The sequence below is a fragment of the Exiguobacterium sp. UBA3968 genome, assembly GCF_002385115.1.
Classification (GTDB): Bacteria; Bacillota; Bacilli; order Exiguobacteriales; family Exiguobacteriaceae; genus Exiguobacterium_A.
The window spans coordinates 139,143-254,485 of the sequence record NZ_DGCW01000004.1; the positions used below are offsets into that span (position 1 = coordinate 139,143).

General features: G+C 47.3%; 115 protein-coding genes and 2 riboswitches (2 of these 117 cut by a window edge). Of the genes, 47 read left to right on the forward strand and 68 right to left on the reverse strand.

Going from position 1 to position 115,343, the window contains the following annotated elements; translation table 11 throughout:
• Positions 1 to 303 carry the 5' end (the start) of a copper amine oxidase gene (locus tag B3S86_RS00880; protein WP_290748202.1) on the reverse strand. 1,068 nt of this gene lie to the left of the window's left edge, so only the first 303 of its 1,371 coding nucleotides appear in the window; the start codon lies at positions 301 to 303; its stop codon lies off the left edge, out of view.
• Between the two features lie 242 nt (positions 304 to 545).
• Here B3S86_RS00880 and B3S86_RS00885 point away from each other — a divergent pair, with 242 nt between their 5' ends.
• Positions 546 to 1,157 (forward strand): hypothetical protein, encoded by a 612-nt coding sequence (locus B3S86_RS00885; protein WP_290748205.1) that lies wholly within the window; start codon positions 546 to 548, stop codon positions 1,155 to 1,157.
• On the forward strand, positions 1,150 to 1,512 hold the full coding sequence (locus B3S86_RS00890) for a hypothetical protein (RefSeq protein ID WP_290748208.1): 363 nt from the start codon (positions 1,150 to 1,152) through the stop codon (positions 1,510 to 1,512). The genes B3S86_RS00885 and B3S86_RS00890 overlap by 8 nt, the downstream gene beginning before the upstream one ends.
• A 57-nt stretch (positions 1,513 to 1,569) precedes the next feature.
• Here the strand turns inward: B3S86_RS00890 and B3S86_RS00895 are convergent, their stop codons facing one another.
• The 3 genes from B3S86_RS00895 to B3S86_RS00905 all read right to left on the reverse strand — a co-directional run bounded on the left by B3S86_RS00895 (position 1,570) and on the right by B3S86_RS00905 (position 4,271).
• The gene (locus B3S86_RS00895; RefSeq protein ID WP_035411256.1) at positions 1,570 to 2,055 is read right to left on the reverse strand and encodes a FixH family protein; all 486 of its coding nucleotides are present in this window, start codon (positions 2,053 to 2,055) and stop codon (positions 1,570 to 1,572) included.
• Entirely contained in the window at positions 2,048 to 3,415 is a 1,368-nt protein-coding gene (locus B3S86_RS00900) for a PepSY-associated TM helix domain-containing protein (protein ID WP_290748213.1), read from the reverse strand. Before B3S86_RS00900 ends, B3S86_RS00895 begins: the two co-directional genes overlap by 8 nt.
• A 274-nt stretch (positions 3,416 to 3,689) precedes the next feature.
• A complete protein-coding gene (locus tag B3S86_RS00905; protein ID WP_290748215.1) occupies positions 3,690 to 4,271 on the reverse strand; it encodes a DedA family protein in 582 nt (193 codons plus the stop codon).
• A 272-nt stretch (positions 4,272 to 4,543) separates the two neighbouring features.
• Here B3S86_RS00905 and B3S86_RS00910 point away from each other — a divergent pair, with 272 nt between their 5' ends.
• Positions 4,544 to 5,329: an NUDIX domain-containing protein gene (locus B3S86_RS00910; protein ID WP_290748216.1), complete on the forward strand. Its 786-nt coding sequence runs from the start codon at positions 4,544 to 4,546 to the stop codon at positions 5,327 to 5,329.
• 48 nt (positions 5,330 to 5,377) lie between these two features.
• Here the strand turns inward: B3S86_RS00910 and B3S86_RS00915 are convergent, their stop codons facing one another.
• The gene (locus tag B3S86_RS00915) at positions 5,378 to 6,226 is read right to left on the reverse strand and encodes a VOC family protein (protein WP_035411267.1); all 849 of its coding nucleotides are present in this window, start codon (positions 6,224 to 6,226) and stop codon (positions 5,378 to 5,380) included.
• 121 nt (positions 6,227 to 6,347) lie between these two features.
• On the opposite strand from B3S86_RS00915, the gene B3S86_RS00920 reads away from it, so the two are divergent.
• Together B3S86_RS00920 and B3S86_RS00925 are read left to right on the forward strand one after the other, a co-directional pair.
• Positions 6,348 to 6,698: a winged helix-turn-helix transcriptional regulator gene (locus B3S86_RS00920; protein ID WP_035411270.1), complete on the forward strand. Its 351-nt coding sequence runs from the start codon at positions 6,348 to 6,350 to the stop codon at positions 6,696 to 6,698.
• A gap of 104 nt (positions 6,699 to 6,802) precedes the next feature.
• Complete coding sequence (locus tag B3S86_RS00925; protein ID WP_035411273.1) at positions 6,803 to 7,585, forward strand: nucleotidyltransferase domain-containing protein; 783 nt, start codon at positions 6,803 to 6,805, stop codon at positions 7,583 to 7,585.
• Between the two features lie 51 nt (positions 7,586 to 7,636).
• Here B3S86_RS00925 and B3S86_RS00930 read toward each other — a convergent pair whose 3' ends face one another.
• From B3S86_RS00930 to B3S86_RS00940, 3 genes are all read right to left on the reverse strand, one after another.
• Positions 7,637 to 8,221, reverse strand: coding sequence for a DUF4352 domain-containing protein (locus B3S86_RS00930; protein WP_290748221.1), 585 nt, complete (start codon positions 8,219 to 8,221; stop codon positions 7,637 to 7,639).
• Between the two features lie 169 nt (positions 8,222 to 8,390).
• A complete protein-coding gene (locus tag B3S86_RS00935; RefSeq protein ID WP_290748224.1) occupies positions 8,391 to 9,326 on the reverse strand; it encodes an NADP-dependent oxidoreductase in 936 nt (311 codons plus the stop codon).
• A 112-nt stretch (positions 9,327 to 9,438) separates the two neighbouring features.
• A complete protein-coding gene (locus B3S86_RS00940) occupies positions 9,439 to 10,908 on the reverse strand; it encodes a methyl-accepting chemotaxis protein (RefSeq protein ID WP_290748227.1) in 1,470 nt (489 codons plus the stop codon).
• A gap of 154 nt (positions 10,909 to 11,062) precedes the next feature.
• Here B3S86_RS00940 and crcB (B3S86_RS00945) point away from each other — a divergent pair, with 154 nt between their 5' ends.
• Positions 11,063 to 11,461 carry a fluoride efflux transporter CrcB gene (gene crcB / locus B3S86_RS00945; RefSeq protein ID WP_290748229.1) on the forward strand — a complete coding sequence of 133 codons (399 nt, stop codon included), beginning with the start codon at positions 11,063 to 11,065 and terminating at the stop codon, positions 11,459 to 11,461.
• Entirely contained in the window at positions 11,462 to 11,812 is a 351-nt protein-coding gene (gene crcB, locus B3S86_RS00950) for a fluoride efflux transporter CrcB (RefSeq protein ID WP_290748232.1), read from the forward strand.
• Positions 11,813 to 11,866: 54 nt separating this feature from the next.
• Here the strand turns inward: crcB (B3S86_RS00950) and B3S86_RS00955 are convergent, their stop codons facing one another.
• From B3S86_RS00955 to B3S86_RS01000, 10 genes are all read right to left on the reverse strand, one after another.
• The gene (locus B3S86_RS00955) at positions 11,867 to 12,721 is read right to left on the reverse strand and encodes a DegV family protein (protein ID WP_035411284.1); all 855 of its coding nucleotides are present in this window, start codon (positions 12,719 to 12,721) and stop codon (positions 11,867 to 11,869) included.
• Between the two features lie 70 nt (positions 12,722 to 12,791).
• Positions 12,792 to 13,823 carry an aldose epimerase family protein gene (locus tag B3S86_RS00960; RefSeq protein ID WP_290748235.1) on the reverse strand — a complete coding sequence of 344 codons (1,032 nt, stop codon included), beginning with the start codon at positions 13,821 to 13,823 and terminating at the stop codon, positions 12,792 to 12,794.
• A gap of 89 nt (positions 13,824 to 13,912) precedes the next feature.
• Positions 13,913 to 15,589 carry a LytS/YhcK type 5TM receptor domain-containing protein gene (locus B3S86_RS00965; protein WP_290748237.1) on the reverse strand — a complete coding sequence of 559 codons (1,677 nt, stop codon included), beginning with the start codon at positions 15,587 to 15,589 and terminating at the stop codon, positions 13,913 to 13,915.
• A 178-nt stretch (positions 15,590 to 15,767) separates the two neighbouring features.
• Positions 15,768 to 17,090, reverse strand: coding sequence for a hemolysin family protein (locus B3S86_RS00970; RefSeq protein ID WP_056064026.1), 1,323 nt, complete (start codon positions 17,088 to 17,090; stop codon positions 15,768 to 15,770).
• Between the two features lie 36 nt (positions 17,091 to 17,126).
• Entirely contained in the window at positions 17,127 to 17,495 is a 369-nt protein-coding gene (locus B3S86_RS00975; RefSeq protein ID WP_035411297.1) for a MerR family transcriptional regulator, read from the reverse strand.
• 154 nt (positions 17,496 to 17,649) lie between these two features.
• A complete protein-coding gene (locus B3S86_RS00980) occupies positions 17,650 to 19,785 on the reverse strand; it encodes a (Fe-S)-binding protein (protein WP_290748243.1) in 2,136 nt (711 codons plus the stop codon).
• 268 nt (positions 19,786 to 20,053) lie between these two features.
• Positions 20,054 to 20,491, reverse strand: coding sequence for an NUDIX hydrolase (locus B3S86_RS00985; RefSeq protein ID WP_056064029.1), 438 nt, complete (start codon positions 20,489 to 20,491; stop codon positions 20,054 to 20,056).
• Positions 20,492 to 20,546: 55 nt separating this feature from the next.
• The gene (locus B3S86_RS00990) at positions 20,547 to 20,966 is read right to left on the reverse strand and encodes a hypothetical protein (protein ID WP_050677289.1); all 420 of its coding nucleotides are present in this window, start codon (positions 20,964 to 20,966) and stop codon (positions 20,547 to 20,549) included.
• Positions 20,956 to 21,378 (reverse strand): DUF1934 domain-containing protein, encoded by a 423-nt coding sequence (locus B3S86_RS00995; protein ID WP_231496909.1) that lies wholly within the window; start codon positions 21,376 to 21,378, stop codon positions 20,956 to 20,958. Before B3S86_RS00995 ends, B3S86_RS00990 begins: the two co-directional genes overlap by 11 nt.
• Before the next feature lie 108 nt (positions 21,379 to 21,486).
• On the reverse strand, positions 21,487 to 23,187 hold the full coding sequence (locus B3S86_RS01000) for a glycoside hydrolase family 13 protein (protein WP_056064035.1): 1,701 nt from the start codon (positions 23,185 to 23,187) through the stop codon (positions 21,487 to 21,489).
• 349 nt (positions 23,188 to 23,536) lie between these two features.
• On the opposite strand from B3S86_RS01000, the gene B3S86_RS01005 reads away from it, so the two are divergent.
• The 9 genes from B3S86_RS01005 (at position 23,537) to B3S86_RS01045 (ending at position 33,271) form a co-directional block, all read left to right on the forward strand.
• Positions 23,537 to 24,973 (forward strand): NAD-dependent succinate-semialdehyde dehydrogenase, encoded by a 1,437-nt coding sequence (locus tag B3S86_RS01005; protein WP_035411314.1) that lies wholly within the window; start codon positions 23,537 to 23,539, stop codon positions 24,971 to 24,973.
• A complete protein-coding gene (locus tag B3S86_RS01010; protein ID WP_290748253.1) occupies positions 24,970 to 26,598 on the forward strand; it encodes an acetolactate synthase large subunit in 1,629 nt (542 codons plus the stop codon). The genes B3S86_RS01005 and B3S86_RS01010 overlap by 4 nt, the downstream gene beginning before the upstream one ends.
• Positions 26,599 to 26,604: 6 nt before the next feature.
• Entirely contained in the window at positions 26,605 to 26,931 is a 327-nt protein-coding gene (gene ytxJ / locus B3S86_RS01015; protein ID WP_035411320.1) for a bacillithiol system redox-active protein YtxJ, read from the forward strand.
• 259 nt (positions 26,932 to 27,190) lie between these two features.
• Positions 27,191 to 28,726 (forward strand): DHA2 family efflux MFS transporter permease subunit, encoded by a 1,536-nt coding sequence (locus B3S86_RS01020; RefSeq protein ID WP_290748258.1) that lies wholly within the window; start codon positions 27,191 to 27,193, stop codon positions 28,724 to 28,726.
• A 119-nt stretch (positions 28,727 to 28,845) separates the two neighbouring features.
• Complete coding sequence (locus B3S86_RS01025; RefSeq protein WP_035411326.1) at positions 28,846 to 29,142, forward strand: metal-sensitive transcriptional regulator; 297 nt, start codon at positions 28,846 to 28,848, stop codon at positions 29,140 to 29,142.
• 13 nt (positions 29,143 to 29,155) lie between these two features.
• On the forward strand, positions 29,156 to 31,285 hold the full coding sequence (locus B3S86_RS01030; RefSeq protein ID WP_290748261.1) for a heavy metal translocating P-type ATPase: 2,130 nt from the start codon (positions 29,156 to 29,158) through the stop codon (positions 31,283 to 31,285).
• Positions 31,282 to 31,488, forward strand: coding sequence for a heavy-metal-associated domain-containing protein (locus B3S86_RS01035; protein ID WP_023466808.1), 207 nt, complete (start codon positions 31,282 to 31,284; stop codon positions 31,486 to 31,488). The genes B3S86_RS01030 and B3S86_RS01035 overlap by 4 nt, the downstream gene beginning before the upstream one ends.
• A gap of 86 nt (positions 31,489 to 31,574) precedes the next feature.
• Positions 31,575 to 31,799, forward strand: coding sequence for a hypothetical protein (locus B3S86_RS01040; protein ID WP_035411332.1), 225 nt, complete (start codon positions 31,575 to 31,577; stop codon positions 31,797 to 31,799).
• A 170-nt stretch (positions 31,800 to 31,969) separates the two neighbouring features.
• A complete protein-coding gene (locus B3S86_RS01045; protein WP_290748264.1) occupies positions 31,970 to 33,271 on the forward strand; it encodes a globin-coupled sensor protein in 1,302 nt (433 codons plus the stop codon).
• A 53-nt stretch (positions 33,272 to 33,324) separates the two neighbouring features.
• Here B3S86_RS01045 and B3S86_RS01050 read toward each other — a convergent pair whose 3' ends face one another.
• The 5 genes from B3S86_RS01050 to B3S86_RS01070 all read right to left on the reverse strand — a co-directional run bounded on the left by B3S86_RS01050 (position 33,325) and on the right by B3S86_RS01070 (position 37,861).
• Positions 33,325 to 33,930, reverse strand: coding sequence for a class F sortase (locus tag B3S86_RS01050; RefSeq protein ID WP_290748268.1), 606 nt, complete (start codon positions 33,928 to 33,930; stop codon positions 33,325 to 33,327).
• Positions 33,902 to 34,690: a DUF4397 domain-containing protein gene (locus B3S86_RS01055; protein WP_290748271.1), complete on the reverse strand. Its 789-nt coding sequence runs from the start codon at positions 34,688 to 34,690 to the stop codon at positions 33,902 to 33,904. The genes B3S86_RS01050 and B3S86_RS01055 overlap by 29 nt, the downstream gene beginning before the upstream one ends.
• Positions 34,691 to 35,215: 525 nt before the next feature.
• Positions 35,216 to 36,088, reverse strand: coding sequence for an agmatinase (gene speB / locus B3S86_RS01060; RefSeq protein ID WP_023466800.1), 873 nt, complete (start codon positions 36,086 to 36,088; stop codon positions 35,216 to 35,218).
• A 114-nt stretch (positions 36,089 to 36,202) separates the two neighbouring features.
• Positions 36,203 to 37,045: a polyamine aminopropyltransferase gene (gene speE, locus B3S86_RS01065; protein WP_035411343.1), complete on the reverse strand. Its 843-nt coding sequence runs from the start codon at positions 37,043 to 37,045 to the stop codon at positions 36,203 to 36,205.
• Positions 37,046 to 37,189: 144 nt separating this feature from the next.
• Entirely contained in the window at positions 37,190 to 37,861 is a 672-nt protein-coding gene (locus tag B3S86_RS01070; protein ID WP_290748274.1) for an NAD(P)H-dependent oxidoreductase, read from the reverse strand.
• A gap of 378 nt (positions 37,862 to 38,239) precedes the next feature.
• Between B3S86_RS01070 and B3S86_RS01075 the strand changes: the two genes are divergently transcribed.
• Positions 38,240 to 39,796 (forward strand): BCCT family transporter, encoded by a 1,557-nt coding sequence (locus tag B3S86_RS01075; protein WP_290748276.1) that lies wholly within the window; start codon positions 38,240 to 38,242, stop codon positions 39,794 to 39,796.
• A gap of 90 nt (positions 39,797 to 39,886) precedes the next feature.
• On the forward strand, positions 39,887 to 40,732 hold the full coding sequence (locus tag B3S86_RS01080) for a metallophosphoesterase (RefSeq protein ID WP_290748279.1): 846 nt from the start codon (positions 39,887 to 39,889) through the stop codon (positions 40,730 to 40,732).
• Positions 40,733 to 40,767: 35 nt separating this feature from the next.
• Here the strand turns inward: B3S86_RS01080 and B3S86_RS01085 are convergent, their stop codons facing one another.
• Together B3S86_RS01085 and B3S86_RS01090 are read right to left on the reverse strand one after the other, a co-directional pair.
• Entirely contained in the window at positions 40,768 to 41,262 is a 495-nt protein-coding gene (locus B3S86_RS01085; RefSeq protein ID WP_023466794.1) for a YwhD family protein, read from the reverse strand.
• A 65-nt stretch (positions 41,263 to 41,327) separates the two neighbouring features.
• On the reverse strand, positions 41,328 to 41,852 hold the full coding sequence (locus B3S86_RS01090) for a hypothetical protein (protein WP_035411354.1): 525 nt from the start codon (positions 41,850 to 41,852) through the stop codon (positions 41,328 to 41,330).
• 169 nt (positions 41,853 to 42,021) lie between these two features.
• On the opposite strand from B3S86_RS01090, the gene B3S86_RS01095 reads away from it, so the two are divergent.
• Positions 42,022 to 42,207 (forward strand): 2-hydroxymuconate tautomerase, encoded by a 186-nt coding sequence (locus B3S86_RS01095; protein WP_290748283.1) that lies wholly within the window; start codon positions 42,022 to 42,024, stop codon positions 42,205 to 42,207.
• 72 nt (positions 42,208 to 42,279) lie between these two features.
• Positions 42,280 to 42,924 (forward strand): NAD(P)-dependent oxidoreductase, encoded by a 645-nt coding sequence (locus B3S86_RS01100; protein ID WP_290748286.1) that lies wholly within the window; start codon positions 42,280 to 42,282, stop codon positions 42,922 to 42,924.
• 55 nt (positions 42,925 to 42,979) lie between these two features.
• On the opposite strand, the gene B3S86_RS01105 is transcribed toward B3S86_RS01100, so the two are convergent.
• The 3 genes from B3S86_RS01105 to B3S86_RS01115 all read right to left on the reverse strand — a co-directional run bounded on the left by B3S86_RS01105 (position 42,980) and on the right by B3S86_RS01115 (position 46,442).
• Positions 42,980 to 44,158: a NupC/NupG family nucleoside CNT transporter gene (locus B3S86_RS01105; protein WP_290748289.1), complete on the reverse strand. Its 1,179-nt coding sequence runs from the start codon at positions 44,156 to 44,158 to the stop codon at positions 42,980 to 42,982.
• 122 nt (positions 44,159 to 44,280) lie between these two features.
• Complete coding sequence (locus B3S86_RS01110; protein WP_290748292.1) at positions 44,281 to 45,138, reverse strand: phosphotransferase family protein; 858 nt, start codon at positions 45,136 to 45,138, stop codon at positions 44,281 to 44,283.
• Positions 45,135 to 46,442 (reverse strand): HD domain-containing protein, encoded by a 1,308-nt coding sequence (locus B3S86_RS01115; RefSeq protein WP_035411364.1) that lies wholly within the window; start codon positions 46,440 to 46,442, stop codon positions 45,135 to 45,137. Before B3S86_RS01115 ends, B3S86_RS01110 begins: the two co-directional genes overlap by 4 nt.
• A gap of 145 nt (positions 46,443 to 46,587) precedes the next feature.
• Between B3S86_RS01115 and B3S86_RS01120 the strand changes: the two genes are divergently transcribed.
• Together B3S86_RS01120 and B3S86_RS01125 are read left to right on the forward strand one after the other, a co-directional pair.
• On the forward strand, positions 46,588 to 47,409 hold the full coding sequence (locus B3S86_RS01120; RefSeq protein WP_290748296.1) for a lipoate--protein ligase family protein: 822 nt from the start codon (positions 46,588 to 46,590) through the stop codon (positions 47,407 to 47,409).
• Positions 47,410 to 47,425: 16 nt separating this feature from the next.
• Positions 47,426 to 48,274, forward strand: coding sequence for a DegV family protein (locus tag B3S86_RS01125; RefSeq protein ID WP_035411370.1), 849 nt, complete (start codon positions 47,426 to 47,428; stop codon positions 48,272 to 48,274).
• A gap of 62 nt (positions 48,275 to 48,336) precedes the next feature.
• On the opposite strand, the gene B3S86_RS01130 is transcribed toward B3S86_RS01125, so the two are convergent.
• The 8 genes from B3S86_RS01130 to B3S86_RS01165 form a co-directional block, all read right to left on the reverse strand.
• Complete coding sequence (locus B3S86_RS01130; protein ID WP_035411372.1) at positions 48,337 to 48,552, reverse strand: hypothetical protein; 216 nt, start codon at positions 48,550 to 48,552, stop codon at positions 48,337 to 48,339.
• A gap of 49 nt (positions 48,553 to 48,601) precedes the next feature.
• Entirely contained in the window at positions 48,602 to 50,122 is a 1,521-nt protein-coding gene (locus B3S86_RS01135) for a flotillin family protein (protein ID WP_029343201.1), read from the reverse strand.
• Positions 50,119 to 50,640: a hypothetical protein gene (locus B3S86_RS01140; RefSeq protein WP_035411376.1), complete on the reverse strand. Its 522-nt coding sequence runs from the start codon at positions 50,638 to 50,640 to the stop codon at positions 50,119 to 50,121. The genes B3S86_RS01135 and B3S86_RS01140 overlap by 4 nt, the downstream gene beginning before the upstream one ends.
• Positions 50,630 to 50,857: a hypothetical protein gene (locus tag B3S86_RS01145; protein WP_035411379.1), complete on the reverse strand. Its 228-nt coding sequence runs from the start codon at positions 50,855 to 50,857 to the stop codon at positions 50,630 to 50,632. The genes B3S86_RS01140 and B3S86_RS01145 overlap by 11 nt, the downstream gene beginning before the upstream one ends.
• 151 nt (positions 50,858 to 51,008) lie before the next feature.
• Positions 51,009 to 52,211, reverse strand: a complete 1,203-nt coding sequence (locus B3S86_RS01150) for a multidrug effflux MFS transporter (RefSeq protein WP_035411382.1) — start codon at positions 52,209 to 52,211, stop codon at positions 51,009 to 51,011.
• On the reverse strand, positions 52,208 to 53,341 hold the full coding sequence (locus B3S86_RS01155; RefSeq protein WP_290748306.1) for a YfbR-like 5'-deoxynucleotidase: 1,134 nt from the start codon (positions 53,339 to 53,341) through the stop codon (positions 52,208 to 52,210). The genes B3S86_RS01150 and B3S86_RS01155 overlap by 4 nt, the downstream gene beginning before the upstream one ends.
• 51 nt (positions 53,342 to 53,392) lie before the next feature.
• On the reverse strand, positions 53,393 to 54,157 hold the full coding sequence (locus tag B3S86_RS01160) for a TerC family protein (RefSeq protein WP_035411388.1): 765 nt from the start codon (positions 54,155 to 54,157) through the stop codon (positions 53,393 to 53,395).
• A gap of 164 nt (positions 54,158 to 54,321) precedes the next feature.
• Complete coding sequence (locus tag B3S86_RS01165; RefSeq protein WP_035411391.1) at positions 54,322 to 55,179, reverse strand: TerC family protein; 858 nt, start codon at positions 55,177 to 55,179, stop codon at positions 54,322 to 54,324.
• A 325-nt stretch (positions 55,180 to 55,504) separates the two neighbouring features.
• Here B3S86_RS01165 and folE2 point away from each other — a divergent pair, with 325 nt between their 5' ends.
• From folE2 to B3S86_RS01185, 4 genes are all read left to right on the forward strand, one after another.
• Positions 55,505 to 56,410, forward strand: a complete 906-nt coding sequence (gene folE2 / locus B3S86_RS01170) for a GTP cyclohydrolase FolE2 (RefSeq protein ID WP_035411393.1) — start codon at positions 55,505 to 55,507, stop codon at positions 56,408 to 56,410.
• 109 nt (positions 56,411 to 56,519) lie between these two features.
• On the forward strand, positions 56,520 to 58,286 hold the full coding sequence (locus B3S86_RS01175; protein ID WP_290748314.1) for a LytS/YhcK type 5TM receptor domain-containing protein: 1,767 nt from the start codon (positions 56,520 to 56,522) through the stop codon (positions 58,284 to 58,286).
• The gene (locus tag B3S86_RS01180) at positions 58,267 to 58,962 is read left to right on the forward strand and encodes a LytR/AlgR family response regulator transcription factor (protein ID WP_035411399.1); all 696 of its coding nucleotides are present in this window, start codon (positions 58,267 to 58,269) and stop codon (positions 58,960 to 58,962) included. Before B3S86_RS01175 ends, B3S86_RS01180 begins: the two co-directional genes overlap by 20 nt.
• Positions 58,963 to 59,101: 139 nt before the next feature.
• Positions 59,102 to 60,895, forward strand: coding sequence for a carbon starvation CstA family protein (locus B3S86_RS01185; protein ID WP_035411402.1), 1,794 nt, complete (start codon positions 59,102 to 59,104; stop codon positions 60,893 to 60,895).
• 61 nt (positions 60,896 to 60,956) lie between these two features.
• Here the strand turns inward: B3S86_RS01185 and B3S86_RS01190 are convergent, their stop codons facing one another.
• The 12 genes from B3S86_RS01190 to pta all read right to left on the reverse strand — a co-directional run bounded on the left by B3S86_RS01190 (position 60,957) and on the right by pta (position 74,389).
• Positions 60,957 to 61,781, reverse strand: a complete 825-nt coding sequence (locus tag B3S86_RS01190; RefSeq protein WP_056064403.1) for an energy-coupling factor transporter transmembrane component T family protein — start codon at positions 61,779 to 61,781, stop codon at positions 60,957 to 60,959.
• Entirely contained in the window at positions 61,772 to 63,475 is a 1,704-nt protein-coding gene (locus B3S86_RS01195) for a DUF3744 domain-containing protein (RefSeq protein WP_035411408.1), read from the reverse strand. Before B3S86_RS01195 ends, B3S86_RS01190 begins: the two co-directional genes overlap by 10 nt.
• Positions 63,476 to 63,545: 70 nt before the next feature.
• Positions 63,546 to 64,097: an ECF-type riboflavin transporter substrate-binding protein gene (locus B3S86_RS01200; RefSeq protein ID WP_056064409.1), complete on the reverse strand. Its 552-nt coding sequence runs from the start codon at positions 64,095 to 64,097 to the stop codon at positions 63,546 to 63,548.
• Complete coding sequence (locus B3S86_RS01205) at positions 64,094 to 64,951, reverse strand: SAM hydrolase/SAM-dependent halogenase family protein (RefSeq protein WP_035411414.1); 858 nt, start codon at positions 64,949 to 64,951, stop codon at positions 64,094 to 64,096. The genes B3S86_RS01200 and B3S86_RS01205 overlap by 4 nt, the downstream gene beginning before the upstream one ends.
• Positions 64,952 to 65,324: 373 nt before the next feature.
• Entirely contained in the window at positions 65,325 to 65,768 is a 444-nt protein-coding gene (locus B3S86_RS01210) for a GDYXXLXY domain-containing protein (RefSeq protein WP_035411417.1), read from the reverse strand.
• Complete coding sequence (locus B3S86_RS01215) at positions 65,765 to 66,952, reverse strand: DUF2157 domain-containing protein (RefSeq protein ID WP_290748365.1); 1,188 nt, start codon at positions 66,950 to 66,952, stop codon at positions 65,765 to 65,767. Before B3S86_RS01215 ends, B3S86_RS01210 begins: the two co-directional genes overlap by 4 nt.
• Before the next feature lie 170 nt (positions 66,953 to 67,122).
• Positions 67,123 to 69,102: a methyl-accepting chemotaxis protein gene (locus B3S86_RS01220; protein WP_290748368.1), complete on the reverse strand. Its 1,980-nt coding sequence runs from the start codon at positions 69,100 to 69,102 to the stop codon at positions 67,123 to 67,125.
• A 154-nt stretch (positions 69,103 to 69,256) separates the two neighbouring features.
• Complete coding sequence (locus B3S86_RS01225) at positions 69,257 to 69,556, reverse strand: rhodanese-like domain-containing protein (protein ID WP_035411426.1); 300 nt, start codon at positions 69,554 to 69,556, stop codon at positions 69,257 to 69,259.
• Positions 69,557 to 69,676: 120 nt separating this feature from the next.
• Positions 69,677 to 71,053 (reverse strand): amino acid permease, encoded by a 1,377-nt coding sequence (locus B3S86_RS01230; protein WP_056064422.1) that lies wholly within the window; start codon positions 71,051 to 71,053, stop codon positions 69,677 to 69,679.
• A gap of 220 nt (positions 71,054 to 71,273) precedes the next feature.
• Complete coding sequence (locus B3S86_RS01235) at positions 71,274 to 72,575, reverse strand: nucleobase:cation symporter-2 family protein (RefSeq protein ID WP_056064425.1); 1,302 nt, start codon at positions 72,573 to 72,575, stop codon at positions 71,274 to 71,276.
• A complete protein-coding gene (locus B3S86_RS01240; RefSeq protein ID WP_035411444.1) occupies positions 72,572 to 73,156 on the reverse strand; it encodes a xanthine phosphoribosyltransferase in 585 nt (194 codons plus the stop codon). The genes B3S86_RS01235 and B3S86_RS01240 overlap by 4 nt, the downstream gene beginning before the upstream one ends.
• Before the next feature lie 76 nt (positions 73,157 to 73,232).
• Positions 73,233 to 73,332: riboswitch (purine riboswitch) on the reverse strand.
• Positions 73,333 to 73,402: 70 nt separating this feature from the next.
• On the reverse strand, positions 73,403 to 74,389 hold the full coding sequence (gene pta, locus B3S86_RS01245; protein WP_290748373.1) for a phosphate acetyltransferase: 987 nt from the start codon (positions 74,387 to 74,389) through the stop codon (positions 73,403 to 73,405).
• Positions 74,390 to 74,734: 345 nt separating this feature from the next.
• On the opposite strand from pta, the gene hemQ reads away from it, so the two are divergent.
• Both hemQ and B3S86_RS01255 read left to right on the forward strand, forming a co-directional pair.
• On the forward strand, positions 74,735 to 75,511 hold the full coding sequence (gene hemQ / locus B3S86_RS01250) for a hydrogen peroxide-dependent heme synthase (RefSeq protein ID WP_290748375.1): 777 nt from the start codon (positions 74,735 to 74,737) through the stop codon (positions 75,509 to 75,511).
• A 92-nt stretch (positions 75,512 to 75,603) separates the two neighbouring features.
• Positions 75,604 to 75,753 (forward strand): hypothetical protein, encoded by a 150-nt coding sequence (locus B3S86_RS01255; protein WP_023466754.1) that lies wholly within the window; start codon positions 75,604 to 75,606, stop codon positions 75,751 to 75,753.
• Positions 75,754 to 75,849: 96 nt separating this feature from the next.
• Here the strand turns inward: B3S86_RS01255 and B3S86_RS01260 are convergent, their stop codons facing one another.
• Positions 75,850 to 76,218, reverse strand: coding sequence for a DUF423 domain-containing protein (locus B3S86_RS01260; protein WP_023466753.1), 369 nt, complete (start codon positions 76,216 to 76,218; stop codon positions 75,850 to 75,852).
• Between the two features lie 2 nt (positions 76,219 to 76,220).
• Complete coding sequence (locus B3S86_RS01265) at positions 76,221 to 76,826, reverse strand: trimeric intracellular cation channel family protein (protein WP_023466752.1); 606 nt, start codon at positions 76,824 to 76,826, stop codon at positions 76,221 to 76,223.
• Positions 76,827 to 76,991: 165 nt separating this feature from the next.
• Between B3S86_RS01265 and B3S86_RS01270 the strand changes: the two genes are divergently transcribed.
• The 4 genes from B3S86_RS01270 to B3S86_RS01285 all read left to right on the forward strand — a co-directional run bounded on the left by B3S86_RS01270 (position 76,992) and on the right by B3S86_RS01285 (position 81,424).
• Entirely contained in the window at positions 76,992 to 78,620 is a 1,629-nt protein-coding gene (locus B3S86_RS01270; RefSeq protein WP_290748379.1) for an ABC1 kinase family protein, read from the forward strand.
• A gap of 141 nt (positions 78,621 to 78,761) precedes the next feature.
• Positions 78,762 to 79,613, forward strand: coding sequence for a GRP family sugar transporter (locus tag B3S86_RS01275; protein ID WP_197026242.1), 852 nt, complete (start codon positions 78,762 to 78,764; stop codon positions 79,611 to 79,613).
• Between the two features lie 18 nt (positions 79,614 to 79,631).
• Positions 79,632 to 80,417 (forward strand): SDR family oxidoreductase, encoded by a 786-nt coding sequence (locus tag B3S86_RS01280; RefSeq protein WP_035411459.1) that lies wholly within the window; start codon positions 79,632 to 79,634, stop codon positions 80,415 to 80,417.
• Between the two features lie 32 nt (positions 80,418 to 80,449).
• Entirely contained in the window at positions 80,450 to 81,424 is a 975-nt protein-coding gene (locus tag B3S86_RS01285) for a cation diffusion facilitator family transporter (RefSeq protein WP_214856255.1), read from the forward strand.
• A 41-nt stretch (positions 81,425 to 81,465) separates the two neighbouring features.
• Here the strand turns inward: B3S86_RS01285 and B3S86_RS01290 are convergent, their stop codons facing one another.
• The 3 genes from B3S86_RS01290 to B3S86_RS01300 all read right to left on the reverse strand — a co-directional run bounded on the left by B3S86_RS01290 (position 81,466) and on the right by B3S86_RS01300 (position 83,229).
• The gene (locus B3S86_RS01290) at positions 81,466 to 82,176 is read right to left on the reverse strand and encodes a thermonuclease family protein (protein ID WP_290748384.1); all 711 of its coding nucleotides are present in this window, start codon (positions 82,174 to 82,176) and stop codon (positions 81,466 to 81,468) included.
• A 75-nt stretch (positions 82,177 to 82,251) separates the two neighbouring features.
• Complete coding sequence (locus B3S86_RS01295) at positions 82,252 to 82,902, reverse strand: SDR family NAD(P)-dependent oxidoreductase (protein ID WP_035411468.1); 651 nt, start codon at positions 82,900 to 82,902, stop codon at positions 82,252 to 82,254.
• A 60-nt stretch (positions 82,903 to 82,962) separates the two neighbouring features.
• Positions 82,963 to 83,229 (reverse strand): DUF5327 family protein, encoded by a 267-nt coding sequence (locus B3S86_RS01300; RefSeq protein WP_035411472.1) that lies wholly within the window; start codon positions 83,227 to 83,229, stop codon positions 82,963 to 82,965.
• A gap of 57 nt (positions 83,230 to 83,286) precedes the next feature.
• Between B3S86_RS01300 and B3S86_RS01305 the strand changes: the two genes are divergently transcribed.
• Positions 83,287 to 84,255 carry a Gfo/Idh/MocA family oxidoreductase gene (locus B3S86_RS01305; RefSeq protein WP_290748388.1) on the forward strand — a complete coding sequence of 323 codons (969 nt, stop codon included), beginning with the start codon at positions 83,287 to 83,289 and terminating at the stop codon, positions 84,253 to 84,255.
• 33 nt (positions 84,256 to 84,288) lie between these two features.
• Positions 84,289 to 85,950 carry a glycerol-3-phosphate dehydrogenase/oxidase gene (locus B3S86_RS01310; protein WP_290748391.1) on the forward strand — a complete coding sequence of 554 codons (1,662 nt, stop codon included), beginning with the start codon at positions 84,289 to 84,291 and terminating at the stop codon, positions 85,948 to 85,950.
• Between the two features lie 47 nt (positions 85,951 to 85,997).
• On the opposite strand, the gene B3S86_RS01315 is transcribed toward B3S86_RS01310, so the two are convergent.
• From B3S86_RS01315 to B3S86_RS01335, 5 genes are all read right to left on the reverse strand, one after another.
• Positions 85,998 to 87,434, reverse strand: a complete 1,437-nt coding sequence (locus B3S86_RS01315) for an amino acid permease (RefSeq protein WP_290748394.1) — start codon at positions 87,432 to 87,434, stop codon at positions 85,998 to 86,000.
• A 225-nt stretch (positions 87,435 to 87,659) separates the two neighbouring features.
• On the reverse strand, positions 87,660 to 88,955 hold the full coding sequence (locus B3S86_RS01320) for a DUF2252 domain-containing protein (protein WP_290748398.1): 1,296 nt from the start codon (positions 88,953 to 88,955) through the stop codon (positions 87,660 to 87,662).
• 68 nt (positions 88,956 to 89,023) lie between these two features.
• Positions 89,024 to 89,971 (reverse strand): peptide-methionine (S)-S-oxide reductase MsrA, encoded by a 948-nt coding sequence (gene msrA, locus B3S86_RS01325; RefSeq protein ID WP_035411485.1) that lies wholly within the window; start codon positions 89,969 to 89,971, stop codon positions 89,024 to 89,026.
• A gap of 69 nt (positions 89,972 to 90,040) precedes the next feature.
• Positions 90,041 to 90,223 carry a hypothetical protein gene (locus B3S86_RS01330; protein WP_035411695.1) on the reverse strand — a complete coding sequence of 61 codons (183 nt, stop codon included), beginning with the start codon at positions 90,221 to 90,223 and terminating at the stop codon, positions 90,041 to 90,043.
• Positions 90,224 to 90,303: 80 nt separating this feature from the next.
• Entirely contained in the window at positions 90,304 to 91,785 is a 1,482-nt protein-coding gene (locus B3S86_RS01335) for an amino acid permease (protein ID WP_035411488.1), read from the reverse strand.
• Positions 91,786 to 91,916: 131 nt separating this feature from the next.
• Positions 91,917 to 92,105, reverse strand: a riboswitch (Lysine riboswitch).
• 165 nt (positions 92,106 to 92,270) lie between these two features.
• Between B3S86_RS01335 and B3S86_RS01340 the strand changes: the two genes are divergently transcribed.
• Complete coding sequence (locus B3S86_RS01340; protein ID WP_290748404.1) at positions 92,271 to 92,726, forward strand: MarR family winged helix-turn-helix transcriptional regulator; 456 nt, start codon at positions 92,271 to 92,273, stop codon at positions 92,724 to 92,726.
• A 137-nt stretch (positions 92,727 to 92,863) separates the two neighbouring features.
• Positions 92,864 to 93,955 (forward strand): diguanylate cyclase, encoded by a 1,092-nt coding sequence (locus B3S86_RS01345; RefSeq protein ID WP_290748406.1) that lies wholly within the window; start codon positions 92,864 to 92,866, stop codon positions 93,953 to 93,955.
• A 41-nt stretch (positions 93,956 to 93,996) separates the two neighbouring features.
• Here the strand turns inward: B3S86_RS01345 and B3S86_RS01350 are convergent, their stop codons facing one another.
• Complete coding sequence (locus B3S86_RS01350; protein WP_290748409.1) at positions 93,997 to 94,602, reverse strand: TetR/AcrR family transcriptional regulator; 606 nt, start codon at positions 94,600 to 94,602, stop codon at positions 93,997 to 93,999.
• A gap of 192 nt (positions 94,603 to 94,794) precedes the next feature.
• On the opposite strand from B3S86_RS01350, the gene B3S86_RS01355 reads away from it, so the two are divergent.
• The 4 genes from B3S86_RS01355 to B3S86_RS01370 all read left to right on the forward strand — a co-directional run bounded on the left by B3S86_RS01355 (position 94,795) and on the right by B3S86_RS01370 (position 98,518).
• On the forward strand, positions 94,795 to 95,451 hold the full coding sequence (locus tag B3S86_RS01355) for an HlyD family secretion protein (protein WP_056064483.1): 657 nt from the start codon (positions 94,795 to 94,797) through the stop codon (positions 95,449 to 95,451).
• A 12-nt stretch (positions 95,452 to 95,463) separates the two neighbouring features.
• Positions 95,464 to 97,155, forward strand: a complete 1,692-nt coding sequence (locus tag B3S86_RS01360) for a DHA2 family efflux MFS transporter permease subunit (protein WP_290748413.1) — start codon at positions 95,464 to 95,466, stop codon at positions 97,153 to 97,155.
• Positions 97,156 to 97,285: 130 nt separating this feature from the next.
• On the forward strand, positions 97,286 to 97,837 hold the full coding sequence (locus B3S86_RS01365) for a hypothetical protein (protein WP_035411503.1): 552 nt from the start codon (positions 97,286 to 97,288) through the stop codon (positions 97,835 to 97,837).
• A 123-nt stretch (positions 97,838 to 97,960) separates the two neighbouring features.
• Positions 97,961 to 98,518, forward strand: coding sequence for a nitroreductase family protein (locus B3S86_RS01370; protein WP_035411506.1), 558 nt, complete (start codon positions 97,961 to 97,963; stop codon positions 98,516 to 98,518).
• 119 nt (positions 98,519 to 98,637) lie between these two features.
• On the opposite strand, the gene B3S86_RS01375 is transcribed toward B3S86_RS01370, so the two are convergent.
• The 3 genes from B3S86_RS01375 to B3S86_RS01385 are packed head-to-tail and all read right to left on the reverse strand — an operon-like array spanning position 98,638 to position 101,607.
• Entirely contained in the window at positions 98,638 to 99,840 is a 1,203-nt protein-coding gene (locus B3S86_RS01375) for a CDP-glycerol--glycerophosphate glycerophosphotransferase (protein ID WP_035411510.1), read from the reverse strand.
• A gap of 31 nt (positions 99,841 to 99,871) precedes the next feature.
• Positions 99,872 to 100,897: a ribitol-5-phosphate dehydrogenase gene (locus B3S86_RS01380; RefSeq protein ID WP_290748420.1), complete on the reverse strand. Its 1,026-nt coding sequence runs from the start codon at positions 100,895 to 100,897 to the stop codon at positions 99,872 to 99,874.
• Entirely contained in the window at positions 100,894 to 101,607 is a 714-nt protein-coding gene (locus tag B3S86_RS01385) for an IspD/TarI family cytidylyltransferase (RefSeq protein ID WP_050677332.1), read from the reverse strand. The genes B3S86_RS01380 and B3S86_RS01385 overlap by 4 nt, the downstream gene beginning before the upstream one ends.
• Before the next feature lie 316 nt (positions 101,608 to 101,923).
• Between B3S86_RS01385 and B3S86_RS01390 the strand changes: the two genes are divergently transcribed.
• The 3 genes from B3S86_RS01390 to B3S86_RS01400 all read left to right on the forward strand — a co-directional run bounded on the left by B3S86_RS01390 (position 101,924) and on the right by B3S86_RS01400 (position 106,073).
• Positions 101,924 to 103,669, forward strand: coding sequence for a CDP-glycerol glycerophosphotransferase family protein (locus B3S86_RS01390; RefSeq protein WP_290748424.1), 1,746 nt, complete (start codon positions 101,924 to 101,926; stop codon positions 103,667 to 103,669).
• Positions 103,666 to 104,727 carry an acyltransferase family protein gene (locus tag B3S86_RS01395; protein WP_290748427.1) on the forward strand — a complete coding sequence of 354 codons (1,062 nt, stop codon included), beginning with the start codon at positions 103,666 to 103,668 and terminating at the stop codon, positions 104,725 to 104,727. Before B3S86_RS01390 ends, B3S86_RS01395 begins: the two co-directional genes overlap by 4 nt.
• A gap of 149 nt (positions 104,728 to 104,876) precedes the next feature.
• Complete coding sequence (locus B3S86_RS01400; protein WP_290748430.1) at positions 104,877 to 106,073, forward strand: MFS transporter; 1,197 nt, start codon at positions 104,877 to 104,879, stop codon at positions 106,071 to 106,073.
• Between the two features lie 79 nt (positions 106,074 to 106,152).
• On the opposite strand, the gene B3S86_RS01405 is transcribed toward B3S86_RS01400, so the two are convergent.
• From B3S86_RS01405 to B3S86_RS01415, 3 genes are all read right to left on the reverse strand, one after another.
• On the reverse strand, positions 106,153 to 106,452 hold the full coding sequence (locus tag B3S86_RS01405) for a hypothetical protein (protein ID WP_035411525.1): 300 nt from the start codon (positions 106,450 to 106,452) through the stop codon (positions 106,153 to 106,155).
• A 67-nt stretch (positions 106,453 to 106,519) separates the two neighbouring features.
• Complete coding sequence (locus B3S86_RS01410) at positions 106,520 to 106,972, reverse strand: DUF4385 domain-containing protein (protein WP_290748434.1); 453 nt, start codon at positions 106,970 to 106,972, stop codon at positions 106,520 to 106,522.
• Between the two features lie 49 nt (positions 106,973 to 107,021).
• The gene (locus B3S86_RS01415; RefSeq protein ID WP_290748437.1) at positions 107,022 to 107,651 is read right to left on the reverse strand and encodes a TetR/AcrR family transcriptional regulator; all 630 of its coding nucleotides are present in this window, start codon (positions 107,649 to 107,651) and stop codon (positions 107,022 to 107,024) included.
• A 108-nt stretch (positions 107,652 to 107,759) separates the two neighbouring features.
• On the opposite strand from B3S86_RS01415, the gene kynU reads away from it, so the two are divergent.
• The 4 genes from kynU to kynB are packed head-to-tail and all read left to right on the forward strand — an operon-like array spanning position 107,760 to position 111,927.
• Positions 107,760 to 109,037: a kynureninase gene (gene kynU / locus B3S86_RS01420; RefSeq protein ID WP_290748439.1), complete on the forward strand. Its 1,278-nt coding sequence runs from the start codon at positions 107,760 to 107,762 to the stop codon at positions 109,035 to 109,037.
• Between the two features lie 10 nt (positions 109,038 to 109,047).
• On the forward strand, positions 109,048 to 110,427 hold the full coding sequence (locus B3S86_RS01425; RefSeq protein WP_035411537.1) for an amino acid permease: 1,380 nt from the start codon (positions 109,048 to 109,050) through the stop codon (positions 110,425 to 110,427).
• Positions 110,428 to 110,450: 23 nt separating this feature from the next.
• The gene (kynA, locus tag B3S86_RS01430) at positions 110,451 to 111,290 is read left to right on the forward strand and encodes a tryptophan 2,3-dioxygenase (protein ID WP_290748443.1); all 840 of its coding nucleotides are present in this window, start codon (positions 110,451 to 110,453) and stop codon (positions 111,288 to 111,290) included.
• A 13-nt stretch (positions 111,291 to 111,303) separates the two neighbouring features.
• The gene (gene kynB, locus B3S86_RS01435) at positions 111,304 to 111,927 is read left to right on the forward strand and encodes an arylformamidase (protein ID WP_056064513.1); all 624 of its coding nucleotides are present in this window, start codon (positions 111,304 to 111,306) and stop codon (positions 111,925 to 111,927) included.
• Positions 111,928 to 111,964: 37 nt separating this feature from the next.
• On the opposite strand, the gene B3S86_RS01440 is transcribed toward kynB, so the two are convergent.
• The 3 genes from B3S86_RS01440 to cydD form a co-directional block, all read right to left on the reverse strand.
• On the reverse strand, positions 111,965 to 112,603 hold the full coding sequence (locus B3S86_RS01440; RefSeq protein ID WP_290748447.1) for a cyclase: 639 nt from the start codon (positions 112,601 to 112,603) through the stop codon (positions 111,965 to 111,967).
• A 124-nt stretch (positions 112,604 to 112,727) separates the two neighbouring features.
• On the reverse strand, positions 112,728 to 114,437 hold the full coding sequence (cydC, locus tag B3S86_RS01445; protein ID WP_290748450.1) for a thiol reductant ABC exporter subunit CydC: 1,710 nt from the start codon (positions 114,435 to 114,437) through the stop codon (positions 112,728 to 112,730).
• Positions 114,434 to 115,343 carry the 3' portion of a thiol reductant ABC exporter subunit CydD gene (cydD, locus tag B3S86_RS01450; protein ID WP_290748453.1) on the reverse strand. 821 nt of this gene lie beyond the right edge of the window, so only the last 910 of its 1,731 coding nucleotides appear in the window; the start codon falls outside the window, past its right edge — the gene reads right to left on this strand; it ends in the stop codon at positions 114,434 to 114,436. The genes cydC and cydD overlap by 4 nt, the downstream gene beginning before the upstream one ends.

The following is a 115,343-nucleotide window of genomic DNA, read 5'->3' on the forward strand; positions in this document are numbered from 1 at the left end:
AGAACCGACAGCTGCCGCTAAATCATCCGTATTTTGATTCAATGCGCCTGCTGCTTGTTCAAAATCTTTTTTACCATCAATTCCTTTTTGCATCGCGACGACTGCGAGATATGCGTGTTCAGATAGAATTTGATCGAGTGTCGCTCGCAGATCCGATGCTGGAGAGGAGACATCTAGTGAGACTTTTCCTGAACTGTGAGACATCTTACTATGGTCCTCATGACCATGTGCACTGACACCTGCTGCTGGAATCAACAATGCGGCACTTAGCGGAACAGCGAGATACGACTTTTTCATCTTCATCTTATGAACACCCCTTTGATTTTTTGGACTTCACACAGATAACGTAAGGAGTTCATAAATGGTTTTATCTTTTTACATTTTTTATTTAAAATATTTTTTAATCAGAAATAAACTTATGTAGTACTTTCATTATTTTTAGTTTTTATTTACTCATTTCACGAAACAGCTGACTTATTTTCTAATCAATTCATTAGAATCTTCTTATAACCGCATCTTTTATTTTTTAGAACAGGAGTGGAATCATGAAACGAACCGTCATTGGTGCATTGCTCGCTTCCCTCGTCGTCTCGCAAGCAGTCGGACCGGTCGAAGCAAAAAGTAAATCGAAGAAAAAATCTGTCGTGCAAGTCGATCGAGACAAAAATGGCATCCCGGATGCTTGGCAAAAACAATATCATTTGGGATATGGAAAACAAGTCGCAACAAAAGATCACGATCGCGATGGTCTAACGAATGCACAAGAGTATCAACTTCGCCTCAACCCAACAAAATCAGATTCGGATCGTGACGGAATCAAGGATGGGAAAGAGGATGCGGACTACGACTCTCTTACAAACCAACAAGAATACACAGCGCATCTGAACCCATTGAAAAAGGATTCTGATCAAGATGGCATTTCTGATGATAAAGAAGACCAAGATCAGGATCGATTGACGACACGGGAAGAGTTCATCGTCGGTACGCAACCATTGAAAAAGGATTCCGATCGTGATGGCATCAAAGACAATGAAGAAGAGCGGGATCGAGATACGCTTATCAACGAAGATGAGTTTGAACTCGGTTCTGATCCAACAAAAGCCGATAGCGATCAGGATGGAACACGAGATGATCAGGAAGATACGGATCATGATTAAAGTAACGGATACGAACAAGAAAAAGTTCGAGTGGCGCTACAGTAATGAACACCAACGGAAAGAACTCCGTTTTAAAGATGAGATTGGCATCACTGATGTCGCGACGTTAAAAGACCGCCTTCTCGTCACGCCATCGATGACGGAAGAGGAATTATTAACGTTAGTAGCTCAGGCACTTCAATTGCCAAACATTAAAACATTACAAGTCCAAGTCAAGTTCTACAATGGACAAGAGCTTGAATCGGAAGATGAACACGCGGATGACGATGGTGCATCGGATGATTCTGGGGATGAAGGCGATGACGATTCCGATGATCATGGCGATGATCATGGTGGTCACGGTGATGATGATTGATCCTCAATACACAAAGAGAGAACGGAAAATTCCGCTCTCTCTTTTTTCATACTCCTATTAATGATGGTGACCGCTACTTCCACCAGCGGGTTTTGCTCCACCTTGTAAGATTTTTAAATCCTGGGCCGACAGTTTTCCGACGATGAATTGCCGTGTCGGCATGATCATCGCACCTTCACTGCTCGCATGCGCTTTGACATAATACAAGCCGGATTTCGGTAATGTCTTCGCAATCGTGTAGACACCCGGCTTCGTCTCTTCTGCCGGTTCCATACTATAGCGGACTGTTCCGTCTGCTTTCCAGATTTCGAAGTGGACATAGTCGACTTTTTGAGCCGGTTTCGCTTCACGCCAAACCGTCGCTTCGAACGTTTGCTTTTTCTTTGCGTCCGGTTGTACGTCTTTTGGGATATTCATTTTAATCGATAACGGATGAACGACGGCGTACTGCTCCGCCGCATCAGAATCAACGGCGCAGCCGGCAAGACTCGTCGTCGTGACGAGCAGTCCACCAAGCACGAATGTTTGCATCGATTTACGCATTGAAGAACCTCCTTACACTCGGAATACGACGGATGACGAGGAAATCGACCAGCCAGACGACGAGCAACGATAGACCGACGAGCGGGAAGACGATTCCCAGCACGACAAGCACAGCGAGGAATCCTTTCAACATGAATGCTTTCGGTCCTTTCGGCGCCCCCATCCCTTTACTTGGTTTTCGCTTCAGCCAGAGATAGAAACCACTGACTGCCACGAGAATGATTCCGAGACAAATCAACAGACTAATTAACTGATTGAACCAGCCGAATTCCGTTCCCTTGTGGAGTGTGATCCCGGTCGCGACGATCTTTCCGACGATACCATAGTTGTCATAACGATAGTCGGCGAGCACGGCACCGGAATATTGATCGAGATGGATCGTCGCTTCATTCTGTGCTTTCGCTGGATACGCAGACAGCGTATAGACACCGCTCGGATCACTTGGAATACTGATCTTAAAGCTTGGATCCATCCCTTGTTGTTTGCCGATTGCAACGATGTCATCAATCGAAGCCGGGACGGCTCCTTCGACTTTTGATTGCGGGACATCAAGTGTTTCGGCAGCCCACGGGACTTCTGCGATATCCTTCGTTTGAAGAGTTGACTTCGGTGCTTCCCCACCCCAGATGGACGGTGGATAACCAAGACCTTGGTTCGTGACGAGTGACTGGAAGTTCGTCCCCCAGAAGCCAGACCACGGAAGACCTGTCAGGATGAGGAATAACATTCCTGCTGTGATCCAGAATGCCGGAACGGCGTGGAGGTCACGACGAAATAACTTCTTGCCTTGACGAAGACGTGGGAACAAAACACCTGACAGCCCCTTTTGCTTACGCGGGAACCACAAGAATAATCCTGTCACGATCAAGACGATTGCCCAACAGGCAACGAGTTCGACAATCCGGTCACCGGTCGTTCCTGCCATCAGTTCTCCATGAATTTCTTCAATTTTGTTCATGATTCGATCGTCGTCCGATAATGTTCCGATGATTTTCCCGGAGTACGGATCGACGAAGACTGTCGCCGACATCTTAGGTGACGAGATGTTCACTTCACTGGATCGATCGTCCGATTCACCCGGTCGGTATGACGTAACGAGCGCGTCCGGATACTTCGCTTTGACGCGATTGATTTGTTCCGTCGCCGTGATGCGATCCGCTTTTGGTGTAACTTCATAATACGATTGATACAGGACGTTTTCGATTTGCGGCTTAAATAGATAGATCGATCCTGTCACGGCAAGCATGACGAGGAACGGTGCAAAAATGATACCAGCATAAAAGTGCCACCGCCAAATCGTCCGGTAAGCAGAAGAAGTCGGTGCTTTTTTGACCGTCTCTTCCGTCTGCATGAGATTCATATGTATCCTCCTTCGACAGAAAATATGTCCACTCTGTGAACACCTTTTAGTATAAGCGGTTACAATCCATTTCCACGCACTGGCTTGTGACGATAAATTGCCAATCCAGTGTGTAAATCAGGTAGCTTTTAAGAAGTGATGTGCGTCATTTTTTGACAATGATTTCACTTTTTTTGTAGATTACTTCTTATTTCAAAAAACTATCCTTATTCATAAAACCAAACTTTAACCTAAAAAGCGAATCCATTATCGGATTCGCCGTTTTATATGTGATTTACATCGAGGACTCTTCTTCTAACGCTTGCTTTTGACGATGATGATGGACGATTCCGATGACCGCTGCTCCAATGAGGATCACGATGATTGATCCAATGACACCAGGATTCACCTGTAGCCAGTTCCACAGTTCCGACCACGTCACAGCTTCTCCGATCCGGACGATCAAAAAAGTCCAGAGTCCTGTATACACGCCTGCTGCTAAGAACGTCATCACTAAATAACGCGGTAACGGATAACCGAGAAGTCCGGCGACATAATGAATCGGATGTCTGACGCCGGGTAAGAAGAACGATAGTCCGATTGCCCATAACCCGCGTCGTTCTATGATTGCTTCTGCTCGTTCTAAGAAACGTGATTTCATCCAGCGTTTGACGAGCGGAATCTCACGGAAGAACCGAGCAAGTAGATAAAACCAGGTAAAGGCGATGAAGAAGACCGGCCAAGCGGTCAGCCAGATGACGACCGGGTACATCCCCTCTCGTAATCGAAGTGCTGCAAAACTCATCATCAAGACATCGTCCGACAATGGGGTGAACATGATTCCGCCAGCCAGGCGGACGAGTGCCATGATATCCATCACGTATCCCTACTTTCTGTTTCTCTCTATATTCAGTATCCCCGATTTTTCTGAAGTTGAGCCCTATCCATTTCTTAAGTTCTTCTTTAGTTATACTTTTCTGATCAAAAGAGATCATCATCGATGATTTAAAGTCACTTAGACCGAATGACATGTATACGCAATCGTTTAATAAAACATCCTTTTCCCACATCGAGAAAAAGGGTTTCCTCCATCCGTTCGAGAAGGGGTATAACGTACATCCGAACGCTCATCTGATAGGAGGAATTTCCATGTTGCATCGCCGGAAGACCTATACGATTCGTCCCGAACGCCTAGAAGAATTCACTGAGTTTTTTCATACCTACCTGTATCCGCTTCAAGTCAGTCATGGTGCCCGTCTCGTTGGTCGCTGGGTGACGGAAGCAGAAGATGAAGTTATCGCTATCTGGGAATACCGCGACCGTGAACATTACGAACAAGTCGATCGTGATGTCCGAAACAGTGCCTTACGCCGTGAAGCGATGAAAAAACGTGCCCGACTCGGCAAAAATCTCTATATCAAGTCGTATGAAGACTTCATGACGGCGACCGGTACGTACGCTCCTCCTCGTGCCATCGTCAGTGTGACCGCGTACATCACGAACGATGCCGGTGAAGTCCTGCTCGTTCGCAACCTCCACCGGGGTGATACGTATGAGATGCCGGGTGGACAAGTCGAAAATCATGAGTCGATTCTTGACGCGATCAAACGAGAAGTCAAAGAAGAAACCGGGATTGATGTCACAATCGATGGAATTACCGGTATCTATCAAAACATCTCGAGTCACGTCCTGTGCGTCTGCTTCCGCGGAAAAGCGGTCGGTGGTGAACTTGCGACACAAGAAGGTGAAACAACAGATGTCGGCTTCTTCCCGCTGACACGTGACTCGCTGAGTGAATACATCAAACGGGATCATTTCCAGTTGCGGACGCTTGATGCCATGGATCCGCACTACTTCCCGCATGCCTTATATAAAGTCAGACCGTATGAGCTGATCAGCCGGTATGACGGTAATGCAACGTCATCTTCACGATAAAACAAAAAATCCCCTTGCAGATTTTTCTCTGCAAAGGGATTATTTCAGTTATGTTGTCAATCGAGCAGTGATTCCAGCATCATCGGTGACATAGACAGCATCTGCTTGATCCGTAACGGTATAAGCAGAAGACTTCAACGTCTCGATTGCTGCTCGGAGCGTCGCTTGATCCGGATAACGCAGCGTCCAGTAGACAAGTCCGACCGCATCTTCCGGATTCGTCGGTGCGTCAACTCCCGACCAGACGTTCAGACCGATGTGATGATGGTAACCGCCAGCAGCGACGAACAACGCACGCATCCGCGAAGCGTCAGCCGCAACCTCAAAGCCGAGCGTGTCGACATAAAATGTCCGCGCTGCTTCGAGTGTCTTGACGTGGAAATGGACATGTCCCATGACCGTCTCGGCCGGCATACCATACCAGTCTTCTTCTCCAGCTTCGACGAGCATACTTTGCCAATCGACAGGATCGGTCGTCATCTTAACATCTCCATTTGCTTCATACGTCCATGTCTCACGTGGACGATCGGCATAAATCTCGATCCCGTTCCCATCCGGATCTGATAGATAAAAGGCTTCACTGACAAGATGGTCACCTTGACCAATCTCAATCCCTTGTTCGATCAAATTACGGATGACGAAACCGAGTTCTTTTCGGTTCGGTAGCAAAATCGCAAAATGGTATAACCCAGCAACCGAGTTCGGTGGGAAACGGCGGGCATTCGGATGAACTTCGAGCTCAACGAGTGGTGTACCTTGTGCGCCAAGAACCGTTAGCTGATCCGTTTGTGTCAGTATACGTAATCCGAGGGATGCTGTATAAAATGAAACGGAACGGTCAAGATCGGTGACGCGTAAACGAACGGGACCGAGTGTAATCTGTGGGTGAATCGACATGTTGTTTCCTCCTTCAATGAAATATCTTGTACCTCTATTATTACGCGGAAGTGATGGAAGCGGAAGTAGGCACGAATAAGTGGTATAGTATCCTAAACGATACCATGAAGGAGGAAGACCGATGGAAGAGACACCAAGCTGTCGAGTCGAGACCGCACTCGAAATCTTGACCGGAAAATGGAAACCGTCGATTTTACTCGTCTTGATCACACACGGAACGCTCCGCTTCAGTGAATTGAAACGACAATTGCCGAACATTACGCAAAAGATGCTGACAGCTCAATTGCGCGAGCTCGAACTAAACGATATCGTGCATCGCGAGATTTACCAAGAAGTCCCGCCACGCGTTGAGTATTCGCTGACGGATTACGGTCGGACACTTATCCCGGTTCTTGACGCCATCAATGCATGGGGCGAACAGCACGTCATTCATCTTGAAAATAAAGAAAAAGTAGCTTCTGCCTCCCAATGAGAAATCCATTTCGATGTGATTTCTCATTTTTGTATGGAATAAACTGTCTATTCCCCCGTATACTAACCTAATAGACTTCTGTTTTCGGAAAGGAATGAGTCCTCATGCATCAACTCCATGCAATCGAGCAACTCGTCGCTCGGCTCAAACAAGATCCTGCAGTCGAAGCCATCTTCTTGAAAGGATCCTTCGGACGAGGAGAAGAAGATGTTCATTCAGACATCGATCTGTACTGTCTCGTCTCGAAAGAACGCCAAACGAAATTTTTATCACGTCGACTGTCCCACCTCTCTGTTTATCGCCCCATCATCTGGAAAGATGAGATCGACATCATCGCACCACAGATGATTGTCGTCTATGATGATTTGTTACATATCGATTTATTCACGGTGACGCTTGATTCGCTAAACCATAAGGATCAATTACGTGTCCTGTACGATCCAAAACAGCAATTGACGGACTTTACGGATACTTGCGACTTGACGCTTTCCGCACAAGAAGCGACCGATGAAGCGATTGATGCCGTCTGGTTTTTATTCCAATACAAAAAAGCAGCGGCACGGGGAAACGACTTATGGGCAGTCGAGATGCTCCGGAGCGCCTTGATCAAGTTCGCGAAAGTCTTGCTTCATCACCATACTCCAGATCGGGCGCAGCTCGGATTAAAGACGATTCCGACGACATTGCCTGACGGTCCACGCCTTTCTCTTGAATCAATCTATGAAGTCTTGACACCCGCAACGCATGCTGAAGCGGCTCAACGTTATCTGGCATGTCTAGAGACTGAACGGAAGACACTCGATCGGACGCTCGTCACGCATCCCGAAACACTCGACTTACTCGATCGATTAACGCATGAACTATCGATGCAACAAGTAAAACGATAACAACAAAGGAGTAGCAGGCATTTGCCTGCTACTCCTTTGTCTGCTCACCTATCATCGTGTCAATTGAATCTCTTTTGATTGTCCACCTGCCCAGCCAAAACCGGATGAGACTTCAAGCTTCGGATTTTTGACCTGTTTCGGTAATTCAAAGACGATGTTGCCGGTTTTTTCGATATTCGGGTTGATCGTCTCTAGGAAGAAGCCCATGCCGTCTTCATTCGCATAGAGATCGAGTTCCGTATCGGCTGAATACTCGGTATCGCCGACATTGACTTTAAACATGTTGCTATCAACGAACCGTTCTTCCTTGTCTCCATTTAGAATCGTCAGATCGATGACCAAGAATTGTCCTGACGTTTTCTTTTCGCCAAGGACGTTTGATAACGTATCGACCATCTTGACGTCATTGACGACGTACGTCAATTTACCGACTTTCACCCGATCATTGATGCCGTAGGTTTTCTTGACAGGTTTTGCGACAGCTTTAGCCTTCACTGGTTTTGCTTCTGATTGGACTGCTTCTTGTTCGACTTCTACTTTTTTCTCCGGTGCTGCTTGTTCTTCGTCATCTCCTAGATTTCCAAGGATGACTGCTCCGATTACGATGATTCCCGTCCACTTCAATCCTTTTTTCATGTTACTTCCTCCTTTTAATTTGCCTGACTCACGTCTGATAGCCTTAGTATAGGAAGAAGTAATCTTTTACCCTTCACACTTTTTTAACCAGGTTATTTTTTGTTTTAGGTATGAAAAATAGATTGACAGGACACAAAAAAAGAGCGCTGATTTCAGCGCTCTTTTCTCCTTATTCTCCTTTGACCCGGATGACGATTTTTCCTTTCGCATGCCCTTCTTCGCCATAATCGTGCGCTTCCTTGATGTGGTCGAGATCAAAGATTCGATCGACGACAGGCTGCAATTCGCCTCGCTCGACGGCTTTAGCGATATGTTGCAAACGCTCACCGGTCGGTTGCATGAAAACGTAGGCCGAACGGGCATTGTGTTGTTTCGCTTGCTCCTCATCGGGTGGTGTGGAAATCGAAACAAGCATCCCATTTGGTTTCAGCATCTGATAGAGCTCTCCTTGCTTGTCTCCGCCCATCGTGTCAAAGACAAAATCGACGTCCCGGACACGGTCGGCTGGATTTTCTTGTTTGTAGTCGATGACTTCGTCGGCTCCAAGTGCTTTTACCCAATCGACGTTTTTTGTACTCGTCGACGTAATGACGTACAACCCGTTCGCTTTCGCAAGTTGGATCGCAACCGTTCCGACGCCCCCTGATCCGGCACCAATGAAGATCCGATCACCTGGCTTCGCATCCATCACTTCGAACATGACCTGCCACGCTGTATGCGAGACGAGCGGAAGAGACGCTGCTTCTGCGAAACTGAGCGATTCTGGTTTTTTCACGACAAGATGTGCATCAACTGCGACATACTCCGCATAGGTCCCTTGACGAGCGATTTCTGGACGACTGAAGACGGCGTCCCCGACTTGAAGATCCGAGACGCTTTCTCCGACTTCCTGAATCACGCCAGCAACATCCCAACCGATAACGAGCGGCATTTCGTAGCTCAACATCTGACGCAAGTACCCCTCTCGTAACTTCCAGTCGACCGGATTTACGCTCGCGGCATAGACTTCAATTAAAACATCATCTGGTCCGATGACCGGCTTTTCCAGTTCTCCGATCTTAAATTGTTCCGATCCACCATACTGTTCAATGTAAGCTGCTTTCATCCGTTGACTCCTCCTTCGATAATCATTCCCTATCTTCTTCCCCGTCCGTTCCACCAACAAACAGTCTGAGAATAGACAACAGCTCCCCACTGATCAATGAGGAGCTGTTTCGTTAACGATTCGTTTGCTGAAGGGTAGACGCCGTCTCGTTCAAGGCATGAATCGCCTGTTGCAGTTCCATGACCTGTCCGACTTGATGACGTGTCAGACCTGATAATGACTCACTTTGCGCGAGCAAAGCATTCATGAACCTGTCGAGTTGACCGGTTGCTGTCGTGATAGCAGTAAGACTGCTCGTCATCGTCGCGAATTGGATCTGCGCCGACTGGATCGAACCGACGACTTCGGTCGCATCCGTTTCAATCGTTTGCAGCGCCAACTGACTCTCTGCCATCCGTTCTTCCTGCTCACGTAACAAGGTCGTACTGGCATGAATCGAGTTGCCGGTTTGTGTGACGTCCTGATCAACACGTTCGATAATCGCATTGATTTCTTTTGACGCTTCTGCCGTCTGTGCTGACAGGTTGCGAATTTCTTGCGCAACGACCGTGAAGCCTTTTCCGAACTCACCCGCGCGAGCTGCTTCAATGGAAGCATTGAGACTGAGCAAGTTTGTCTGAGCCGCAATCGCATTGATGCTCGACGTGATCGCGACGATTTCCTGGAAACGCCCAGCGAGCTGTCCGAATGACGTGACCGATTCATCCATGCTTGTCGTCAATTGTTGCAGCGATTGTCCGGCAAGACCGATCGTCTGCCTGCTTTGTTCAGCTGTTGTCCGCGATGACGAACTCCGCTCGAGCGCACGGTCGACTGATACCGTTACCTCTTGCATCCGGTTAACTTGTTGTTCGTTCAGTTGACGGATTTCACGAATCGCTTGGACGCTGCCTGCCGCTTCACTTGCCAGCTGTTGCATCGCTAGATCGACCTGACTGAAGGAATCCTTCGCCGCGTCGACCGTCTCACTCATCTCTTCTGTGAACGTCGTCACTTCCGTTGCCGTTGCTGCCGTTTGCTCAAGGGCGACTTGCGATGTTGCCGCGTAAGCTTCCGACCGTTCCTGTTCTTGGCGGACTGCCAGCATGACGTTCCGTCCGAAGACGGCAACGAAGACAGCCGCTGAGAAGATCATCAAGTAGATGACATATGCGACGATCAAGTCAAATGTGTTCGTAAAAACAATCGTACCGTTGGCTGTGAATAACGCCATTTCAAGTAGTCCGAAGATCCCAGCCAGAACGACGAGACGCGGAATCAAATAGACGATCGAAATCGTCAAATAAAGATAAGCAATCGTCCAGATACTTAGGGACGGTAATGTCGTCAAAACCAAGGCGAGGACGAGATACGTTAATGTCACTTGAACATATTTCCCACTCGGACGATGTCCGAGGAGGCGGTTGCCGACCAGCAACGCGACCGTCAAGATCAGACCACCGACTAAAAACTGATAGAACACACTGATGGGAACGTAATTCATTTGGGCAAATACGAAAATCAACGGATGCGCAATTGTAATCAACGTTGCAATCAGACGGGATAAAATCTTTGTACTTTGTTGCTCGAGGGCAGATACCATCTTGTTCAAACTCCTTCATCATAGTAAAGTCATACAATTGTTCATCGGCAGAAAGAATTCAATCGTTAAGTCCCTCGGATGACTTTTTTTCTTGACGCTTTCTTAAAACCAGGAGTACGTTTAACGTAGACTTTTTTCAGAAAAGAGGATTCCTATGCTCTATGTACTCGTAGGTCTCGCAGGTATTCTCGGTGCCTCTGCACGTTATGGACTCGGACTGCTGATTGGCGACTTTACGGCCGGTCCTTTCCCGTGGCCCACGCTTGCGATCAACTTGATCGGTAGCTTTCTGCTCGGCTATGCGACACACTTCCTATTTCGAACGAAACTCTTGCATCAATATGCGATTACAGCCATTGGAACGGGCTTCATCGGCTCATTCACGACATTTTCGACATTCAGCGTCGAGACTGTGACCTTATTTAACGAACGTCATTTAGCGGATGCGTTTCTCTACGTACTCGTCAGCCTGTTCGGCGGTCTGTTCCTGTCTTATCTTGGTTACGCGCTTGGAACAAGACGATTGCGGCACGTGACGAAAGGACGTGAGTGAATGGAATTACTCGCCCTTGCCATCGGTGCTTTTTGTGGAGCCATCAGTCGTTTTGCTGTCAGTCAATGGATCAAGACGATGTGGAAACGTGAATTCCCACTAGCCACATTCCTCATTAACGTACTCGGCTCATTTTTGCTTGGTCTCGTCATCGGTTCACATCTCGATACGACTTGGACGTTACTGCTTGGTACCGGCTTCCTCGGATCGTTTACGACGTTCTCGACGTTTAAGATTGAAACGTTACAGCTTCTGCAAGATGGAAACCGAAAAGTACTCGCTCTGTACCTCGTCTCAAGCTACGGTTTTGGAATTCTCGCAGCATTCTGTGGGATCACACTTACAGCTTGAACAAAAATGAGGCGACGGATTGTCCGTCGCCTCATTTTTGATATACATGTAGGTTTAGTCATTCATCCAGAACAGACCGACCGTCTCTGCTCCGGCATGTGTCCCAATTGCCGGTCCGAACGTGCCTTCAAGAATCGTCAGATCCGGGAATTTCGCTGCGACCTGTTGGCGCAGTTCTGCTGCCATTTCGGGTGCCATCGTCGTCGCAACATATATTCGGTTCTTATAGAACGTGTGTTGACGCATCGACTCATCGATTTGTTTGACCATCTCGATGTAGGCTTTCTTAAGAGAACGCGCTTTTTTGAATGGTACGACTTTTCCCGCTTCATCCGTCGTGATGATCGGTTTGATGCTGAGTAAGTTCGCAAGGAACAGGTCTCCTGACGAGACACGTCCACCGCGACGCATCGTCTCCATATTACCGACGATCATATAAAAGTGGGTCTTTTTCGTCAATGCTTGTAACGCCGCAACGATTTCTTCGACCGATTTCCCCTGTGCCTCAAGTTCCATTCCGTAACGAATGAATTCCTGTTGGTTTTCGAACGCGGTATGGGAATCGATGATATGAACCGGGAAGCTTGCCGCTTCCGCTGCTGATGCTGAGCTTTGAACGGTACTTGATAAGCCATTCGTACAATGTACTGCAATCGCGCAGTCATATCCTTCTTCTTTTAGCCGTTCGTATGTCCCGACGAACTCACCAAAGATCGGTTGTGAAGTTTTTGCAATCAGCTTTTTGTCCGCATCCAGAGCACGAAACAGACGCTCGACCGTAATGGCATTCTCTTGATACGCCGTATCACCAAGTAAAATTTGAATCGGCACGACATTGACGCCGATCGCTTCTGCCTCTTCCTTCGTGAAATAGGCCATACTATCGGTCACCCATGCTATTTTAGTCATTTTCCTTAGCCTCCGTTAGATTCTTCTCGCTTTATCCTACCATATACAGAAGTGGAAATCGCAAGAAACGTCATGACATCATCTGAAAATGAAACGATGTGCGCTTATGATAGTGTTTGCCGGCATGTAAGACGACGGAAGGAAAATTCGGTTGGTTGATCGCATCCGGCAACCCTTGTGTCTCAAAACAGATGCCAAGGTATGGCGTTGCTCGTCTTCCACAAATCGTGAACTCGCCTGACAAGTGATTAGCGGTGTAAACGACAACTCCCGGTTGATCCGTCACGACGCGCAAACGTCTACCACTGATTGGTTCGTCGAGAACGATTTCCCCGCCCTCTCTGAGTAAAAAGGGGTGATCGACACCACTACCTGCTTGACGTAGTTGTTCGTCTGATGCGTGTGTCACTTCATGTAGCGGACGAGCTTCCGAAAAATCAAAGACGGTGTCTGTTACCGGGAGAATGTCACCGGTCGGTACGGCATCTTTCGTCAACGGAACATAAAAAGGTGCATCCATTCGTAACAGATGCTGTTCGATCGTCGTTTTTGCTTCACCCGTCAAGTTAAAGTACGTATGATTCGTCGGACTGAACGGTGTCGAGGCCGTCGTCTCCGCTTCATAATGAACATGCAGGACGTTCTCGTCTGTCCATTCGAAGGTCAACTCAAACGATAAGTGACCTGGGTAGCCGTTCTCTCCATTCGGACTATCTAATCGTAGGACAAGTCGGTTATCGTTGATTTCGTGCGTGAACATCCGGTTCGCCCAATTCTCGCTTCCCCCGTGAAGATGATGCTCGCCTTCATTTTGTTCAAGTACATACGTCATTCCTTCGAGCGCGAACGCTCCGTTCGCGATTCGTCCTCCGACACGTCCGATCGTTGCGCCTAAATGGTGTGGATCATCCTGGTATTCTGACAGGTCATCAAATGCGAGTACGACGTTTTCAATCATCCCTTGCTGATCTGGAACCCGTATCGCAAGAATTTTTGCTCCTCGGTTCAAGATATCGACACTATGTCCATGAACATTCTCTAACGTGAACCGTAACAAGTACTGATCTCCTAGTTGACCCACTTCTGTTGTCGTAATCATCATCTGCTTCCTCCTGTACAATACGTTTTGCTGTTTTCCTATTTACCCTTGAAGCAACACAAAAAAACAACAGTAGCAAAGTGCCACTGTCGTCAAGACGATGGAAAAGGTAGCCGGACTTCGATTCGTGTTCCTTGATGGATAATGGAATAGACGCGTAGTGACGCAGCCGGACCATATGTCACCTCCAGTGCGCGTCGAATCAAGAACAGATTCGAATCACCTGATTCTTTTTGATCCAGTTGTTGCATCACAGCAAACGGCATTCCTTGCCCATTGTCTGCGACTTCGATGACCCAACCCGTCGTCGACTTAAAGGCGCGGACATCAATCCGGTGATGCCGTCCTGCCTTTACGAACGCGTGACGTAGTGCATTATCGACAAGCTGTGTCACGAGGAACGGGAAAACGAAGTATTCCTCAACGGAAGTCTCGATGTCGAGATCGACCGTGATATCAGCGGATGTCAATTGATTCGGACGGCGGCGTGTACCTTCGAGCGATAGATAAGCTTTTAGCGTCGCTAGTTCCTCACGCAGTGGATGTTCATCGTGCCGCGTCGCTGTCGTCAAAAGTTGAAGCAACGCATTCAATTGATGTTTTACAGGAGTTCCGGGATCGGCTGTCCGCTGAATTTCTTCGATGATGCCTTTGAGATAACTGACGTGTAACATAGGTTTCATCTTTCTACCGCTTAATCGGAGCAACTGCTCTTCTCGGTGCATGTGCAACTCTCGTGCTAATAAACGGACAAGTTGTTCCGTCATTCGCTCGACCGTATCATCAAATAGATCTTTCGAGAAATAACAGATGACACCCGCCTTTTGACCGTTGATGCGTATTGGATGAAAGCTTAGAATCTGTCCCGTCAGTTCATCTTCTTGTCGGACGGGTTCTTCTGCCTCAATCCATTGTTGTTCCTCACGTCTTGGTTGCTCACCACAGACTGCAGGTTGCTGTTCCGTCATATCAATGACGACTTCCGTCGCTCCGAGCAAGACGACACGTTGCATTTTCGTTTCCTTTAATAATGTCACTCCGATTTGTCGGGCGACTTCTGACGTCAATCCCTGCTTTCGTAAGGGTTGCAACGCTTGTAATAACCGATCAGAACGCTCCGTTTGTCGGACGAAGAGATCACCTTCGAGTCGAAGTTGCGTTCGTAAAATCATGATAAACAGGACGACACCACATGTGTTCGCGAACAATAGCGGAAATACCGCATGACTGATTAAATCAAGTGCCTGCGTCGTGTCTGGAGCCAGCAACAACGTGATTCCACTTTCAAAGAACAATGCGGCTAAGACGATGCCGACTGGTGGAATCAAGGCATAGTCATCCCGTAAACGCCAACGTTTCCGGTACCATCCACTCACGAGCCCAGCTACCATCGCAATGATCCAACCTGCTTCTGCCCCTAGAGAACCGAGTAAATAGCGGTGCAACCCGACTAGACATCCTGTGATCCCACCGACGATTGGTCCACCGATCAGACCGCTCGTCACGATGACTGCTAAACGTGTATCAAGTAATAAAGCATCCTTTTTGACGGATAACCCGAGTAACGGATCGATCGTTGTATCATTCGAAAGCACGATTCCCGCATAGTTCATTAAAATACCAGATGATACGAATGCTAAAAGAAGTGGTACATTCATCCCGCGGTCCATCTTGAATATGTATCGAGAAATGCGCCACTGGGACAATAGAAAGGCTAACAGTGCTAACATACCTAAACGACTCAGTAAGAATGGAATCTGATCAAGCACGGAATACCTCCTCGTTTCATAGGACGCGAATCGACAATACGGTAGTTGTAGATTACATTCCCGCTCACTCCATCATTCTCCTATCATGACCGCTGAAAGTTCACACAATCCGCAAGTTCTTAATTTTTTGACTGATGTGATATAAAAAAATCGGCTCCTCGATGAGGAACCGACCATCTTATCCTTCTGCTTCTACTTGTTCAGCTGGATGCAACCAAATCTTGACGCGATTGATTTGATAGTTCTCCATCTCCATTACTTCAACCGAAAAGTCTGGTGTATCGATGTGCTCACCGGGTTGAAGATCAATGTTGTGCATCTGAATCCAGCCGCCAATCGTATCCACGTCCTCGACGTTCGTAAATCGAATGTTGAAACGTTCTTCTAAATCCACGAGTAATACAGTACCGTCCAGTAAAAATTCGTCAGATTTGATTTGTTCGATTTCTTCGACTTCATCTGCATCGAATTCATCACGGATTTCGCCGACGATTTCTTCGAGTAAGTCTTCCATCGAGACGAGTCCTGCTGTTCCACCATATTCATCGACGACGAGTACGAGGTGTGTCCGGGTCCGTTTCATCTTCCGCAATGTGTCTTGAAGTGATGTTACTTCAGAAACGACCGGTAGTTCCTTGACGTAATGTGTCACCGGATGTTCGTTCCCGTTCGCAAAATCCGTCAAGACTTCCTTGACGTTGACGTATCCAAGAATCCGGTCTTTATCGTTCTCTTCTGTGACCGGATAACGCGTATACGGATTATCCATGAAGATTTCCATCAGTTCATTCTTCGTCAAACGTTCCGAGATCGTCTCCATCCGCATTCGTGGAACCATTAAGTCTTTGACAATATGCTCGTCAAAGGCGAAGACGTTCTGCATGAGAGCAAGTTCCGTCTGATTGATTTCACCACTTTGGAAACTTTGCGCCATGATGATTTTCAATTCATCTTCTGAGTGGGCTTGTTCATGTCCTGCTGGTTTGACACCGAACAGACCGAGGAACAGGCGTGCTGAACCGTTGAGTAACCAGATGAACGGATACATGATCTTCCCGAACACATACAGCGGACGAGCAAATAACAATGTCATGCGTTCTGCATACTGAATCGCGAGTGTCTTCGGAGCAAGTTCGCCGATGACGACGTGTAAGAACGTTACGGATACAAATGCGATACCAAACGACAAGAGTGTTGAAACAGCAGCAGAGATCCCGAAGTCATCGAAGACCGGATGCAAGATCTTTTCGACTGTCGGTTCTCCAAGTGCCCCAAGACCGAGTGCCGTGACGGTAATACCGAGCTGACAGGCAGACAAGTAATAATCAAGATCACCGGCGATTTTTTTCGCAAGGACCGCACTTTTATTGCCTTCCTGGATCATCTGATCCAAACGCGACATCCGCACTTTGACGACAGCGAATTCCGATCCGACGAAGAACGCCGTCAACACGATCAACAACACCACTAAAAATAAATTGATGAATAATATAGTATCCAAAATCCCCTAAACAGGGGTCACCTCCATTGTTTTGTATTAAAGCTGTGCAATCAGAGAAGCAATCAATGTCAGACGCCGGGACAGTTCTAAGCGAATCGCTTGTTTTTCGACTTCCGTCGACTGCAACAAACGTTGCTCGAGTCCTTCAACCGTCGTCTGTAATTGTTGTACTTCCTGATAAATCGTCTCTCCTGTTTTTTGTTCTCGTTCCGTAAAAGAAGCAAGAATCTCTTGCAGGGAAAGCCGTTGAGACTTCAAATATTCAATCTTTTCGATTTGATGAATGACCGATTCGTCATACAAACGGTAGCCCGATGCAGTACGCTCTGATGTTAAGAGACCGAGTGATGTGTAGTAATCAATCGTTCGTTTTGATAAGCCGGTGGTCTCCGCGACCTGACCGATTCGAAGTAACGCCTTCCCAAAAGATTCTCACCTCCTTGCCATAGTTAGTTCTTTTATTTTATCATGTCAAAACCGTACAGTAAAACGTCATGCTTTTAATAAAAAAACGATTACTCCCGTTGATACGAGAATAATCGTTTATACACTTCTAATTTTAAACTGTGGCAATTGGCTCTTCGACCGCTATACCAACGATCGAGCGTTCTAATAATTCGACGACATCATACGTGGCGACCGCTTCATCCACTTCCTTCGCCTTCGTACCGTCACTAAGCATCGTCAAACAGTACGGACATGCTGACCCGATGACGGATGGTTGGACGGTCAACAATTGTTCCGTCCGCGCGACGTTGACACGTGCACCAACTTTTTCTTCTTGCCACATCATGCCGCCACCAGCACCACAACACATGCCTTTTTCACGGTTACGTTCTGTCTCGACGAGAGTGATGCCTGGAATCTTCTCGAGAATATAACGCGGTGCGTCGTAAATATCATTGTATCGACCGAGGTAACACGAATCGTGATAGACGACCCGCTCCTTAACTTCATGTAACGGTGTGATGCGTTTCTCATCAATCAGACGAGCGAGCAATTCGGTATGGTGATAGACTTCGACATCCAGACTGAGTCCGAAGTCTGGGTACTCATTTTTGAATGTATTGTAGGCATGCGGATCAATCGTGACGATCTTTTTGACGCCATACTTCTCAAATGATTTGATGTTTGCTTCCGCGAGTTCTTGGAACAAGACTTCGTTACCGATTCGACGTGGTGTATCGCCCGAGTTCTTCTCATCGTTTCCGAGAATCGCAAACGAGATATTTGCCTCGTTCAGAATACGCGCAAACGCCATAGCGATTTTTTGACTCCGGTTATCGTACGATCCCATCGCCCCGACCCAGAACAGGTACTCGAACTCTTCGCCTGCTTTCTTCTTTTCTTTCGCTGTCGGAACGACGAGTTCATCACGGTTTTTCCGCCAGTTTTCGCGCTCTTTTCGGTTCATCCCCCACGGATTACCTTGACGTTCGATGTTTGCCATCGTCCGCTGCATTTCCGGATCCATCTTGCCTTCCATCATGACGAGATGGCGACGGAGGTCGATGATTTTATCAACATGTTCGTTCATGACCGGACACTGATCCTCACAGTTTCGGCACGTCGTACACGCCCAAATTTCTTCTTCCGTAATGACGTTCCCAATCAATGAATCCGGGACGATATCCATCTGTCCGGCTGCTGCGAGCGCGGCAATTTGATTTCCTTGCGATCCTTCGAACGCAAAAGCAGGTGCCCATGGTGAACGTTGTGTGATGGCTGCCGTTTTCATATTAAGATGGTCCCGTAATTTAACGATCAAATCCATCGGTGACAACATCTTCCCAGTTCCGCTTGCTGGGCACATGTTCGTACAGCGACCGCACTCGACGCAGGCATATAGATCAACGAGTTGCTTTTGATTGAAATCTTCAATCCGATTGACCCCGAAGCTGAATTCCGCTTCGTCGTCTTCTGCTTCTTCCATGACGGATAGATCAATCGGTGCCAAACGACCAACCTTCGATGTCCGCCCGAGCCAGACGTTTGCTGTACCGGCAATCAAGTGCGCATGCTTACCTTGTGGGATGTAGACCATGAAGCTAAGTAGGAACAAAAGATGTGCCCACCAGAAGAAGACGAATAATCCGAAAGCGACCGATTTCGGTACCCAGCCGAATAAGAACGCAATGCTTGAAGCGACGGGTTCACCGAGCGTCGAGTGGTTCTCATAGACAAGGAAGAATCCATTTCCGAAGAGGACGGCAACCATCAAGCCACCGATGAAGATCAAGGCAAGACCTGCTAAGAAATTTCGCTTCAGACGGACGAGCTTCTCGACATACCGGCGATAAAAACCCCAGACGACGGCAATCAAGATGACGAGCATGACGATCTCTTGAAAGAATGTAAAAAATGGATAAAGTGGACCGAGCGGGACATGCGGAAAACGCTGACCAACGGCAAGTCCTTTCCAGATAAAATCAATCGCTCCGAATTGAACGAGTAAGAATCCATAGAACATCATGACGTGGATGGCGCCACTTTTCTTATCTTTTAATAGTTTCTTTTGACCAAAGACGTTAACTAAAACTGCGTCTAGTCGTTCTTTATTCGTCAGCGTCCATTCCGCCTTTTTCCCCCGTTTAATGGCGGCATAACGACTTTTGACGAGTGATGTGAACAGATAGCCTGCATAACCGATGACGAGTAGGAAGGCAATCCAGTTAATGATTAAAAACGTATTCATGTTCGAACAAACCCCTTTCCCCCTAAAGCAGTTGTGTTGAAATGAGTATAGCATATAATGAATGACTATTCATTCATAAATTTTTAAATAAATTCTCTTTCGATTGATTGGCTCAATATGATTTAAAAAATGAGTTGAATCTATTAAAAGTAAATTGTCACGTGCGATTGTTCGATAGACATGCTTAGCAAGATTTCCTTCGTCTAATAGGACATTCTAAGCAAAAGAACGGATACACTCCTTTATAAGGATGATCCGTTCTTTTTGCTTACCACTTCATCTCTTCAAACATATAATAACCTTTGTGTTGTTCTGTTAAGTATGTATATAACGGAAGACGGACATCCTCACTTGTGATGTATTCCGTTAGCTCCCTTTGATTGATCCACTTCGTCTCGCTAATTTCTTCATCAGGATCATTCGGATCGAGTACTCCGCTCACCTCGCAATCAAAATAAGTGACGAGACTGTGCGCTTGATAAGTTGGCATGAAGTTCTCCGTCAAGAAGGCAAACGACGATGATGTGACTGCCAAGCCAGTCTCTTCAGCAACCTCACGACGAAGTGCTTGCTCGAGTGTCTCCCCAGCTTCAATCTGTCCACCGGGTAAGCTCCACCGATTGTCCTGACCCGATTGATTGTTGACAATGAGCAGTTGATCGCCCTTCCGGATGATCGCGACGATGATTCGATAGAGTGGATACATGACGCTTCCTCCTAAAAAGACCACCTTGTCTAAAACAAGATGGTCCACTGATTGTTTATTCTAGACCGAGCGACTGTGGCAGACGGACTGCACGTGCGAAGGCATTTTTATAATCCTTTTTCGCGACTAACTTTTCGACTTCACGGATCGCTGGATGCTGTTCGTCCGCAAACGCACCCAGGATCGTCAAGTAACGCTCATATACTTGATCGTCTTCCTGACGTGCTTTCAAAAGCGCTGTATACAGCATGACGGTATCTTCACCGTATAAGACAGGTAATTCTTCATTGATTAAAAGTAGCGTATCGATTGACTCCGGATCGACCTTCGGATTGTATTCCGTGATGACCTGCTCTGCGAGTCCTTCGAGTTGATCACGCCATTCGTTGTAGCGCGGCTCATCGTTCTCGAGCCACTCGAACCATTCCTCTTCCAACATCTGTTCCATTTGACGTACTGTTTGTTCAAATGCCATTCGTCTCACTCCGTTTCCAAGTTAAATCAATCGTATACGTACCGACTGCTTGTCCATTCATTTTTAATGTATAGCGAAACTTCATCTGCTGCGGTTTCATCTCAATCGTCTCCGTGTCTGTCTCCATCAACATTTGACCGAACTGACTGCCATACTGGCTTTTAGTCGTCTCTTTTAAAATGAAGACATGATGCATCGCAACAGGACCTTTGCGATTCAGGGCGATCTGGTCTTTTGACCATTTGATCGTCGTATCAATCGGTTGTTCATCCGGTTGAACGAATTTCACGGCAAAACCATCCTTTGTTTCGAACAACGTGCCGTCCGCCTCAAGTTCGACCGATTCACGCATCGGACCATCTTCAATCGTCGTCACCTGTCGTAATGACACCGAGTACTTTACTGGTTTCACTTCTATCACCTCATCGTTTAGCGTACACGATTTTTTCGTCTGATGCATCTTCTGCTTACGCACAACAAAAAAACGGATTCGATGTACTTCGAATCCGTTCAAAACATATTAGCGCACACGGTACAGACGAGCTTCGAATGGACGAAGTTCCAGTTCTGTTCCTTCGTGGTGCATCGTCGGATAGTTGCCAAGCAACATATTATCCGAATGCAAGATGATATCCGTATCGATTTCTGCTGTTTCGCCTTTTAAGTTCGTAACGATCAAGAACTGTTCGTCACCAAGCGTCCGTGTATAGGCATAGACTTTCGTATCTTCCGGTAAGATGAGATCATACGCACCATAAATCAATGTCTCTTCCATCTTACGGATTTGAATCATTCGTTTATAGAAGTTCAAAATCGAGTCTTCGTCTTGTTCTTGTGACGCGACATTGATGTCCGCGTAGTTCGGGTTAACACCGAACCATGGGGATTGATTCGAGAAGCCACCATTTTGCTCGTTCGTCCATTGCATCGGTGTGCGTGAGTTATCGCGGGACGAGTTCCAGATGACTTCCATGATTTCCTCATGTGTCTTCCCGGAAGCGAGTTGCATCTCATACATGTTTTTCGTCGCGACGTCATCATAATCCGAAATATCCGGGAACTGAACGTTCGTCATCCCGATTTCCTGACCTTGATAGATGAACGGTGTGCCTTGCATGAAGAAATACATCATCGCAAGCGACTTCGCGCTCTCTTTCCAGTACTGTTCCTCGTCACCCCAAAGGGAGACCGAACGAACCTTATCGTGGTTTTCGAGGTACAACGCATTCCAACCGGTTGCTTCAAGTCCTTTTTGCCACTTCGTCAGCACTTGTTTCAGTTTGACGACGTCGACGCCTTTTTCCGCATCTGCGCGCCAGAGATCCATGTGCTCGAACTGGAAGACCATGTTCATCTTGCCGTTCTCTTCTCCGACCCAAAGGTCTGCTTCTTCCGGCGAGACGCCGTTTGCTTCCCCAACAGTCATGATGTCGTATTTCGAGAATGTCTCATCCTTTAGCTCTTCAAGATACGCATGGATGCCTTCGACGTTCATATGCATGTCAAACGACGGCACATACGGCATACCAAGTGGGTTCGGGAGATCGCCGAACGACTGATCCTTGTTGATGTGACTGATCGCATCGATTCGGAAACCATCGATGCCTTTATCAAGCCACCAGTTGATCATTGTATAGACCGCTTGACGCATATCGCGGTTTTGCCAGTTCAAGTCTGGCTGACGACGGGAGAAGACGTGCAGGAAGTATTGCTCAGTCTTCTCGTCATATTCCCATGCTGATCCACCGAAGATACTTTCCCAGTTGTTCGGTTCTCCTCCATTGATCGCATCTTTCCAGATGTACCAATCGCGTTTCTCGTTGTCTTTTGACGAACGCGATTCAAGGAACCATGGATGTTCATCAGATGTGTGGTTGACGACGAGATCAAGTAACACTTTGATGTCTCGTTTATGCGCTTCTTCCATTAAGAGATCGAAGTCTGCCATTGTTCCGAACTCATCCATAATGTCTTCATAGTCACTGATGTCATATCCGTTATCATCGTTCGGTGACTTGAACATCGGACAAATCCACAAAACGTCGACGCCAAGATCCTTCAAGTAATCCAGTTTTGCGATGATACCCGGAATATCGCCGATTCCATCGTTATTTGCGTCATAAAAGCTGCGTGGATAGATTTGGTATGCTACTGCTTCTTTCCACCAAGCTCGTGTAATTGTTTGTTGGGCCGTCTCAGGGCGCGGTATCATTTGTGTCATGTGTTAGAAATCCTCTCGTAGGTGAGTCATTAGTAGGAGTTAGGTATATTTGTTCGTCCTTCATTTTGTTTTGCGCAACCGATTGCGCAAACCCTTTACTTTTATCTTATCAAATCCACTTTTAAAGTCAATGTCTCGAGGATGATTTCACCATTTCACATCAATGGGGATCACTCTTCGTTTACATCGAATATTTCAGTTGAATTTACATTACATTTACTGAATCATCCTACACTGTTTATCGGTCAATTTCTACCTTTTTGCATAACCTTTCCTTTCCAAAATGAATCTTTTTTTATTCGTTCGGGTATACCCTAACCAATGCACGTAAAAAAGGGGGATTTTCAAGATGAAGGGACAATTCTTTATTGGTGGACAATGGCTGGATCACGGACGAGAACGGACAGATGTCACGAATCCAGCAACCGGAGAAGTCGTCGGTAGTGTACCAAACGGAACAAAATCAGACGTCAATGATGCTGTCGAAGCAGCACGGAAGGCTTTTCCAGAATGGTCGAAGCGGACAGTATATGAACGCGCTGAACTCTTGGAAAAACTCTATGCCAAAATGATCGAGAAAAAAGATGAACTCGCCCGGTTAATGACGCTTGAGATGGGAAAACCGCTAGCTGAATCAGAAGGTGAAGTCCAGTATGCGGCAAACTTCGTCAAATGGTTCGCAGAGGAAGGAAAACGGGCATACGGACGTGTCATACCGACACACGATGCTTCTAAAAGACTTCAAGTCATCAAACAACCGGTTGGTGTCGTCGCCGCGATCACACCATGGAATTTCCCAGCAGCCATGATTACCCGAAAATTGGCTCCGGCTCTCGTTGCCGGATGTACGTTCGTCATCAAACCACCCACCGCGACTCCATTAACAGCACTTCGTTTACTTGAACTTTGTCAGGAAGTCGGGATTCCAGAAGGCGTCGTCAATGCCGTTACAGGTAGCGGGAAAGCACTCGGTGAATCACTCGCGACACATCCGCATGTCGATAAGATCACCTTCACTGGTTCGACCGAAGTCGGACGGACACTGATGGCTCAAGGAGCAGAGACGATCAAAGCGATGTCGCTTGAACTCGGCGGACATGCACCGATTCTCGTCTTTGATGATTGCGATCTCGATTTAGCTGTTGCGGAGACGATCAAGTCGAAATTCCGAAACGGCGGACAGACGTGTGTCTGCGGAAACCGGATCTATGTATCTGATTCGATTTATGACGCGTTCGTTGAAAAACTCGGTCAGGAGACGGCAAAATTGAAAACCGGGAACGGTCTGGATGCCGAAACAAAGATCGGTCCAATGATTAATAAAGCGGGTTACGATAAAGTTAAAAAACATGTTGATGACGCTACTTCAGCCGGTGCTCGTGTCGTCACGGGTGGAACAGGAACAACGGACGAGGAGAACGATGTCTATTATTATGAAGCAACCGTGCTCGCTGACGTAAAACCCGGCATGTTGATCATGAACGAGGAGACGTTCGGACCTGTCGCTCCCGTCCAGCGTGTCAGTTCTGATGAAGAAGCGGTTCGTTACGCCAACCAGACACCATTCGGTCTCGCTTCATACGTCTTTACGAAGGATTACGCGCGTGCCATTCGTGCGATCGAAGGGCTTGATTATGGAATCGTCGGCTGGAATGATGGGGTTCCTTCTGCTGCACAAGCACCATTTGGTGGAATGAAACAATCCGGTCTTGGACGCGAAGGCGGTAGTGAAGGACTCGAAGCGTATCTCGAGACAAAATACATCTCAATCGGTGGACTAGCATGAACGCGGCGGATTGGTTCGTCCAATGTTTAGAGGCAGAGGGAGTCACGCATATCTTCGGTGTTCCCGGTGAAGAGAACATCACATTGCTCGAATCACTTAGTCGTTCGTCGATCACGTTCATCACGACGCGTCACGAAACGAACGCTGCGTTCATGGCAGCGATGTTCGGTCGCCTGAGTGGACGACCGGGTGTCTGCTTATCGACGCTTGGTCCTGGTGCGACTAACATGATGACGGGAATTGCGAGTGCAACGATGGACCATTCTCCTGTCGTTGCCATCACAGGACAAGGAGCACTATCACGGCAACATAAAGCGTCGCATCAAATGTTTGATCTCGTTGATCTATATCGTCCGGTCACGAAGTCAAGTACGTCCGTTCTGACACCAGAAGTGATTCCGGAAATCGTCCGTCGTGCCTTTGCGACGGCACAGAGCGAAAAGCCGGGAGCGACGCATATCTCTTTCCCAGAAGACGTCGCAAAACAAGAACGAGATCAACCTGTGACTCCTGTCAAAAACGACAGTGCTCCGACATATCTTCATCCGTTGACGATTGATGATCCGGACGTTTTACGATTGATCGAGCGATCGCAACGTCCTGTCATCATTGCCGGTTTCGGGATTCACCGTCAACACGCACTTGAGGCGTTTCGGGCATTCGTCGAACAGCTGGATGCTCCGGTCGTCGAGACAATGATGGGAAAAGGCTCCATCTCCTCACAACATCCGCTTGCCGCGCATACGATCGGTTTGCCGGATGTTGATTACAACCAACGAATTCTTGATGCGAGTGATTTAATCATTACGATTGGTTATGACATCACGGAACTGCCCCCGGAAAAATGGAATCCGAAAAAGACGCCGGTCGTTCATCTGGATACGAACCTTCACGAAATCGATGCCTACTATCCAGTCGTTGCAAATCTAGTCGGCAATCTTTCAGATGTATTGACCGTTTTGACACCACTGCTTCCAAAGCGTTCCTGGAACGGTTGGCAACGGAATCGCGATAAGTTGCGTCAAGAGATTCAAGAAACATATTCCCTCGCGCTCCCTTTACATCCTCAAAGCATCGTTCGTGAGCTCGAACGGACGGTTGGTGAAGCCGGAATGGTTTTCTCGGATGTCGGAGCACATAAAGTCTGGCTCGCTCGCCATTATCAAACGACACATCCAGATCAATTGTTCATTTCGAATGGGTTTGCTTCAATGGGCTATGGTTTATCGAGTGCACTCGCAGCCAAACTTCTCTACCCCGACCGACGTATCGTCTGCGCCGCTGGAGACGGAGCTTTTCTTATGAACGGTCAGGACCTCGAGACCGCCGTTCGTTTGAAGCTGCCACTCGTCGTATTAATTTGGCGAGACGGGACATATGGTCTCATCGAATGGAAACAACAACAAGCATATGGAAAATCATCGTACATCACCTTTGATAATCCGGATCTCGTTCAACTGGCTCATGCTTTCGGTGCGCTTGGACTTCGCGTCGGTGAACACGGTTCGCTTGCCCATTGTCTTGATCAAGCTTTCGCGAGCGATGGACCCGTATTGATTGACTGTCCGGTCGATTACCGGGAAAATCTAAAGTTAAGTGAACGTCTCCGGACGTATGGAGGGTGATATATTATGACACAACCACGTAAACTGCAGTCTATTTCTGATTTTGATCAATTTGCGTCCGAACATAGCGCTTTCGTGATTTGCAAACACAGTACGACATGTCCGATCAGTGCCGCAGGATTCTCAGAGTATACGAAGTTCGCGGATGAAACCTCTGTTCCGACAGCATATCTCTTCGTCCAAGAAGCTCGGACCTTATCGAATCACATCGCTGAACACTATAATGTCCGACATGAGTCGCCACAAGTTCTTTTCATTCAGGACGGCAAATCTGTCTGGACAGCATCTCACTACGACATTACAAAGGATGCACTCGAAACGAACGTTCAGTAACGCTAACTATGAAACAAGCTTCTGGCTGTTTCAAACTGAAGACAAAGCGCAATTTTCCTCTAACGAGAAGGATTGCGCTTTTTTATTTCCTACGAATCATTTTCCTCATTTAGAAAAACGCTTTCAAAACTACATAAAAAATAAAATTACCTTTCTTAGCTATTATTATTTGTAATTCGAACTAAATCGGATTAAGATAAACTACAGATAGAACGACCGTATAGAAATCTGTACCGTTAGTTTAGTTAGGAGGATATTCATGCAACAAAGTGCAACTCACACAGCTCGAGCTCCTTACGGCATCCTCGCCGTTTTGATGATCGGGGCATTCATCGCTTTCTTAAATAATACCTTGCTCAACATCGCCCTTCCTTCAATCATGAAGGATCTAGCGATCGAACCAGCTACTGCTCAATGGCTGTCGACTGGTTTCATGCTCGTCAATGGTGTCTTGATTCCGACATCTGCTTTCTTGATTCAAAAGTATTCGGTTCGTCGCTTGTTCTTACTCGCGATGACTCTCTTCTCGACCGGAACGATTCTTGCCGGATTCGCAGACGTCTTCCCTGTGTTGCTCGCAGGACGGATGATTCAAGCGTCGGGTTCTGCCATCATGATGCCGCTACTGATGAACGTCATGCTCGTCAGTTTCCCGATTGAAAAACGCGGGACTGCGATGGGCTTCTTCGGATTGATTATGATGGGGGCTCCAGCGATCGGACCAACGTTATCCGGTTGGATCATCGAGCACTATGATTGGCGGATGCTGTTCCACTTCATCACACCAATCGCCTTAATCGTTCTCGTCGCTGGTTTCTTCTTGCTTCGTGACGTCAAGGAACGGTCTGCGACTCGGATCGATCTGACTTCCGTTGCACTTTCGTCACTTGGTTTCGGTGGCTTATTGTACGGATTCAGTTCTGCTGGCTCTAAAGGTTGGGATAGTTTCCACGTCTATGGAGCACTGATCGTCGGGGTCATCGCACTCGTGACATTCATTTATCGTCAGCTGCATATGGAACGTCCGATGCTCAACTTCAAGATTTATCGTTACCCGATGTTCGCCTTGTCTTCTGCGATCTCGATGGTCGTCACGATGGCGATGTTCTCGGGCATGTTATTGCTTCCGATCTATGTCCAGACGATTCGCGGTATTTCACCACTTGATGCGGGTCTCATGCTGTTACCGGGTGCCATCTTGATGGCCGTCATGTCACCGATCAACGGGAAGCTGTTTGACAAAATCGGTGGTCGTCCTCTTGCATTGACTGGTTTGTTCATCACAGTCGTCACGAGTTATTACTTCAGTCAACTTGAGATGGATACGACGTATACCCATCTGATCATCCTGTATTCGTTACGGATGTTCGGGATGTCAATGGTCATGATGCCGGTCTCAACGAACGGTTTGAATCAGTTACCAACACGCTATTATCCACACGGCACAGCGATGAACAATACGTTGCAACAAGTATCTGGTGCAATCGGAACGGCGTTGCTTGTTACGATCATGTCAACGCATGCTAAGACTCGTGGCACAGAGCTCGCGGCCGAAGCGGCGAAGAACATGACAAGTCAACCGACAGCTGAAGCAGCTGCTGCTTTAAAACAGCAGATTACGATGCAAGCGACGCTTGACGGAATCAACTATGCATTCTTCATCTCGACGTTCATTGCTGGTCTAGCATTCGTCCTCGCCTTCTTCATTAAACGGGCGAAACAAGCTGAAGACATCATTAGCGATCAACGCTCATTGAACGAAACGATCGTCAAACCGCAAGTCTCCAATCAATAAGTGCAAAAGCAGTCGCCGCTCGCGACTGCTTTTTTTATTTTTTGAGCTATATACTGGTACCCCCCATACCTATATGTTAGAGTAAAGATAACAACAAGATTACTAAAGGAGGCACGACTATGGCACACGATCACCCTGTCGTCCCACGAACACATGAAGAACAAGACGCTTTAATGAAACGATTAAAGCGTATCGAAGGACAAGTCCGCGGGATTGCCAACATGGTTTCTGAAGACCGGTATTGTATCGACATTTTGACGCAAACCGCATCGATTCAAGCAGCACTTCGACAGGTCGAACTACAAATCATCGAACGCCACGTCAAGATGTGCATGCATGAGGTCGCGACTCGTCAAGACAGTACGGACGCTTACGTCGATGAGTTGATGGCAGTCATTGCCCGTCTGAAAAAGTAAGGAGGGTTTTCTGATGTCAAAAACGATTGAGTTTGATATTGAAGGGATGACATGTGCCGCCTGTTCCGCTCGGATTGAAAAAGTCCTGAACCGGATGGACGGCGTCGAAGCAACGGTCAACTTACCACTCGAGACGGCTCGTGTCTCGATTTCTGATGCCTATGATGATCAAGCGATTATCGAAAAAATTCGCAAAATCGGCTACGAGGCCACGGTCAAACAAGCACCACACGCAACAAAATCGAATCGTCGGATGCTGTATCGCTTCGTCATCGCAGCCGTTCTTTCGCTCCCTTTGCTCGCGAGCATGCTGACACATATTCCGAATAGTCCATTCCATCTTCCATTTTTGATGAATCCGTGGCTACAATTTGCTTTAGCGACACCGGTTCAATTCATCATCGGTGCGCCCTTTTATAGCGGGGCTTATAAAAGCTTACGGAGCGGGAGTGCTAACATGGATGTCCTTGTCGCGCTCGGGACATCGGCAGCCTACTTCTATTCCGTTGCTGAAATGCTGTTCGTCTCTGATATGCCACACCTCTACTTTGAGACAAGTGCGATTCTGATTACACTCGTCTTGCTTGGGAAGGTTCTCGAAGACCGTGCGAAACAACAGACGACAGGAGCGATTAAAAGTCTGCTTTCCTTACAAGCGAAAGAAGCCATCGTTTTGGAAGATGGGCAGGAACGGATCGTTTCAATTGAGGCGATCCAAGCCGGGATGGTGTTGCTCGTAAAACCCGGAAATAAAATTCCGACAGACGGTATTGTTCGCGCAGGTGATGCGTATCTCGATGAGTCGATGTTGACCGGTGAATCCGTTCCTGTTCATAAGACTGTTGGCGCATCCGTCATTGGTGGTACGCTGAATACGAACGGTTCCTTACAAATCGAGGCGACAAAGATCGGGCAAGCAACGGTTCTCGCACAAATCATTCGCGTCGTCGAGCAAGCGCAGACCGAAAAAGCGCCGATTCAGCGCCAAGCCGATCGGATTTCTGGTGTGTTCGTACCGATCGTCGTCGCCATCGCGCTTCTGACATTAGCCGCTTGGTGGATGTTCACCGGTTCCTTTGCAGAAGCGATTCGTCCTGCCATCGCGGTTCTCGTTATCGCCTGTCCGTGTGCACTCGGACTCGCAACACCAACTTCAATCATGGTCGGAACCGGAAAAGGCGCTGAACGAGGGATTCTCTTTAAAGGTGGTGCTCAACTGGAGAACCTCCAACATGTCGATGCTGTCGTCTTTGATAAGACTGGAACACTGACAGTCGGTCGCCCTGTCGTCGTCGAGACGTTTGGCACGGAGACAGCGCTCGATTTCGCTGCCGCGCTCGAACGTCAATCCGAACATCCTCTTGCCCGTGCCATCACAGCAGAGCGGGATGTCGTTTTTGATATCGAACAGTTCCATGTCGAATCAGGACGTGGGATCACAGGACAAATCATGTCCCATGATTTGATCGTTGGTTCAGCGCGAATGATTCAGGAACGAAACATCGCCCTTCCTGACTGGACGTCACTCGGAGCGACACTCGTGTATGTCGCCGTCGATGGAGAAGTCGCTGCCGGATATGCCATCCGTGACGCGTTAAAAGATTCAGCGAAAGAAACAATCCAGCGGTTGCGAGAGACTAAGGACGTGTATCTCTTGACCGGTGATCGTCGTGAAGTTGCTGATCATCTAGCAGAAGAACTCGGACTTGATCGAGCGTTCGTCTTTGCTGACGTCTTACCTGTTGAAAAGGCAGATGTCATTCAGTCACTTCAACAAACGAAACGTGTCGCGATGGTCGGAGACGGTATCAATGATGCTCCCGCTCTTGTAACGGCGGACGTCGGCATCGCGCTCGGCAGCGGCACAGATGTCGCCCTCGAAGCAGCCGACGTGACGTTGCTTGGACACGATTTAAAACAAGTTTTACTTGCGATCGAACTAAGTGAGCAGACAATGAAAAACATTCGTCAAAATCTCGTTTTCGCACTCGGCTACAATACGATCGGCATCCCTGTTGCTTTTCTTGGTCTGCTTGCTCCATGGCTTGCGGGCGCCGCCATGGCATTCAGTTCTGTCTCTGTCGTGACGAATGCGTTACGATTAAAACGTACCCCACTATCTGAAGGAGGAACTTCATCATGAAAGAAACAACGTTATCTGTTATCGGTATGACATGCAATCACTGTAAAGCGAGTGTCGAATCAGCTTTATCTGAAGTCGAAGGTGTACAACATGCTACTGTCTCACTGGAACAAAACCAAGTGACGGTACAGCATGAAGACGTTCCTCGTGAGCGCCTCGTCGATGCAATCGAAGAGATCGGCTATGATGTGCCGACTGCTTAAACATCCATGCCAAACTGCTTCTAACACGCAGTTTGGCTTTTTTATTTTTTGAAAAGCGGGAATATACGGAGTAAGGAGGGGTTCGTATGGTACCGCAAATCGAATTCGTAGAACACTTCGACGACAACAAAGGAAAACGATTCAAAATCGAACTTTGGAATCTCGGAACCTTCACATTCAGTGCCGAGTCAGCTCGTGGACCTGTCACCCGTTTCACCTCCATCGATATTCAATTCGTTCAGACCTGCGTTCAACGAATGCGCTCGATCGTGGACGCCAAAAAAGCATTCCAGGAAGATCAACCGGTCTAATCCTGTCTTTTTTCATTCTCCTCATGGCACTTGCCATGAGTTTTTTTGTTTCCGGTCAATGTTTTTCAATATTCTCGTCTTTTTTTCGAAAACCAGTATCGCTTCGTCAAGATGAACCGATAAGAAACAGACATCATTTTATTCACATCTTGAGTATTGGAGGCAACTACGTGCGCAATCCTTTTAAAAGTAAGACTACTTCGGTTTATCAAGCTACAATCGGCTTTCCTGATTCTCATCTCATCACGAAGACGGCAGATCCTGATCTTACATCTCGTCTCGTATACATGGGGTATACAGAAGAACAGCTACAGACACTTAAATCGATGGCACCTGTCGTTCAAGGCATCTTAGATGAGGTCCTCGAGCAAGTGCTTGACCATCTATTATTGAATCCAGAGATGGCAACGATCGCGAAACAATCATCGACACGCGAACGATTGAAAAAAGTCTTTGCAGACTACTTCACGAGTCTTCTGACAGGAAACATGGATGAATCCTTCCTTGCGATGCGGACACGGATGGGACAGACGCATAAACACAACTTCGTTCCCGTCACTTGGTTCATCGCTTCATATGCTGCGTTTCAGACGTTGTTGATTCCTAAAATCGTCGAACATTATCAGCATGACCCAGCGCAACTGACAACAGCCGTGCTTGCATTGACTCACGCGATGAACTTAGATGCTCAAATCGTAACGAGTCAGTACGTCGATTCTCGTCTTCATGAAGTAACGGCAGCGAACGAGTCGCGCCGTCAACTGCTGACAGACGTCGTTCGTGTCAGTCAAGAAGTCGCAAGCTCCGTCGAACATACGGATCATGCCATCATCGAAACGAGCCGACGTGCTTCACAAGTGTTGGCAGAAACAGATCAGACGGAGCAGACGAGCCAGCAACTCGTCCAAATGACGATTGCTAACGAACGACAGATGCAACAGATGGAGCAACAATTCGCTCAATCAACACAACAAGTTGGTACTTCGCTTGAAAGCATCCACGAATTGAAAACGACGTCGGATGAGATCGTCCAGATGACACAAAGCATCGAAGCGATCGCCAATCAAACGAACTTACTCGCGTTAAATGCTTCGATTGAAGCAGCCCGCGCCGGTGAACACGGTAAAGGATTCGCTGTCGTAGCGACGGAAGTCCGGAACCTTGCTGAAAATGCCAAGTCATTAAGTAGCAGCATCAATGGTCTGATTCAAAAGAACAATGGCAACATTACACAACTGGTTACTCAGATGGAAGACATCACACGCGCCAACACTGCATCTCAGCAAGAATTACAACAAGTCAAACAAGGAATCCAAACCGTTAAGAGTGAAATGGAAAACTCACTGACGTTGTTTGGTCGTAATAAAGAAAACCTTGGACAAATCGTCGAGACGATCCAAGGTATCAGTAAAACGACGCAAGGCTTGACGACACTGACGACGGATCTTGTCGCAGCTTCAGAAACACACTAAAAAACAGGTCTCTCTTTTTCGGTCATAGCCGAAATGAGAGACCTGTTTCATTTTTAATTGTCTTGTTCTGCCGTGACGACAAGACGTTGATCGTACCCTTTTGAGTTTGTAAACGTACCAATGCATGAAATGAGCGTCAGTTTGTTCATGACGGTCGCACCAAAGATTGATCCGACTGGTGCTTCATCGACAGGATAGGACATGACGTTCGTCACCACGTATGACACCTGTTGTCCTGTTTTCCCTGTCACTTCAATCCGTTGCCCTTTTTTCATCTTGGCTAAATCATAAAAGACAGCAGGTCCCTTTTCATCGTCTAGATGTCCTGCTAATACGACATTTCCGGTTTGACCGGCTTTCGCACCGTATTTATACCACGCGACTTGATCCGTTTTTTTTGGCACATCCATCCGTCCTTGCTTATCCTTCCCGACGACTTCGATGTTTGCTTTCACATCGAGCGTCGGAATCATAATACGCGTTGGAATGAATGCTTCTTCGTCCACCATTTCGGATGAAGTGGACGAAGAAGACGTCGTTTCAGTTTGTTTTGGTTTGTCCGGCTTTGTAGTACCTGGAGGTGATCCCGATTGGCATCCGGCTAATACGAGTAAGAGAAGCAGACTACTCTTAAGCGTTTTGTTTACGACGGACGACATACGCTGTTCCTACTAACAAGGCAGCTGTTGCTGCGACTGCCCATGGTGTAGCAGAAGTCGTATCAGCAGAACCACCAAGTCCTGTATCTGGCATTGATGCCATTTCACCGCCATCTGGAATTAAGAGAACATCAAACGCTGGCTCGCCTTCTAGTAAACCGATTGCGAGAGCTGTATAGTTTTTGCCACTGTCGAGTTTGACGCCATCAAGTGCTTTGACGACATCCGTTGCGCCTGCAGGGCGGACTTCAAGGTCATACGTACCTGCATCGAGTGTACCGTAGTCGGAGACTTTTGAGAATTCAAGGTTGCTAAAGAGTGGGTCTCCACCTTTTGGTGCGACATCAACAGCAGGTGCATCTGGTGCAAAGTGTGCGACACGGACCATTGATTTGCCGTCTTCGCCTTTGCCGTTGTCTTCCATGACAGCAAGTTTAATATCAGCAAGTTTACCGATTGCTGCGACAGAATAGAATTTACCAGCTTCCACATTGAGTGTTTGAGAGAGCACAGGATCTTTTGTTGTTCCTGCAGCGAATACTTCTACTTTATGTTCGCCAGCTGGTAGTGTGAGGTAATCTGTGACATCTTTGAATTTTGCTCCTGATACGGCTTTTTTGCCATCGACCGCGATATCGACTGCCGGAGCATCTGGTGAAGCATGAATGACACGAACCATTGCGTCATCTGCTGCGCCTACCGGAAGCACGAATAGTGCAAACAGTAACGTAGCAGTCACAAACGATAAGAGTTTCTTCATCTTTTTTCCACCTTTCTGATTGTCAAATGTACATCGCTCTCAAACCAATGTTCTTACACTTCAGAATATTTCCGTCGTGGTGACATCTTAAACTTAAGATACTTCCGTATATGTGTAAAGATTTCAGTGTGCTATGAACTTGTTTTGAAAACACACTGACCTTCTTTTTGTTTTCGAAATAAAATACATAACAAATCAATTGAAAAGAAGGTTAGTTATGATACAGCCTCGTCACGGTTAACTGCCTACCTGTCCGTTTTACTTCTGACGTTCTTGAATCCGATGACGAGCGGACAGGATGCCGTTTTGTTTCTAATCGGTATTTTTCTTGGTTCTGCCACCTGGGGGAGCATCCTGGCAAACATCACACACCTGCTTAAACACCAGATTGCGACGTCCGTTCTACGCGTCGTCCAATAGACATCTGTCAGTCTGATCATCGGATTCGGTGCATTCGGAGTCGGTCAGTTCTTCTTCTGAACAAAACAAAAGAGACCGACATCACGTCTGGTCTCCTTTGTCTATTTATTTAATGAATCCAATCATCATCTCGCGCAACACTTTTGCTGCTGCGATCGCTGTCATATCCGATTGATCATACGCTGGGCATACTTCTACCAAATCAGCTCCGATGACGTCGACGTCTGCTCGTGCAATCATGTGAACGACTTCGAGTAGTTCCTTCGTCGTCACCCCACCGATTTCTTGTGTCCCTGTTCCTGGTGCTGCTGACGGATCAAGGACATCGATGTCGATCGTGACGTAGACCTTTTTCCCGGCAAGTGTTGGAAGAACTTGACGAAGCGGCTCGACGATCTCGTATTTGAAAAGGTTGTAGCCTGACGTCTTCGCCCATTCGAACTCTTCTTTCATCCCCGAACGGATTCCGAACGAATAGCAGTTCTCCGGTCCGATCAAGTTCGCGATTTTCTTGAGTGGCGTCGAGTGTGACAACGGCTCACCTTCGTACTCGTCACGCAAGTCCGTATGCGCATCAAAGTGAAGCACAACAAAATCATCATAGTGTTTATCGAACGCTTTGACGACTGGCCACGTGACTAAATGTTCGCCCCCCATACCGAGCGGGAACTTGCCTGCTGTCAGTAACGAATCGACGTATTCTTCAATCATATCAAGTGATTTTTGTGCATTCCCGAATGGTAATGGGATATCTCCGGCGTCAAACAATTTTGCGTCAGCGATGTCACCATCTAAGTACGGGCTATATTCTTCTAAACCAAGTGAGACTTCACGGATACGTGCCGGACCGAATCGTGAACCCGGACGGAAACTGACCGTCCAGTCCATCGGCATGCCGTACAAAATTCCTTTTGCATCTTCGTGAGTCGGTTGACTCGCGATAAAGACTTTTCCTGAATATGCTTCATCAAAACGCATGATCCATTCCCCCTGTTCATTTGCCGCTTGCTGATGCAAACGCCTGTTTACCTGACAACAGAGCGATTTCGAAGATCGAAACCGCTCTGTTCATGTGTGCTATAGTGACTGAGCTCAGCCGTTCGTCAAATCTTTAACGAACTTCGGAAGCGCGAATGCTGCCGTGTGAAGCTCAGGCGTGTAATACTTCGTATCGATCTCGTGGAAACGCTCTGGTACGACAGCAAGCGGATCGTGTTTCTTTGATCCGATCGTGAATGTCCAAAGACCACTTGGGTATGTCGGAACGTTAGCGATGTAGAGCTTCGTGATCGGGAAGATTTCTTTGACGTCGCGTTGAACATCACGGATCAAATCTGGTGTGAACCATGGGTTATCCGATTGTGCGACGAAAATGCCGTCTTCTTTTAATGCTTTTGAAATACCAGAGTAGAAGCCTTTCGTAAACAAGTTGACCGCTGGACCAACTGGTTCTGTCGAGTCGACCATGATGACATCATACTCGTTTTCTGCTTCTGCGATATGCATGAATCCATCCCCAACGATGACTTCGACGCGTGCATCGTCCAATCCACCTGCAATGTTCGGGAGGTATTTTTTCGAATACTCGATGACTTTTCCGTCGATTTCAACCAAAACAGCTTTTTCGACGGACGGGTGTTTCAAGACTTCACGGATGACTCCGCCGTCTCCTCCACCAACGACCAGAACCGATTTTGGATTCGGGTGTGTGAACAATGGGACGTGCGCGACCATCTCGTGGTAAACGAACTCGTCCTTATCTGTCGTCATGACCATTCCGTCAAGTAACAACATCGTACCGAACTCGTCCGTTTCAACCATCTCTAGGCGTTGAAACTCCGTTTGTTCGCTCTCATAAACGTGGTTGACACGGAATGTGATACCGTAATCTTCCGTTTGGTGTTCCGTGAACCATAACTTTAATTTTTGTTCCATTTGCGATAGAACCCCTTTCTTTCATCAAGACAAAAGTTGTTCGTATGCGAGTGGCGTTTACGGCGCTTCTTAATCATACAAATGCGAGTATACCGAATTTCGAAAGAAACTTCTATATAATTCGAAAATTTTTGTCTTCCGTCTTTACTCGACGAACGTCACGATTTCCTCAAGCGGACGACGTTGCTTCTCACGTTTTGGTTCTTCTGCCCGGTAACCGAATGCGACCATGACCGGCACCGTGAAAACAGAACGATCGAGCAGTCCACGATCGACGAGTAATTGCTCGACAGCTTGCTGGTCGAATCCTTCGATTGGGCATGAATCGACATCGATTTGTGCTGCCGTCGACATCATGTTCCCAAGTGCGATATAGGCTTGTTTAGCTGCCCAGTCTTCCATCGCTTTCGGGTTATCACCGATCGCAAAATCCTCTTCTAAAAACAGACCGTAACGCTTCGTCCGTCCGGCTTTCGCTTCTTCGGATAGACCAAGGAAATCCATCATCTGCGTGACATGCGGACCATCTGCCTGCATTTGTTCTCCGGTACGGGCAAGAAACAAGACGAAGTGACTCGCTGTCGGTAATTGTCCTTGTGCGCCCCAAGAAATTTCTTTTAAGGCTTCTCGGATTTCTGGATTTTGAATAACGAGCATGTTCCATGGCTCATATCCGAACGAGCTCGGTGACAGACGCGCCGTTTCTAAAATGAACCGGAAATCGTCTTCTGGGATCATTTGACCATTAAATGCTTTTGTCGCATGACGAGATTGAAATGCTTCGAGAATCGCTTGTTTTTGTTGTTGTTTTTCCATGGGAAATGCCTCCTTCAAAATGATGACTGCTTTTGTTATATCAAATCTGATTTCCGACCGCCTCTGATTTGCTCAGATTAGTCATTACGTTAGTTTTTAAGTAAAACGGGAAATAAGAATATTAACGTCTTTCCTTTCACTATTTAAAAATCATTTTAAACATTTGATTATCCGCTATTTTACACCTTCCCTCTCTGGTAATTCCCTAGTTTCTATGGTTTCATTTCCCAAACGATTTGCTTTTTCACCAAAGTGTTTGTTACGGTAGTACCCTGCGTGATTAGGTTTTGTTATCGGATGCACGGGGTAATGATAATGTCGTTGTCATCATTTAATACAGAACAACCATGTAAAATTCGAAAGAAGGTGTGGAACACGATGGAAAATAATCGAAAAAGTAAGATTACAAAAGTCTTTATGGTATCCGTCATTTTCTGTGTGCTCTTTACCATATGGGGAATCTTACCGGAATCCCTAATCGGTGCAGCTAGTCTCGGAAATGTCACAGCTAAAGCACAATCCTTTGTCTCTGGCGGATTTGGCTGGCTTTATCTTCTCGGCATGAGTGCTTTTTTAATCATTGCTATCTTTTTAATCTTTTCCCGCTTCGGTTCCATCCGACTCGGTAAGGATTCGGACCGACCTGAATATGGTCTCATTTCTTGGTTTGCCATGCTCTTCAGCGCTGGTATGGGAATTGGTCTTGTCTTCTGGGGTGTCTCAGAGCCTTTGACGCATTTCCATACACCGCCGGTCGCAACGGATGATCCGACGGAAGCGGCACGACTCGCGATGCGCTATTCGTTCTTCCACTGGGGATTACATCCGTGGGCCTTGTATGCGATCGTCGGACTTGCCATCGCGTACTCGACATTCCGAAAAGGACGTCCTGCTACGATTGGCGACACGGTCGCTTCATTAATGAAGCCTCAGTTCGCTTCAGCCGGTAAAGGTACCGTCGAAGTACTCGCCATCGTCGCAACGGCGTTCGGTGTCGCGACGTCACTTGGTCTCGGTGCGCAACAAATCTCAGGTGGACTGAACTTCTTGACAAGTAGTATTCCGAACTCATTTGCTACACAAATGATCATTATCGTGATCGTCTCGGTCCTTTATATGATGAGTGCCGCATCTGGTCTTGATAAAGGAATCGTTCGTCTCAGTAACGCCAACATTGTTCTTGCTGTTCTATTGATGGTCGCCGTCCTTTTCCTCGGACCGTTTAGTTTCATCATGGACCTCTTCGTCCAAACGACAGGAGCTTATCTGCAAAATTTACCAGTCATGAGCTTCCGCGCATCTGCTTTTAATCCAGATGAACGCGGCTGGATCAACGATTGGACGATCTTCTACTGGGCGTGGTGGATTTCATGGTCACCATTCGTCGGTACGTTTATTGCTCGTGTCTCGAAGGGACGAACGATTCGTGAGTTCGTCATCGGAATCATGCTCGTCCCAACGATTTTCGGATTGCTTTGGTTCTCTGTTTTTGGCGGATCAGCAATTTGGAATGAACTGTTCCAAAACGTCAATTTGATCACGACGATTAACGATAAAGGAGTCGAAACCGGCATGTTCGCTCTGTTTGAGACATTCGGTGGATTAGGCACATTCCTCAGTATCGTCGCTGTCTTCTTGATCACGACGTTCTTCATTACTTCGGCTGACTCCGCGACATATGTTCTCGGGATGCTTTCGTCTGGTGGTAGTCTCATGCCAAGCTTACGCATTAAGCTCGCTTGGGGTGTTCTCCAGTCTTCGATTGCCGCTGTCTTACTTTATGCCGGAGGATTGAGCGCCTTGCAGGCTGCTTCAGTTCTTGCCGCCTTTCCGTTCATCTTCGTCGTCGGTATGATGATTATCGCTCTATTTAAGGAGTTATCAGATGAACCTGATGCCCAAAAAGAAGTCACGGATTTAAAGCAAGATGCTTAAATTGTTTTGAACTCCTCCTTCCGTCGCATACGGAAGGAGGTCTTTTTTGTTATTCTGAATTATGCTGAACAGAAAGAAATGAGGTGACTCATGCGAAAACGTACACGTTGGCTCGTATCCCTTGGGATTCTAGCGCTAGGTAGTTGGTTTTTATATCGTGAAAATAACGTCATCGACGTCTCAGAGATCACAGTCACGTCGGGTCGCTTGCCAAAATCATTTGATGGCTATCGCGTCGTTCAAATCGCCGACCTACATGGCAAAACGTTCGGATCGGATCAAAAACGACTATTGAAAAAAATTAGTCGTAAATCACCAGATCTCGTCGTCATGACTGGCGATTTGATTGACTCGAGGCGAAACGGAGAAGAAGCTGCCCTTACACTCATGAAAGCGCTCGTCGATCGATACCCTGTCTACTTCGTCACCGGGAATCATGAAGTCCGACGAAATTTAACGATTTTACCGAAGCTTGAGCAGCTCGGTGTCACCGTTCTTCGGAATGAAACGCGTATCATCGAGTATAAAGGACAATCGATTTCGTTACTCGGTATCGATGATCCGACGACGACACGTTGGCGCGAAGGACTATCAGAACCGGATGGGATTCGTCAAAGTCTCGATCAAGCACTGCAAGACGTATCGCCTGATGCGTTCCAGCTCCTGCTTGCGCATCGTCCGGAATATAAATCCTTGTATGCAGAGCGTTCCGTTGATCTCGTCTTATCCGGTCACGCCCACGGCGGACAGATCCGCTTACCGTTTACGGAAGGTCTGTATGCGCCTGGTCAAGGATTCTTTCCAACCGTGACGGCAGGCCGCTATCAGGAACAGCAGACTGAACTGATCGTCAGTCGTGGTCTTGGGAACAGCCTGTTTCCGTTTCGTCTGTTCAATCATCCAGAACTCGTCGTCTTGACGCTGAAACGACCATGAAAAAAGAACGTGTGCCGCGGCACACGTTCTTTTATTTAGACCAACGCTTCATGTAAAGCAGCGTCAGCATTTTCCCACATCTCAGGTTTATGAGTCTGCAAGAAATCACGTAACAATTCCTTTGAACGCTCATCCATGTGATCGACGACGATCCGTCCTTTGAGAGATTTATCCATCTTATTGACGTGATCAGCGAGAATCTTGAATCCGCGACGTGCTTCTGCATCGACTAGCAGATCGCACGCAGCCACACCACCGTAATAGAAGCCTTCAGGTTTACGACCAACCGTCACCCAGACGATCCAGTACAGTTTACCGTTTGGCGTATCGGCTTTATCCGTCGTGAACTTGACGCGTTTCTCGATTGCTGCTTTTGCGTGCATCGCACCCATATCAATGTAAGCTTCGCCGTCTTCCGGAGAAATGATGACTGGTGACATACTATTTAAACTGAGTGTTCCGACACCGAATCCTCCGTGACCGTCTGTAGAGTTATCTGAAATGATATTGAAGTTAATCTTTTTTTCCATCGTGTTTTGTCCCCTTTTATTCCTGTTGCTTCTATCATACCGCATTCCGAGGTGTCTGCAACCAGTCACTCGTAACGGAGTAGCTGTAATTGATCCTCTGTCGCTCGGCGAATCGTCGGGAGACGATAACACGTCATGGATGCAATCTCCTCGTGGGCTGGGGGATTGACCTCTTCGAGATGAAGCAAAGCACGATCAAACAGGGTTTGCGCTGCACGACCGAATAAAAAGAGACGTTCCAGCGAAGAACACCGCGACCGAATCGCACGTAACTGATGCGCCAGTTCTCGCACCTTTGCCTCAACCTCTTCTTCCATGTCGGCTGTCGGTTTTCGATTTTGAAATAACGGTTTGAAACGTACATCGTCCTCAAGCAATGTCAGCATCCCGTATCGCTTTGCTTCTTTTTGATTCAGCAGTTGAGCGAGTTCTTTATCCGTTACGAGTCGACCGAACGGGATGTTCTGTTCAAAGACGATATCTGCAACCTCGAGTCCTTTAGGGCCAGACAATGGATAAGCTGTATCTTCTGGTAACGTCCGATCAAAAATCAGTAGCGTATGAATTTTTTTTCGTATGATCGCGTCCATTATGTCTCTCCTTTTCTGCCGTATGTGTATGACCTTCTTCGCTTCCGACAAGAATAGCTCCTACCTTATACCCTTCTTTTTCGAAAACGATGTTCGAATTGACGAATCCCCTATCGAATGCGCTATACTGATGGCGTATCGTCATCATGCTAGAGGGGGAAATGAAGTCATGCCATATGTTACGGTTAAAATGTTATCGGGTCGAACAGTTGAACAAAAACGCGCCATGATTGAAAAAGTCACGGAAGCGGTATCAGAAACGATAAATGCTCCAAAAGAAAACATCACGGTCTTCATCGAAGAGATGGAAAAAACAGATTATGGTCAAGCTGGCGTCATGTTTGCAGATAAATAATCAACAAGAGACGTCCGGTCGCTACCGCACGTCTCTTTTTCCCATCTACTTGATCTCCAAGGAGGAATTCTTATGACTACTGTTACTGTACTTGGTGCGACCGGTCGAACGGGTCGCCCTCTAATCGATCGTTTATTAAAAGATGGCTACGATGTCCAAGCACTTGTTCGTTCCGCGTCATCGGACTTACCAGTTCACGATTGCCTTCATATTCTGACGGGAGACGCGACAAATCCGGACGATCTCGAACAAGCACTCGCGGGAAGTGCCGCTGTCTTCAGTTGTCTCGGAACTGATCAACAGCAGGTTCTCTCGACAGCAATTCCACATCTCGTCACCAAGATGAAGGAAGCAGGTATCGAACGGATCGTCTTCATTGGTACAGCAGGCATTCTCGATGCGTCAGAAGAGCCTGGAAAGTATCGTTTCCAATCGAGTGAATCCCGTCGCCGCTCGACAATCGCAGCAGAGGATCACCTGAAAGCTTATTTGACTTTAAAGGATGCAGACGTCGACTTCACCGTCATCTGCCCAACACAATTGACGGAAGATAAAGCACTTGCTGCTGACGACTTGTTGATTGAGACGACACGCTTCACTGCATCGACAGGACCGATTCCCCGGGAAAACGTCGCGCAGTTCGCTTACGAAGTCTACCGTGACGGAACCCACCATCGCGTCCGCGTCGGAATTGCTTCGCACGGTGAAACGAAATAATAGACAAAAAGAGCAATGGATCTGCTGATCCATTGCTCTTTTACATGTGTAACGATTACAGCAAGACGCTGACGACGATTGACGTCAAGACGCTGACGAGAGTTGCACCATACAGTAATTTCAAACCAAAACTAGCTGCAACGCTTCCTTGGCGATCATTCAATCCTTTAACCGCACCAGCGATGATTCCGATCGACGAGAAGTTCGCGAACGAGATCAAGAAGACAGAAACGATTCCGAGTGTGCGTTCCGAGAACTCTTTCGTGTACTCAGGAAGGCTTAACATCGCAACGAATTCGTTCGTGATCAATTTCGTTGCCATGACACTACCGGCACTGACAGCTTCCGCCCATGGAACACCCATGATGAAAGCGAACGGTGCAAAGATGTATCCGAGGATTTCTTGGAACGAGATGTTTAGAACCATCAAGAAGATATCGTTGACCATTCCGATCAAGGCATTATAACCGATCAACATCGCACCAACGATGATTGCGACTTTGAATCCATCCATGATGTATTCGCCGAGCATTTCGAAGAACGTTTGCTTCTCTTCGACGATTTCAAGAATATCTTCTTCCGGATCAACCGTGTATGGGTTGATGATTGAGACGATCATGAAACCACCGAACAAGTTCAAGACGATTGCTGTAACGACATATTTCGGTTCGACCATCGTCATGTACGCACCGACGATTGACATCGAAACCGTCGACATCGCTGACGCACACAATGTGTAGAGGCGGTTTGCTGGTAATTGACCGATTTGTTTTTTAACTGTGATGAATACTTCTGATTGTCCGATCGCAGCTGAAGCAACCGCGTTGTAAGACTCGAGACGCCCCATCCCGTTGATTTTCGACAAGACGAAACCAATCCCGCGCATCAAGATCGGTAAAATCTTTGTGAATTGCAAAATTCCGATCAAGGCAGAGATGAAGACGATCGGGAGCAAGACGTTAATGAAGAACGGTTGTGCGCCTTCGTTCGCTAAACCACCGAAGACGAAATCAATCCCGATTGCCGCATAACTCAGCAGTTTTTCAAAGACTTTCGCGACGCCACGAATGACGATATATCCGAACGATGTATTGAGTAAAATGAACCCAAGTACGAGCTGAAGAACTAGCATGACCGCAAGCGGTTTCAATTTGATGCCTTTACGGTTACTGCTGACAAGGAGTGCCAAGCCGAAAACGATAGCCAGTCCGAGTAGTGCGATAAGATATTTCATGAAGTACCCCTCTATCTATTAGTTGTTTATCAGTTGTACATTCGTACGATGTCTGACGTTTAATCTCTTTCCAAGTAATAGAATAATCAATATTTCGAAGAACTACAAGAGAAAAAGTTCATTTAGTAACCGCTTTCGTTATTTTCATAGACTTTCAAGACAAACTTTTCCAAGCGTTCCCGAACATTGTCCTGACTGAGGTTTTGCCTTCCATATGCTTTCCACCCCGGATAGACGTCGATTGTTTCAGGTCCAAAATCAAAAACAGCCCGAATATCCCACGCGTGATCGTAAGAACGGTTCGTCTGTTTGAGGTAACTTTTTAAAAAATGATCCGCCATCTCGACGGATTCGAGCAAGGCAAGATTCAAACGACAATGCGCAAGGTCGACTTCAATGGGACCTACACATGCATTAATCCAATCAATCGTATGGCACGTTCCATTCATTTCGTATAACACATTGACCGGATGGAAATCCCGATGAATGAATCGGATTGTTTGACTTTCGATCGGTTCGACCGCCAGTAGCTGACGCCATCTCTCCGGATGCTGCGTCCACGTCGGAACGTAACGTTCCGTCGCATACGGCTGATAGACATACCGAGATTCTGGTACCGGTAGCGCATGGATCGCAACAAGCATCTGTGCCAGTCGTTCGACATATTGCTCATCCACCTGATCAAGCCGGATCTCTCCCGGTGAACGCGTCATATATAACCAAGGCGGTATTTCGTCCCTAACATCTGTTTGATAGTCCAACACATCTGGTGCTAAGTCACCTGCTGCTCGTAACGCAAACACCTCGTGCAAGACAAGATCAGGCTCCTCATGTAGCCAGTCCTGATTCGTATGGACGCGAAGAATTCCCTCACCGACCCGAAAAACAAGGGAGGATGTCGCACCTTTTAAGACTTCGACCTCTCCTCCCTCCTGTACAAGCTGTTGCAAGATTTTCGTAAGGACAGCGGACGATATCATGATGTCACATTACCAATCAATAACTGGTCGATTTGCATCTTCTCATTCGCATGTTCGCGCAAGTCGTGCAAAATTTCTTGCGGGAAGAACAGCTTCTCATCCGTTTGGCGTGACGTCGCGATGGCTTGAACGAGCGGTGAAACTTGCGAAATCTCTTTCATCTGCCCACCCTTCATCTGTAGCATGATCGGTTGTTTGCTGATTTCACCATTATCTCCATATAAATCGTAAGGAAGACGACTGAGTTTATCTTCTAGCAGATAATACGTCGGATTCAAGCCGATCGCGTCAAACAGCTCGCATAATTTTTCATGGACGAGTTCACGTTTTTCAGCAGGGTAATCAACATACTTGAACAACTTTCGGTCAACGAATCTTTCTGATAGATCAGAAAGGATCGGATCCTGTTCGTTCGCCCACTGCTGAAAATAGAAGTAGACGATCGTCTCATCGAGTCCAAGGAAATCACGCAACTCCATCTTCTGATCAAACAGCGGCATTAAATGAATCGGTGCAATCGCAAACGGATAACCGGAAAGGTACAGCTCCTGTGCTCGTTCGAGAATGGCTTTTAATAGGTAATCACTCGATCGTGTCACCGGATGCAGGTAGACTTGCCAATACATCTGATACCGACGCATGATGTAGTCTTCAATCGAATGCATCCCGGACTGCTTGACGACCATTTGATTCGGCGCCGGACGCAATACCCGAAGCATCCGCTCAAGATCAAATTTTCCGTAGCTGACGCCAGCAAAGTGCGCATCGCGTAATAAATAATCCATTCGATCAACGTCGAGTTGAGAGCTGATCATCGTGACGAGCAGTTGATTCGGGTGCGTTTTATTGATGATCGACGCCACTTCTTCCGCGAATCCCTCTCCCACTTGGTCGAGAACTTTCTTGATTTCCGTATCCCCGAGGATGATTCGCTCTGTCCACGTTTCATGGTTGACACCGAAGACATTCTCGAAAGCGTGCGAAAACGGACCATGACCGACATCGTGTAAGAGTGCCGCAGCCAGCGTCAACTCTCGGTACTGATCATCCCAATCGGCGCGACCATTGAAGACGTCGATCAGTTGGCGCGTGATCTCATAGACGCCGAGTGAATGATGGAATCGCGTGTGTTCCGCCCCATGAAACGTCAAAAAGGATGTTCCCAGTTGTTTGATTCGACGTAGTCGTTGAAACTCACGTGTACCGATCAATTGCCAAATCAACTGATCACTGACATAGATATACCGATGAACAGGATCTTTGAAGACCTTCGTTTCCTTTAATTGACCTAATGATTGATACATATGTTTCTCTCCTTTAAATCGTGTCTATGTCGTTGTTGTTCGGTTTTGTCTCCAAGGATTCCTGTCTCCTGCGGCGCTTCGCACAGAAACTTTATACACCCTGTGCTATAATGATGTCGCAAATCTACAATAAAGGAACGAGCCTATGGGAATCGAACTCTTAAAACAAGAACATTATCGTATTTTTGATCAAACGTCACTCGGAACTGCTTTTCATGCGACACAATCGTTTGCGATGGACGACACATTATGCGCTTCCGTTGCAACAGAAGGAGCTGCACTCCGCTCTTGGATTCACCACGAAACTGTCGTCCTCGGCATCCAGGATGCCCGCCTTCCTCACCTCGCAGACGGCGTAGCTGTTTTGCACGAACATGGTTTCTCGCCCGTCGTCCGTAACTCAGGCGGTCTTGCCGTCGTCCTTGACGCTGGTGTCTTGAATATTTCGCTAGTCTTACCGGAACGCGGTGGGATCGATATCGACAGTGGTTACGAAGCGATGCTTGCGCTCGTCCGTGGCATGTTCGCTCAAGAAACGGACGCGATCGTCGCCGGTGAAGTCGTTGGATCGTATTGTCCCGGTTCTTACGACCTGTCGATCGCCGGTAAAAAGTTCGCCGGTATCTCGCAGCGCCGTGTCCGCGGTGGCGTTGCCGTCCAAATCTACCTCTGTGTTAACGGAAGCGGGAGTCAGCGCGCCGCTTTAGTCCGCGACTTTTACGCGGCAGCGCTTCAAGGCGAGGCGACGAAATTCGTCTATCCAACCATTGTCCCGGAAACGATGGCTTCGCTTGAAGAATTACTCGGTACCTCATTGACGATTGAGGAATGTTTACGTCGTGCCTATGAGGCATTACTTGCGCTCGGCGCTGATTTAACACCAGCGACTTTGACGGAACTCGAGAACGAGCGGTTCGGTGTCAACTTGAGTCGAATGCTTGATCGAAATGAAAAAGCCCTAGGTTAAGAAAGGAGAGAACGTGATGATCCGATTGATCACAGACAGTGGTGCTGATGCACCAAAAGACATGTTAGATGCTTATGATTTTACGATCATGCCGTTCGGCGTATTGATCGACGAAGACACGTTCTTCGACGGAGAATCGATATCTCCGAAACAACTGTATGATAAGATGCGCGATGGCGCAGCACCAAAGACATTCCAAGTAGAAGTCAGCCGGATGGTCGAGGTGTTCACGCGTCACTTCGAACAAGGTGATCCCTTCCTCTATCTCGCTTTTTCAAGTGAGTTATCTGGAACATACCAAACCGCGAAGATGCTCGCAGATGAACTCGCCGAAAAATATCCGAACGTCCCCTATCTCGTGCTCGATACGAAAACCGCTTCAACGGGACAAGGACTATTCGTTCTCGACGTTGCAGAGTATGCACAAACGCATTCGTTTGAAGAAACAGTGGTTTACGCTGAAGCCAAGGTGAATACGATTCGTCATCTGTTTACAGTCGAATCACTCGAATATTTGATGCGCGGTGGACGCGTTTCGCGAGCTAGCGCCTTCATTGGTGGTCTCCTATCGATCTTGCCACTGTTGACCGTCGAAGATGGGAAGCTGATTCCGAAAGAAAAAATCCGAGGTCAGAAAAAGGTCATGAACCGGATCGTCGAGTGGATGGAAGAAGCACGTCCTGCGATTGACGGACACCGAATCATGATTGGTCACGGGGATTCGATCGAACGGGCAGAACAGTTAAAACAATTGATTGAAGCACAATTCTCACCAAGCGAAGTCATCTTGACGATCGCCGGCGCAGCCATCGGTTCACATACTGGACCGGGACTCGTCGTCATTGGTTACGACCTTCCACGTTAACAGCATTCATTCTTACTTCATTTAAAACGGGACAGACTCTTAATCGAGTCTGTCCCGTTTTTTTAGGAATTATAGCCGAAGAATAGCAGTGCTACGCTTAAGCCGAGCGAGGAGACGATGAACACGATCGCCATCCCACCCATTCCGAAGACCAGCATCTTCGGTAAATCACGTCGCTTCTTTAGAAGGGCTGTCAATAACCCGACGTTGATCAAGAAGACGACAACGAACGGGAGCAACAACATCCAACGCTCTTGCAGTAACGCTAAACCATCCATGATGAGATATCCTTTCAGAAACTACTTCTACTAGTACATAGTAATGATATCAGTCTTCTGTTTTCGACGCTGCCACCGCATCATGAGAATTCAAGTTGACCGTTAACGGCTTTGCTGTTCCTTTACCAGAGAAGTTCTCGATCAACTCTTTGACATCTAATCCTGACGACGCTTTTAACGTCTCTTGCAGTGACGCCATCAAATCCGTTGCGTACCCTGTGACACGGTTCGCACCGCCACCTTCACCACTACCTGTATCGACGACCGTGATCTTATCGATGTTACCGAGTGGTGCTGCAATCTCTTTCGCGTACTCTGGCATCATCCGAATGACCATGTCAAGGATTGCTGCTTGTCCGAATTGTTCGAACGCCTGCGCGATTTTTTCTTTCGCTTCCGCTTCGGCAAGACCTTTCAAACGAATGATGTCTGCTTCTGTTTCCCCTTGTGCTCGCTCAGCGTCCGCTTTTGCAAGACCATCCAGACGAATTCGTTCTGCATCCGCTTTTGCCGATGCTTCAATCCGGTATTTCGTTGCATCTGCTTCCGCATATTGCTTCGCACGGTCCGCTTGGGCAGCTTGCTCAATCGAGTAACGATCGGCATCGGCACGTTTTTTGACTTCCGCATCGTATTGTTTCTCACGACGGAGGATTTCACGTTCTTCGAGCTCGATTTGTTTTTGACGCTCGATGATTTTGATTTGCATCTGTTGCTCGGTGACTTCTTGTTGTGCACGTGCGTTCTCAAGATCATACGCTTGGTCGGCTTTCGCCTTCGCGATATCTTGTTCGCGGCGGTAGTCTGCCATCTTCAACTGATTTTCTTTTTCCGCTTCAGCGATTTCCGTTGCACGTTCGAGTTCTGCTTTTTTCGCATCTTTTGAAGCTTCCGCCCGTTTGATGCGTGTCTCTTTTTCAGCGTCTGCCGTTGCGATGTCCGCATCCCGGCGCACCTGTGCAATCCGTGGTTTCCCGAGTGATTCTAAGTATCCATTTTTATCTCGGACGTCTTTGATCGTAAACGAAACGATGACGAGCCCCATCTTCGCCAGATCTTGTGATGCGACCCGCTGGACTTCTTGCGAGAACTTATCGCGGTTCTTATAAATTTCTTCGACTGTCATCGAACCGAGGATCGAACGCAAATGCCCTTCAAGAACTTCACGCGCTTCCCCTTCACGCTCTTCTTTTGATTTTCCGAGGAATTGCTCTGCTGCTGTTGCAATCTCAGAAATCGAACTGCCAATCTTGATGATCGCTGTTCCATCAGCCATGACCGGTACACCCTGCTCCGTGTACACTTCTGGTGTCGTGACTTCGAGTTTACTCGATAACAAACTCAGTGGTGTTGCTTGTTGGAAGACAGGTAACACGAATGTTCCGCCGCCGCGAATAATCTTCACCCGGTTGCCGGACTCATCGGTATTAACGTTGCGTCCTCCAAGATAACTACCGGATACGATTAATGCTTCTTCCGGACCAACCGTTCGGTACTTCGTGATGAATAGGACAATCAATGCAACGATCAATGCGACTGCAACGATCGATACGATTAATACTGGATTCATGTAAACATCTCCTTTTTCCATTGTTGGGGGTACGTCACGACAGACGCGACGCCTTGTTTAATCTCGATAACAAGTACTTTTGTTCCTTGTGGTAAGGCAGGGCCTTCAAACAGGACGGCTGACTTCGATACACGTCCTGAGACGTCATCAAGTAAAATTTCACCATACCCTTCAGTCGGAATCGGCACGATGACGGTTGCGCTGCGCCCTTCTAGCATCTGTTCCGAAAATCCAAGCGACTGTTCGGCTTGTGCCATCGGAACGAACAAAAAAATATGCATCAGCGTCGTCACCAACAACGCGATGACACTGCTGATGATCAAAATCAAAATTGAACCAAGCGGACTCAGTTGTTCGAGTCCGAAGCCGATCGCTGACGTGATGATGACGAAAGATAAGATCAACGTAGGATGGAAAATTTGATCGACACCCGGAATGACGTCTGAGAATAGGATGGACACAAACACACCACAAGCAGCGGCCGCTAACGCATATAAATAAAGTGTACTAACGTCCATTTTCGTTCACCTCGATGTAAGGATGTGAACCATACAGTTCGTGATAAGCCCGCTGATACGCAGTCCGGTTTTCTTCATACAATAAACGAGCCAACTCTTTGTCTCGCTGATCAATCGCCTCTTCTTGACGACGTAAGTATTTTTTTTGCGCGGCAAAATGACGTGCTAATCTTGCCTCAATCGACGGTTCTCGTTCACGCGGCAACTCCTGTTTCATCGCTCCACTCCTTTCTGAAGTACTGGCTTTCTCCCTCTTCTACGCAAACCATCTAGAAAATGTTTCAAAATGAATTCCATTTCTTTTCCTTTCATTAAATAAAAAAACGTTCGTCCCATAAATAGGACAAACGTTTTTGACTAACAAGTATTTATGAGCGGTCGGGACGTCGGACGATTAGTCCGTAATAAAGGACGAGTGCCAAACAATCAAGCGTCATGATAATCAGCCCCATCGGAACGGCCGATTGCTCCCCCATGATGCCGACGAGTGGTGACACGAGCGAACCGACGAGCATCGGGAGTAAACCAAGAAGTGCCGAGGCACTTCCAGCCGTTGCTCCGTAGTTTTGCATCGCTAAGGTAAAACCGAGCGTTGAGATCAAACCAACGCTTGAGACGACGAAGAAAAGTGGAATCATGACGAAAATCAATTGGTCCGTTAACGTTAAAGCGAGGAACAAAAAGATACTTGCACTCGCAACAACCGTCAAGCTGATTCGCATCAGACGTTCTGAATCAACTCGACCAGCAAGACGTCCAGCGATTTGAGCCGCTAAAATGATTCCGATTCCGTTTAAGCCGAACAAAAAACTGAACTGTTGCGGCGAAGCGCCATAAATATTTTGTAAGACGAACGGTGAACCGGAGATGTAGGCAAACATCGCGCCCATGACGAATGCTTGCGCGAACGCATAGCCGATGAAGACACGGTCCGTCAACAAACGTCCGAATGTCTTCAACGTCGTCGTCAAATTCCCTTCAACGCGTCTTTCGAGTGGAAGTGTTTCCGGCAAACGCAGTGCAACAGCGAGCAACATCAACGTACTTAAAATCGCCAGCAAGTAAAAGACAAAATGCCAGTCACCGAACCGAAGCAACTGTCCCCCGATGACGGGTGCGAGAATCGGCGCCGTTCCGTTGACGAGGGACAAGGCAGCAAAGAACCGCGTTAATTCCGGTCCTTCGAATAGATCGCGAACGATTGCCCGGGAAATGACAATTCCTGACGCTCCGGCTGCCCCTTGGATGAAGCGCAGCGCAATCAACACTTCAATCGTTGGTGCCATCGCACACGCAAGAGAAGCGAGCAGATACGCAAGTAAAGCAATCATTAACGGACGCTTACGTCCACGAACATCACTGAGCGGACCAACGATCAATTGTCCGAGCGCCATTCCGAGCATACAAGCCGTCAAACTCAATTGGATCAGTGACGCACTCGCATCAAACGAGCGTGACATATCCGGAAAAGCAGGTAGATACATGTCGATCGAGAGCGGTCCGAGTGCAGCGAGTGAACCGAGGATCAAGATCAACGTCAAGCGGCCTGGTGTCATCGTCGTCTTTGTCATGACGTCACGTAATCCAAATCATGCAAGACATAAGCGAGGAAAAAGACGACCGATGGGTTTTCATATGTCATCTGTACCTTTTTGAGTTGGGCCCGATAACCGGTCTCATACTCGACACCATTTAACTTTCGTTCCATGTTCATTTTGATCAACGCATCGAGTTTATCGATCACATCGACCATTTGCCCTTCGTATGTCTCGTCTTTTGCTTCAACGACGAACCGACGGAACGGTGCTCGGATGTCTTCTGGTAAATTGTTGATCAACGTCTCTCCTTCTGCCCGTTCATAAGCTTCGAAGGCTGCTGCCGTGACCGGCGTCGCATGTTTGACAGGTCCAAGAACATCTCCTGTCGTTCCTTCAACGAGATCATGGCACAAGAGACGGGAGACGACTTCTTCAATGTCGATCGTGACGCCGTATTTTTCTGATTCAATCAATCCATTGAAGATACCAAGCGAAGCTGCACGAAACGCATGTGTCGCGTCGTTATCATCAATCGTATTAAAACGTCCTTTCCAGCGCCGAATCGTATCCATCATCAAGACGTTTTCGATAAAATGAGACATCTCGTCCTCTTCCATGACCGACTGTGTCAAGCGACGGATTGAAGCGAGTGGGTGTCGTTCCAGAACAGCCTGTAATTCCGCTGCTTTTTGTTCGAAAAAGACGGACTCTGTCATCCGTGCTTCCCGGCGTGCATATAACATCGCATCAAACGTATCGATGGCTTCAACGATTCGTCCTTCCGGTGAATCATCCTCTGCATGAACAAGATACGTCGTAAAGGCTGGTTGAAGCGACTTCGAGAGTAAGGCGACGAGCTGTTCACTCGCCTGTTGTTCCATTGCCTGAATGTGTGCATGTAACGTCGGCTCTTTTTTCGTCCGGTGTTTGATTGGTCCGGTGATGACCTCGTTCATGTCATGGAATAGGGCTTTTCCGAGCAATGTCAGGCGGTCGACTGGTGTTTGTCCGTCTGCTTCTTCTAAATAGCTTGCCATCAAACTGAATAAGGCAACACGAAAGCTATGACTGGCTGCGTTATCCGGAAAACGTGGTGCATATTCATCCCACCGTGGAACGTTTTGCATCCGCGTCAGCATCCGAATGAAATTACCGTTTTGCATAAAATCTCTCCTAACGAAAGACGGACAGAGAGTACCCTGCCCGCCATTGTATTATTTTGCTGATTTGGTTGAACTACTTCCGCTACGGAACCAACCAATGATTAAAATCAGGGCAAGTACGACCCAGAAGATCGTTTGCCATAGTGTACTCTCTGGAAACTCATGCGGCAAGACGTCGATTGACGGATGCGCAAGTGTCATGACGACGAGCTTTACGCCAACCCAAGCGACAAGCCAAAACGCTGCTTCTTCGATACCTGGTCGCTTTTGGAGCAAGACAACGAACCAACTCGCAAAGTAACGCATAATGACGAGACCAATGATCCCACTGAAGAAGACGACCCAGAATTGACCTGTATTCAGACCACCAATCGTTCCTCCGATCATCGGTAGTGTCGTTGCCATGGCGACAGCGGCAAGTGTCGAGTCGACAGCGAACGCTAAATCAGAGAATTCGACTTTAACAACCGTCCACCAAAAATTCGGTGAGGCTTTTTGTGAAGCAATCGAGTCCGGTACTTGGTGTTTATTCGATCGTGCCTCAACGATTCCTTTAAACGCCACGTAAAAGAGGTATATCGCTCCGAGTGCCTGAAGCTCCCAAATCGTCGCTAGGTACGAGGCAAAGAAGATTGCGACGAAACGTAAGACGAGTGCCCCGACGAGACCATAGAAAAGTGCTTTTTTGCGCTGATCGTCTGGTAACGGTCGGACTAGGACAGCCATGACCATCGCATTGTCGGCAGATAATAACCCTTGCAAAATAATCAGTACGAGCCCGACGGTCGCATACTGTGTAATTAATCCAATATCCATACTAACGAATCCCCTTTTTTGTTCAGTCTATTCATTATATGCCGGTCGATCGGAAAGAAAAAGATGAAAGCTCGACTGAAGTACTTAACCTTGTGTTTTATTCCCATTGTTTAAGAAAACCTAACACCAAAAAACGACCCGTCATCGACGGATCGTTCCATTTCTTATAAGTTTTGATCAACTTTCTTTTCAGCATCTGGATTTGCTTTCGTTTTTGGTGAAGAGAACCAACCCCAAAGGGCAAGACCGACCATGACCGTCCAGAAGAATGCCTGCCACGGTGTACTGTGAGCAAATCCTTCCGGAAGTTTTAAGGCTTCGAAGACTGTTCCTTCGATTGATGCATGGTATTTCGGATGTTCGAGCGCAAGAACAGCTAGCTTCACACCGACCCAGGCAACGATTGCAAAGGCTGCTGTTTCAAGACCTGGACGTTCTGCAAGTAATTTCACGAAGACACGGGCCGCGAAACGCATGAGGACAACACCCATTAAACCACCCGTTAAGATGACGATGAAGTGACCGGTGTTCAAACCACCGATTTCGCCCGATCCCCAGTTCGGAAGTGCGACTGCTAAAGCAACTGCAGCAAGAATCGAATCGACAGCAAATGCTAAGTCAGCGAATTCAATCTTCGCGACTGTCCGCCAGAATTCACCTTTTGAAACTGGCTCTTCCGACTTCGGCTCTGCATCGAGTTCATTTTCGGCGCCATGATTCTCACCGAGTTTCCTTGCCTTAGCGGTCTTATAAATATGCCGTAATCCCATGATGAGCAAGTACGCTGCTCCAAGTGCTTGGATTTGCCAAATATCGACGAGGAATGAAATCGCGAACAGTGCCGCGAACCGTAAAACGAATGCTCCAGCTAATCCATAAAAAAGTGCTTTCTTTTGTTGTTCTCCTGGTAAGTGCTTAACCATGACCGCGAGTACGAGTGCATTATCTGCCGAAAGTAATCCTTCAAGCGCGATCAAGACGAGTACGACCCAGGCATATTGAAGTAATAACTGCCAATCCATCTCTGTCATCCCTTTCTCTGACTATCTGTAAAATCAAAAATACATTGTATGACTATGACAAAAACAATAATTACACGTTCACCTGAACATATACTATAGGATAATATACCCGATTGCAAGCATGTTATTCCTCCGGCTATGGAATGTGTCGATTTTAAGTCGTGCGAGTTTCGTTTATCGAACGTTCGTGATAAAATTCAAGACAACACTTCTAGTAATGAAACGATGAAACACATTTGCGGAATCATCAGACTTGCTCGTCTCTAGCATTCCTGTCATGTTATTACTATTGAAACACTACAAAAGGACAAAGGGGCCCATAAATATGTCTACCTACCCGATTACGTTACCAACGAAAGAAGAGCGCCATAAGCTATTCGGTTCGGTACCACCAATCAAAGGAACAAAACCGACTGAAAAAGATAAAATGGTCGACTTGCAAAATACACCGAAGAACTTCCTGTTCGCACTTGACGCTGTTGGAATCTCAAACGTTAAACATCCTGTCGTCATCCAAGACGGGGACAAAACACAAGCGACAGTCGCAACGTTCGAGTTGTCGACGTCACTCGTACAAGACCGTAAAGGGATCAACATGAGTCGCTTAACGGAACAACTTGATCAATACCACAACGAAGGTTGGACAGTCACGAATGAATCACTTATTCAATTCGCGCGTGATTTAGCGGACCGTATGGAACAAACAGAAGGTCAATTGACGATCCGTTACCCATGGTTCTTTACACGTAAAGCACCTGCAACGGGACTTAGTGGGTTGATGAATGCCGAAGTATGGCAAACGGTCAGCGTCAACACGGAAACGAATGAAGCGACATTATCTGTCGGCTTGACGATCAACGTCACGACACTTTGCCCATGTTCGAAAGAAATCAGCGAGTACAGTGCCCACAACCAACGTGGCTACGTCACGATGGAAGCTTCGTTACGTGATGAAGCAGAAGACTTTGACTGGAAACAATCATTGCTTGATGCGGCTGAATCAAATGCTTCTGCCCCACTTCACCCGGTACTCAAACGTCCGGATGAAAAACGCGTGACAGAGATGGCATACGAAAATCCACGTTTCGTAGAAGACATGGTGCGCTTGATTGCTGCTGACCTATACGAAATGGATCCAATTGCTTCGTTCTACGTCGAATGTCGCAACGAAGAAACGATTCACCAACATGATGCAATCGCACGCATCACGTTCGATAAAGACGCACAATAAGCAAGCTCACCGTACTTCCTCTCCACTAGAGGGAGTACGGCTTTTTTGTTTATCGGCATTGCCCTTCGTTTTGCGAGCGTTTACACTTAACTCGAATGGAGGAATACATATGTTGGAACTGATTCCTTTTTTACTCGAGCGACTTGGTATCATGATCATCTTAGCGTTCATCCTCGCCCAGTGGGGACCAACGCGACGCTTGTTGCGTCAACCGGAAGCAGGTTGGCAATTCCGTGTCCTCGTCCTGTTTTTTGCGACGTATGGGATCTTAAGTAACTATACAGGGGTCAAAGTCGACTTAGCAGAATTCTTGCCCCATGCTTGGCTCGAAGAGGTCGACGGAACATCGGCAATCGCGAATACACGAACGATGATCGTTGTCATCAGTGGGTTACTCGCTGGTCCGCTTGGTGGATTGATGACTGGACTGATCGTCGGGATTCATCGGTATTCCCTCGGCGGGTTCACAGCATTTGCTTGTACGCTTTCGACCGTCATTGCCGGTGGTGTCAGTGGATTACTTCGCCCTTACTGGCGTGACCGACTCGGCAGCCAAGCATTGTTACCTGTTTGTCTGACCGCTTTTTTGATGCTATTTGAAATGTCATTGATTTTACTGTTCGCCCGCCCCTTTGACGCGGCTGTTGAACTCGTCCAGTTTATCTTCTTGCCGATGACACTCATCAACGTCCTTGGCGTCTGGTTATTTTTATCGATCATCCGTCTTGCTGCGCGAGAAGAAGAAACCGTCCGTGCACGAGAAGCAGAACGGTCGTTGCATATCGCCGATTTGACGCTTCCGCACCTGACGCGTGGTCTACATATCCATACGGCAGAAGCTGTCGCGGAAATTCTGTTGCAGCAAACACGAGCCGAAGCCGTCTCCTTGACGGATCAATCCGTTATCCTTGCTCACCTCGGTATCGGAAGTGATCACCATCAAGCAGGTAGTCACTGGACGACAAAACCAACCGAACATGTTTTACAGGATGGACAAGTTCGTCTTGTGACGGAACGACTCGATATCGGCTGTCCCGTAACGGATTGCCCACTTCAAGCGGGCATCATCGCTCCGCTCATCGTCGGGGAAACGACGATTGGAACGTTAAAAGTCTACTATCCGCATGCCGAACTGCTCGACGCCGTGGAAGTCGAACTCATTGAAGGATTAGCAAAACTGTTTTCTACACAACTGGCACTCGGGAACGCACAGCGCCAAGCTGATTTACTGAAGGATGCCGAGATCCGGGCACTCGAAGCACAAATTCATCCACACTTCCTGTTCAATGCCATCAATACGATTTATGCACTGTGCCGAACGGATGTCGAACAGGCACGGACATTGTTGCTCGAATTATCAACGTTTTTCCGTAGTAACCTCCAAGGAGCACGCTCGACGAAAATTCCGCTCCAAAAGGAACTCGAGCATATCGAGGCGTATACGTCTCTTGAAGCTGCTCGTTTTCCAAATCGACCGTTCCTCGATATCGATTTAGCGGAAGAGACGACGTCTTTACTCGTTCCACCGTTTATCTTACAACCGTTGATCGAGAATGCGTTCCTTCATGCTTTTTTGAATGAGCAGACGGGATATGTCGGGGTGACGGCATGGTGTGAGGCAGATCAACTTTACCTCGAAGTCGTCGATAACGGACGCGGGATTGAAGCCTCTCGCCTTGCTCGTCTCGGTCGAGAAGTCGTTCCATCTTCTGGTACCGGTACCGCGTTATTCAATACGGCAGAACGGATTCGAAGCCTGTACGGTGAAAAAGGACAGTTTACGATCACGAGTGACGGTCAAAACGGAACGACGATTACAATTCGCCTTCCCATTGAAGTCAGAAAGGAGAACCAGCATGCGCACCTTGTTGATTGAAGATGAACCGCTCGCACGTGACGAGCTCCGTTATCACGTGACCGCAGCCGGTCTTGAAGTCGTCGGAGAAACCGGTAGTGTCGAAGAAGCGGAACGACTCGTCCGCTCCCTTCAACCCGACTTAGTCTTTCTTGATATCGAGCTGACGGACGGAAGCGGTCTTGAAGTCGCCAAACGATTGAAGTCGATGCCACGTCCTCCGGCTCTTTTGTTTGTAACGGCATATGATGCTCATGCACTTGAAGCCTTTGAACTAAATGCCTATGACTACATCTTGAAACCGTATGATCCGGCACGGATCGTGCGCGCCATCGAAAAAGTCGCACGACCGCTTCCCAAAAAAGCACCTCGACTTGAACGTTTAGCTGTCGAAACGGGAGATCGACTCAAACTCTTATCTCCGCAAGATATTGATTACATCGTCGCTGAAAACGGGAAAACGAAAATCGTAACGGAACATGAAGCGTATCCTTCAAACGAGACCTTACTCGAACTTGAACGAAAGCTTCAAGATCATCGGTTTTTACGGGTTCATCGCTCGTATCTCGTGAACTTATCAGCGATTGACGCGATCGAACCTTGGTTTAACGGGGCTTACAACTTAAAGATTCACCAAATCGATGTGCCGGTCAGTCGGACGTATGTCAAACTATTGAAAGAAGCGCTCGGTATTTGAGCGCTTCTTTTTTGTGATTCAAGGTCCTTTTTCAACCTTTCGTCGTACAAAATCGACAACTCATCTAAAAATTAAAGAAAGCGCTTCCACAACTTGTATACTAAATCCATCATAGTTCATTCAAGAGGAGGAATTTTAGATGAGCGCTACTCCCATCGTCATTGCTGTCATCTGTATCTTATTAATCGCGTATCGTCTCTACGGTACATTCATGGCTGCGAAAGTCTTAAAAATCAAAGATGATCGCGAAACGCCTGCTCATAAACTAGCGGACGGAAAAGATTACGTTCCAACGAACAAATGGGTCTCATTCGGACACCATTTTGCGGCAATCGCTGCTGCTGGTCCACTCGTAGGACCTGTCCTTGCTGCTCAGTTCGGCTACCTACCCGGCTTACTGTGGCTCTTGATCGGTGCCGTCATCGGGGGAGCGGTCCATGATATGGTCGTCCTGTTTGCCTCGATGCGTCAAGATGGTCAATCGTTGTCCGAAGTCGCTAAAAAAGAATTAGGTCCCGTCGCTGGTTTTTGTGCCGGTCTTGCGATGCTCTTCATCATCACGATTACGATGGCGGGACTATCGATGGTCGTCCTGCACGCACTTGAACATAACCCATGGGGCACATTTGCTGTCTTCTCGACGATTCCGATTGCGATGCTCGTTGGGATTTACTTACGTAAAGGTGGTAATCTAGCCCTTGCTTCAACAGTCGGTTTTCTACTCATCTTAGCTGCGATTGGTTTTGGTCCTCAGTTGACGGAAACATTCATCGGTGACTGGTTCGACCTGTCCTCTCGTCAGCTCGCAATCGCTCTACCGATTTATGCATTCTTCGCTGCGGCACTGCCTGTATGGCTCTTGCTCGCACCACGCGACTATCTATCAAGCTTCATGAAAATCGGTGTTTTTCTCGCCTTGATCGTCGGTGTCTTCATCATCAACCCGGACATTCGATTCCCAGCATTCACGAAGTTCGTTGATGGCGGTGGTCCAATCATCGCTGGTCCAGTCTGGCCATTCATCTCGATCACGATTGCCTGTGGTGCAATCTCTGGTTTCCACGCTTTCGTTGGTTCTGGTACGACACCGAAGATGATCAATCGGTGGAGTGACATCAAACCGGTTGCTTTTGGTGCCATGCTTGTTGAATGTCTTGTTGCCGTCATGGCATTGATTGCTGCGACATCTCTTGAAGTCGGTGATTACTTTGCCATCAACTCAACACCAGAAGTATTCGCAACTCTAGGTATGAGCACGGTCTACTTGGATGATTTATCTCGTGAAATCGGACTCGACCTTGCAGGTCGAACGGGTGGTGCCGTTTCACTCGCCGTCGGTATGACGTTCATCTTCCGCGCCATCCCATGGTTCAAAGAAATTGCCGGTTTCTTCTTCCAATTCGTCATTCTGTTCGAAGCGGTCTTCATTTTAACTGCAATCGACGCAGGAACACGTGTCGCCCGTTACTTGATTCAAGATTTCTTCGGTGAATTTTATAAACCACTCAAACGCGTCGACTGGATTCCAGGTGCAATCTTTGCTTCAGCACTCGGTACGTTCTTCTGGGGCTATCTCCTGTTCTCAGGTGACATCGGTTCGATTTGGGCATTATTCGGGGTATCAAATCAGCTGATGGCTTCAATCGGCTTGATCATCGGAACGACGATCATCTTGAAAATCGCCGATAAAAAAGTCTATGCCCTGACGACGTTCATCCCGCTCGTCTACCTCCTGATCACAGTAACATTTGCTGATATCTGGATGGTCGCAAACGTTTATGCAAATCCAGATTCTCCAGGATTTAGCGTCTTGAATACCGTCTTATCCGTAACGATGGGACTGCTCGCGATCGTCATTACGATCTCAGCCGTCAAGAAATGGATTGAACTATTGAATTCACCACGTTGGGAAAATCAAAAACGTTCTGCGTAAGCGGATTAGTTATATGATAAAAGGCAGTGGACGCATCCACTGCCTTTTTCGTATCTCATGCTTAGAACGGATTATAAAATCGATTGCCGTCATGGAAAGTGACGACAAACGAGAAAATTGTCAAAAGTACTACACAACTGATGGCGACATAATCGATGCGTGTCATCGTCTGTTGGTTGTACCACGTCCGCTTTCGTCCCGCACCAAATCCACGGAGATCCATCGCATTGCTGACGGTTTCAATTCGTTCGAGACTCGTAAACAGCAACGGAAGTAAAATCTGGATGCTATTACGCGCCCGTTGCCAAAGCGAACCATGCGAGACGGCAATTCCCCGCGCTTCCTGAGCGTTCGCAATCGTCCGAAAGTCCGCTTGTACGTCTGGAATGTAACGGAGCGCTAATGAGACAGCGAAGGCGATTTTATACGGTACACCAATCCGGTTCAACGAGGACGCGAATTCCGTCGGATGGGTCGTGACGAGAAACAACACAGCAATCGGAACGATCACACTGTATTTTAAGATGAGATTAAACAGATAAAACAATTGTTCTGATGTTATCGTAAAGCGACCAACGCCTTCAAATAAAACGTGACGCGAACCGTAGATTTCAACGCCCTGCTCTGGTTCGAATAGATAAACGGCGAGTGCATTAATCAGGACAAATATTGCTGTAAAGATCAAAACGAATCGGACTTCCCGAAACTGAATACGTGACAATCGGAATAACACGATGCTGACTAAACCAAGAACAAGTAAGACACGCGTATCATAGGTAAACATCGTTGCTGTCGTAAATAACAAGAATCCGATCAGTTTCGTCGTTCCCGTCAATCGATGAATCGGTGACGCTTTTTCAATATAGCCAAGCATTTCTACAGCCATTGTTCCCGCTCCTTTCGCTCCGCCGTAATCACGGACTCGACGAATCGTTCCGCATCGATGTCGAGATGTTTCGCTATCGTAAAGAGCGATGTTTGCTTTAAATGGGCATGATGCAGCAACTGTTCTTGATTTAGCAGTCCAAATGACGTTCCGGCGTAACGGATGCGTCCAGCTTGCACCAGGCAGACTTGATCGCTGTACTCTAAGACGAGATGCATATCATGCGTGATGATGAGTAACGTCATCCCCTCTTGTTTCAATCCTTCTAAAAAGCCCATCATATCCGAATAATGCCGGTAATCTTGACCAGCTGTCGGTTCATCGAGAATCAAGATATCCGGTCGTCGAACGAGAATCGAAGCAATCGTCACCCGTTTCTTCTGACCAAAACTTAGTGCTTGGATCGGCCAATTGCGAAACGGATATAATCCGCAGCGACGTAACGTCTGCTCGAGACGCTCGTTTTCTTCCGCTTCACTCAATCCGAGTGTCTGCATCCCGTAGCGGATTTCCTCCTGCACGAGGTGCTTCGAAATCATATGATTCGGATTTTGCAGGACGAATCCGATTGACCCTGCCCGCTCGGCGATCGGTTGGTGCGTAATGTCGGTCCCGTTAAGTAGGATCCGACCACGTGTTGTCCGTTGATAACCACTCAACACTTTCGCAAGCGTTGATTTTCCTGCACCATTCTGACCGACGATCGTTGTCAGTGTTCCTTTTTGAAAAGTCGCCGTCACATCTTCAAGCACTGGCGTTCCTTGATGATAATGAAACGCCAACTGCTCAAGTTCAAGCAATGAATCAGAGATTGCAGCCTCTTTTTGAGGAGCTTCTTCTAAACGTTCTAACACGTCTTTCTGGTTGAACTGCTCTAAAAAAGGATCGATGCGGCTCGGCTGATCTACAGACTCCACGGTCATGCCAGCCCAGCGTGCGGCACTGACATAGAGGGGTTCACGCAATATTGCTTGTTGCAGTTTTCCGTTACTTAAGATGACGTCAGGATGATGATCGGCGATAATTTCTCCGTCGACCATGACGATGATGCGATCAAATGGAATGACCAGTACATCCTCGATTCGGTGTTCAACGACGATCAGTGTTCGGTTCGTATCGCGTTGCAGTCGATCCATTAACATCATCGCTTCTTGACCCGCTACCGGATCGAGATTTGCGAGTGGTTCATCAAACAATAAGATATCCGCATCTTCGACGAGAACTCCAGCCAATGCCGCCCGTTGTCGCTGACCTCCTGATAAATCATTTAATCGCGCTTGCAAAAGCGTCTCGACGTCCGTCATCCGTGCGACGCGTTCGACGATCTCGTGCATTTCCGGTCGCCCTGTCTGTTTGTTCTCGAGCGCAAAGGCAATGTCTTCGCCAACCGATAAACCAACGAACTGCGCATCTGGATCCTGTAACACCGTGCCAATATGCAGCGAACGATCAAATAACGATAACGTCCGGGCATCCTGCCCTTTGATCAGAACCTGTCCTTTCCACGTTCCCGGGTACGAGAATGGAATCAACCCATTGATGCACTGAGCAAGCGTACTTTTTCCTGAACCCGAAGGTCCAACAATTAAGATGCGTTCGCCTGCTTGAATCGTTAACTGAATCTGCCGGAGTGTCGGTTCCGACTGACTCCGATATGTAAATGAAAAATCCTGAAATTCAATCACGTTTGTCATGTCTTTCTCCCCCCAAGCTAAATGAGCTATGTCCCTGCCGTTTCTTCGCACAGGATCATAGCTCATTCGGTCAAACTTCGCGTTTCAAGCTGCCTGCTTTACTTCTTGTTTTGGCATACGTGACGAGTAATAACGTTCCGATGACACCGACTGTCAAGATGTTTGATGTCGCAGCGACCGCACCTTGAACGAAGACTTTATTCGCCGGCTCCGTGTAAATTAAAATATCGAGTACAGGTGCGATGATGATCCAACCAATCGCTTGCACGATGGCTTGTGTGGCGTTGAATAAAACGATTTTACGAGTCGTCAATCCGCCTTCTTCTAAACGAATTCGGTTAGCAATCAATCCGATACCAAACCCGACGAACCCGGAGACGATGACCCAACTCCACCACGGGGAACCGTATAAAATCGCATCTTTTAAGCCATGACCGATCAGACCGATCAAGCCGGCTGTAACCGGTCCGAACAAGACTGCCATGAATGCGAGAAATGCATAGGCTGTCTCGATTGACGTGTTCGGTACGCCTGTCGGAATCGCAGCGAATCGACTTAAAATGATGAATACAGCTGCTCCGATCCCAGTTGCGACGATTTGTTTTGTCGTAAATCCTTTCATGTTCGATCTCCTCCTTTAATGTGTTGTACGCTAACACTCCAATCATTTCCGATTCCAACTTCAAATGCATGTGCAAACGAACCTTGATTCAAGGCAAGAGCAATCTGATCCAGCGAATTGATGTAGACGACTCCTGAACCGACCGGCACATCGGCGAACGAATGACCGAAGAGCAGTGTTTGTTCGTAGACGATCCGGTCTCGGTACGAAACCCTTACCTTGACGTGGTTGCCGATATCAAGACCCACCTGGCGGACGAGCGTGACCGGGATGTTCGTCCAGACGTTTCCGAAGCGAACATCGAGAATCTCGACGATACCGGTAACACCGTTGTCCGACGATGAAGCAAATGTCCGGTCGAGTAAGACGAGTTCTTCAGTAGGTAAAAGCGGTCCCACCTCTTCGAACGTGATGACGTGACTCGATAATCGCGCACCCGTGAAGGCAAAGATATCTCGTCCGTGAAACGTATACGATTCACCCATCCGAGGCAGACGATGCCGTCGATCATCGAGTTGTCTCACTTCCGCAATGTATCCGGCTTGCCAAAGATGCGTCAACGTCCCATTATCCGGTGTAATGATGTATTGATTGGTCCGTGTTCGCGCGACGACACTCTTTCGCCTCGACCCGACACCCGGATCGACGACAGAAACGAACACCGTTTGCTCCGTCCAGTACGGCACCGTCTGTAGTAACCGATAGGACGCTTCCCAAATGTGGAATGGCGGAATGTCATGCGTTAAATCAAAAATCCGAATCTCCGGATTGATGCTATGGGCCACCCCATACATCGCACTGACCGCCCCGTCACTCACACCAAAGTCTGATTGCAATACCAATGCCTCTGTCATCTCGTCATCCTCCTCCTGCGGGAACGTCTCCACAAAAAAAGACACCACGCCCTTATTTCTCAGGACGTGATGTCTGATCACGTGGTACCACCTTCGTTCATGACTCAACTCACGCTCAGCCACCTCTAGGAGTACGAGACTCCATGGAATGCTAACGGTATCCTTCCTACCGGTCGGTTCTACTGATGAACACGGTTCACGTTCTTCCGACTGCTCCGGGACCATCTTCAAGTATCGAAATCGTCTCATTTCCAGCAACAGAGACTCTCTATCGATTTCCAATCACTTTACTCTTCCCATCTACACATGCAGATTCAGTTGTCTGAAAATTTAAATTAATAGTACAACCGTTTTATTCCTGGCGCAAGGTTTTTTACTCAGAAATCTTTAAATTCGTCGTCCGGATCGTTCCCCATGGTGACACATCCGCTCGGACTTCCAGTGCTTTTGCTTTTTCGTATTGTTTTCCGCTTCCCTGTTCGACATAATACTGCGTCAACTGCGGAATCGATACATATTGCTCGTAATAATCGCCGGCGACACTTCCGAAGAATCGTTCATTCGAAATCCGATCGATTTGAGCATAACCGGAAGCATCCGTCTTGAAGCTGACATAGACACGTCCGTTTTGAATCCTCGGACCAGGTTTTAAATCTGGGTACTGAAGCATCACGTATTCGCCGTAAACGGGATCAAACGGATCAAACGGTTCTGCCCGAAAACGGTACGATGTCCCGAACCAGGAGGTCGCAAAAAAGCTGACGATCAACAGACCGACGGCGCATGTCTGCAATACTGGTATCAGATAACGCTTCATGACGCCACACCTCCTTTACGGCGTAACCACCATAAGACACCAGACAATAAGAAGATGAGTAGCGCACCAATGAGGAAAAATAAGGACATGTTTAAACGATCCCAGGCATATATGACATATATCGCAATTTGAACGAGAATGAAATAGAGAAAGGCTGGCCAGACGACTGCATGACGGCGTTCTTGATATAACAGATACAGTAGCGCGGATAATTCAAAGAGAATGGCAAGTAGAATTGCCTGTTCATCAATCCAGAGTACTCCGACGAATCCAAGCGGTACGATGAACAACAATCCACGACATTTTTGATAGAGAAAGATTCCTAGACCGGTGGAGACGATAGCTAACAGTACCGCTTCTGTCACGGAGGGTAATACGACGTTTGATTCCGCACGAACGGATAAATAGATGATCGAACTGATAGCAGCGACGACCAGATAGACCATCTCGACGATACGGCGATTGGATTCCTCACGAACAAGCCAGAGAACTGGAACAAGCAAAAATAGCGTCCAAATCGGCCACAGGAATCCGTCATATGATACGAGGAGAAACAAGGATAGACCGCTGAAAAAAAGAAACAGCCAGCTAAATAAAAGCGACGGCAGCTGTTGACTGAAGTAAAACCAGCTGAACGAAAGTATAATCATAAGACTAAAGGACGTCCAGTCAAGATAACTCGCCTGCTCCTGACCAAATCCCCCAAGACTCGTGAAGATCGTCCATCCGGAAAGAAAGGCGACGACACCGTATGCCTCATGACGCCAAAGTACATAATGTACTAACGCGGCGACAAACACACACCAACCGAGTAATGATCCTTCCATCGGCAAATGAAAACTTTGAACCACGACGAGAATTGAGGCACCAAATGCTAGGATTCCACCGATTCGAAAGACAATCGGATGAAGAATATGACGACGTTCCGAAAGATCTGCCACGATGTAACAGCTCCACATGAGTACTACGACGAGTCCGATTTTCCAGCCGACTGGCATCGCTTGCCAATTAGCAGCCAAAAAGCTGAATACAGCCAATACGACGAAGGTACCTCCAATGATTAATAACAAAGGCAGACGTTGTTTTGTTGAACGTTGATTTTCATAGTTCAGAATTCGTTCAACAGTTGCTTCATCCAAAAGACCTGCATCTTGCCACTCTCTTATTTTACGAAACTGCTTCACCGTACCCACCTCCTTCGAAGTGTTAGATACTAATTAAATTCCCGATTTAACACTGTCTCAAGCCCAGATTCACAGGGATTATAAGCTATTTGTTCCGTTTGTCACCGAATGTTGACAGACAAAAAAAGGCAAGGAAGACGGGCTTCCTTGCCTTTTTTTGATTTGATCATTTAAACACGGAAACGGGCAACGAGTACCTGTAGTTCTTCCGCCATATCGGATAATACTTTGGCGGATTGCGAAATCTCTTCCATCGCACTCAACTGTTCTTCCGTCGTCGCTGCGACTTGTTTCGAAGCGGACGAATTCTCTTGCGCGATATGTGCGATTTCCGTCGCTGACGCAGATACTTCTTGGACGTTCGCTGCAATTTCTTCGACCGTCGCCGTCACGTCTTCGATCCGTGGCGTCATTTCCTGCGTTCGTTCGAGAATCTTTTGGAAACGCTCTGCTGATGCTTCTGTCGTCGACAAACCGGCTTTCGTCTGTCCTGAGACTTCCTTCATCATCGTGACCGACTGATCCGTCTCCTGTTTAATGTTTTGAATCAGCTGTGCAATCTGTTTCGTTGAATCCTGTGATTGCTCTGCTAGTTTACGCACTTCACTCGCAACGACAGCGAATCCTTTTCCATTTTCGCCTGCGCGTGCTGCTTCGATTGCTGCGTTCAGTGCTAACAAATTGGTTTGCTCAGCGATACCGTTGATGACATCGACGATTTTTCCGATTTCATTCGAACGATGGGCGAGTGAGCTGATGACACCACCGAAGTTTTGAACGGAGGCATCGATTTCTTTCATCTGCTCAACGTTCTTCAGCACAGCAGCTGTTCCATTCTCGGCTTCTGTTGCCGTTGAACGTGACAATTCCGAGACATCGGTTGAGCTCTCAGCGATTCGCATGATGCCTGCTGTAATCGATTGGAGCGAAACAGCATTCGCATCGAGTTGACGTTTCGATTGATCCGCCCCTGCTGCGACCTGTTGAATCGATCCCGCGATTTGCTCAGAAGCGGAAGTCGTTTGGGCAGAGTTCGCCATCAATTCCTGAGAAGAGCCAGCTACTTGTGTAATCGACTGATCGAGATTAATGATGATCGAACGGAGTGAGTCAACCATGACGTTAAAGCTTTGGGCCACTTGACCGACTTCATCATTTGATTCAACGATGACGGGTTCCGTCAAATCACCAGATTGAATCCGTTCTGCTCCACGTGTTAAATGACCGAGTGGGCGAAGAATCGAGCGAAGAATGAAGTAGATGAAGATGGCTGCGACGAGCAACATCCCGCCGATGACAACAAGCGTCGTCCAAAGAATACTCGATGTCGCATCCGTGATTTCATGATCGTACAGTGTTCCGGCAACCTTCCACTTCGTCAGGTCGTTCGTCATGAAGTCCATCTGTTTGCCTTTGTTTTCAAACTCATAGCCAAACTGCCCTGCTGGATTAGCGTAAAGTGATGACACCCATTTGCCTGTCGCTTTCTCACCTGGTTTTAATGTCGGATGCGTAACGATTTTTTTCGTAGAATCAAGAATCATTACGTATCCTTCTTTTCCGATTTTGATCTTTTTCGCGATTTCCGCGATCCGGTCGACATCGACATCAATCGCCACGACACCTCTTCCGTTACCTGTCGTCTGCGAGAGCGTGACCATCATCTTGTTCGAGGCAGCATCGACGTACGGATCCGTGATGACGACCTTGCCACCTGCTGCTTCTGCCGATTGATACCACGAGCGTTCCCGTGGATCATAATCATCTGGCATGACCTGTTCCGGGAAAATATTCATATCCCCGTCCGTCGTCGCGAAATAGATGTTCGCCGCCTGCGGATGCATATCGAGATATTCAGTCATTTTTTCCTTTAACGCAGCATTTTGTTTTCCTTTTTGATAGAGCGTCCCGTCAATTCGGTCCGCAAAAAAGGCGACATCGCGCCGCATCGGATCAATGATGTTTTGGATCTCATCATTCATCCGGTCGACTCCACTATGAGCAGATTGAAGAATCTGTTCCGTCATCTTTTGTTTCGCGAGGTCATATGCGACAAAGCCGATTACTAATGCAGGAATCATCAAAAGTAGAATCGATGTCACGATTAATTTTTGTTTGATGCTCATTGTTCGTTTGATCTTTTGTTCCATGTGTCACTCCATTCTCGAGTGCAAGGACTCGCTATTCTACCTTCTCTATCGGAAGAATAACGAAAAATGTTCATAGAAAAATCGGTAAACGTGTACTAGTTCACATGAAAAAAGACGACTCAGTTCGAGTCGTCTTCCTTAGTAACGCTTACCCTTATGCTTCTTGATCGCCCTTCCAGTTCATCATACCGCCTTCGACGTTGACGATGTCGTATCCATATTGCTCGAGGAAACGACCGACGTTTTCGCTCCGCGCACCCGCTTTACAGATCAAGTAGTAGGTTTCGCCTTCTTGCAATTCCGTATAGCGTTCGCCGATCTCAGACATCGGAAGGAGGCGGACGTTCGGAATATGTCCTGCATCGTATTCATCCTGCTCACGGACGTCGACGACATGCAACGCCTCACCTGCCTCTAATCGTTCTTGTAACTCATCTACATGAATCGTTTTCATTTCGTATGACCTCCTGTATGGTTCTGTCGTAAGTGTAGCAAATCTATCATTAAAACAAAACGAAACGGTTTGATACGAAGCGTCAAAAAAGCGGATCCGTTTCCGGATCCGCTCGTTTCCTTATTCTCCTGATGCCTGACGCGTCGACTGACGTGTCTCCTTATGCATTCCCCGTGCATAATAGACAGCAATCAGAATCGCATACCAGAGTGGTCCAACGACCAGAGCGATCCGTGTACTTGCGTCAAATGCCATCAAGACGATGACACCGGCAAGCGCCGCGAGGGCGATATAGTTCGCAATCGGGAAGAACGGAACACCAAATTCTGCTGAACCGTGTACTTTCCGTGCTCGCATCTGAGCGATTAGAATCATTGCCCACGTCCAGACGGCGCCAAACGTCGCAATACTCGTAACGATCGCAAAGACGTCTTCCGGTAAGAAATAGTTCAAAGCGACACCGACGAGCAATGCGACACCTGAAAGAATCGTCGCCAGTGCCGGAACACCGTTTTTCGAGATTTTCGAGAAACGACGTGGTGCTTCACTGTTCTCGGATAAGTTCATCATCATCCGGGCTGTCGAGAAGATACCCGAGTTACATGACGAGAGTGCTGCCGTTAAGACAACGAAGTTAATGATGCCGGCTGCTGCCGGAATACCAAGTGAATCAAATAATAATACGAACGGACTGCTGTTGTTCGCACCGACTTGATCCCATGGATAAATCGATAAAATGACGAAGAGCGCCCCGATGTAGAATACTAAGATTCGAAGGAAGACGTTGTTAACAGCTTTTCGAATCGTTTTTTTCGGGTTCTTCGCTTCCCCTGCTGTGACCCCAATCACTTCAATTCCTAAGAAGGCAAACATGACCATCTGCATGGCAAGGAGTACTCCACCGAATCCGTTCGGCAGGAATCCACCATGTGACCAAAGGTTCGAAATCCCAACCGGTGTGCCGCCGTTTCCAAGACCAATGACGATCGTCAAAGTTCCTAAGATGATCATGGCGACGATCGCGACGATTTTAATCAACGCAAACCAAAATTCGAATTCACCATAAAATTTAACAGCAATGAAGTTGATGCTTGTCATCAAGACAAGTGCTGCTAGCGCCCATACCCACCCCTGGGAATCCGGGAACCATACTTTCATGTAAATACCGACTGCTGTGATTTCCGCCATACACGTAAAAATCCAGAGTAACCAATAATTCCAACCCGTTAAAAAACCAGCTAATGGACTGACATACTTTCGGGCATATTCCGCAAAACTACCAGCGATCGGCTCCCGCACTGCAAGCTCCCCAAGTGCTCGCATGATAATGAAAATGATGACACCACCGATAAGATAACCAAGTAAGATCCCTGGACCTGCCAATTGGATCGCTTTCGCTGATCCGAGGAAGAGTCCAACACCGATTGCCGCCCCCAGCGACATGAGTGTAATGTGACGTTCTTCCAGTCCCCGATTCAACTCTGTCTGTTGTTTCATTTTTACGACGTCCTTCCAGTCTCTGTTTGTTTCTTAGCAGTTCCCCGTACCGCTACGTTGTCAGTATAAAGAAGATGTGTCGATTTTGTAAACGTTTTCAATGTATATTTTTCACTAAATCCACATACTCGGAATATTCTGATTACGTTAGCAGTATAAAAAAGGAACTACCTGCTACTATGTAGTATACAGGATAGCTCCTTTCGGAAAGTTACAATTGTTATTCAACTTTAGCAAGTGGCACATCTGCTGTTTCGGACTTCCCGGTCAATCGGAAGATCCCGTTCAATAGCAATGCTGTTAGTGAACCAGCGACGATCGGGCTATCCGTCAAAACGCGAATTTGTGATGGGAGACCTGCTACGATTTCAGGATTCATGCTAATTCCTAGACCAATTCCGAGCGCGAGTGCCACCGTGATGACGTGCTCGTTCTTCGAAAAATCGACCCGTGATAGGATACGGATCCCGCTTGCCGCGACCGTTCCGAACATGATCAACATCGCTCCACCAAGAACAGGTTTTGGAATCAATGTCGTAAACGTCGCTACTTTTGGTAAGAAACCGAGCAAGATCAAAAATCCACCCGCAAATAAAATGACTTTGCGTGTCTTTACGCCAGTCAACTGAACTAGACCGACGTTTTGGCTATAGGTCGTGTAAGGGAAACTATTGAAGATACCACCAACGATCGTCGCGACACCCTCTGCTCGGTAACCACGCGCTAGATCCTTATCCGTCAAACGACGGTCCGTGATTTCACCAAGTGTCAAGAACACACCTGTCGATTCAACCATCGAGACGAGACCAACGAGCGTCATTGTCAAGATGGCAGTTGCATTGAATGTCGGTACACCGAAGTAAAATGGTGTCACCATTTGGAACCATGACGCTTCTGCCACCGGACTGAAGTCGATCATTCCCATGCCAAATGCAACGAGTGTACTGATCATCACAGCAATTAAGACAGCTGCCGCTTTTGAGAAGACCGTACCGTAGCGATTCAAGATTAAAATCAAGACGATCGTTAATCCGGCGAGTCCGAGGTAACGTAAGTCACCAAAGTCTTTCGCTCCCTGTCCGCCTCCGATATCGTTGATCGCAGCCGGAATCAAGGAAATCCCGATGATCGTCACGACGGAACCAAGGACAACCGGTGGGAACAGGACCGCGATCTTACTAAACCAACCTGAAATGACGAGAATGATCAGCCCACTGGCAATCAAAGCACCGTAAATCGCTGTAATGCCTTGAAGACTTCCAATCGCAATCATTGGACCGACTGCTGTAAAGGTACAACCAAGTACGACTGGAAGACCAACACCTGTGTATTTCGTGACGAGTACTTGTAATAAGGTCGCAACACCACACATGAAAAGATCAATCGCCACTAAATAAGCAAGTTCTTCTCCTGACAATCCGATCGCACTCCCGACGATCAGTGGAACAACAGCTGCTCCCGTGTACATCGCAAGCACATGCTGAAGTCCGAGACTGGCTGCTTTGAAGTTTGATAGTCTCATACGGTCACCGAGTCGACGAATGTCGCTTTTCCGTCCTTCAATGACTCAACACGCGCGAGTGACTCGACACGGAATCCAGCTTCGATCAGTTTTTGACGTCCCGGTTGGAACGACTTTTCAATGACGATTCCAAATCCAGCGACTTCTGCCCCTGCCTGTTCAACGAGACGAGCGAGACCAAATGCTGCTTCTCCGTTTGCGAGGAAGTCATCAATGATCAGAACACGTTCACCCGGTTGCAGGTATTTCTCTGCGACCGTGATTGTATTCGTCTGTTGTTTCGTAAATGAGAAAACTTCAGCTGAAATCGTTCCTTCGTTCAATGTGACCGATTTCGTCTTACGAGCATAGACCATTGGTACGCCAAGACGAAGTGCTGTCATCATTGCCGGGGCAATACCTCCCGCTTCGATTGTCAAAATCCGCGTGATACCAGCATCTTGAAAGCGTTCCATGAACTCATAGGCGATTTCCCACATCAACGTCGGATCAACCTGATGATTTAAAAAAGCATCCACTTTCAATACTTGATCCGATAAGACGATTCCCTCTTGATTAATCATATCGTGTAGACGTTTCATACATGCATTCTCCTCTTTAAAAAACGAAAAAACGTACAGCCGCTACCCGGGGGCAGCCACTGTACGCCAAAAAAGAGAGCAGTAACTCACCACCCGTAGTCGGATCGTTACGGCGATCCGGTAGAGACTCGTGGGCCAATTCCCACTATTATACGAGCGTTGCTATACGTTTACGTTTCGTGATTTTCGTGATGTTTACCATTGTACGGGGTTTAGCGAAAAAGTAAAGACTTTTTCACACTGTGCTTAGGCTTGGCGTTCTTCGACCGCTTGTGCCGCCGTGATGATCGCGAGTTTGTAGACATCTTCTTCGTTACAACCGCGTGAAAGATCGTTGACCGGTTTGTTCAAACCTTGAAGGATTGGACCGATTGCTTCGAAGCCACCAAGACGTTGTGCGATTTTGTAGCCAATGTTTCCAGCTTCAAGACTTGGGAAGATGAAGACGTTCGCTTGACCCGCGACATCTGATTCTGGTGCTTTTGATTTTGCGACACTTGGAACGAAAGCAGCATCAAATTGAAGTTCGCCATCGATCGCAAGTTCTGGTGCGCGTTCTTTTGCGATACGCGTTGCTTCAACGACACGCTCTGTCTCTGCTGATTTTGCTGAACCTTTTGTTGAGAAGCTGAGCAATGCGACTTTCGGATCGATCCCGAATGTTTTCGCTGTTTTCGCAGATGCGATCGCGTTCTCTGCTAGGTCGTTCGCATCCGGTGCGATGTTGATCGCGCAGTCTGCGAAGACGTATTGCTCATCGTCACGAACCATGATGAAGACGCCAGATGTTTTTTTATAGCCTTCTTGCATTTTGATGATTTGAAGTGCCGGGCGAACTGTATCACCTGTAGCGTGCATCGCACCCGATACAAGACCTTCTGCTTGTCCAGTGTGAACGAGCATTGTACCAAACGTGTTCACGTCTTTTAAGATGACAGCACGTGCTTGTTCTTCTGTTGCTTTCCCTTTACGACGCTCAACGAACGATGCGACGAGCTCATCAATGTCAGCGTAAGAAGCAGGATCGATTGTATCAAGTCCAGTTACATCGATGCCGTTCGCTGTTGCTGTTTCTTCAATTTGTGCACGCGGTCCGATGACGACCGGTGTGACAAGACCGTCTTTCTTCAAACGGACAGCTGCGCCGAGAACACGCGCGTCAATTCCTTCTGGGAAGACGATTTTCGGTTGGTGCGCTTTAATCTTTTGTTCTAACATATCGAATAATTGCATGAGTTTCTCTCCTTTTTTAGGTAAACACGACGACGTCGATTTGATCCATTTTCTTTTCCACCGTTTATTATACACAGTTCTCAATCGTTGTTAAAACAATTTGCAAAAAAGTTATCTAACAAAAGCACTGAAGCCATATTCCCTGACTATTACAGTCCTTTTAAAGAATAGTACAGAGACTTTTTTAAGTAAAATATTGTCCCTTTCTCCTTTTACCCACTCCCTGCTCTTTTCATGTGTTACGATCTCGTGGACAAAAATTTTTAAGACAAAGCCTTTTATATAGAATGTGATAAGATAGGATATGGAAAAAGACAATTTATTTCAGACTCAGGAGGTCATCCCATGCAACACCAAACATCTGAACCGACTGCTACGCAACAAGCCGCTGAAACACTCGACGGCTGGTATACATTACATGATTTTCGCCGGATCGATTGGTCACGCTTAAAACAAGTCGACGCGACAGAGCGCGCGCGCATGATTGAAAAGTTCCAAGCCTTCCTCGCAGAGCTTTCTGGGGTGGAAGAAGCTAAAGACGGAAGCCACGCACTTTATACGATCATTGGTCAAAAAGCAGATCTCGTCTTGATGGTTCTTCGTCCTACGATGGAACAAATTCAAGACGTCGAAGTCAAGATGCAGAAACTCGATCTCTATGATTATTTGGTTCCAACATATTCTTATGTCTCTGTCGTCGAACTTGGTACGTACCGTGGTTCAGGCGAAGGAAACCCATACGAGAATCCATATGTGCGTGACCGCCTCTATCCGATCCTGCCACAAGCGAAGCACATCTGCTTCTATCCAATGAGCAAGTCACGTCGCGATGGCGATAACTGGTATACACTCTCAATGGAGAAACGAAAAGAGCTCATGTATCGTCACGGTATGATCGGTCGGAGTTACGCTGGGAAGATTCAGCAAATCATCGGCGGATCAACAGGATTTGACGATTGGGAATGGGGCGTTACGCTCTTCTCAGATGACATTCTTCAGTTCAAGAAAATCGTTTACGAAATGCGTTTTGATGAAGTCAGCGCGAAATATGGCGAGTTCGGTGAGTTCTTCATTGGTAACCGTCTCGAAAGTGAACAATTAAATACTCATTTTGCACTTTAATGTGTTGAATGACGTTTGATTGAAATATCTCATGGGAATATACTCCTTGCGGCTATAAAACAGTAAGTTGAATGACGTAAGGAGGAATTACCATGGGGAATGCTATGAACCGATCGACACGATCGCGTGAATTGCAATTCGCTGTGCTTTCAAAAGAGCTGAAACCGGTTGCAGATCGTGTACTGGATCGCTATGAGCAAGCATTATCGAAGCTAAACAAAACACAAACGACAAAGCGGTGAATCCGTTTTGATACCTACGCCTACTCTATCATGAGTAGGCGTTTTTCATATGAAAAAGACCGTGTTTCTCCATGACTGAAGAAACACGGTCCGTTCTCATAATCCTTTATAGGCACCAATTGCGACAAAGATCCACGCCGCGATGAACAAGACGCCACCGATCGGTGTGATGGCACCCAGTTTCGTTACATTCGTCAATGCCATGACGTACAGACTACCTGAGAAGAAGACGATTCCGGCGAGCATCAGCCATGCAGCTAATGACCATTGTGGGATCGATGCCTTTAATAAGAGTCCTCCGAGTGCTAGGATGCCGAGCGAGTGTACCATCTGGTAAAGTACGCCTGTCTGCCAGTTCGCGAGCATCCGCTCCGTCAACATATCTTTTAAGGCGTGTGCACCGAATGCACCTAGTGCGACCGATAGCATCATCGAGATCGCGCCAATCATAATGAATACTTTCATACTTATTCTCCCCCTAACCGTCGTGCTGGTAAATTCCATTCATAATAATACGATAGCATACGTAAAACGGTGATGAGTCCGAGCAATGTGAACAAATGTAGAGGATTCGTCAATTGGAAGCGATCAATCACGAGTGCTGCCATGACAGCCCACATCGCATAGATCTCTTTATGCAAGACGAGTGGTTTCCGACCAGCGAGTAAATCGCGAATCACACCACCACCAACACCGGTCAGTACAGCCGCTGAAATTGTTGCTGACAACGGCAGTCCTTTTGCTGTCGCCATCAGGGCACCTTGAATCGCAAACGCAGACAATCCGAGCGCATCCGCGAGGACCCCCCAACGTGTCCAGTGCGGCAAGAATAACTGAGGTAACATGAAAATCAACAACGCAACGAGAATCGCGACTAAAAAGAGACCACCTTGCGACCAGAGAGCAGATACTGGTACACCAATCAATAGATTACGAATGGCACCACCACCAAATGCTGTGATCAAAGCAAGTAACCAAACGCCGAATAAATCATATTTTTCTTCCATTGCGACGATCGCACCACTCATCGCAAAAGCGACCGTGCCGATGATATTCAATAAGTCCCAGGACATGCGCACATTTCACCTTTCTACAAAGAAATTCCAATACTTACTATACTCTCTTTTTAGTTTCCGTAAAGCATTAATTTTCTGTCACCGTTTCGACCGTTTGCGAGTGACGTTTTTAGGTAAAGTAACCTATACTGAAACAAACTGTACAGGAAGCTAGGTGACCGTATGAAACGTTGGGCGCTTTATCGCATCGTCGTCATCGTGACGATGTTCGCACGTTACATCTTTACGATCTATCGATTCACCCGGAAAAACCGGCCAGGTACGAACAATGAAGAGTTTGAGCGCATCATGATCCGAATTGCGCGTGACTATAAGAAAAAAGCATTACGGTTAGAAGGATTATTGATCAAGCTCGGTCAGTTCTTATCGATTCGAGCCGATCTGTTTCCTCCGTCCGTCTTGATGGAACTGACCGAACTGGTTGATAAAGTTCCTTCAAGTAAACTTGGAGAGTCACGAAAGATCATCGAAGAGGATTGGGGTATGCCAATCGAAGAAATCATCTCGGATATCAGTTCCCGTCCTGTCGCTTCTGCCTCGATTGGTGAGGTGTACAGCGGAACCTTAAAATCAAACGGTAAAAAAGTCGCGATCAAAGTACAGCGACCGAATATCGAACAAATCATCAAAACCGATTTCCGTGCCATGCGTATCGTCATTGCCATGTTGCGCCGGACGTCGTTAAACAAATCGACTGATTTGCAAAGCTTATATCGCCAAATGGTCTTCGTAATCGGTGATGAATTGAATTACCGTACCGAATTAAAAAACGGTCTCTACTTTAAAAAGATGTATGAAACAAACCCTGTCATTTATATCCCGAGCTATTATGAAGAACATTGTACAAATCGGGTGCTTGTCATGGAGTGGATCGAAGGAACACGCATCACGGATCTTGATTATCTAGCCGAACATCAGATTGACCGTGAAGAACTAGCACGTAATTTATTTTTGAACGCTGGGGAACAATTACTGTTCGGCGGGAAATTCCACGCCGATCCGCACCCAGGTAATGTCCTCGTCCAGTCCGATGGCAAAATCGTCTTGCTTGATTTTGGGATGATCGGAGCGACGACGCCCGATGATATGCGCGCGATCCAGCGGATTCTTCAGTCCTTCGTCACATTGGATTATGATGCGATCGTCGATGGTCTAGAAGATCTACGATTCTTGTTGCCGAATGCGAATAAGCAAAATATCCGACAAGCGATTGAAAAAGCAGTCACGTTCTATCTCGAAAGTGATATGGAAAACGTGGATACAAAACTGATCGAGAAGGTCTTATCCGATATCGAATTGCTCGTCCGAAATGAACCGATCCAGCTTCCTGCTGAGTTTGCTTTCTTTGGACGTGCCGCATCAACGATTCTTGGAATCCTTCAGATTCTTTCACCGCAAATCAACCTGCTGGAACTCGCTAAACCAATGGTTCGACGCTGGCTCGATGACGAAGGGAAAAATCAAAACCGTTACCTACAGATTGCTGGTTCTTACGGCGCGCGATTGCTCGCCTTCCCGCGTCTTGTTAACGATGCCTTAAGCGAACCGACACGTTGGCGGATCATGGAGCAACAAAAGTTCTCTCGTGTTGCGAACATCGAGTCACTCAAAATCCGACAGTGGACGAGTTCGCTCGTCGGGATCATCAGCCTGCCTTTTAGTTATCTCGGCTATTATTTTACGCAGTTCGACGTCATGGGCATTTCCTTGACGATCGCTGTCATCGCTTTATGGAACGGTCGCCGGATCGGACGACAAATCGTCCGGATCGCCGATGAACCATTCCGTTAAATAACACATGAGCAGACGTCCACCTCGGTGGACGTTTTTTATTTCAGAATAATTCATCTTCGCACCATAAGGTTTTTCCTATCGCCTTGCGGGGTACAGCTTCAAGTAGAGAGATAATAGTAAGGAGAGGTGAAACACTTGATTGATATTCTAATTGCCATCGTTCCCGCATTGATGTGGGGATCGTTGCCGCTTGTCGTTTCGAAAATCGGAGGTTCAACGGCGCAACAAATCATCGGTACGACTCTGGGTGCGTTACTTTTCGCGATCGTCACCTTCTTTTTTGTCAGCCCAGAGATGTCGACGACCGCTTGGGTTGCCGGATTCTTTTCTGGTGCCTTTTGGGCACTTGGTCAAAAAAATCAATTTGCCGCATTTCGTCAAATGGGTGTCTCAAAAACGATGCCAATTTCAACAGGGATGCAACTCGTCGGAACATCGTTGTTCGGTGTTCTTGCTTTTGGAGAGTGGTCAACGACAACTGCCTTGATTCTCGGAATCAGTGCGCTTGTATTGATCATTGCCGGAGCAGCTTTCACGTCTTATAAGGAGGATAAAAGTAAAGAAGACGAGAATATCGGCAAAGGATTGACGCTCCTTCTCATCTCGACTGTCGGGTATGTCGGTTACGTCGTCATCGCCCGCTGGTTTGATATTAATGGCTGGGAAGCCGTATTACCGCAAGCGATCGGGATGGTCGTCAGCGCCATTCTTCTTTCTTTACGAGAAGGAGATCTCTTTACGAAGAAAACTGCTGGCAATACCATCGGCGGACTCATGTGGGCTGTCGGGAACGTCGCTTTACTGTTTGCTACGGCAAAAGTTGGAGTCGCAACAAGCTTCTCCCTTTCTCAAACAGGTGTCGTCATTTCAACCATTGGTGGCGTCCTCTTGCTGAAAGAAACAAAAACGAAGAAAGAGATGACCTTCGTCATTATCGGTTGTATTTTAGTCGTTGCTGGTGGAATCATGATTGGATTTACGAAACAATAAATGAAGGAGTGAAGCATCATGTATGAAAGTTTAAAAGGAAAAGTTGCCGTCGTAACAGGTGGATCAATGGGAATCGGTGAAGCTATCGTTCGTCGTTATGCAGAAGAAGGCATGCGTGTCGTCATCAACTATCGCAGCCACCCGGAAGAAGCGAAAAAAATCGCTGAATCGATTCAAGAAAAAGGTGGGGAAGCCTTTATCGTCCAAGGGGATGTCTCAAAGGAAGATGATATGATCAATCTTGTGAAAGAGACGGTGGCTCACTTTGGTCAGTTGGATGTTTTCGTCAATAACGCGGGAATCGAGATGCCGTCAGCGTCCCACGAGATGTCGCTCGAAGATTGGCAAAAAGTCATCGACGTCAACTTAACAGGAGCTTTCCTCGGGGCACGAGAAGCACTGAAGTACTTCGTCGAACATGATGTCAAAGGTAGTATCATCAATATGTCGAGTGTGCATGAAATCATTCCGTGGCCGACATTCGTCCACTACGCTGCGAGTAAAGGTGGCGTCAAATTGATGACACAAACCCTTGCGATGGAGTATGCACCAAAAGGAATCCGGGTTAATGCGATTGGACCTGGTGCGATCAATACGCCGATTAACGCTGAAAAATTCGAAGATCCAGAACAACGCAAAGAAGTCGAGAGCATGATTCCAATGGGCAACATCGGGAAACCAGAAGAGATTTCTGCCGTTGCCGCATGGCTTGCATCTGACGAAGCAAGTTATGTCACAGGAATCACACTCTTTGCCGACGGTGGCATGACACTTTATCCGTCTTTCCAAGCAGGACGCGGTTAACCTATTTTGAGTAGACAAGGAGAGAACCGCTCATGACCACTTTTTTCTCATTGATCCGTCGCGGAAATAAGTCAGCCCTTGCTGCCGCCATCGTCAATACGATCATTGCCGCGATCAAGTTCGTCGCCTATATCTTAACTGGGAATGTAGCGATGTTCGCTGAAATGATGCATACGATCGGTGACGCAGCGAACCAGTTCTTCGTCTACATCGGTTCTGCTCTCAGTAAAAAAGCACCAACGAAACGGTTTCCGAATGGTTTTGGTCGCCTTGTGAATCTCGTCTTACTTGCTGCGATCATCGTCGTTGCATTGCTTGCTTACGAGACGATTCGGGAAGGCATCTTGCATATCACACACGGTCCTGGCGAAAAAACGAGTGGTTTGTGGATCATCCTGACGGCACTTGGCATTGGTGTCGTACTGGAAGTCGGAGTGTTCTATAAAGCGATGAAAGAAATCGCGCATGAGACGGGACTCAAATCGAGCGGACTGACACTTGTTGGTCAAAGCTTCGCCCATCTTGGACAAGCCAAACCGGCGACACGTCTTGTCTTCATGGAAGATCTTGTCGCAACTCTTGGTGGCGTCATCGCCATTATCGCTGTCCTGATTTCGCATTATACGTCGTTTTATCAAGCAGAAGGCATTGCATCCATCTTGATTGGACTCATGATGTTTTATGTCGTCTACAACGTCTTTATTCAAAATGCTGCCGGTGCGCTCGGTGAAGTTGATGAAGTACTGACAGCCAAAATCGGTGAAATCTTGTTACGTGATGAAGCGGTTCGGGACATCGAAAAACTTGAAGTCATCAAGGAAGGAGATCACTTCCATGTCGAAACGGAGATTGAAGTTGACCCTAACTTGACAATTGCGCAAGCGGACGACATTAAAGATCGACTCGAATTGCAAATTCGCATCCTTAAAGGAATCACCGATGTCACGATCTCCTTTGATGAAGATGATAACGTACAGCAGTATCAACCACCGCCACCACCTGTATGATAGATAAAAGCCATCGCTAGCGATGGCTTTTTTTGCGTTTATCAGCGTGTTGCTCGGACGAATCCGGCTTCTTGTGCTTCTTTCTCCGTACAGAACCGTTGCTCCGGCTTCACTTCATTGTAAGACTGACCACCCGGGACATGGTAAATTTTTTTACCTGACCGATTGATATTACCTTTGATATCGCAGGATTTCGTTTCTGTAATCGCTTGAACATTGAATCCGCGATTCGTGACGTAGCCATCGTGCTTCCAGATTTTCTTCTTTGCCTGCTTGGCTTCCTGTTCGATCTGTTCAAACACATCGACATAACGTGTGTCTGGTTCATAGACGAACGCCACACGCGCAAGACCTTTTCGGAGTAACTCTTGATTCAACATTTTATCGCCGTACCAGACATATGCGAGCAGTCGTCCGTATCGGTCAGCCCGGGAATAATCACGCTCTAACCGAATAGCTGTCCCGCTCGGTAATGTCTCTTTTGTAAACGCTGAAGCTTCCGTTCCATAAGGTTGAACCGGCGTATCCGGTTTAACAGTTTCCGGTGTATCGACGAGCAACAAACGAACATCCTCCGTTTTCCCGTCTGCTAGCCTCACTTTTAATGTATCCCCATCGATGACGCGTTGCACCGTCGCTTTCGTAATCTTTTCATCGTCTGGTTGCTTGATGCCAAGCAGATCGGTTTCTTCTGGTGCACAACCGATGAGGACGAATAAAAAAAGTAGACTTATGAATACAGATCGTCTCATTTCTATTTCTCTCCTTTCCATGAAAATACGGATTCGGTCAATGTCCGAACCCGCATACGTCACCTTGTTCATAAGTTAGTCTGCTGATAGAACTGTCTCTACTTCGTTACGGTTTGTATAGAGTGTATAGAACGCTTCCGCTACGTTTTTCGGATCAAGTGCCGTTCCACGCTTCACTTCTCCGGCAATCGTGACAGTTCCGACGTAGACACCGTCTTCCTTCAACGTATCATGGAGCATGTGCGTCACTTGACGAACGCCTGCCTTGCCAATCGAAAGCCCTGGTAACGATTTGATTGCTTGCATCGCAGCGCCACCTCCTGTAATCAGGATGGCGCCGTCTTTTCGTTCCTGCATCGAAGGAGCAACGAGTTGTGCGGCATGCAGTGCACCGAGAACATCGATCTCGAACTCTTTCGTAATCTGTTCTGCCGAGACTTCAAGGACAGATGCTTGATGTAAAATCGAAGCATTATAGACTAAGACATCGATTTGTCCATACTGCTCCTCTGTCCATTCGATGAGTGATGCGATATCGGCTTTTCGAGAAGCATCACATTCTACCCCCACCGCCTCTACACCTTCTTCTTTTAGTTCCGTGATGACGGCTGCAAGCGTTTCTTGTGTCCGCGCCGCACAAACGACTTGAAACCCTTCTTGCCCGAATCGTTTACTGATTTCATATCCGTTTCCTGGTCCTGCTCCAATGACGATGACTGTTTTCATGACGTATCTCCCTTTCTCATTTTAACTGTGATGGTTATTCCCTGAATTGCGTCATTTCATTCAAAAATCGAGCAATGAAGTGCCTTTTTCTTCTTTTTCCTGCGAAACACCCATGAAACGCGCTAACATCGGATCGACCGCTGGGGTTGCCTGAGGCGTTGACGTAGGAAGCGATATTGTCGAACTCGACGTCGAATCGGATTCGAGCAGTAGTTCACAGTAAACCTTCATCGCTGCAATCTGTTCTTTCTGCGCAGCTCCTGTTGTTTGGTCAATACGTTGCATCGCTTGGCGCATCTTTTCGATGATGTGTTGCTCGGTAATCATCTTGTATTCCTCCTTATGGTAGATTGAGGGTATGAACTTGAAAAGGATGTGTTTTCTATGATTCGTACCGCATTAGTTGGTTTTGGTCTTGCCGGTGAACATTTGCATGCGCCTTATTTACACGCACCTGATTATCAGTTGGTCGCTGTTCAGTCGAGTCGCCCGGAAGCGGTCGCTGCGTACGACGCGACGCTCCCTGTCTATCCGACACTTGAAGCATTACTTGAAGCGGAACAAATCGATTTAGTCGTCATCGCGACGGCAAATGATCTGCATTATCCACTCGCGCGTCACGCCTTGCTCTCGGGCTGTGATGTACTTGTCGAGAAACCGTTCACCGTCACGCTCGAAGAAGCCGAAACGTTGACAGAACTAGCACGGACATACGGTCGGTTACTGACAGTTTATCATAATCGGCGGTACACGAAGGACTTTCGGACGCTGATGACCTTATTGAAATCTGGACGACTCGGTACGCTCCAGACGTTCGAAGCGCATTATGACCGTTACCGTCCCGATGTGCAGGAGCGTTGGCGCGAACAGGACGTTCCTGGTGCCGGACTATTGTACGACCTTGGTTCACACTTGATCGATCAAGCACTCGTCGCCTTCGATGAAATTCCAGACCGTGTCTTTTGTGATCAAACGATTCAACGACAAGATGGGATCGTTGATGACTATACACATCTAATTTTAGCCTTTGGCACGCGACGCGCTATTTTGCATATCGGTTCCATCGTTCCAGCTGTTGGTCCCTCCCTGATGGTGCACGGAACACAGGCGAGTTACTTCGTTGATGAAGTCGATACAAAACGGACGACCTATCAATTGGCTGAAGCAAATGGACCTCTGCAAGACTTCCCTTTTGTTTCCGGTCATTTTGGGGATTATTATACGGATCTCGCTCCAGCCATCCGTAAGCGAACCACACCACCTGTCTCTGCGAAACAGGCTGAACTCGTCATGAAAATCATTGATCGTGCTCAAAAGAGTGCAAAAGTGGGTACATGGATAGAAGTAGACTAACTATTCATTTCAGACGAACAGGGGGAAGACAAGATGTTTTCAAGTACGGAACGGACAGCATGGTTAGAAGAAATGGGACAAGAACCTCTAGACGTCCTCGTCATCGGGGGCGGTATCACGGGAGCTGGTATTCTGCTTGACGCACAAAGTCGCGGCATGCGAACAGGCTTGATTGAAATGCAGGACTTCGCCGAAGGGACATCGAGCCGATCGACGAAACTTGTCCATGGTGGATTGCGTTATCTGAAGCAGTTCGAGATTAAACTCGTCGCCGAAGTCGGGAAAGAACGTGCCATCGTGTATGAGAACGCACCGCATGTGACGACACCGGAGTGGATGATGCTTCCACTTGTCGAAGGTGGTACATTCGGTAGCTTCTCGACCTCGATCGGCTTACGTGTCTATGATCAACTCGCTGGTGTCAAACGCCATGAACGTCGGACGATGCTTAGCAAAGAAGAAACATTACGTTACGAACCACTGTTACGCTCAGAGCATTTAGTCGGCGGTGGTCGGTATGTCGAATATAAAACGGATGACGCTCGACTGACGGTCGAAGTCTTAAAAGCAGCCATCGGTTACGGCGGACGTGCCGTCAATTATACGAAAGCGGAATCGCTTGTCTACCACAATGGAAAAGTCGTTGGTGTCGAAGTCCGCGACGTCTTAAGTGGCAAAACGTATACGATTCGGGCGAAGAAGATCATTAATGCGACGGGTCCTTGGGTCGATGAACTGCGCGAAAAAGACGGTTCGAAGTCTGGAAAGTCATTACACCTGACAAAAGGGATTCATCTCGTCATCGATCAAGTACATTTCCCGTTGCAACAAGCCGTTTACTTCGATGTTCCAGACGGTCGGATGATCTTTGCGATTCCACGTGAAGGGAAAACGTATGTCGGAACAACGGATACGAACTATAAAGGAGATATTCTTGAGCCTGGTGTCACCGTCGAGGATCAGGATTACATCCTAGAGGCGACGAATCAAATGTTCAACGTCGAGTTACGACCTGAGCATGTCGAATCAACGTGGTCTGGACTACGTCCACTCATTCATGAAGATGGAAAAGATCCAAGTGAACTGTCCCGAAAAGACGAAATCTTCGTTTCGAAATCCGGTCTGATGTCAATCGCCGGTGGTAAGTTGACTGGGTACCGGAAGATGGCAGAACGAATCATCGATATGGTCGCGGAGCAATTCAAGACAGAAGAAAATCGAATTTATCTTGCTTCCCGTACGCACGATATCTTGCTTGGTGGTGGTCATCCACAAGGAAGTAAAGGATTCGCGCGTTACATGAAGGAACAACAACCAAAAGGCGAAGCACTTGGGGTGTCACCGAATGAGACGACATGGCTCATCCAGCGCTACGGTACGAATGTCGAACGTGTCTTCGAATTGATTCGGACACGCGGTGACGAAGCCGCTCGTTATCAATTACCGTTACACTGGTTCGGTGCCCTTCTGTATGGTCTAGAAGCAGAGCTCGTCATGCAACCCGGTGACTTCTTGAACCGTCGTGCTTCAGCCGTCTTCTTTGATTTCCCACATGCTGAACAATACGCAGACGGTGTTCTTGCCCTGATGCGTAGCGAACTCGGCTGGTCGGCAGAAGATGAAGCGAAAGCCAATGAAAGCATTCGTCGTGAATTTGATGCGGTTCGCGTCAAAGGTCCTGTTCCACTTTCCTAACACAAAAAGACCCGATCGCCTGAAGGCGACCGGGTCTTTTGATGTGTTTACTCTTCTTCTTTTGAAGCAGCAAGTTCCGCTACCGGCATGTTTCCTGGGTGTAGATTCGAACGCTTACGCGCAAACGTAAAGTAAAGCACTAAACCGATTGCAAGCCAGATTCCGAAAGCAATCCATGTCTCGAGTTTCAAGTTGAACATTAAGAAGAGACATGCAGCGATTGCTGCGATTGGCACATATGGCATACCCGGACATTTGAATGCACGTGGGAGATCCGGCTGTGTTTTACGAAGAATCAAGACAGCGACAGAGATTAAGACGAATGCTGCGAGTGTACCCATGTTGACGAGGTTCGCGATGACATCGAGTGGAACGAATCCAGCGACGAGTGAACTACCAAGTCCGATCATCCAAGTCGCCTTGAATGGTGTTTGGTATTTCGGATGCACTTCGGAGAATACTTTAGGGAACATCCCGTCACGCGAGATCGCAAACGCGAGACGCACCATTCCGTATGTCATGACGAGAATAACCGTTGTGATCCCGAGAATCGCACCGAGATCGATGAAACCAGCGACCCAGTTTTGACCTGCCATTTGAATCGCAAGTGAGACCGGATGATCGATACCAGCGAATTGTTTGTAAGGGACGATCCCTGTCATGATGGCTGCGACGATGACGTAAAGAATTGTACAGACAGCAAGTGAACCGATGATACCACGTGGTAAGTTCTTTTGTGGATCACGGACTTCTTCCGCTGCTGATGTAACAGCATCAAAACCGATGTACGCGAAGAAGACGATCGCAGCACCCGAGAAGACGCCTCCCCAACCAAATGGAGTGAATGGTGTCCAGTTTGATGGTTCAACGTAGCCAACACCGACGACGATGAACAACACGACGACTGCTAATTTGATGACGACCATGATGTTGTTGACACGTTTCGTTTCCTTGATTCCCATCGACAATAATGCCGTAATGGCAAAGAGGATCAGGAAGGCTGGAAGGTTGAAGTATGTCTTGGCTCCTTCTACTGCTCCTGGAGCTGCTGAGAGAGCTGTTGGCACATGGATATTAAATCCTGCGAGTAAAGACTGGAAGTAACCTGACCAACCGGCTGCTACGGCACTGGAGGCGAGTCCATATTCGAGAATCAAGTTCCAACCGATGATCCAAGCGAAGATCTCTCCCATCGTTGCATACGTATACGTATAGACGGATCCACTGACCGGAATCGTTGATGCAAATTCAGCGTAAGCAAGAGCAGCTAGACCACAGGCGATGGCAGATAGAATGAATGATACGATAAGTCCTGGTCCTGCAGTCAACGCTCCTGTTCCCGTCAAAACGAAGATTCCGGTACCGATGATGGCGCCAATTCCTAAAAACGTTAAATCCATCGCGCCAAGATTTCGAGCAAGTCCACTGTTGCGTTTACTTGCAGCAATCATAGCGGAAACATCTTTTTTCCGCGTCAAACTCATGATGTACTTCCCCCTATATCCGTTGTGATTTGTCTTACGAAGCGAGTCGTTCGTAAGAACTTAATCAAAAATTTACGAAGTTTTCAGATAAATTGATATAGGTCATTATACCTATTTGTTTTTTGCATGACGCTTTCATCTGTTAAAGAATAAAAATCACTTCAAAAATATCGGCATGTAACATCTGTTACATACCGATATTTTTCTCCTTTTTCAGTCCACGTTTTAAGTCGTTTTCCGCGTCTTCATCCATTCTAAAAACACTTGGTAATCCAGCTTTGTTCGCATGACATAAGCTTCTGACCAACGCTCGATCTGCTCCAAAAAAGCGGTATCGGAAACACCGATAGCTCGAATGATTTCAACATCCGCATGATGGGTTAATATTTTTTCTTGAATTCCCGCATCTTGATCTGCCCGCGCATGGATTTTCGCGGTAATTTGACCTTGAATACATAACACGTTCTCAAGGTCTTCCTGACTTTTTATATGCTTCGCCTTTAGTTTTTTCTTGTACGGTGAGCGCTCGCGTACATAATATTCCTTTTTTTCAATCGTCAGATAACCAAGATATGGATCTTCATGTGCCTGCATCGCCTTTTGCGACGTGATGACCCGTCTCCCTTGATGAACGGTTTCTGCTTCTGGACGATAAACGGGCAGGAATAACGAAGGAACAGACGTTTGCGCTTGTTTCATCTCAAGAATCAAATCTTCTTCTCCCCCTTCGCCCTCAATCAAGATGTAATAGCGCTCGAGACCAATGGATGCTGTTCCGCTGTCTAGCTTACGAACGATATCCTTGATCGTATAGAACGATTCCTCACGGCGATCCTCGGTGTCGATTGTCTCGATGTAGGAAGGCCAGGCAGACTCAATTGCTGCTCGTGTCGCATCATCTACTACTTCCATATCCGGGAGTGTACAAAATCGTCTCACGCCATCTACCAGTTCCGTTCGCTCCCCCATTAATTCTTCACGTTTTTTTTCTGCTTTTTTGATTAACTTCTTGATTGGTCCTTTTGTATTATCCCGTGTAAAACAAACATCACTTGGATCTTTTCCAAGTGCATACTTTTTTAAATCATGTAAGTATTCAAGAACATAATTACGAATTGCAGGGACTGAATCATATCCTGCCTCTTCAGCGAATAATCGCACAGAGACTGCCATGCGAATCAAATCGTATAAATACGATCCTAAGTATCCTTCATCAAAATCGTTGACGTCGTAGATGATTTCTCCTTTTGCATTGCCATGGACACCAAAGTTCTCAAAGTGAAGATCACCTTGGATCCAAGTTGGCTTATCACGAGGTGTGTCAAAACCAAGCGGAATCCGGGTCACATCGTAATAAAAAAGATGCGAACTCCCCCGAAAAAAACGAAATGGACTCAAACTCATCTTGTCGTACTTTTCCTGACGTGCTTTCTCATCGAGCTGACGGATTTCATGATCATAGAAATCAAGTACCTTTGCAATCGTCATCTGTCGAATCTCTTCATACACGGACTGAAACATCTGATCCTCTCCTTTCCATTTGAAAAAAAGAGCAGTCAAAACGAAATCGTTTGACTGCTCCCTACATGTTACTCGAAATGTTTTTTATATTCCCCGTATCCTGCCGAATCAAGCTCTTCTACCGGAATAAATCGTAACGCTGCTGAGTTGATACAATAGCGTAGACCACCAAGCTCTGTCGGACCATCATCGAAAATGTGACCAAGATGACTATCTGCATTCGCAGAACGTACTTCCGTCCGCGTCATCCCATGACTCGTGTCGAGTTCGACTTCCATCTTGTCTTCTGAGATCGGTTTAGCGAAGCTCGGCCAACCACAGTTTGACTGGAATTTATCTTTTGATGTGAAGAGTGGTGTACCATCGACGATATCGACATAAAGACCTGGACGTTCTTCATCCCAGTATTCGTTACGAAAAGCGGGTTCTGTCCCGTTTTCTTGTGTTACTTTATACTGAATCGGTGTCAGACGCTCTTTCAATTCTTTTTCCTTACCATGATCCTTCCACGCTTCCTTAATGAATTTCGCACGACCGGAGCCGACGCTATACATCTGGTAGCGGAATGGGTTCTTTTTATAATAATCTTGGTGATATTCTTCTGCTGGCCAAAACGGCTTTTCCGGACGAATTTCTACCGCGACCGGACGCGAGAAACGTCCTGATGCGTCAAGCTCTGCTTTCGAACGTTCAGCTGCTTCACGCTGCGCTTCATCGACATAAAAAATGGCCGGCTGATATGATTCACCACGGTCATTGAATTGACCGCCCCCGTCTGTCGGATCGATTTGACGCCAGAAGATATCGAGTAATTCTTCGTACGTAATGACGGACGGATCGTACGTGACTTCAACCGCCTCCAAGTGACCTGTCGTTTCCGAACAGACCTCTTTATAAGTTGGGTTCTCTGTATGACCACCGGTATATCCTGAAATGACCTGCTCTACCCCATCATATTTATGGAATGGCTTGACCATGCACCAGAAACAACCACCTGCAAATATTGCTTTTGCCATCTATCTTCCCCTCCTCTGTATGTCTCTATTTTACCGCGTTCAGAGAATGGACTCGACTTTCCTGCTCATTCAATCCTCTGGGTTCGTTTTTAGGCGACGCATGACGAAGTAAATTGCTGCGAAGACAAGAAGAAGTCCTCCAAGCGAGTACCAGATGTTATTCAAACGATAAATCATTTGGTACAAGGCAAGCGTCACAAGCAATAATGCGATCGGTAAGAAGGCACGCTTAAAGTGGTACCAGTAATTCACGAAGATCGCCTCCTGTTTTTCTTTCATCTTACTTGAAGCGACATCTAAAAAGCCACCTTCATTTGAAGGTGGCTCGTTGATTACGATTGACGTGGATGTTCTGGGAAGTCCATCTCTTCGTAACGAACAATCGACGTCCGGTTTTTGAATTTGTGTCCTAACCAGAAGGCAAGGAACAACGGAATTCCGACATATGTCGCGGCAATCCCGACCCAATCAATTTGATCAGCAAGGAATGCTGCATAGTTTTGACCAACGATGACAAGGAAACAAAGACCGAATGCAAACAGCGGACCGAACGGGAACGCTGGTGCAACGTAAGGTAAATCTTTCAACGAATGACCTTGTGCAAGGAATCCTTTACGGAAACGATAGTGACTGATCGCAATTCCGAGCCATGCGATGAATCCTGTCATACCTGAAGCATTGAGTAACCACAGGTAGACTTGTCCACCAAACATCGATGTTAAGAAACAGAGCGCACCGATTGCTCCTGTTGCAAGCAAAGCGTTACGCGGTACCCCATTTTTCGACACTTTTGCAAAGAACTTTGGTGCATCTCCTTGACGAGCAAGTGTATACAGCATCCGTGTGGAAGCATACATACCTGAGTTACCGGCAGATAGAACAGATGTCAAGATGACGGCGTTCATGAGTGCTGCCGAGAACGCAAGACCTGCTTTTTCAAAGACGAGCGTAAACGGACTAACGGCAATGTCCGTGATGTCATTGGAAACCAAGTTCGGGCTCGTATACGGAATGAGCATCCCGATGACGAAAATCGCAAGGATGTAGAAGAGTAAAATGCGCCAGAAGACTTGTTTGACTGCTTTTGGAACGTTTTTTTTCGGATTTTCCGATTCACCTGCGGCAATTCCGACTAGTTCTGTTCCTTGGAAACTGAATCCAGCAACGAGGATGATTCCGATGACGGCAGGAATACCACCGACGAACGGCGCATCCCCGAGAGCAAAGTTTTTAAAGCCAACTGGTGGCTCCGATGTAAAGACACCGAAAATCATCGCAACACCGACGACTAAGAAGACGATGACAGTGACGACTTTAATCATGGCGAACCAATACTCCGCTTCCCCAAAACCTTTAACGGAGAAGTAGTTCAAGCCGATCATGAGTAAAAGGAATAAGGCACTGAAGTAAAATCCAGGAACGTCCGGGAACCAATACGTCATAACGATTTGTGCTGCAACGAGCTCAACTGCGATCGTGACTGCCCAGTTGTACCAGTAGTTCCAGCCGAGGGCAAAGCCGAATGAGGGATCGACGAATTTTGTCCCGTATGTCGAGAAGGATCCGGCGACAGGCATATACGCCGCCATTTCGCCAAGACTTGTCATTAAGAAGTAGACCATCAGACCAACGATTGCATACGATAGGAGTGCACCACCTGGTCCTGCTGCTGCAACGGAAGCACCGGACGCGATGAAAAGTCCTGTTCCGATTGCCCCACCGATGGCGATCATCGACATATGACGGGCTTGTAATCCACGTTTTAATCCTTCGGCTGTCGAATCTGTTGTTTGTTTCACATCTAGTTTGTTCATTTCGTTCGCTTCTCTCTGTTTAGATTTTTTGAGAGGACACTTTTTGAATGAAAAAACAAAAAGCGCCCTCATCTTCCAGATGGAAGATGAGAACGCAACATAATAAAATGAATGCGCCTCATTCTACCGTCGTGAAAGATAGCTCTCCACAAGTAAGTGATACCCGACTTGTGACAGTATTAGACCTATTCGATCTAATCCCAATCGATCATCTTCAAAGCGATGATTGATTTCGGCAATTCTTCCTTTCAGGTCACTTCATTTGTCGCTTGACGACATCCGTAACCGTACTCTTAAGAACTGCAACCTCCATCCCACTGGTTGAGTGAGAACTGAATTAAATTAGTTATTACTACGCCATATTACACAAACCGCCACGAAATTGTCAATTGCCTTTTTTGAATCTGGGGTAGTAGATGGTAAAAATCCGATATGTTTAGTACACTAAATGATAGAAGTCCACTGAGAGAAAGGATGCTGCTTGCATGCCACAGGAACGTGATTTACTGACTTACCGACTCGAGGAACAAATGCGTGTCATTCTTCGTACCCTGCGACGTGAACTTAATCGACTATTTGAAGGAACAGCGACCCGAAGCGAATTTTTCATCTTACGGAGTCTTTCAGAAAACGGTCCCCAGCGTCCGACACTTCTTGCGGAACAATTTGAGCTGGCGACGAGTCAAGTCACTGCTTTAACGGATAAGCTCTATAAACAAGGATATGTCACACGGACGCGTTCGACGGAAGATCGTCGCTCGATTGTCCTCGCTTTGACGGATGACGGAGAGCGTGCTTTTCGGGAACTCGAGGTCGTCCGAAGAAACTATTTACAAGATCGCTTCGGAACTTTAACAGAAGAAGAACTGGAAACGATGATTCGCGTCTTCGATAAGATTTTACTGACGATGGATGAGGATACGCTCACTTCGTCTTCATAAAAAACGGTAGATTTTCTACCGTTTTTTATGTTTTATCTAAACATTTACCTCTGTCTAACCGTTACCTAGATGAGTATACTGGAGTATATATATGGAAATCTGTTAGCTGGGGGAGTTGGGAGGATTTGTTGTCCATCATGAATCAATTCATCATTAACTTTTGTCTACTGTTCACGACGATTACTCTCTTATTCTTGCCATTTCGGAATCGACCACGTATTTCGCTGAATTCCAGCTGGAGTACACGCCTCATATTGGGAAGTGTCTGTGGTCTGATTGCAGTTTTGTTGATATTCAATGGCATTCAGATTGATGTCGCCCGTGTGGATTTACGAATCATCCCAGTCGCGATCGCTATGCTATTCGGTGGTTTCCCGAGCGCCATCGTCGCCGGTATAATGATCATCGGGACACGTTACTTTTTGACACCCGTCGATCAAATGGAGGGTTTTTATCTGTCCACACTGATTATCGTCTTAATCATTACGACGATCGGAATCGTACGTCGATTCGTTCATGTCTCGACACGCCATTTTCAATTATTGGTGTCAATTGGTGTTCTCTATTCGTTACCTGCCATCTATATCCTGACAAACAGCTGGTCGACATTCTTTAAAATTTCAATCGCTTATATCTTCTTTAATCTATTGGCTGGCTTTGTTGCTTTTCGACTGCTGACGGAATTACGCCGTCACTTCGAAAACATTCAGTATCAACAAAAACTAGCGATGACGGATGCTTTGACTGGACTTGCCAATCGGCGCCGTCTCGATGATTCACTGTCACTTGTCGGTTCAACGGATCAAGGGTATTCACTTGTCTTGATTGATATCGACTTCTTCAAGCACGTCAATGATACATATGGTCATGACGCCGGGGATGATGTCCTACGTCAACTCGGCATGACACTCGCTTCCTTAACACGACCGGATGACCTCGTCGGACGGTACGGTGGTGAAGAGTTTTTGATCATTTTACCAAGCACTACAGCTAAAGAAGCTCAAAAAATCGCAGAGTTGGCTCGGATGACGGTCGCACGCAACCTGTTCCCGACGGCAGACGTACCTGATCTGCAAATCACGATTTCGCTTGGGATTGCACATTCTAGTGGTTCCCATACGTCTCTTGAAGCATTACAACAAGCAGATAAAGCGTTGTATTACTCAAAAGAAAGCGGACGAAACCGAAGTACGATTTATACGAAGGAACTTGCCTTCCGACAAGCTTGAATACGAGACACTTCCTAGCGGGAGTGTCTTTTTCTATGACCTTATTCCGTTTCTTTCGGAAAACCGATGCTTTCAACCGTTCCAAAGACGATCATCCGGCTCAATTGCTCCGCCATATATGCGGATGAATATGGTCGACCGTTTCGCAACCAGGAAATCAATAATCCTAACTGTCCACCAATGACATAGTTCAGTAACAAGTCCCGATCGACGAAAGTCGCATCTTCTGCGACTTGAGATCGAAAGACGAGGCGATAATTTTCTTTCAACGTATCAAGAAAACGTGAGATGAACGTTTTGATAGGACCTTGAACGAGCATCGTCTGGTAAAACAATTCGTTTTCTTCAATGTGAATGAACAAACGAGCAAAATAACGACTGACCTGTTCGACTGTCGGAAATACAGTGCCTGTACCTGTAATCCGAATCGCTTGTTCGAGCGCCATCATCTGTTCCTCAACGATTTGGTCAAGCAAATCATATTTATCTGTGTAGTGCGCATAAAAGGTCGAGCGGTTCACACCCGCCCCATCCGTCAGCATCTTGACGGTGATGCTCGAAAAGCTATTTGTCTTCAGTAAACGAAACAATTCCATCGTAATACGGTCACGTGACCGTTTTGGTCGTGGATCACGGCTCTCTTTCATGTGCATTTCACTCCTTTTCCATCATCTTTTTAAAAATGAATCCGTTATCATTTATTTTTCCAACATTTTGTCGGAAATTGTTGGTTGTTTGTTATCTAACTATCCATATAATTAACTATATTAATTACTCCTCCCCCCAGAGGAGTACTTTTTTTGAATCGATTGTACACAAGAAAGGATGCTAACACACCCATGAGTATGAAAAAATTATTAATCATTAATATCGTTACACTCATCGTTTTGATCGGTGGTGGGGTCGTCGGATACTACTATTACGATCAAGCAACAAGCTACGTCAAAACAGACAATGCGAAAATCGATGGCAAAATGATAACGATTGCTAGCCCAAGCGCTGGTAAATTAACGGACTGGTCTGCTAAAACAGGCGAATCGCTCGACAGCGGTGCAACACTTGGTCACATCATGACTGCGCAAGCTGGACAAAAACCAACAGATCTTTCTGTTTCGATGCCTGCGAAGGCAACGATCGTTCAGTCGATGGCGACAAAGAACGGCTTCGTCGCAGCCGGTACACCACTTGCCTATGGTTTTGACTTAAACGACCTTTGGGTCACAGCGAACATCGAAGAAACAGAAATCGATGAAATCAAAGTCGGACAAACCGTTGACGTGTATGTCGACAGCTATCCTGACACGACACTTTCTGGTGAAGTGGAACAGATCGGAATGACGACAGCTTCGACGTTCTCGATGATGCCTTCTTCAAACGGAAATGCGAACTACACGAAAGTCGCACAAGTCATTCCAGTTAAAGTATCACTCTCGCAAGAAAAATCACTCGACATTCGACCTGGTATGAATGTGACCGTCCGCATTCATAAGGATTAAGGAGGGACGTTCATGTCTACTACCTTCTTGTTCGGATATAGTGCGTTCACGATTCTGATCATCATCGGCGTCAACTGGATCGCCCGCCGGAATCGTCAATCCGACATCGCACTGGCCACTGACGGACCGACACTTGAGGAGTCCCTCGAGACGGAACCGACGATGACCGTGACACCACCAGTCGCAGCACCTTCAAAACAAGTATCGACTGAAAACGTCAGTATTCCGAAAGTACTGACGGTCTTACTGATTGGTATGTTCATTGCTATTTTGAACCAAACGTTGATTAATGTCGCGTTACCGGTTCTAATCAATGACTTCAACGTGTCGACGTCCACTGCCCAGTGGTTGACGACAGGTTTCATGCTCGTCAACGGGATCTTGATTCCGATCAGTGCTTTTTTAATGCGCAGTTATACGTTCCGCCAGTTGTTCCTCGCTTCGATGACACTCTTTTTCTTTGGATCAATCATCTGTTCGATGGCGATGAACTTCCCGGTCATGATGATCGGGCGTGTCGTTCAGGCGGCAGGTGCTGGTATCTTAATGCCACTAGGATCAAACGTCTTCATGACATTGTTCCCACCGCATAAGCGTGGCGCTGCCATGGGAATGCTCGGAATCGCGATGATTCTCGCTCCAGCAGTCGGACCAACGATCACGGGATATGTCATCCAAAACTATGATTGGCACGTCATGTTTTATGCGATGTCGTTCTTTGGATTAGTGACATTGCTACTTGGTACGGCTTGGTTCCGACTGACACAGCCACTCTCGAAACCTTCTTTCGATGCACTTGGTGTCTTATTCAGTACGATTGGGTTTGGCAGTCTCCTTTATGGATTTAGTGAAGCCGGGAATGACGGCTGGGATAGTCCGATCGTCATCAGCTCGATCGTCATCGGTTTAATCGGAATCGCTGCTTTTGCAATGCGTGAGCTGTCGATGGAAGATCCGATGTTAAACATTCGCGTCTTGAAGGTTCCGGAATTTTCATTCACCCTCTTCATCAATGTCATCGTCACGATGGCGTTGTTCGGTGGGATGTTGCTTTTACCGATTTACCTTCAAAGCATTCGTGGTTTTTCACCGGTCGATTCAGGTCTTCTCCTTTTGCCCGGATCACTAATCATGGGAATCACCGGACCGATTGCCGGTCGTTTATTTGACCGCTTCGGTATTCGACCGCTCGCTATCTTCGGTTTGACGTTGATGACGTACGGGACGTGGGAATTGACGCAATTAAACATGGATACGTCGTATTATTCCATCATGGGCATCTACATGCTTCGGTCATTCGGTATGGCATTCATCATGATGCCGATCATGACTGCCGGTATGAACGCTTTACCGATGAAGATGATCCCGCACGGAAACGCAACCCAAAACACACTTCGTCAAGTCGCCGGCTCCATCGGAACGGCAATTCTCGTCACCGTCATGACCCGTCAAACGACGGCTCACTTGGCAGACGATGCGAATCAGTTCACGACACTCGACCCGACGCTTTCGCAACATTTAAACGATCTTGGACAACAGCTGGGTAGCTCACAAGCTGCTTCAACGAGTTGGTTTACGATGCTGACAAAACAAGCAACGATCCAAGGGATCACTGACGCGTTCTGGATTGCGACCGTTTTATCTGCGCTCGCATTGATTCTGTCCTTCTTCTTGCACGGAAAAAAAGAACCAAATCTGGATTGATTCATGAAGGACCAGTTGATGTCATATCAGCTGGTCTTTTGCTATACTTCGTGAAAAGTTCTTCTTTGCACTTCTCTCTTAAAATCGATACACTAGGGACAATGAGTTTCATATCTAAAGGAGATGCTTTATGGTTGCCTTTCTGCAATTTTATGCGTTCATCTTTGCTTGTTGTTTTGCTTGGCAAGTCGGTCGACCATCGCCTTGGTCGCAAAAGATTTTTCGCGCCTTTTTAACAAGTGTCAACGGGCTCTTCGTCTTTGCACGTGCCTCGATTTCAATCTTTTTGTTAGTTGGACCACTATTACTCGTCACATATCTTGTTTTTCCACGATTAATCACTTTTGAAAATGGTTTAGCGATGGTGATCAGTGTGCTCGTCATCGGTCTGGTCGATCGTCTCGTCAGTCTCGTCGTCCTACCACTCATGCGTTCCTTTTTCCTAAAACGTCAACGCGTCATGCCACAATCGGTGGAAATGGTGCTCTATACGATGGCAATGGCTGTCTTGCTCTTCATTCAGCTTCATGCTGTTCCTGGCGTTCAGATTCATGTAGCATTAACGCTTTTCCTGGGATTTACGATTTATTTCGCCCATTATTTATTTGCGTTGTACCGGATTCGTCTCATGAAAAAGAAACTAACGACTGTTGCTCAAGAAGAGGAACGAAAAGCCTCTTAATACAAATTCAACGAAAGATGATTTCTTCTTAGGAATCGTCTTTTTGTTTTCTGACAAATAACATTGACAATGATAATCGTTATCATCTATAGTGAAAAAGTACTCAGTGAGGAGATGAAACGGATGCATGTCCAACAAGTGATTGAAACACGCCGGTCCATCCGGTCTTATACGGAACAACCAGTTCCAGTCGAATTAGTAGAGGCATTACTCGAAACGGCGATGTATGCCCCGAATCATAAATTACGAGAACCTTGGCGTTTTGTTCTCGCAATCGAAGAGGGACAAACTCGGTACGTCGATGCTTTGATGGAGTTACTGACAGCGCGTGGTCAATTCGAGACGAAAACATCTGAACAACGTCAACAGGCTGAACAAAAATTACGGGAAGTCCCGGTTTACTTAACAGTACTTTGTCAGGTACAAGGGACACCGGATCAACAGCTAGAGGATACACTCGCAACAGCTGCCATGATTCAAAATCTACAGTTGGTGGCGACAGAGCGCGGCCTTGGTTGCTGCTGGAAGAGCGGAAAACATTGGTTTACACCAGAATATGCTTCAATCGTTCACGCTTCAGAAAATGAACGGGTTCTCGGCGTCATTCAAATCGGCTGGCCAGCCCTCGTTCCACCTGTCAAACCGAGAACGTCCCTGAAGGACAAGTTGACGCACTTTTAAGAGGTGCGCATTCTGCGAGCTACCCCTGCTCGCGCCAATCAAGCCCCAATTCAAAATAAAAACGTTCCGATGACGTCTCTCTCCCCAAATGGAGACGCAATCGGAACGTTTTTTTGTGTTCATACCGGCGTTTTCGTATAGACAGGTGCTTCCGGAATCGTGTCATATAACAAATGATCGACAATTCGTTTGGTTGCTTCCCCGTCCTGATACGTAAAGAACTGATTCGCGAACGTCTCGATCTTCTGCGTATCGAATTGCCCGCGTTTAATCCAAGCGATGACGTCTTCGAACGTCGAGACAATCGGTCCCGGTACGAAGGATTCATACGGGAAATAGAAATCGCGTTCTGCTTTGTACGACTGCAGATCGTTAACAAGGAAAATCATTGGCTTCTGCAACAAGGCAAACTCGAAGATGACAGATGAATAATCCGTGATCAGAATATCCGCAATCTGCATCAGATCATTGATATCCGGATAGTCTGTCATGTTAATGATTTGATCCGAATACGCGTCCGGTACGATTGGTGGATTAAGAACAAACGGATGCATGCGAAGCAAGAGGACTGTATCCGGTCCAAGCTCACGACGAAACTTCTCAAAATCGAGCTCTTGATCGTAATGTGCCGTTGTTTGTCCATTTCCTCGGAACGTCGGCGCGAGTAAGATGATTCGTTTCTTGCGCCATTCTGGATATCGGTCATACAACTTTTCTCGCACACGGGCTTGGCGTGCTGTGTTCAGTAGTTGATCCGTCCGTGGAACCCCTAATGGGTAGATCCGTTCCTGCGTCATTCCGAAAGCATCCGCATATGGTGCGATACATGCTTCACCGGAAACATAGACCTTGCTATAGTTCCGGTGAATCTGGACCATCTTCAAATAATCATCATCCGGCGAATAGGATTTATCAAGCACACTATAGCCGAACTTTTTAAAGGCTCCACAAGCATGCCACAGCTGAATGACTTCTGTTCCTTTCCGTAAAGACGAGACATATACAGGATAATAATAATCATCGATGATGAAATAACGGGCAGTCGCTAATTCATACGTCGCTCGCATCATGTGGAAGACGTATTGAATTTGTCCCACCAACGATTGAGGAAATCGTTTCAACAAAAAAACGTATTCATATCCTAAATCGCGTCGCTCTAGTTCATCGTAGACGGCACGAAAGTTATCGACGAGACGATCGGAACGATAGGTCGCAAAAACGACTTTCTTTGATTGGATCGGCAGTCGCTTCGTCAACCAATATGTCATAGCAAGCAAATAGTGGACCGTCCGTCGTTGCAATAACCGAATTTTTTGTTTCATAGACGATTCTCCTCTTTTTCAGCGCATATCATCACATGCACCATTCCATGACCGTCTTTCCGAAGCGATTCGTTAAATCGTTTTCAAACGCTTTATGAATATCTTCGATTTGTCGGATTTGGAATACGCCCGAAACCAGATTCGATAGATAGGCTGGAATGTCCGGATGAGTTTGATACAATTCCATCGTTCGTGCGAAATCAGCCGGTGTACTTCGACTTGATCCGTAGACACGCAGTCCTTTTTCAAGAATCATCCGCGTGTTGATCGCGACGGCATCTTCTGACACACCGAGCAAAGCCATCGTGCCTTCTGGAATAATGTAATCGATCATCTGATTGATCGCATATTGGCTACCGATTCCACCGACGCATTCAAAACCGTGGTTGAAGGAGACATCAGCTGGAATCTGGTCGATGTGATATGTCTCGTCCGCAAACGAGAAGTAGTCGAGCTTCGACTGGGTTTTACCGAAGACGAATAGTTTTGCTTCCGGATATAATTTACGCAACAAAAGTGCCGTGATGAAACCAAGATTTCCATCTCCCCAGACACCGAACGTCTCACGGCGCGGGTGCGCAATCTTTTCAAAGCGAGTCAAGGCATGGACCGATACACTGACAAGTTCAGTGAATGCCGCGACCTCAGGATCAAGATCGACCGGTACCTCAACAAGGCGATCCGCTTTCAAGAACACATAGTCTTGCATATAGCCGTCATATCCACTCGAACGAAAACGACTCGTGCGCAGATAGTTTTCACCGATGATATCATCATCTTCCGTCGGTGTATTCGGTACCATCGCGACGAGTGTTCCCTTCTTGAATGTACCGCTTGGATCATGGACGACTTTTCCGATTCCCTCATGAATCATCGCCATCGGTAATTTTTTCGCCAATACTTCCGCACTACGACTACCTGTGAAATAGCGTTGATCGGCGTGACAAATCGATAAATATGTTGGACGTACGACGACACGATCGGTATTCAAAGACCGCTCATCATACGTCACTTCGATCTGACGCGGGGCGACGAGTTGATAGACTTGATTAATCATTGATGAATCCGCTCCTTCAAGATAGCATTTGCGATCCGTAGGTCATATGGTGTCGTCACTTTAATGTTGAACAGTTCTCCTGTGACGAGCGCCACATCTTCTCCTTTCAGAAGAAGAATCTTACACGCATCCGTCAAAATCGCCCGTTCTTCCGTTGAAAGCGACTCATAATGCGATTTTAACTTCGTGATTTGGAAGCTTTGTGGCGTTTGTCCTTGGTACATTTGATCCCGTACTGGAATATCCGTGATCGTTTTGCCGTTCGTTGACGCGACGATCGTATCAATTGCAGAAATGACCGTATCACATGAACCGAATTCTTGCGCCGCTTCAATGTTTTCCTTGATGATGCGGTGCGTCAGGAACGGACGGACGGCGTCGTGTGTGACGATGATGTCTTCTTCAGATAGACCGTTTTTCTCTTCAATCCAGTTCACCGCTGCCATGATTGATTCATTTCGATCTTGTCCACCCGGTGTAATGACAAGACGGTCATCTTTTCCGATGTATTTTTCCAAAATATCGCGTGTATAGTTAATCCAAGCAGTCGGTGTGACGATGATGATGCGGTCAAAATCTTCATGTAACAAAAATTTTTCTACTGTATGGACGATGATCGGACGTTCTCCGATCGATAAGAATTGTTTCGGGCGATCGACATTCCCCATTCGTGTTCCTTTTCCTCCAGCTAAAATGGCTGCATAAATCATCTTCTGACGCAGTGTCTCGTTACCTATTCCGCACGAGACGACCTGCTTCCCTCCCTTATGAAATAATCGTATGTCGGTTTTCTCTCCCTATCGTTCAGGGTATCTGTAATGATCCAGTCTGTATTAAACTGTTATTTTACAAAAACACAAAAAAATAAAGAAATCCCTATTAATTTTAATGTCTCACGATATAATGAGTGGTGATTTCTAGTTTCACTATACTATGTTCAACTGCATTTTAAAATTTTATCGTTATTGTGTAAATGTAATGTAATTATTCGAGCGAGGAGAGATGGTTTTGACAGAAGAGACACTTATGCCTACTTTACATGCCGAGGTCACCTACTTGGAATTAGCCGGAACGACGTTTCGTTTCGAAGCACGTTTAAGCGGGTTGACTGATTTTTTGCACGCCGAACAAACATTATTTGAAAATTCTATATTGCATCAAACTGATTCCGAGGAACCGGTCGACGACTATATTCAGTCTGAACCTGTTGAAGTATCGGTACCACTCGAACGTGCCATCGTTTTTCGGAACAAACGAAATAAACGGACGTTCATCTGCCGATTTCCATTTGAAGGAGACTGGACGGAAGAGTCCTTTACAGGCGAATTAAATTTGAACCACATTACACCAACGGGTCGTCCGTTGCCGATGGGTTATTTTGATGCTTTTTTCGCCATCGTGCAAGGAAAGACGATCTTACATGAAGCGCCTTTTGGTGATACACGTTCACTCATTCCTATCGCTTACCGCGTTGATACGAAACATAGTAACGCGTTGATCTTACTTGAGTACGAACTTGTCGTGCAGTATTCACAATACAGCAACTCTTTAGGTTTCCATTCCCTGAAAAAAGGCGAATCGAAACGTTTAGTTCAAGTCATCGATCGGTATAAGAAATGGAAGAAAAACTTGAAAAAGCGGGCGTTCAAGTTCCGCCGTTTTACGTTCAAGGCGATTTATAACGTCACGAAATGGACCCAACCGATCCAAGAGAATAAAGTCATCCTCGCTTCCGACTCACGAAGCGATATTAGTGGTAACTTCGCCTATATCTTGGATGAAGTCGAGCGGCGCAATCTCAATCTCGACGTGAAGACGTTCTTCAAACCGAATCTCCAGTCTCGCCGTGATTGGCGTGATAAGTTTGCGCTGCCGTATCACTTAGCGACAGCAAAGACGATTCTTGTCGATGATTTCTATCCGATGATCTATCCGTTGAATATTCGTAAAGGTAGTGACCTCGTTCAAGTCTGGCATGCCGTTGGCGCCTTCAAGACGTTCGGTTACAGTCGCCTCGGAAAACCAGGTGGTCCAAGTGCGAACTCGCTCAGTCACCGGAACTACACGAAAGCGATCGTTAGCTCTCATAATGTCGCCCGTCATTACGCAGAAGGTTTTGGTTTACGGGAAGACCAAGTTATCGCGACCGGTATTCCTCGGACGGATATGTTCTTCGATCAACCGTTCATCGAGGAAGCGAAAGCACGTATTTATGAGGAATATCCAATCTTCAAACAAAAGAAAGTCATCATGTTTGCTCCGACATTCCGAGGAAATGGTGCGAAGAGTGCCTATTATGATTTTGATCAGCTGGATCTCGATGCGTTGTATGAAGCACTTCATGAGGAGTATGTCTTTGTCCTAAAACTCCACCCGTTCATCCGTCGTCGGATGGAGATTCCTGAAGTCTATGCCGACTTCTTCCTTGATTTGACGGATCATCGTGAAATCAATGAATTGCTGTTCGTCTCAGACATTTTAATCACGGATTACTCATCGACGTGTTTCGAGTTCTCTCTATTGAATCGACCTATGTTGTTCTTCGCGTACGATCTTGAAGACTATATCTCGAAACGCGATTTTTACTATGATTTCGAGGAATTCGTACCTGGTCCGATCGTCAAGACATCAGAAGAGTTGATTGAGCGAATTAAAAATCAAGACTTCGAAATGCACAACGTCAAAGCATTCGCGGAGTACTTCTTCGAGCATCAGGACGGGAAATCGAGTGCCCGGTTCGTCGATCAAATTCTGCTTGGTGAAAAAAAATGACCACTGCTATCAAACCAGTGACCGCTCCTATGTACGATCATTGGCTTGGAAACTATAAAGTGCTACTCATTTTCACGGTTGTCTTTGGTCACTTGATCGAGACGTTCCGTGACTTACCAGGAAATGATGTCGTCAAGATGGCATATAACGTCATTTACCTGTTGCATATGCCAGCCTTCATCTTCATGAGTGGCTATTTCTTCAAACAAGCGCGACCACAACGAATCATCGCGTTCGTCGTTCTCTATTTTCTCTGGCAGTCGATTCACGAAATTTATTTATCTTACACGCAGGATGACTCCTTACGGGAAATGCTCGATGGATTACTTCATCCACTCGTTCCGAACTGGACGCTTTGGTATTTGCTCGGCATTATCATTTGGCAGACCGTCACACCGGCTTTTCTAGCGATGCGTTTTCCGCTGATCGTCAGTGTCTTATTCGCCTTATTGATCAACGCCAATCCAGATTCGATCACGAACTTCCTATCATTACAAAAAGTCGTCAGCTTTTATCCGTTCTTCTTGATGGGGTATCTCGTCAAGGAGCGTGGCTGGTTAACTGATACCGGCTGGCGAAAACAGATGACAGCACCGATCGGGCGGTTGACCGGACTGATCATCTCACTCTTGATTGCCGTCTTCATGATTCTCTGGACAAAAAATGGGTTTGACACGGTCTGGCTCTTTTACCGCGATACGTATGGTGAATTCGAAGTCCCGCTTCTCAAGGGAGTGGCAATCCAACTGTTTCTTTACGCCATCAGCACTATCATGATCTTCTCCGTTCTCCTGCTCGTACCGCATCGGTCGTTCGGTGAACGGTTCGACCAGATCGGAATTCAGACGCTCGCGATCTATTTGATCCACTCGTTCATCGTTCGTTTGTTCCGAGATTCGGTTCCACCAGCCATTACAGAGTCACCACTGTTATTGATTGGACTTTCTTTCTTACTCGCTACCGGATTCGTCTGGTTGCTGTCGAGTCGACCCATCGTGACGATTTTCCGACCGTTGCTGTCACCGAACGTCAAATGGTTATTCAAAAAAGAGCAATAAGTTTGAATTGGCTCTATCCTTCTTGAAGGATAGAGTCTTTTTCAAATCATCGACTCGTCTACGTTGACAGACGCTTTAGCTTGAATCTAAGATAATGAAGGTGAAACAAATAACCGCTTACAAAAAGCGGGTCGAAAGAAGGGGTCCCCTTGCACGCGGATCAACGAAAAAAATTAACGGTTCTCATGATCAATATGTTTATTGCGGTCGGGAGCTTCGGGATCATCATTCCGATTCTACCCGCTTACTTAGCGTCGATTGGACAAGGTGGAACGGCGGCTGGATTAATGATTGCCATCTTTGCCGGAGCACAGCTCGTCATGTCACCGATTGCTGGTAAATGGGCAGATCAATATGGTCGTCGTAAGATGATCATCTATGGATTGATCGGCTTGACGCTCTCGATGTTTGTCTTCTATTTCTCAAACTCTGTCACGGTTCTCTACATCTCGCGCGCAATCGGTGGTGCCGGTGCCGCACTCCTGATTCCAGCGATTTTTGCTTACGTTGCGGACATCACGACGATGGATCAACGTGCAAAAGGAAACAGCTATGTCTCAGCTGCGATGTCACTCGGGATCGTCATCGGTCCAGGAATCGGTGGATTCCTTGCCGAGTATGACTTAAAATTGCCGTTGCTCATCTCAGCGATCGTCTCGGGTGCAGCTGTCTTATTCAGCGTCCTGTTACTTCAAGAAAGCGAACAACACGATGCAACAGCGATGGCACCAGATGAAGGGTCGATGCTTAAGAAACTGGGGACATCGTTTAAAAAACCGTACTTCGTACCGCTCGTCATTACACTCGTCATGAGCTTTGGTCTCATGGCATACGAATCGGTACTAGGTCTGTTCGTTGATGATCAATTCGGTGCTTCACCGAAGGACATCGCGATCATGGTGACGTCAACTGGAATCATCAGCGTCATTGCTCAAATCTTCATCGTCGATAAGTTATCCCGTAATTTAGGCGAAGGAAAGGTCCTGAACCTGTTCCTGTTCATCGCAGCACTCGGCTTCCTGTTGTCATTATTGACATCAAGTTACGGTGGATTCTTTGCGATTACCCTCGTCATCTTCCTTGCGACATCGATTTTACGCCCCGTCTTGAATACGATGATTTCAAAGCTCGCTGGTAATGAGCAAGGCTTTGCTATGGGAATGAACAATGCCTATATGAGCATCGGGAACGTGCTCGGACCGACGCTTGCCGGTGTACTGTATGACGTCAACATTTTCTATCCATTCGCACTTGGTCTGATCTTCCTCGTCGTGACGTTCATCGGATCATTCATCTGGCAAAAACGTCAAGCACGATTAATTGCCAAGGTCGAACAGAGTTCTTAAACGAATCAAAAATAGCCTCGATCGCTCTATCCTATTGGACAGAGTAATCGAGGCTATTTCCTTTATCCCTATTCGTTCGTCATACGAATTGTTCCTCCGTTACTGACACGAGCAGTTTTGCAGCGATTTCTGTTAACAAGAAGACGAAGACGACTCCTGTAAAATCCAGCGTCAACCATGGCATCAGACCACAGCCGATCAAAAACGTCCCAATCATTAATGGACGATATGACGAAAAGGATGGTCGCTTCGGACGGATACTTAAAAGGATGCTCACAATACCAAGCATGATAAGCCATATCAATGAAATATCATAGAAAAAGTGATCGACCAGTAAAAATAGACCGATCGGATACAGCGGAATCCACCAACGGTTCATCCTCATGCCTCCCGTTTTCTTTTCAGTATCGCATGGTTTGAATGGATTCCCTTTATTTTGAAATGACTTATCCGTACTGCTTTTGATGCGCACGTTTGAGTTCAAGGTATTCTTTGTCCGCCCGAATCAAATCCCATTTTTCTTGGAAGATGGCCGCGGATTTTGCTTTTTCTTCGTCGATTTCGCGTGTGTGTAATTCTTTGGTCTCTTTATCTTTATATTTGCGCCCACCCTTGTAGTTCGCGTAACGTCGCGCACGCGTATGCCCCATCTGAATGAACTTCCGCGCCATATCCATGCCGACGAAGTCCCCGTCTTCTTTATAAGCTAAATACATCTCATAAATTTTCTCAGAGGATTCCTTCGCGATGTCCGGCGTCTTAAAACGCCAATGTGGCAAAATCTCACTTTTATAGGGTTCGACGAGCAAGACCCCTTGCTCCCCGCGTCCAACCCGGTATTTTTCCGGCTCCTTGCGAAAATCCGTCGTCTTGAAATCGAGATCGTAATCAAATGGCATCCCGGTCACGCTCCCTTCTACTTTGAAACGTTCCCTTCCTGTCCGTTCATCAATCCTCGATCCGGTAGAGTCCTTGCGTATAAATCGTCGCTAAGACGTGTGCGATCTCTTCAATCGTCGCTGTTGCTTCTTCACGGACGACTTCGAATAAATACATCTCGTTCGCGAAGAACCAGCCACGGGCGACGAGCTTCGGATCGACATCTTGTCGCGCGAGTCCTGTCTCCTGCGCATATTGAATGTCCTGACTGATCCGATCGATGAAGCGTTCTCGAATCGCTTTCCATTTCGCACGGACGATGTAAGAGACGCCGATTGCTTGCTCAACGATCCGTAGCATCGCTCGTTCTTCTTCCGCGAGACGTAAGAAATCCGTAGCTTGCGTCACGATACGTTCCTTTGCCTCTAGCGACGTCGTCGGTTCAAATGTTCGTTCCGCAATCGCATGGAAGCGACTCATGACATCTTCCATCAGGACGACGAGCAACTCATCTTTCCCTTCAAAATGCACGTAGGCTGTTCCGTAGCCGACGCCAGCTTGTTTGATCACTTGTGAAATCGTTGACGTTTGAAACCCTTGTTCTAAGAAGACGTCACGTGCCGCACTCAACAGTTTTTCGCGTGTCCGCACTGTGCGCAGATGTCGTTTATCGATTTTTTCTGGTTGAGAAGATGACATGTCCTTCACTCCTTTTGTTTTCTCTATTCGATAATATTGACACAATGTCAATTTGTTTGCTACGCTTTTGTCAAAATTGATTGAGTATTCATTTGAGGAGGATGACGTATGACATTACAAGCAAAACGGACGGATGCCGTTGCTCGGGACGAGCAAGATGCACTCGCCGCCTATCGTGATGAGTTTTATCTGCAACCGGGTAGTATCTATATGGACGGAAACTCGCTCGGTTTATTATCGAAGCGTGCCGAGAAGACGTTGCTCGAGTCGCTATCAGACTGGAAAGAACTCGGAATCGACGGCTGGATGAAAGGACGTCATCCTTGGTTCGAATTATCAGAACGTCTCGCTGCCCTCAACGCTCCGCTTGTCGGCGCACAAGCGGAAGAAGTCATGGTCACCGGTTCGACGACCGTCAATCTACATCAACTCGTCGCGACATTCTTCCAACCAACAGAAGGACGAGATAAGATTTTAGCGGATGCGCTGACGTTCCCGTCGGACATCTATGCTTTACAAAGTCAGCTTCGTTTACGCGGACTGGATCCGGAGACACATCTCGTCCAAGTACCAAGTCATGATGGTCGCTTTTTAGAGGAGGACGATATCATTGCCGCGATGACAGACGATATCGCTTTGATTGTCTTGCCTGCCGTGCTGTACCGAAGCGGACAGATTCTTGATATGGAGCGTTTAACGAAAGCGGCACACGACCGCGGTATCTTGATTGGTTTTGATGGCTGTCACTCCGTCGGAGCCGTTCCGCACGCTTTCCATGACTGGGGCGTCGACTTTGCTTACTGGTGTAATTACAAGCACTTGAACGGCGGTCCTGGAACAGTCGGTGGATTATTCGTCCACGAACGTCATTTCGGAACGTTGCCTGGGCTGACGGGCTGGTTCGGTTCGCGCAAGGACAAGCAGTTTGACATGGATCACACGATGACACCGGCCGAGCACGCAGGTGCCTTCCAGATTGGAACACCACACGTCTTAAGTCTCGCCCCACAAATCGGTGCGTTAGAGATGTTTGACGAAGTCGGTATTGAAGCCGTCCGAACGAAGTCACTCGCCCTGACGCAGTACATGATGGACCTTGTCGAGCAGGAACTCATACCGTACGGTTTCGTCATCGGAAATCCAATTGACGATAAACGCCGTGGGGCGCATCTCAGCCTCGAGCACCCGGAAGCGGCGCGGATCTGTAAAGCACTCAAGGAAAATCGGATCATCCCCGATTTCCGGGCACCGAACATCGTCCGTCTAGCACCCGTCGCGCTCTACAACACGTTTACCGATGTCTATGACGTCGTCGCGACACTTAAACGAATCATGGAAGATAAAGAATACGAACGTTTCGCGAATGAACGCGAAGTCGTTGCTTAAGGAGTACACCATGGAACAACCTACTGAACTACGGCGTGAACTCAAGACACGCCAACTCACGATGATTGCAATGGGCTGCGCGATCGGTACCGGTCTCTTCCTCGGAAGTGGGCTTGCAATCGGTCTTGCTGGACCGAGCGTTTTGATCAGTTACGCAGTCGGCGCCTTCATCGTCCTACTTTTAATGGGCTGTCTGGCTGAAATGACGGTCGCCCATCCGACATCTGGCTCGTTCGGTACGATTGCCGAACGATACATTAGTCCGTACGCGGGTTTTCTCGTCCGCTATTCGTACTGGATCGCAAACGTTCTCGCAATCGGCGTTGAAGTTAGTGCGATCGCCATCTATATGAAATACTGGTTCCCGGACGTTCCCGGGGTCGTCTGGATTCTCGTATTCGCTGCCGCGTTGATTTACATCAATGCTACGACAGTCAATACGTTCGCAACCTTTGAGTACTGGTTCTCGGTCATTAAGATTAGTGCCATCTTACTGTTCATCCTGCTTGGTGCTTACTTGGTCATCGGTAGTCCGAGCCCTGAGATTGGTCCACAAAACTTCACGAATGATGGTGGCTTCATGCCATTCGGCTTCTCGGGTCTCTGGATTGCGATCTTCATCTCCCTGTTCAGTTTCCTCGGAACGGAATTGATTGCTGTCACTGCCGGTGAAGCAAAGGACCCGGACGTTGCCGTACCGAAAGCATTAAAAGCGACGGTTTTCCGTCTCTCGACGTTTTATGTCGTCACGATTGCTTTAATGTTGATGATTGTCCCGTGGCAACAAGCAGGCGGCGTCGATCAAAGTCCGTTCGTCAAAGTAATGGAGATGCTATCGATTCCATATGCAGGCGGTATCATGAACTTCATCATCCTGACGGCAGCGCTCTCCGCGATGAACAGTCAGCTGTATGCTTCGACACGGATGATGTATTCATTATCCAAGGCAACATATGCGCCAAAAGTATTTGGTCGTTTAAATCGAAAAGGTGTACCGCTCTTCGCACTCGCCTTATCAACACTCGGCATTTTTCTCGCTGCGATCATCAGCAGTCAGTCGAGCGTCTCTTATCCGTTCATGATGGGGATTTCGATGTTCGGGGCGATCTTCACATGGTTCATGATTTTCATCTCCCACCTCTACTTCCGTAAAGCCTGGGAACGTGAAGGTGGACGGACGTTACCGGTTCGGATGATGGGCTATCCGTATCTGACGGCCCTCGGTGCATTGTTGTTATTCGCACTCGTCCTGACGACATGGTTCACAGATTTCCAAATCGTCTTGAAGTTTGGTATACCGTGGTTAGTGTTCTTATCTATCGCCTATTTCTTCTGGAAACGGGCGCATCCAGAACAACTGAAGACCGCTGAAAAACGAAAACTGAATTAACTCGATAAAGGGGATGAATGGGAATGACAAAGACAGATCCTACGTCTATTGAAGCATCGATTCAAACGGATTTTAAGAAAGATATGTCCTATGGGGATTATTTGCAACTGGATCCATTGCTTACGAGTCAACATCGCTTATCGGGGCATCATGACGAGATGCTGTTCATCATCATTCATCAAACGAGCGAGCTATGGATGAAGCTGATCCTGCATGAGATGCGTGCAGCGACGCAAGCCGTTGCAAACGATGATCTCGAATCATCGTTTAAGATGCTCGCACGGATTTCAAAGATTCAGCACCAGTTGATCCAGTCGTGGAATGTTTTGTCGACCTTGACCCCTGCCGAATATCTGGAATTCCGTGACGCACTTGGTCACTCATCCGGTTTCCAATCGTATCAAAACCGGCAAATCGAATTCGCGCTCGGTTTCAAGAATGAGCAGATGCTAAAAGTTTATGCACATGATGAAACCCTCTATCCGATGATGCTCGAAGACTTGAAGACACCAAGCATCTACGATGAAACGATCCGGGCGATGGCGCGCCATGGGCTACCGATCGACGCGTCCGTCCTTGAGCGTGATGTCACGGAAGACTGGACGCCGAATGCAAGTGTCGAGGCCGCTTGGGCAAGCGTCTATCGTGATGTCGAGCGGTACTGGGATCTGTATGAACTCGGTGAAAAACTACTGGATATCGGGAGCCAGCAACAGATGTGGCGCTTTAACCATATGAGTACCGTCGAACGGATCATCGGACAAAAGCCAGGAACGGGCGGTTCGTCTGGTGTCAGTTATCTACGGCGTGTGCTCGACCACCGGTTCTTCCCGGAACTGTGGTCGGTCCGCACGACATTATGAGGAGGATGAAACGATGACACGATGGATTGATGTTTCACAACCACTTGATCGTCACGTCACGACGTGGCCGGGGGATACACCGTTTGAAGCCACATTGACATGGAATAAGGCAGACACCGGTTCCGTTAACGTCGGCAAAGTTACGATGAGTCTGCATACCGGTACCCATGTCGACGCGCCGTTTCATTTTGATGATGCTGGACAAAAAATCATCGACCTGGATCCAGACCTCTATATCGGACATGCGCGTGTCATTTACTTACCAGGTCGTACAGAAATCACAGCCGCTGATTTAGATGGCTTTGAGCTAAATGACGTCCAGCGCTTGATCATCAAAACGGATGGTTGGATCGACAAATCGACTTTCCCAGAGACGATTCCTGTGTTGACACCAAGTCTTGCTGAACGTCTCGGAGAACTCGGGATTTCGCTGATTGGTCTTGACTTACCAAGCGTCGATGCGATTGATAGCAAGGAAATGGCAGCCCATCACGCACTGGCACAGCATGGAATCCATATCCTCGAAGGACTCGTCCTCGATGCGATCACGCCTGGTGATTACCACTTGAATGCCGTCCCGCTCCCGCTCGTCGACGGCGATGGTAGTCCCGTTCGCGCCTTACTTCGTCCATACTAAAAAATCCGTCCAGCAGCCTCTCTGCTGGACGGATTTTTTACTGATGTAGTGGTTCGAATAAACTGGCTTCGATCTGACGAATGACATGTCCGAGAACTGCAAGTGACGAATCGACCTCAAATCCTTGGTCTAGTGAATGATTCGCTCCTTCGATAACATCGATCATTAATTGTGATGTCCGACACGTTTCAAGTGCTGCCTCATCATAAAACTTATCGGCCGTGCCAATGACGATCAGTCCAGCTTGCGTCGATGTGGCGATTTGTTCAACCACTTCATTTAGGACGGGTGTTAAGAAAACGAAGCGCGCTGTCTGTAGACTCGGCTTAGCAAGTAACGCGGCAAGTGGAATCGTGCCTAACGATTTTGCGATAAACTGAACGTTTTCGTATGGATGCTTTGCCAGCACTTCCGAGACGACAGCGTCAACCCGGCGCGTCATGCAGGCATTTGATTCAGCGTCTGACATTGAAAATAGATCTTCTGTCACATAGTGAATGCAGATGACATCGATGCCTCGCGCGAGTAATGCCATTCGACTGTAGTAAAAGTATGGATGGTCGTATACGTACGATGCTCCCGAAATCAAGAAGCAGACCTGTTTGGATCCCATTTGAAAATGATCATATGAAACGGTCGTCTGATCGACGACGATGGATGATTGTTTGATATCCATGAAACCCCTCCACGTTTTTTCTAGACTTTACCATTTCAGAGGTGGACTGTCATGTCTTTTCAGTTCTTCCAAGCTAAATAAAAAAGGCAATGAACCTTACTTGATTCATTGCCTTTCATACTTTTTATCCAATCGGAGCAAACACCGACTGCTCGACTTGTTTTAACTCATAAAACGCCCCTTGTCGTGTCATCAATTCGGCATACGTTCCGACTTCGATGACGTGACCCTGATCCATGACGATGATTTGATCCATCGCTTCAAGACCTGCTAAGCGGTGGCTGACGAGGACAAGTGTCGCATCCGTTGCTCGCGCAAACAGTCGCTTGAGAATCATCTGTTCCGTCAAAGCATCAACGGATGACGTCGGTTCGTCAAGCAAGTAAAGCGATGCTTCTCGCAAGAGCACGCGGGCAATCGCTAGCCGCTGTTTTTCTCCTCCGGATAAGTTCTCTCCTTTTTCAAACACACGATCACTCAACTCGAATGTCGTTAATCCGACATCATCGAGTGCTTGTCGCATCGCTTCGTCCGTCGTTGCTTCGTTTGCGAGAAGTAGATTATCACGAAGTGTTCCATAAAAGTAGTGATTTTGTTGCAGGACGACATTCGCGTGCTGCCAGAGTCCTTCCGGATCAACCGTCTGACTGTCCTGTCCAGCAATCGTTAATCCGTCCGTCGGATACATCCGTAACATCAATTGAAGTAACGTTGATTTCCCGGAACCACTCGCTCCGACGATCGCCGTCTTCTTACCAGCCGGAATCGAGACAGTGACGTCACGTAAGACTGGACGGGGTGCATCAGGAAACGTAAACGTCAGCGCATTCGTTTCAAAGGATGGTGCCTGATCGAGGACGAACGGAGCGTACGTCGGCTCCTCTTGCTCAGTCACGACTTCATCGAGTCGTTTCGCAGCATGGCGGCTATCTTCAAAAAAGCCGGGTAAGATCGCCATCGGTGCCGCATTTTCAAAGACGGTCAGCGATGTCATGACGAGTAAAGCGAGGAAAACTCCCTCGAGTTGTCCGCTTGCGACGAGATAGGCACCCACACCGAGGACAAGCCAAGAGATGATCAACGTCACCATCGTATTTAAGGCCAGGTTCGAGACAGCGTGTAAACCATTACGTTTCTCTTCCTCGACATACCGTTTCGCGACGGCATTCAAGTCCTGTTCCTTTTGATCGAGCTGTTGGTAAATCTTCAAATCACGATAGCCTTGGAATAACTCTGTCACTTCTGTCGACAAGTCACCACGTCGAACACGGACTGAACGGGCGAAGCGTTGTTCACGATACGCGAACCATCCCGGAATCAAGAAACCGGTCAGAATTAAACCAAGCAACAGAATCCCGGCAATCGTCCATGAGAAGAAACTGACGAAAAAAATCGTACAGAAGAAAACGAGCAGTAACACGATCGGTGGATAGAGGACACGTAAGAACGTATTTTGTAGACTCTCGACATCCCCGACGATCCGCGCAAGTAAGTCACCACTGCGGTACTTACCAAAAATCCCTGGCGCAAGCGGCTCGAGACGACGGTAAAATGACGTTCGGATGTCACTAAGAATCGTAAACGTCGCCCGGTGCGAATAGTAACGTTCCGCATACCGACTGACGGCGCGCGTCAGACTCGACACTTTTTGCAGGGCGATCAAGACGGCGAGTGTCTGGATCGGTGGCAACAAGGCTGCCTTTGAAATCAGGTAACCACTTGCTGCGAATAAACCGACCGCTGTCACACCGGCGAGGACACCGAAGAAGATCGACCAGGCGATATCGCGTTTTTGATGCACCATCAACCGAAAGACTCCTAATAATTCCTTCATCGTGTTTCCTCCCCTCTCTGGACGCTACGCATCCGCGCATATTCCGAATCGCGACCAAGCAATTCATCATGGGTGCCACGATCGACGATTCGTCCGCCGTCGAGAACGACGATTTGATCCGATCGTTCAATCGTATGCAAACGGTGCGCGACAGTGATGACCGTTGCCGATTGTCCGAGTTGCTCAATCGCTTGTTGGAGCAGTCGCTCCGTTTTGACATCAAGTCCAGTCGTCGGTTCATCAAAGACGACGACGTTCGGGCGTTTCAAGAACGCTCGTGCTAACGCAACACGCTGTTTTTCGCCACCCGATAGACCGCGTCCACCTTCTCCGATCACCGTGTCGATCCCTTCAGGCAACGTCGCAATCAACTCCTCGAGCCCTGCCGCCTGCGCCGCTTCGAAAGTCTCTTCCGGCGTCGCTTGACGAAGCTCACCAATCGCGATGTTTTCTGCCAGTGTTCCGGCATACAGATACGGATGTTGAGAAATGTAGCTCAACTGACGAAACCAGCTTGTTTCCTCCACCTGACCGCGCTCGGTTCCGTCGAGTAGAATCCGTCCTTCTTGTGGATCCGCGAGTCCGGCAATCAACTGCAAGACGGTCGATTTACCGGCCCCACTGCGACCGATTAACGCTACCTTTTGATACGGCTCAATCGTAAGCCCGATATCTTGCAAGGCAAAACGTCCTTCTTGGTACGTAAAGCCGACTTCATCCAAGACGATTTGTGGTGGACGATTCATCGTGAGTTCCGATTGACCGAATGCAACAGGACGATCGTCTGCCGTCAATTCGGCTGCGATCTGTTTCGCTGCTGCCACACTACCGCGTCCCGTGTGGAAAGCAGCCCCCATCTCTTTTAAGGCAAGATAGTATTCTGGTGCCAACACGAGCATCAAGAAC

Coding starts and splice junctions, on each gene's coding strand:
- B3S86_RS00885 (WP_290748205.1), top strand. CDS start 546: ATGAAACGAACCGTCATTGGTGCATTGCTCGCTTCCCTCGTCGTCTCG.
- B3S86_RS00890 (WP_290748208.1), top strand. CDS start 1,150: ATGATTAAAGTAACGGATACGAACAAGAAAAAGTTCGAGTGGCGCTAC.
- B3S86_RS00895 (WP_035411256.1), bottom strand. CDS start 2,055: ATGCGTAAATCGATGCAAACATTCGTGCTTGGTGGACTGCTCGTCACG.
- B3S86_RS00900 (WP_290748213.1), bottom strand. CDS start 3,415: ATGAATCTCATGCAGACGGAAGAGACGGTCAAAAAAGCACCGACTTCT.
- B3S86_RS00905 (WP_290748215.1), bottom strand. CDS start 4,271: ATGGATATCATGGCACTCGTCCGCCTGGCTGGCGGAATCATGTTCACC.
- B3S86_RS00910 (WP_290748216.1), top strand. CDS start 4,544: ATGTTGCATCGCCGGAAGACCTATACGATTCGTCCCGAACGCCTAGAA.
- B3S86_RS00915 (WP_035411267.1), bottom strand. CDS start 6,226: ATGTCGATTCACCCACAGATTACACTCGGTCCCGTTCGTTTACGCGTC.
- B3S86_RS00920 (WP_035411270.1), top strand. CDS start 6,348: ATGGAAGAGACACCAAGCTGTCGAGTCGAGACCGCACTCGAAATCTTG.
- B3S86_RS00925 (WP_035411273.1), top strand. CDS start 6,803: ATGCATCAACTCCATGCAATCGAGCAACTCGTCGCTCGGCTCAAACAA.
- B3S86_RS00930 (WP_290748221.1), bottom strand. CDS start 8,221: ATGAAAAAAGGATTGAAGTGGACGGGAATCATCGTAATCGGAGCAGTC.
- B3S86_RS00935 (WP_290748224.1), bottom strand. CDS start 9,326: ATGAAAGCAGCTTACATTGAACAGTATGGTGGATCGGAACAATTTAAG.
- B3S86_RS00940 (WP_290748227.1), bottom strand. CDS start 10,908: ATGGTATCTGCCCTCGAGCAACAAAGTACAAAGATTTTATCCCGTCTG.
- crcB (WP_290748229.1), top strand. CDS start 11,063: ATGCTCTATGTACTCGTAGGTCTCGCAGGTATTCTCGGTGCCTCTGCA.
- crcB (WP_290748232.1), top strand. CDS start 11,462: ATGGAATTACTCGCCCTTGCCATCGGTGCTTTTTGTGGAGCCATCAGT.
- B3S86_RS00955 (WP_035411284.1), bottom strand. CDS start 12,721: ATGACTAAAATAGCATGGGTGACCGATAGTATGGCCTATTTCACGAAG.
- B3S86_RS00960 (WP_290748235.1), bottom strand. CDS start 13,823: ATGATGATTACGACAACAGAAGTGGGTCAACTAGGAGATCAGTACTTG.
- B3S86_RS00980 (WP_290748243.1), bottom strand. CDS start 19,785: ATGAATACGTTTTTAATCATTAACTGGATTGCCTTCCTACTCGTCATC.
- B3S86_RS00985 (WP_056064029.1), bottom strand. CDS start 20,491: ATGTATCCACTCTATCGAATCATCGTCGCGATCATCCGGAAGGGCGAT.
- B3S86_RS00990 (WP_050677289.1), bottom strand. CDS start 20,966: ATGGCATTTGAACAAACAGTACGTCAAATGGAACAGATGTTGGAAGAG.
- B3S86_RS01000 (WP_056064035.1), bottom strand. CDS start 23,187: ATGACACAAATGATACCGCGCCCTGAGACGGCCCAACAAACAATTACA.
- B3S86_RS01005 (WP_035411314.1), top strand. CDS start 23,537: ATGAAGGGACAATTCTTTATTGGTGGACAATGGCTGGATCACGGACGA.
- B3S86_RS01010 (WP_290748253.1), top strand. CDS start 24,970: ATGAACGCGGCGGATTGGTTCGTCCAATGTTTAGAGGCAGAGGGAGTC.
- ytxJ (WP_035411320.1), top strand. CDS start 26,605: ATGACACAACCACGTAAACTGCAGTCTATTTCTGATTTTGATCAATTT.
- B3S86_RS01020 (WP_290748258.1), top strand. CDS start 27,191: ATGCAACAAAGTGCAACTCACACAGCTCGAGCTCCTTACGGCATCCTC.
- B3S86_RS01025 (WP_035411326.1), top strand. CDS start 28,846: ATGGCACACGATCACCCTGTCGTCCCACGAACACATGAAGAACAAGAC.
- B3S86_RS01030 (WP_290748261.1), top strand. CDS start 29,156: ATGTCAAAAACGATTGAGTTTGATATTGAAGGGATGACATGTGCCGCC.
- B3S86_RS01035 (WP_023466808.1), top strand. CDS start 31,282: ATGAAAGAAACAACGTTATCTGTTATCGGTATGACATGCAATCACTGT.
- B3S86_RS01040 (WP_035411332.1), top strand. CDS start 31,575: ATGGTACCGCAAATCGAATTCGTAGAACACTTCGACGACAACAAAGGA.
- B3S86_RS01050 (WP_290748268.1), bottom strand. CDS start 33,930: ATGTCGTCCGTCGTAAACAAAACGCTTAAGAGTAGTCTGCTTCTCTTA.
- B3S86_RS01055 (WP_290748271.1), bottom strand. CDS start 34,690: ATGAAGAAACTCTTATCGTTTGTGACTGCTACGTTACTGTTTGCACTA.
- speB (WP_023466800.1), bottom strand. CDS start 36,088: ATGCGTTTTGATGAAGCATATTCAGGAAAAGTCTTTATCGCGAGTCAA.
- speE (WP_035411343.1), bottom strand. CDS start 37,045: ATGGAACAAAAATTAAAGTTATGGTTCACGGAACACCAAACGGAAGAT.
- B3S86_RS01070 (WP_290748274.1), bottom strand. CDS start 37,861: ATGGAAAAACAACAACAAAAACAAGCGATTCTCGAAGCATTTCAATCT.
- B3S86_RS01075 (WP_290748276.1), top strand. CDS start 38,240: ATGGAAAATAATCGAAAAAGTAAGATTACAAAAGTCTTTATGGTATCC.
- B3S86_RS01080 (WP_290748279.1), top strand. CDS start 39,887: ATGCGAAAACGTACACGTTGGCTCGTATCCCTTGGGATTCTAGCGCTA.
- B3S86_RS01085 (WP_023466794.1), bottom strand. CDS start 41,262: ATGGAAAAAAAGATTAACTTCAATATCATTTCAGATAACTCTACAGAC.
- B3S86_RS01090 (WP_035411354.1), bottom strand. CDS start 41,852: ATGGACGCGATCATACGAAAAAAAATTCATACGCTACTGATTTTTGAT.
- B3S86_RS01095 (WP_290748283.1), top strand. CDS start 42,022: ATGCCATATGTTACGGTTAAAATGTTATCGGGTCGAACAGTTGAACAA.
- B3S86_RS01100 (WP_290748286.1), top strand. CDS start 42,280: ATGACTACTGTTACTGTACTTGGTGCGACCGGTCGAACGGGTCGCCCT.
- B3S86_RS01105 (WP_290748289.1), bottom strand. CDS start 44,158: ATGAAATATCTTATCGCACTACTCGGACTGGCTATCGTTTTCGGCTTG.
- B3S86_RS01110 (WP_290748292.1), bottom strand. CDS start 45,138: ATGATATCGTCCGCTGTCCTTACGAAAATCTTGCAACAGCTTGTACAG.
- B3S86_RS01115 (WP_035411364.1), bottom strand. CDS start 46,442: ATGTATCAATCATTAGGTCAATTAAAGGAAACGAAGGTCTTCAAAGAT.
- B3S86_RS01120 (WP_290748296.1), top strand. CDS start 46,588: ATGGGAATCGAACTCTTAAAACAAGAACATTATCGTATTTTTGATCAA.
- B3S86_RS01125 (WP_035411370.1), top strand. CDS start 47,426: ATGATCCGATTGATCACAGACAGTGGTGCTGATGCACCAAAAGACATG.
- B3S86_RS01130 (WP_035411372.1), bottom strand. CDS start 48,552: ATGGATGGTTTAGCGTTACTGCAAGAGCGTTGGATGTTGTTGCTCCCG.
- B3S86_RS01135 (WP_029343201.1), bottom strand. CDS start 50,122: ATGAATCCAGTATTAATCGTATCGATCGTTGCAGTCGCATTGATCGTT.
- B3S86_RS01140 (WP_035411376.1), bottom strand. CDS start 50,640: ATGGACGTTAGTACACTTTATTTATATGCGTTAGCGGCCGCTGCTTGT.
- B3S86_RS01145 (WP_035411379.1), bottom strand. CDS start 50,857: ATGAAACAGGAGTTGCCGCGTGAACGAGAACCGTCGATTGAGGCAAGA.
- B3S86_RS01150 (WP_035411382.1), bottom strand. CDS start 52,211: ATGACAAAGACGACGATGACACCAGGCCGCTTGACGTTGATCTTGATC.
- B3S86_RS01155 (WP_290748306.1), bottom strand. CDS start 53,341: ATGCAAAACGGTAATTTCATTCGGATGCTGACGCGGATGCAAAACGTT.
- B3S86_RS01160 (WP_035411388.1), bottom strand. CDS start 54,157: ATGGATATTGGATTAATTACACAGTATGCGACCGTCGGGCTCGTACTG.
- B3S86_RS01165 (WP_035411391.1), bottom strand. CDS start 55,179: ATGGATTGGCAGTTATTACTTCAATATGCCTGGGTCGTACTCGTCTTG.
- folE2 (WP_035411393.1), top strand. CDS start 55,505: ATGTCTACCTACCCGATTACGTTACCAACGAAAGAAGAGCGCCATAAG.
- B3S86_RS01175 (WP_290748314.1), top strand. CDS start 56,520: ATGTTGGAACTGATTCCTTTTTTACTCGAGCGACTTGGTATCATGATC.
- B3S86_RS01180 (WP_035411399.1), top strand. CDS start 58,267: ATGCGCACCTTGTTGATTGAAGATGAACCGCTCGCACGTGACGAGCTC.
- B3S86_RS01185 (WP_035411402.1), top strand. CDS start 59,102: ATGAGCGCTACTCCCATCGTCATTGCTGTCATCTGTATCTTATTAATC.
- B3S86_RS01190 (WP_056064403.1), bottom strand. CDS start 61,781: ATGGCTGTAGAAATGCTTGGCTATATTGAAAAAGCGTCACCGATTCAT.
- B3S86_RS01195 (WP_035411408.1), bottom strand. CDS start 63,475: ATGACAAACGTGATTGAATTTCAGGATTTTTCATTTACATATCGGAGT.
- B3S86_RS01200 (WP_056064409.1), bottom strand. CDS start 64,097: ATGAAAGGATTTACGACAAAACAAATCGTCGCAACTGGGATCGGAGCA.
- B3S86_RS01205 (WP_035411414.1), bottom strand. CDS start 64,951: ATGACAGAGGCATTGGTATTGCAATCAGACTTTGGTGTGAGTGACGGG.
- B3S86_RS01210 (WP_035411417.1), bottom strand. CDS start 65,768: ATGAAGCGTTATCTGATACCAGTATTGCAGACATGCGCCGTCGGTCTG.
- B3S86_RS01220 (WP_290748368.1), bottom strand. CDS start 69,102: ATGGAACAAAAGATCAAACGAACAATGAGCATCAAACAAAAATTAATC.
- B3S86_RS01225 (WP_035411426.1), bottom strand. CDS start 69,556: ATGAAAACGATTCATGTAGATGAGTTACAAGAACGATTAGAGGCAGGT.
- B3S86_RS01230 (WP_056064422.1), bottom strand. CDS start 71,053: ATGAAACAACAGACAGAGTTGAATCGGGGACTGGAAGAACGTCACATT.
- B3S86_RS01235 (WP_056064425.1), bottom strand. CDS start 72,575: ATGAGACTATCAAACTTCAAAGCAGCCAGTCTCGGACTTCAGCATGTG.
- B3S86_RS01240 (WP_035411444.1), bottom strand. CDS start 73,156: ATGAAACGTCTACACGATATGATTAATCAAGAGGGAATCGTCTTATCG.
- pta (WP_290748373.1), bottom strand. CDS start 74,389: ATGCAATTATTCGATATGTTAGAACAAAAGATTAAAGCGCACCAACCG.
- hemQ (WP_290748375.1), top strand. CDS start 74,735: ATGCAACACCAAACATCTGAACCGACTGCTACGCAACAAGCCGCTGAA.
- B3S86_RS01255 (WP_023466754.1), top strand. CDS start 75,604: ATGGGGAATGCTATGAACCGATCGACACGATCGCGTGAATTGCAATTC.
- B3S86_RS01260 (WP_023466753.1), bottom strand. CDS start 76,218: ATGAAAGTATTCATTATGATTGGCGCGATCTCGATGATGCTATCGGTC.
- B3S86_RS01265 (WP_023466752.1), bottom strand. CDS start 76,826: ATGTCCTGGGACTTATTGAATATCATCGGCACGGTCGCTTTTGCGATG.
- B3S86_RS01270 (WP_290748379.1), top strand. CDS start 76,992: ATGAAACGTTGGGCGCTTTATCGCATCGTCGTCATCGTGACGATGTTC.
- B3S86_RS01280 (WP_035411459.1), top strand. CDS start 79,632: ATGTATGAAAGTTTAAAAGGAAAAGTTGCCGTCGTAACAGGTGGATCA.
- B3S86_RS01285 (WP_214856255.1), top strand. CDS start 80,450: ATGACCACTTTTTTCTCATTGATCCGTCGCGGAAATAAGTCAGCCCTT.
- B3S86_RS01290 (WP_290748384.1), bottom strand. CDS start 82,176: ATGAGACGATCTGTATTCATAAGTCTACTTTTTTTATTCGTCCTCATC.
- B3S86_RS01295 (WP_035411468.1), bottom strand. CDS start 82,902: ATGAAAACAGTCATCGTCATTGGAGCAGGACCAGGAAACGGATATGAA.
- B3S86_RS01300 (WP_035411472.1), bottom strand. CDS start 83,229: ATGATTACCGAGCAACACATCATCGAAAAGATGCGCCAAGCGATGCAA.
- B3S86_RS01305 (WP_290748388.1), top strand. CDS start 83,287: ATGATTCGTACCGCATTAGTTGGTTTTGGTCTTGCCGGTGAACATTTG.
- B3S86_RS01310 (WP_290748391.1), top strand. CDS start 84,289: ATGTTTTCAAGTACGGAACGGACAGCATGGTTAGAAGAAATGGGACAA.
- B3S86_RS01315 (WP_290748394.1), bottom strand. CDS start 87,434: ATGAGTTTGACGCGGAAAAAAGATGTTTCCGCTATGATTGCTGCAAGT.
- B3S86_RS01320 (WP_290748398.1), bottom strand. CDS start 88,955: ATGTTTCAGTCCGTGTATGAAGAGATTCGACAGATGACGATTGCAAAG.
- msrA (WP_035411485.1), bottom strand. CDS start 89,971: ATGGCAAAAGCAATATTTGCAGGTGGTTGTTTCTGGTGCATGGTCAAG.
- B3S86_RS01335 (WP_035411488.1), bottom strand. CDS start 91,785: ATGAACAAACTAGATGTGAAACAAACAACAGATTCGACAGCCGAAGGA.
- B3S86_RS01340 (WP_290748404.1), top strand. CDS start 92,271: ATGCCACAGGAACGTGATTTACTGACTTACCGACTCGAGGAACAAATG.
- B3S86_RS01345 (WP_290748406.1), top strand. CDS start 92,864: ATGAATCAATTCATCATTAACTTTTGTCTACTGTTCACGACGATTACT.
- B3S86_RS01350 (WP_290748409.1), bottom strand. CDS start 94,602: ATGAAAGAGAGCCGTGATCCACGACCAAAACGGTCACGTGACCGTATT.
- B3S86_RS01355 (WP_056064483.1), top strand. CDS start 94,795: ATGAGTATGAAAAAATTATTAATCATTAATATCGTTACACTCATCGTT.
- B3S86_RS01360 (WP_290748413.1), top strand. CDS start 95,464: ATGTCTACTACCTTCTTGTTCGGATATAGTGCGTTCACGATTCTGATC.
- B3S86_RS01365 (WP_035411503.1), top strand. CDS start 97,286: ATGGTTGCCTTTCTGCAATTTTATGCGTTCATCTTTGCTTGTTGTTTT.
- B3S86_RS01370 (WP_035411506.1), top strand. CDS start 97,961: ATGCATGTCCAACAAGTGATTGAAACACGCCGGTCCATCCGGTCTTAT.
- B3S86_RS01375 (WP_035411510.1), bottom strand. CDS start 99,840: ATGAAACAAAAAATTCGGTTATTGCAACGACGGACGGTCCACTATTTG.
- B3S86_RS01380 (WP_290748420.1), bottom strand. CDS start 100,897: ATGATTAATCAAGTCTATCAACTCGTCGCCCCGCGTCAGATCGAAGTG.
- B3S86_RS01385 (WP_050677332.1), bottom strand. CDS start 101,607: ATGATTTATGCAGCCATTTTAGCTGGAGGAAAAGGAACACGAATGGGG.
- B3S86_RS01390 (WP_290748424.1), top strand. CDS start 101,924: ATGCCTACTTTACATGCCGAGGTCACCTACTTGGAATTAGCCGGAACG.
- B3S86_RS01395 (WP_290748427.1), top strand. CDS start 103,666: ATGACCACTGCTATCAAACCAGTGACCGCTCCTATGTACGATCATTGG.
- B3S86_RS01405 (WP_035411525.1), bottom strand. CDS start 106,452: ATGAACCGTTGGTGGATTCCGCTGTATCCGATCGGTCTATTTTTACTG.
- B3S86_RS01410 (WP_290748434.1), bottom strand. CDS start 106,972: ATGCCATTTGATTACGATCTCGATTTCAAGACGACGGATTTTCGCAAG.
- B3S86_RS01415 (WP_290748437.1), bottom strand. CDS start 107,651: ATGTCATCTTCTCAACCAGAAAAAATCGATAAACGACATCTGCGCACA.
- kynU (WP_290748439.1), top strand. CDS start 107,760: ATGACATTACAAGCAAAACGGACGGATGCCGTTGCTCGGGACGAGCAA.
- B3S86_RS01425 (WP_035411537.1), top strand. CDS start 109,048: ATGGAACAACCTACTGAACTACGGCGTGAACTCAAGACACGCCAACTC.
- kynA (WP_290748443.1), top strand. CDS start 110,451: ATGACAAAGACAGATCCTACGTCTATTGAAGCATCGATTCAAACGGAT.
- kynB (WP_056064513.1), top strand. CDS start 111,304: ATGACACGATGGATTGATGTTTCACAACCACTTGATCGTCACGTCACG.
- B3S86_RS01440 (WP_290748447.1), bottom strand. CDS start 112,603: ATGGATATCAAACAATCATCCATCGTCGTCGATCAGACGACCGTTTCA.
- cydC (WP_290748450.1), bottom strand. CDS start 114,437: ATGAAGGAATTATTAGGAGTCTTTCGGTTGATGGTGCATCAAAAACGC.